At 67.1% G+C, this 111025-nt stretch carries 112 protein-coding genes (2 of these 112 running past the window's edge); 37 read left to right on the forward strand and 75 right to left on the reverse strand.

All coding sequences use genetic code 11. From position 1 onward, the window contains the following. The 3 genes in view from JF542_RS12570 to JF542_RS12580 are tightly spaced (at most 2 nt apart) and all read right to left on the reverse strand, a layout consistent with a single transcriptional unit that may run on beyond the window. A protein-coding gene (locus JF542_RS12570; protein ID WP_207076084.1) for a lysophospholipid acyltransferase family protein crosses the window boundary here: on the reverse strand, positions 1 to 226 show its 5' portion. It extends 509 nt beyond the left edge of the window; only the first 226 of its 735 coding nucleotides appear in the window; the start codon lies at positions 224 to 226; the stop codon falls past the left edge of the window. After that, positions 226 to 1125 carry a cell division protein FtsX gene (locus JF542_RS12575; protein WP_207076085.1) on the reverse strand — a complete coding sequence of 300 codons (900 nt, stop codon included), beginning with the start codon at positions 1123 to 1125 and terminating at the stop codon, positions 226 to 228. Before JF542_RS12575 ends, JF542_RS12570 begins: the two co-directional genes overlap by 1 nt. A 2-nt stretch (positions 1126 to 1127) precedes the next feature. Continuing rightward, positions 1128 to 1805 (reverse strand): cell division ATP-binding protein FtsE, encoded by a 678-nt coding sequence (locus tag JF542_RS12580; RefSeq protein ID WP_007793500.1) that lies wholly within the window; start codon positions 1803 to 1805, stop codon positions 1128 to 1130. Between the two features lie 137 nt (positions 1806 to 1942). On the opposite strand from JF542_RS12580, the gene JF542_RS12585 reads away from it, so the two are divergent. Continuing rightward, a complete protein-coding gene (locus JF542_RS12585) occupies positions 1943 to 2971 on the forward strand; it encodes a zinc-ribbon domain-containing protein (protein WP_242533736.1) in 1029 nt (342 codons plus the stop codon). Between the two features lie 162 nt (positions 2972 to 3133). Here JF542_RS12585 and JF542_RS12590 read toward each other — a convergent pair whose 3' ends face one another. The 3 genes from JF542_RS12590 to JF542_RS12600 all read right to left on the reverse strand — a co-directional run bounded on the left by JF542_RS12590 (position 3134) and on the right by JF542_RS12600 (position 6304). Continuing rightward, positions 3134 to 4399 carry an ABC transporter permease gene (locus tag JF542_RS12590; protein WP_007793513.1) on the reverse strand — a complete coding sequence of 422 codons (1266 nt, stop codon included), beginning with the start codon at positions 4397 to 4399 and terminating at the stop codon, positions 3134 to 3136. Next, complete coding sequence (locus JF542_RS12595) at positions 4396 to 5202, reverse strand: taurine ABC transporter ATP-binding protein (protein ID WP_207076086.1); 807 nt, start codon at positions 5200 to 5202, stop codon at positions 4396 to 4398. Before JF542_RS12595 ends, JF542_RS12590 begins: the two co-directional genes overlap by 4 nt. Positions 5203 to 5311: 109 nt before the next feature. After that, on the reverse strand, positions 5312 to 6304 hold the full coding sequence (locus tag JF542_RS12600) for a taurine ABC transporter substrate-binding protein (RefSeq protein WP_207076087.1): 993 nt from the start codon (positions 6302 to 6304) through the stop codon (positions 5312 to 5314). Positions 6305 to 6621: 317 nt separating this feature from the next. Between JF542_RS12600 and JF542_RS12605 the strand changes: the two genes are divergently transcribed. Both JF542_RS12605 and JF542_RS12610 read left to right on the forward strand, forming a co-directional pair. Further along, the gene (locus JF542_RS12605; protein WP_207076088.1) at positions 6622 to 8010 is read left to right on the forward strand and encodes an aminotransferase family protein; all 1389 of its coding nucleotides are present in this window, start codon (positions 6622 to 6624) and stop codon (positions 8008 to 8010) included. A gap of 3 nt (positions 8011 to 8013) precedes the next feature. Beyond that, the gene (locus JF542_RS12610; RefSeq protein WP_207076089.1) at positions 8014 to 8715 is read left to right on the forward strand and encodes a GNAT family N-acetyltransferase; all 702 of its coding nucleotides are present in this window, start codon (positions 8014 to 8016) and stop codon (positions 8713 to 8715) included. A 9-nt stretch (positions 8716 to 8724) separates the two neighbouring features. Here JF542_RS12610 and JF542_RS12615 read toward each other — a convergent pair whose 3' ends face one another. From JF542_RS12615 to JF542_RS12630, 4 genes are all read right to left on the reverse strand, one after another. Continuing rightward, positions 8725 to 9162 carry a MarR family winged helix-turn-helix transcriptional regulator gene (locus JF542_RS12615; protein ID WP_007793523.1) on the reverse strand — a complete coding sequence of 146 codons (438 nt, stop codon included), beginning with the start codon at positions 9160 to 9162 and terminating at the stop codon, positions 8725 to 8727. Positions 9163 to 9395: 233 nt separating this feature from the next. After that, positions 9396 to 9683, reverse strand: a complete 288-nt coding sequence (locus JF542_RS12620; RefSeq protein ID WP_007793529.1) for an HU family DNA-binding protein — start codon at positions 9681 to 9683, stop codon at positions 9396 to 9398. 142 nt (positions 9684 to 9825) lie between these two features. Beyond that, the gene (locus JF542_RS12625) at positions 9826 to 11310 is read right to left on the reverse strand and encodes an AMP nucleosidase (RefSeq protein ID WP_007793531.1); all 1485 of its coding nucleotides are present in this window, start codon (positions 11308 to 11310) and stop codon (positions 9826 to 9828) included. A gap of 434 nt (positions 11311 to 11744) precedes the next feature. After that, entirely contained in the window at positions 11745 to 12614 is an 870-nt protein-coding gene (locus tag JF542_RS12630) for a branched-chain amino acid aminotransferase (protein ID WP_207076090.1), read from the reverse strand. Positions 12615 to 12774: 160 nt separating this feature from the next. Here JF542_RS12630 and JF542_RS12635 point away from each other — a divergent pair, with 160 nt between their 5' ends. The 6 genes from JF542_RS12635 to dxs all read left to right on the forward strand — a co-directional run bounded on the left by JF542_RS12635 (position 12775) and on the right by dxs (position 18052). Then, on the forward strand, positions 12775 to 13287 hold the full coding sequence (locus JF542_RS12635; protein ID WP_007793536.1) for a MarR family winged helix-turn-helix transcriptional regulator: 513 nt from the start codon (positions 12775 to 12777) through the stop codon (positions 13285 to 13287). Next, positions 13284 to 13985: a response regulator gene (locus JF542_RS12640; protein ID WP_007793541.1), complete on the forward strand. Its 702-nt coding sequence runs from the start codon at positions 13284 to 13286 to the stop codon at positions 13983 to 13985. Before JF542_RS12635 ends, JF542_RS12640 begins: the two co-directional genes overlap by 4 nt. Positions 13986 to 14069: 84 nt before the next feature. Further along, a complete protein-coding gene (locus JF542_RS12645; protein WP_207076091.1) occupies positions 14070 to 14996 on the forward strand; it encodes a histone deacetylase family protein in 927 nt (308 codons plus the stop codon). Next, positions 14993 to 15235 carry an exodeoxyribonuclease VII small subunit gene (locus JF542_RS12650; protein ID WP_007793548.1) on the forward strand — a complete coding sequence of 81 codons (243 nt, stop codon included), beginning with the start codon at positions 14993 to 14995 and terminating at the stop codon, positions 15233 to 15235. Before JF542_RS12645 ends, JF542_RS12650 begins: the two co-directional genes overlap by 4 nt. A gap of 6 nt (positions 15236 to 15241) precedes the next feature. Next, on the forward strand, positions 15242 to 16111 hold the full coding sequence (locus JF542_RS12655) for a polyprenyl synthetase family protein (protein ID WP_207076092.1): 870 nt from the start codon (positions 15242 to 15244) through the stop codon (positions 16109 to 16111). A 15-nt stretch (positions 16112 to 16126) separates the two neighbouring features. Further along, on the forward strand, positions 16127 to 18052 hold the full coding sequence (gene dxs, locus JF542_RS12660; RefSeq protein ID WP_207076093.1) for a 1-deoxy-D-xylulose-5-phosphate synthase: 1926 nt from the start codon (positions 16127 to 16129) through the stop codon (positions 18050 to 18052). A gap of 236 nt (positions 18053 to 18288) precedes the next feature. On the opposite strand, the gene JF542_RS12665 is transcribed toward dxs, so the two are convergent. Then, positions 18289 to 18789, reverse strand: coding sequence for a L,D-transpeptidase family protein (locus tag JF542_RS12665; RefSeq protein WP_207076094.1), 501 nt, complete (start codon positions 18787 to 18789; stop codon positions 18289 to 18291). Between the two features lie 18 nt (positions 18790 to 18807). Beyond that, a complete protein-coding gene (gene ribA / locus JF542_RS12670; RefSeq protein WP_007793557.1) occupies positions 18808 to 19902 on the reverse strand; it encodes a GTP cyclohydrolase II in 1095 nt (364 codons plus the stop codon). 156 nt (positions 19903 to 20058) lie between these two features. Here ribA and JF542_RS12675 point away from each other — a divergent pair, with 156 nt between their 5' ends. Then, positions 20059 to 20745, forward strand: coding sequence for a response regulator transcription factor (locus JF542_RS12675; RefSeq protein WP_207076095.1), 687 nt, complete (start codon positions 20059 to 20061; stop codon positions 20743 to 20745). A 218-nt stretch (positions 20746 to 20963) separates the two neighbouring features. Here JF542_RS12675 and JF542_RS12680 read toward each other — a convergent pair whose 3' ends face one another. Next, positions 20964 to 22478, reverse strand: a complete 1515-nt coding sequence (locus JF542_RS12680; protein WP_007793566.1) for a catalase — start codon at positions 22476 to 22478, stop codon at positions 20964 to 20966. A gap of 404 nt (positions 22479 to 22882) precedes the next feature. Between JF542_RS12680 and JF542_RS12685 the strand changes: the two genes are divergently transcribed. Continuing rightward, positions 22883 to 23704 carry a hypothetical protein gene (locus JF542_RS12685; protein ID WP_207076096.1) on the forward strand — a complete coding sequence of 274 codons (822 nt, stop codon included), beginning with the start codon at positions 22883 to 22885 and terminating at the stop codon, positions 23702 to 23704. A gap of 106 nt (positions 23705 to 23810) precedes the next feature. On the opposite strand, the gene pnp is transcribed toward JF542_RS12685, so the two are convergent. The 5 genes from pnp to JF542_RS12710 form a co-directional block, all read right to left on the reverse strand. Next, positions 23811 to 25952 carry a polyribonucleotide nucleotidyltransferase gene (gene pnp / locus JF542_RS12690; protein ID WP_207076097.1) on the reverse strand — a complete coding sequence of 714 codons (2142 nt, stop codon included), beginning with the start codon at positions 25950 to 25952 and terminating at the stop codon, positions 23811 to 23813. Between the two features lie 356 nt (positions 25953 to 26308). Then, on the reverse strand, positions 26309 to 28678 hold the full coding sequence (locus JF542_RS12695) for a hypothetical protein (protein ID WP_207076098.1): 2370 nt from the start codon (positions 28676 to 28678) through the stop codon (positions 26309 to 26311). A gap of 156 nt (positions 28679 to 28834) precedes the next feature. Further along, positions 28835 to 29104, reverse strand: a complete 270-nt coding sequence (rpsO, locus tag JF542_RS12700) for a 30S ribosomal protein S15 (protein WP_207076099.1) — start codon at positions 29102 to 29104, stop codon at positions 28835 to 28837. Between the two features lie 180 nt (positions 29105 to 29284). Next, entirely contained in the window at positions 29285 to 30226 is a 942-nt protein-coding gene (locus JF542_RS24530; protein WP_207076100.1) for a calcium-binding protein, read from the reverse strand. A gap of 78 nt (positions 30227 to 30304) precedes the next feature. After that, on the reverse strand, positions 30305 to 30844 hold the full coding sequence (locus JF542_RS12710; RefSeq protein WP_207076101.1) for a DUF1643 domain-containing protein: 540 nt from the start codon (positions 30842 to 30844) through the stop codon (positions 30305 to 30307). Between the two features lie 101 nt (positions 30845 to 30945). Here JF542_RS12710 and JF542_RS12715 point away from each other — a divergent pair, with 101 nt between their 5' ends. Together JF542_RS12715 and JF542_RS12720 are read left to right on the forward strand one after the other, a co-directional pair. Next, the gene (locus JF542_RS12715) at positions 30946 to 31917 is read left to right on the forward strand and encodes a threonine ammonia-lyase (RefSeq protein ID WP_207076102.1); all 972 of its coding nucleotides are present in this window, start codon (positions 30946 to 30948) and stop codon (positions 31915 to 31917) included. A 64-nt stretch (positions 31918 to 31981) separates the two neighbouring features. Next, positions 31982 to 33424: a ferredoxin reductase family protein gene (locus tag JF542_RS12720; RefSeq protein ID WP_207076103.1), complete on the forward strand. Its 1443-nt coding sequence runs from the start codon at positions 31982 to 31984 to the stop codon at positions 33422 to 33424. On the opposite strand, the gene JF542_RS12725 is transcribed toward JF542_RS12720, so the two are convergent. From JF542_RS12725 to hemE, 8 genes are all read right to left on the reverse strand, one after another. Next, positions 33409 to 33666 (reverse strand): hypothetical protein, encoded by a 258-nt coding sequence (locus JF542_RS12725; protein WP_207076104.1) that lies wholly within the window; start codon positions 33664 to 33666, stop codon positions 33409 to 33411. The genes JF542_RS12720 and JF542_RS12725 overlap by 16 nt on opposite strands. Positions 33667 to 33746: 80 nt before the next feature. After that, entirely contained in the window at positions 33747 to 33944 is a 198-nt protein-coding gene (locus tag JF542_RS12730; RefSeq protein ID WP_007793593.1) for a Trm112 family protein, read from the reverse strand. Continuing rightward, entirely contained in the window at positions 33941 to 34588 is a 648-nt protein-coding gene (locus JF542_RS12735) for an LON peptidase substrate-binding domain-containing protein (RefSeq protein ID WP_007793595.1), read from the reverse strand. Before JF542_RS12735 ends, JF542_RS12730 begins: the two co-directional genes overlap by 4 nt. 27 nt (positions 34589 to 34615) lie before the next feature. Then, on the reverse strand, positions 34616 to 35533 hold the full coding sequence (locus tag JF542_RS12740) for a thioredoxin family protein (protein WP_207076105.1): 918 nt from the start codon (positions 35531 to 35533) through the stop codon (positions 34616 to 34618). 108 nt (positions 35534 to 35641) lie between these two features. Further along, positions 35642 to 36313 carry an endonuclease/exonuclease/phosphatase family protein gene (locus JF542_RS12745; protein ID WP_207076106.1) on the reverse strand — a complete coding sequence of 224 codons (672 nt, stop codon included), beginning with the start codon at positions 36311 to 36313 and terminating at the stop codon, positions 35642 to 35644. Between the two features lie 15 nt (positions 36314 to 36328). Continuing rightward, the gene (cls, locus tag JF542_RS12750) at positions 36329 to 37750 is read right to left on the reverse strand and encodes a cardiolipin synthase (RefSeq protein ID WP_007793603.1); all 1422 of its coding nucleotides are present in this window, start codon (positions 37748 to 37750) and stop codon (positions 36329 to 36331) included. 71 nt (positions 37751 to 37821) lie between these two features. Continuing rightward, on the reverse strand, positions 37822 to 38610 hold the full coding sequence (locus JF542_RS12755) for an exodeoxyribonuclease III (protein WP_007793606.1): 789 nt from the start codon (positions 38608 to 38610) through the stop codon (positions 37822 to 37824). 82 nt (positions 38611 to 38692) lie between these two features. Further along, positions 38693 to 39724, reverse strand: a complete 1032-nt coding sequence (gene hemE / locus JF542_RS12760; protein WP_207076107.1) for a uroporphyrinogen decarboxylase — start codon at positions 39722 to 39724, stop codon at positions 38693 to 38695. 91 nt (positions 39725 to 39815) lie between these two features. Here hemE and hemC point away from each other — a divergent pair, with 91 nt between their 5' ends. Next, a complete protein-coding gene (hemC, locus tag JF542_RS12765; protein ID WP_207076108.1) occupies positions 39816 to 40775 on the forward strand; it encodes a hydroxymethylbilane synthase in 960 nt (319 codons plus the stop codon). A gap of 363 nt (positions 40776 to 41138) precedes the next feature. On the opposite strand, the gene JF542_RS12770 is transcribed toward hemC, so the two are convergent. Continuing rightward, entirely contained in the window at positions 41139 to 42599 is a 1461-nt protein-coding gene (locus JF542_RS12770; RefSeq protein WP_207076109.1) for a D-alanyl-D-alanine carboxypeptidase family protein, read from the reverse strand. Between the two features lie 299 nt (positions 42600 to 42898). After that, positions 42899 to 43597 carry an HAD family hydrolase gene (locus JF542_RS12775; protein WP_207076110.1) on the reverse strand — a complete coding sequence of 233 codons (699 nt, stop codon included), beginning with the start codon at positions 43595 to 43597 and terminating at the stop codon, positions 42899 to 42901. A 95-nt stretch (positions 43598 to 43692) separates the two neighbouring features. On the opposite strand from JF542_RS12775, the gene clpS reads away from it, so the two are divergent. From clpS to hemF, 4 genes are read left to right on the forward strand one after another with little or no spacing between them, the layout of a single operon-like run. Beyond that, a complete protein-coding gene (gene clpS, locus JF542_RS12780; RefSeq protein ID WP_007793618.1) occupies positions 43693 to 44055 on the forward strand; it encodes an ATP-dependent Clp protease adapter ClpS in 363 nt (120 codons plus the stop codon). Between the two features lie 25 nt (positions 44056 to 44080). Next, positions 44081 to 45058, forward strand: coding sequence for a class I SAM-dependent methyltransferase (locus JF542_RS12785; RefSeq protein ID WP_207076111.1), 978 nt, complete (start codon positions 44081 to 44083; stop codon positions 45056 to 45058). A gap of 46 nt (positions 45059 to 45104) precedes the next feature. After that, positions 45105 to 45905: an SDR family NAD(P)-dependent oxidoreductase gene (locus JF542_RS12790; protein ID WP_007793625.1), complete on the forward strand. Its 801-nt coding sequence runs from the start codon at positions 45105 to 45107 to the stop codon at positions 45903 to 45905. Between the two features lie 55 nt (positions 45906 to 45960). Then, positions 45961 to 46857: an oxygen-dependent coproporphyrinogen oxidase gene (gene hemF / locus JF542_RS12795; protein WP_207076112.1), complete on the forward strand. Its 897-nt coding sequence runs from the start codon at positions 45961 to 45963 to the stop codon at positions 46855 to 46857. A 28-nt stretch (positions 46858 to 46885) separates the two neighbouring features. Here the strand turns inward: hemF and JF542_RS12800 are convergent, their stop codons facing one another. Together JF542_RS12800 and JF542_RS12805 are read right to left on the reverse strand one after the other, a co-directional pair. Beyond that, the gene (locus JF542_RS12800; protein ID WP_207076113.1) at positions 46886 to 47500 is read right to left on the reverse strand and encodes a response regulator transcription factor; all 615 of its coding nucleotides are present in this window, start codon (positions 47498 to 47500) and stop codon (positions 46886 to 46888) included. A gap of 250 nt (positions 47501 to 47750) precedes the next feature. Continuing rightward, complete coding sequence (locus JF542_RS12805) at positions 47751 to 49850, reverse strand: methyl-accepting chemotaxis protein (RefSeq protein WP_207076114.1); 2100 nt, start codon at positions 49848 to 49850, stop codon at positions 47751 to 47753. A 146-nt stretch (positions 49851 to 49996) separates the two neighbouring features. On the opposite strand from JF542_RS12805, the gene ade reads away from it, so the two are divergent. Next, positions 49997 to 51694: an adenine deaminase gene (ade, locus tag JF542_RS12810; protein ID WP_207076115.1), complete on the forward strand. Its 1698-nt coding sequence runs from the start codon at positions 49997 to 49999 to the stop codon at positions 51692 to 51694. Here ade and JF542_RS12815 read toward each other — a convergent pair whose 3' ends face one another. Both JF542_RS12815 and JF542_RS12820 read right to left on the reverse strand, forming a co-directional pair. Next, positions 51695 to 52063, reverse strand: a complete 369-nt coding sequence (locus tag JF542_RS12815) for a hypothetical protein (RefSeq protein WP_207076116.1) — start codon at positions 52061 to 52063, stop codon at positions 51695 to 51697. A gap of 118 nt (positions 52064 to 52181) precedes the next feature. Beyond that, entirely contained in the window at positions 52182 to 53357 is a 1176-nt protein-coding gene (locus JF542_RS12820; protein WP_007793645.1) for a lytic murein transglycosylase, read from the reverse strand. A 178-nt stretch (positions 53358 to 53535) separates the two neighbouring features. Between JF542_RS12820 and JF542_RS12825 the strand changes: the two genes are divergently transcribed. Continuing rightward, positions 53536 to 53904, forward strand: coding sequence for a response regulator (locus JF542_RS12825; RefSeq protein ID WP_207076117.1), 369 nt, complete (start codon positions 53536 to 53538; stop codon positions 53902 to 53904). Positions 53905 to 53910: 6 nt separating this feature from the next. Here the strand turns inward: JF542_RS12825 and JF542_RS12830 are convergent, their stop codons facing one another. The 20 genes from JF542_RS12830 to JF542_RS12925 form a co-directional block, all read right to left on the reverse strand. Further along, positions 53911 to 54897, reverse strand: coding sequence for a glutathione S-transferase family protein (locus JF542_RS12830; RefSeq protein ID WP_207076118.1), 987 nt, complete (start codon positions 54895 to 54897; stop codon positions 53911 to 53913). Positions 54898 to 55030: 133 nt separating this feature from the next. Further along, the gene (locus JF542_RS12835) at positions 55031 to 55435 is read right to left on the reverse strand and encodes a c-type cytochrome (protein WP_007793652.1); all 405 of its coding nucleotides are present in this window, start codon (positions 55433 to 55435) and stop codon (positions 55031 to 55033) included. A gap of 153 nt (positions 55436 to 55588) precedes the next feature. Next, complete coding sequence (locus JF542_RS12840; protein WP_007793655.1) at positions 55589 to 55825, reverse strand: GlsB/YeaQ/YmgE family stress response membrane protein; 237 nt, start codon at positions 55823 to 55825, stop codon at positions 55589 to 55591. Positions 55826 to 55830: 5 nt separating this feature from the next. After that, positions 55831 to 56073, reverse strand: coding sequence for a hypothetical protein (locus JF542_RS12845; protein ID WP_207076119.1), 243 nt, complete (start codon positions 56071 to 56073; stop codon positions 55831 to 55833). Then, complete coding sequence (gene fmt, locus JF542_RS12850; RefSeq protein WP_207076120.1) at positions 56073 to 56987, reverse strand: methionyl-tRNA formyltransferase; 915 nt, start codon at positions 56985 to 56987, stop codon at positions 56073 to 56075. The genes JF542_RS12845 and fmt overlap by 1 nt, the downstream gene beginning before the upstream one ends. Before the next feature lie 64 nt (positions 56988 to 57051). Beyond that, a complete protein-coding gene (locus tag JF542_RS12855; RefSeq protein ID WP_007793911.1) occupies positions 57052 to 58017 on the reverse strand; it encodes an ABC transporter permease in 966 nt (321 codons plus the stop codon). Next, positions 58017 to 59111 carry an ABC transporter permease gene (locus tag JF542_RS12860; RefSeq protein ID WP_207076121.1) on the reverse strand — a complete coding sequence of 365 codons (1095 nt, stop codon included), beginning with the start codon at positions 59109 to 59111 and terminating at the stop codon, positions 58017 to 58019. The genes JF542_RS12855 and JF542_RS12860 overlap by 1 nt, the downstream gene beginning before the upstream one ends. 101 nt (positions 59112 to 59212) lie before the next feature. Next, positions 59213 to 60811 carry an ABC transporter ATP-binding protein gene (locus JF542_RS12865; RefSeq protein WP_207076122.1) on the reverse strand — a complete coding sequence of 533 codons (1599 nt, stop codon included), beginning with the start codon at positions 60809 to 60811 and terminating at the stop codon, positions 59213 to 59215. Positions 60812 to 60915: 104 nt separating this feature from the next. Further along, a complete protein-coding gene (locus tag JF542_RS12870; protein ID WP_207076123.1) occupies positions 60916 to 61920 on the reverse strand; it encodes a BMP family lipoprotein in 1005 nt (334 codons plus the stop codon). Positions 61921 to 62070: 150 nt separating this feature from the next. Further along, a complete protein-coding gene (locus JF542_RS12875; RefSeq protein ID WP_207076124.1) occupies positions 62071 to 62490 on the reverse strand; it encodes a GNAT family N-acetyltransferase in 420 nt (139 codons plus the stop codon). Beyond that, positions 62487 to 63110, reverse strand: a complete 624-nt coding sequence (gene tsaB, locus JF542_RS12880) for a tRNA (adenosine(37)-N6)-threonylcarbamoyltransferase complex dimerization subunit type 1 TsaB (RefSeq protein WP_207076125.1) — start codon at positions 63108 to 63110, stop codon at positions 62487 to 62489. The genes JF542_RS12875 and tsaB overlap by 4 nt, the downstream gene beginning before the upstream one ends. Before the next feature lie 58 nt (positions 63111 to 63168). Then, on the reverse strand, positions 63169 to 63729 hold the full coding sequence (locus JF542_RS12885) for a NifU family protein (RefSeq protein WP_207076126.1): 561 nt from the start codon (positions 63727 to 63729) through the stop codon (positions 63169 to 63171). A gap of 226 nt (positions 63730 to 63955) precedes the next feature. Beyond that, positions 63956 to 64411, reverse strand: coding sequence for a universal stress protein (locus tag JF542_RS12890; protein WP_040545111.1), 456 nt, complete (start codon positions 64409 to 64411; stop codon positions 63956 to 63958). A gap of 79 nt (positions 64412 to 64490) precedes the next feature. After that, positions 64491 to 65354 carry a branched-chain amino acid aminotransferase gene (locus JF542_RS12895; RefSeq protein ID WP_207076127.1) on the reverse strand — a complete coding sequence of 288 codons (864 nt, stop codon included), beginning with the start codon at positions 65352 to 65354 and terminating at the stop codon, positions 64491 to 64493. 95 nt (positions 65355 to 65449) lie between these two features. After that, positions 65450 to 67330 carry an excinuclease ABC subunit UvrC gene (uvrC, locus tag JF542_RS12900; RefSeq protein ID WP_207076128.1) on the reverse strand — a complete coding sequence of 627 codons (1881 nt, stop codon included), beginning with the start codon at positions 67328 to 67330 and terminating at the stop codon, positions 65450 to 65452. Between the two features lie 308 nt (positions 67331 to 67638). Beyond that, entirely contained in the window at positions 67639 to 68430 is a 792-nt protein-coding gene (locus JF542_RS12905) for an SDR family oxidoreductase (RefSeq protein ID WP_207076129.1), read from the reverse strand. Between the two features lie 13 nt (positions 68431 to 68443). After that, entirely contained in the window at positions 68444 to 69406 is a 963-nt protein-coding gene (locus tag JF542_RS12910; RefSeq protein WP_207076130.1) for a calcium/sodium antiporter, read from the reverse strand. Positions 69407 to 69408: 2 nt separating this feature from the next. Beyond that, the gene (locus tag JF542_RS12915; protein ID WP_050768403.1) at positions 69409 to 69576 is read right to left on the reverse strand and encodes a hypothetical protein; all 168 of its coding nucleotides are present in this window, start codon (positions 69574 to 69576) and stop codon (positions 69409 to 69411) included. Between the two features lies 1 nt (position 69577). Then, positions 69578 to 70375 carry a S49 family peptidase gene (locus JF542_RS12920; protein ID WP_207076131.1) on the reverse strand — a complete coding sequence of 266 codons (798 nt, stop codon included), beginning with the start codon at positions 70373 to 70375 and terminating at the stop codon, positions 69578 to 69580. A 305-nt stretch (positions 70376 to 70680) separates the two neighbouring features. Further along, positions 70681 to 72870 (reverse strand): primosomal protein N', encoded by a 2190-nt coding sequence (locus tag JF542_RS12925; RefSeq protein ID WP_207076132.1) that lies wholly within the window; start codon positions 72868 to 72870, stop codon positions 70681 to 70683. Between the two features lie 107 nt (positions 72871 to 72977). Here JF542_RS12925 and fsa point away from each other — a divergent pair, with 107 nt between their 5' ends. Beyond that, positions 72978 to 73631 (forward strand): fructose-6-phosphate aldolase, encoded by a 654-nt coding sequence (gene fsa / locus JF542_RS12930; RefSeq protein WP_007793877.1) that lies wholly within the window; start codon positions 72978 to 72980, stop codon positions 73629 to 73631. A gap of 2 nt (positions 73632 to 73633) precedes the next feature. Continuing rightward, a complete protein-coding gene (locus JF542_RS12935) occupies positions 73634 to 73975 on the forward strand; it encodes a hypothetical protein (RefSeq protein ID WP_007793875.1) in 342 nt (113 codons plus the stop codon). 82 nt (positions 73976 to 74057) lie between these two features. Here the strand turns inward: JF542_RS12935 and JF542_RS12940 are convergent, their stop codons facing one another. Together JF542_RS12940 and parA are read right to left on the reverse strand one after the other, a co-directional pair. Next, positions 74058 to 74900, reverse strand: coding sequence for a DUF6206 family protein (locus tag JF542_RS12940; protein WP_207076133.1), 843 nt, complete (start codon positions 74898 to 74900; stop codon positions 74058 to 74060). Positions 74901 to 74953: 53 nt separating this feature from the next. After that, entirely contained in the window at positions 74954 to 75595 is a 642-nt protein-coding gene (gene parA, locus JF542_RS12945; RefSeq protein WP_207076134.1) for a ParA family partition ATPase, read from the reverse strand. 121 nt (positions 75596 to 75716) lie between these two features. Here parA and JF542_RS12950 point away from each other — a divergent pair, with 121 nt between their 5' ends. Both JF542_RS12950 and JF542_RS12955 read left to right on the forward strand, forming a co-directional pair. Then, positions 75717 to 76388 (forward strand): hypothetical protein, encoded by a 672-nt coding sequence (locus JF542_RS12950; protein WP_207076135.1) that lies wholly within the window; start codon positions 75717 to 75719, stop codon positions 76386 to 76388. 41 nt (positions 76389 to 76429) lie between these two features. Next, positions 76430 to 76912 (forward strand): HugZ family pyridoxamine 5'-phosphate oxidase, encoded by a 483-nt coding sequence (locus JF542_RS12955; protein WP_207076136.1) that lies wholly within the window; start codon positions 76430 to 76432, stop codon positions 76910 to 76912. Between the two features lie 56 nt (positions 76913 to 76968). Here the strand turns inward: JF542_RS12955 and JF542_RS12960 are convergent, their stop codons facing one another. From JF542_RS12960 to JF542_RS12970, 3 genes are all read right to left on the reverse strand, one after another. Next, positions 76969 to 79251, reverse strand: coding sequence for a glycosyl hydrolase family 28-related protein (locus JF542_RS12960; protein ID WP_207076137.1), 2283 nt, complete (start codon positions 79249 to 79251; stop codon positions 76969 to 76971). Between the two features lie 179 nt (positions 79252 to 79430). Next, positions 79431 to 79820 (reverse strand): DUF4864 domain-containing protein, encoded by a 390-nt coding sequence (locus JF542_RS12965; protein WP_242533737.1) that lies wholly within the window; start codon positions 79818 to 79820, stop codon positions 79431 to 79433. Positions 79821 to 79898: 78 nt separating this feature from the next. Next, entirely contained in the window at positions 79899 to 81476 is a 1578-nt protein-coding gene (locus JF542_RS12970; RefSeq protein ID WP_207076138.1) for a lysine--tRNA ligase, read from the reverse strand. A gap of 151 nt (positions 81477 to 81627) precedes the next feature. On the opposite strand from JF542_RS12970, the gene JF542_RS12975 reads away from it, so the two are divergent. After that, positions 81628 to 82053, forward strand: a complete 426-nt coding sequence (locus tag JF542_RS12975; RefSeq protein ID WP_207076139.1) for a tellurite resistance TerB family protein — start codon at positions 81628 to 81630, stop codon at positions 82051 to 82053. Between the two features lie 344 nt (positions 82054 to 82397). Here JF542_RS12975 and dacB read toward each other — a convergent pair whose 3' ends face one another. Continuing rightward, positions 82398 to 83897: a D-alanyl-D-alanine carboxypeptidase/D-alanyl-D-alanine endopeptidase gene (gene dacB / locus JF542_RS12980; RefSeq protein ID WP_207076140.1), complete on the reverse strand. Its 1500-nt coding sequence runs from the start codon at positions 83895 to 83897 to the stop codon at positions 82398 to 82400. A 58-nt stretch (positions 83898 to 83955) separates the two neighbouring features. After that, positions 83956 to 84570, reverse strand: coding sequence for a nicotinate-nucleotide adenylyltransferase (locus tag JF542_RS12985; protein ID WP_007793848.1), 615 nt, complete (start codon positions 84568 to 84570; stop codon positions 83956 to 83958). Between the two features lie 230 nt (positions 84571 to 84800). Here JF542_RS12985 and ettA point away from each other — a divergent pair, with 230 nt between their 5' ends. Beyond that, on the forward strand, positions 84801 to 86456 hold the full coding sequence (ettA, locus tag JF542_RS12990; protein WP_007793845.1) for an energy-dependent translational throttle protein EttA: 1656 nt from the start codon (positions 84801 to 84803) through the stop codon (positions 86454 to 86456). 343 nt (positions 86457 to 86799) lie between these two features. On the opposite strand, the gene JF542_RS12995 is transcribed toward ettA, so the two are convergent. Continuing rightward, a complete protein-coding gene (locus tag JF542_RS12995) occupies positions 86800 to 86982 on the reverse strand; it encodes a hypothetical protein (protein ID WP_207076141.1) in 183 nt (60 codons plus the stop codon). 223 nt (positions 86983 to 87205) lie between these two features. Here JF542_RS12995 and JF542_RS13000 point away from each other — a divergent pair, with 223 nt between their 5' ends. Then, a complete protein-coding gene (locus JF542_RS13000) occupies positions 87206 to 87412 on the forward strand; it encodes a cold-shock protein (RefSeq protein ID WP_007793838.1) in 207 nt (68 codons plus the stop codon). Positions 87413 to 87487: 75 nt separating this feature from the next. On the opposite strand, the gene JF542_RS13005 is transcribed toward JF542_RS13000, so the two are convergent. Continuing rightward, entirely contained in the window at positions 87488 to 88096 is a 609-nt protein-coding gene (locus JF542_RS13005) for a CDP-alcohol phosphatidyltransferase family protein (RefSeq protein ID WP_207076142.1), read from the reverse strand. A gap of 76 nt (positions 88097 to 88172) precedes the next feature. On the opposite strand from JF542_RS13005, the gene JF542_RS13010 reads away from it, so the two are divergent. The 8 genes from JF542_RS13010 (at position 88173) to JF542_RS13045 (ending at position 94574) form a co-directional block, all read left to right on the forward strand. Continuing rightward, the gene (locus JF542_RS13010; RefSeq protein ID WP_007793831.1) at positions 88173 to 88568 is read left to right on the forward strand and encodes a winged helix-turn-helix domain-containing protein; all 396 of its coding nucleotides are present in this window, start codon (positions 88173 to 88175) and stop codon (positions 88566 to 88568) included. A 60-nt stretch (positions 88569 to 88628) separates the two neighbouring features. After that, on the forward strand, positions 88629 to 89399 hold the full coding sequence (gene modA / locus JF542_RS13015) for a molybdate ABC transporter substrate-binding protein (protein ID WP_207076143.1): 771 nt from the start codon (positions 88629 to 88631) through the stop codon (positions 89397 to 89399). An 8-nt stretch (positions 89400 to 89407) separates the two neighbouring features. Then, positions 89408 to 90100 (forward strand): molybdate ABC transporter permease subunit, encoded by a 693-nt coding sequence (gene modB / locus JF542_RS13020; protein WP_207076144.1) that lies wholly within the window; start codon positions 89408 to 89410, stop codon positions 90098 to 90100. Next, positions 90097 to 91197 (forward strand): molybdenum ABC transporter ATP-binding protein, encoded by a 1101-nt coding sequence (modC, locus tag JF542_RS13025; protein WP_207076145.1) that lies wholly within the window; start codon positions 90097 to 90099, stop codon positions 91195 to 91197. Before modB ends, modC begins: the two co-directional genes overlap by 4 nt. A 148-nt stretch (positions 91198 to 91345) precedes the next feature. Then, positions 91346 to 92167, forward strand: a complete 822-nt coding sequence (locus JF542_RS13030) for a UDP-2,3-diacylglucosamine diphosphatase (protein ID WP_207076146.1) — start codon at positions 91346 to 91348, stop codon at positions 92165 to 92167. After that, a complete protein-coding gene (locus JF542_RS13035) occupies positions 92164 to 93300 on the forward strand; it encodes a ceramide glucosyltransferase (protein WP_207076147.1) in 1137 nt (378 codons plus the stop codon). The genes JF542_RS13030 and JF542_RS13035 overlap by 4 nt, the downstream gene beginning before the upstream one ends. Positions 93301 to 93303: 3 nt before the next feature. Next, complete coding sequence (locus JF542_RS13040; RefSeq protein WP_007793813.1) at positions 93304 to 93876, forward strand: DedA family protein; 573 nt, start codon at positions 93304 to 93306, stop codon at positions 93874 to 93876. Next, a complete protein-coding gene (locus JF542_RS13045) occupies positions 93873 to 94574 on the forward strand; it encodes a glycosyltransferase family 2 protein (protein WP_207076148.1) in 702 nt (233 codons plus the stop codon). The genes JF542_RS13040 and JF542_RS13045 overlap by 4 nt, the downstream gene beginning before the upstream one ends. Before the next feature lie 2 nt (positions 94575 to 94576). Here the strand turns inward: JF542_RS13045 and argE are convergent, their stop codons facing one another. The 10 genes from argE to JF542_RS13095 all read right to left on the reverse strand — a co-directional run bounded on the left by argE (position 94577) and on the right by JF542_RS13095 (position 104244). Then, positions 94577 to 95659 (reverse strand): acetylornithine deacetylase, encoded by a 1083-nt coding sequence (gene argE / locus JF542_RS13050; RefSeq protein ID WP_207076149.1) that lies wholly within the window; start codon positions 95657 to 95659, stop codon positions 94577 to 94579. Next, positions 95659 to 96336: a DUF1028 domain-containing protein gene (locus JF542_RS13055; RefSeq protein ID WP_207076150.1), complete on the reverse strand. Its 678-nt coding sequence runs from the start codon at positions 96334 to 96336 to the stop codon at positions 95659 to 95661. The genes argE and JF542_RS13055 overlap by 1 nt, the downstream gene beginning before the upstream one ends. A 37-nt stretch (positions 96337 to 96373) precedes the next feature. Continuing rightward, positions 96374 to 96790, reverse strand: a complete 417-nt coding sequence (locus JF542_RS13060) for a RidA family protein (RefSeq protein WP_007793803.1) — start codon at positions 96788 to 96790, stop codon at positions 96374 to 96376. A gap of 72 nt (positions 96791 to 96862) precedes the next feature. Next, entirely contained in the window at positions 96863 to 97987 is a 1125-nt protein-coding gene (locus tag JF542_RS13065; RefSeq protein ID WP_207076151.1) for an aromatic ring-hydroxylating oxygenase subunit alpha, read from the reverse strand. Positions 97988 to 98240: 253 nt separating this feature from the next. Beyond that, complete coding sequence (locus JF542_RS13070) at positions 98241 to 99605, reverse strand: aminotransferase class III-fold pyridoxal phosphate-dependent enzyme (RefSeq protein WP_207076152.1); 1365 nt, start codon at positions 99603 to 99605, stop codon at positions 98241 to 98243. Between the two features lie 2 nt (positions 99606 to 99607). Then, the gene (locus JF542_RS13075) at positions 99608 to 100375 is read right to left on the reverse strand and encodes a carbon-nitrogen hydrolase family protein (protein ID WP_207076153.1); all 768 of its coding nucleotides are present in this window, start codon (positions 100373 to 100375) and stop codon (positions 99608 to 99610) included. A gap of 9 nt (positions 100376 to 100384) precedes the next feature. Continuing rightward, positions 100385 to 101410, reverse strand: coding sequence for an extracellular solute-binding protein (locus tag JF542_RS13080; protein ID WP_207076154.1), 1026 nt, complete (start codon positions 101408 to 101410; stop codon positions 100385 to 100387). Between the two features lie 43 nt (positions 101411 to 101453). Beyond that, entirely contained in the window at positions 101454 to 102260 is an 807-nt protein-coding gene (locus tag JF542_RS13085; RefSeq protein ID WP_007793789.1) for an ABC transporter permease, read from the reverse strand. Then, positions 102257 to 103177 (reverse strand): ABC transporter permease, encoded by a 921-nt coding sequence (locus tag JF542_RS13090; RefSeq protein ID WP_207076155.1) that lies wholly within the window; start codon positions 103175 to 103177, stop codon positions 102257 to 102259. The genes JF542_RS13085 and JF542_RS13090 overlap by 4 nt, the downstream gene beginning before the upstream one ends. Next, positions 103177 to 104244, reverse strand: a complete 1068-nt coding sequence (locus JF542_RS13095; protein WP_207076156.1) for an ATP-binding cassette domain-containing protein — start codon at positions 104242 to 104244, stop codon at positions 103177 to 103179. The genes JF542_RS13090 and JF542_RS13095 overlap by 1 nt, the downstream gene beginning before the upstream one ends. Positions 104245 to 104358: 114 nt before the next feature. On the opposite strand from JF542_RS13095, the gene JF542_RS13100 reads away from it, so the two are divergent. Next, the gene (locus JF542_RS13100; RefSeq protein ID WP_242533738.1) at positions 104359 to 105159 is read left to right on the forward strand and encodes a helix-turn-helix transcriptional regulator; all 801 of its coding nucleotides are present in this window, start codon (positions 104359 to 104361) and stop codon (positions 105157 to 105159) included. A gap of 82 nt (positions 105160 to 105241) precedes the next feature. Here JF542_RS13100 and JF542_RS13105 read toward each other — a convergent pair whose 3' ends face one another. Continuing rightward, on the reverse strand, positions 105242 to 105772 hold the full coding sequence (locus JF542_RS13105) for an invasion associated locus B family protein (protein WP_207076158.1): 531 nt from the start codon (positions 105770 to 105772) through the stop codon (positions 105242 to 105244). 174 nt (positions 105773 to 105946) lie between these two features. Between JF542_RS13105 and JF542_RS13110 the strand changes: the two genes are divergently transcribed. Next, positions 105947 to 106945, forward strand: coding sequence for an asparaginase (locus JF542_RS13110; protein ID WP_207076159.1), 999 nt, complete (start codon positions 105947 to 105949; stop codon positions 106943 to 106945). A gap of 41 nt (positions 106946 to 106986) precedes the next feature. Here JF542_RS13110 and serB read toward each other — a convergent pair whose 3' ends face one another. The 3 genes from serB to JF542_RS13125 form a co-directional block, all read right to left on the reverse strand. After that, positions 106987 to 107856 carry a phosphoserine phosphatase SerB gene (gene serB, locus JF542_RS13115; protein WP_207076160.1) on the reverse strand — a complete coding sequence of 290 codons (870 nt, stop codon included), beginning with the start codon at positions 107854 to 107856 and terminating at the stop codon, positions 106987 to 106989. 114 nt (positions 107857 to 107970) lie between these two features. Then, positions 107971 to 109875: a peptidoglycan -binding protein gene (locus tag JF542_RS13120; RefSeq protein ID WP_207076161.1), complete on the reverse strand. Its 1905-nt coding sequence runs from the start codon at positions 109873 to 109875 to the stop codon at positions 107971 to 107973. 3 nt (positions 109876 to 109878) lie between these two features. Beyond that, positions 109879 to 111025, reverse strand: partial view of a hypothetical protein gene (locus tag JF542_RS13125; protein ID WP_007793767.1) — the 3' portion only. The gene runs 86 nt beyond the window's last position; only the last 1147 of its 1233 coding nucleotides appear in the window; its start codon lies beyond the right edge, outside the window; the stop codon is at positions 109879 to 109881.

Consider the following 111025-nt stretch of genomic DNA (forward strand, 5'->3'; position numbering starts at 1 on the left):
CGATGATCACCTCGCCTTGCGGCGGCGTGCCACGGACCTCGGTCTTCAGGCCGACCATCCAGCCTGCACTCCAGCGCACCCAGCGGCACCAGGTGAGACAGGCGGCGCGTGCGCCTTTGCGCGACAGCATCGCCCACGGGAAGAACAAGATGCCGATCACCGCCATCCCGCCATAGATCGCCACCAGAAACACCAGCGAGCGCAGCCATTGCAGCGCGTATGCCATCAACTCAATCCTCCAAGAACGCGGCGCGCGGCCACCGCCGTCGCGGCAAAGGCCACCACTGCCGCGAGCAGCGGCACCAGCGCCGGAATGCCCCAGTGCCAGCCGCGGAAACTCAGGCCGGTCAGGAAACCGGCGGTTTCGCCGCCGCTGGGCAACAGGGCCACGGCGCCGACACCAAGCACCGTGCCAACCGCTGCGCCGCTGAGCGCCCGCAGGGTGAAGCGGCGCACGAAGGCGCGCGCGATATAGGCGTCGGTCGCGCCCACGAGGCGCAGCACCGCGATGACCTGCGCATTGGCCGAGAGCGCCGCGTTGGCGGCCAGCGTCACCATGGCACCGACCGCCGCCGCGATGAGAAGCCCCGAGACCCAGCCCAGCATCTTCAGTCGCGCCGCCGCCGCCACCAGAGGCTTGCGCCAGCGGGCGTGATCGTCCAGCACCGCGCCCGGGACCTCGGCCTGTAGCCGCAGGCGCAACCCGGCAGCGTCATAGCCCTCCGAGGTTTCGGTCACCTCGATGAGCTGCGGCACGGGCAGATCCGAGACCGGCAGGTCGGGGCCGAACCACGGCGCGAGCAGCGCCTGCTGCTCGGCCTCGCTCAGCGCCCGCGCAGAGGCCACGCCCGGGGTCTGCTGCAACAGCCGCAGCGCCGCTTCGGTCTGCGTGGCCACCTGCCCCACCGGGGCCGAGATCCGCACCGTCGAGGCGCGCGCCAGCTCGTCGCCCCAACTCGTGGCAAGGCGGCCCGCCGCCAGCGACAGCGCCAGCGCGAAGACCGCGAGAAAGGCCATGGCAGCGGAGACGAAGAGCGTCAGCCGCGCGGTGAAACCGGTTGGTGGCACCACGCGGTCGGCGGCCTTGTCGCCGCGACCGAGCGCGCTGAGCGTGTGCAGCGACATCCTCACAGATCCACCCCCGCCGATTGCAGCCTGCGGTTGGCGATGCGCAGCACCCGCGCCTGCACCTGGCTCTTGGCGGCACGGATCAGCTGCAGGTCATGCGTCGCGATCAGCACGGTCACGCCCATCCGGTTGAGCTCGATCAGCAGACGCAGCAGGCGCTGCGACATCTCCCAGTCGACATTGCCGGTGGGCTCGTCCGCGAGCACCACCTCGGGCGACGAGATCACCGCACGGGCCAGCGCGGCGCGCTGACGCTCGCCGCCCGACAGCTCCGGCGGCAGCGCATTGGCGCGCGAGGACAGCCCGACCCAGCCCAAGAGCTCGCGCAGGTTCTGATCCTGCGCCGAGATCGGCTCTCCGGCGACGGTCAGCGGCAGGGCGACGTTCTCGGCGAGCGTGAGATGATCGAGGAACTGGCAATCCTGGTGCACCACGCCGATGCGGCGGCGGCTCAGGGCGACGGCATCGCGGTCCATCTCGCGCACATCGGTCCCGAAGAGCCGCGCCTGCCCTGCGGTCGGGCGCAGCGCGCCGTAGCAGAGCTTGAGCAGCGTCGTCTTGCCGGTGCCCGAGGGGCCGGTCAGGAAATGGAAGGAGCCGGGGGCAAGCTGCAGCGACAGCTCTGAAAGGAGCTCTCCGCCGCCATAGCTGTAGGCCACATTGTCGAGCTCGATCACGCTTGTTCCACCATCCCGAAATCAGGCCCTGTTGTGCATGAGCCGCGGCGCATATGCAATCCGCCGGGGTTTCGGAAAAGAGGCTTTCACGACTTGGGGCGGTAACTTATTGTGATCCAACAAGGACCAGCAGACCCTTGGCAGGATATGGGGACCAGATGCGGCTGATATGCCCGAATTGCGGCGCGCAATACGAAGTACCGACGAATGTCATTCCCGAAGGCGGGCGTGACGTTCAGTGCTCGAATTGCGGCCACACCTGGTTCCAGGCCCATCCCGACGATGATCCCGAGCTCGCGCAGGAGCTTGGCCTGCCCATCCCGGACGAGGACTGGCAGCCTGAACCGGAGGACGCGCCCGAGACCTCTGCGGAGCCCGAGGCAGACTTCGAGGACGCGTTCGAAGAAGCGCTCGACGCAACCGAAGAACAGCAGGCCGCCGTCGCGGATCCTTCCCCCGAACCCGAACCAGCGCCCGAACCGGAGGCGGCTCCCGCACCGCAGCCGCGTCCCCGGCCGCGCCGCGAACTCGACCCCTCGGTGGCCGAAGTTCTGCGCGAGGAGGCCGAACGCGAGGCCCGCCGTCGCGCCTCCGAAGCGGGCAGCCTCGAAACCCAGACCGAGCTGGGGCTGACCGAGCCCTCCGAGGACGACAGCGAGCGTCGCAGCCGGGAGGCGCGCGAACGCATGGCAAGGATGCGTGGCGAGGAGGAGGACGAGTCAGAGTCCTTCAGCTTTGCCGAAACGCCTCCCACTGCGCCCGAGCCGGAGCCTCAGTCGGACCCCACGCCGCGCGCGACCCCGGCGCCCGAGGGCACCGCCGCCGCCGCAGCAGCCAGCTCGCGCCGTGAATTGCTGCCGGACATCGAGGAAATCAACCAGACCCTGCGCGCCTCCTCGGAGCGCCGCAGCATGGAGACGCCTCAGGGCCGCGCCGCCGTCGAGGAAGAGGATGAGGCCGAGACCCGCGGCTTCAGTCGCGGCTTCCGGCTGGTGATCGCGCTCGCGGTCGTCGCGGTGGCGCTCTACCTGCTCGCCCCGACCATCGCCGAGATGGTCCCGGCCTCGACCCCGATCCTGGATGCCTATGTCGGCCAGATCGACACCGCGCGGCTCTGGCTCGACGGACAGGTGGGTGCGCTGGTGCAGCAGTTCGGCGGCGAATAGCCCCCACGAGAGAGCTTGGTGGGCCCGCTTCGCTGCCTGAGCCCTAGCGCCAGTTGAACGCTGAGCTGACGGCCGAGCGCGGCGCGCCGACTGCGTGTTTCGTTTTCATACAGTTTGTCCGAGGAGGCCCACCCGGAGGGGGCCTCCCAGACGCGTGTGCCGTCAGCCGCGGCCCTTCCACGGCACCAGAGCCTTCTCGGCAAACCGCATCAGGATGTCGATGCCGAACCCGATCACGCCGATCAGGATGATCCCCATGATCACGATGTCGGTGAGCTGGAACTTCGAAGCCACCATGATCATCATGCCCGCGCCCTTCTCGGCGGCGACCAGTTCTGCGGCCACCACGGTGCCCCAGCACACGCCCATCGCCACCCGCGCGCCGGTGAAGATCTCGGGCAGCGAGTTGGGCACGATCACGTGGCGCATGATCTGCGCCTTGGACGCGCCCAGAGAATAGGCCGCGTGCACCTTGGAGATCTTCACCCCCGACACACCCGAGCGCGCCGCGATGGCCATGATCCAGAGCGCCGCGAGGAAAAGCAGGATGATCTTGCCGGTCTCGCCGATGCCGGCCCAGATGATCACCAGCGGGATCAGCGCCAGCGGCGGCACCGGGCGCATGAACTCGACGATCGGGTCGAACCAGCCGCGGAACCAGTCGCTGAGACCCATCGCGTAGCCCAGCGGGATGCCGATCAGCGCCCCGAAGAAGAAGCCCGCGATGACCCGGAACAGCGACCAGCCGAGATGCTCCCACAGCGTGCTGTCGCGGTAGCCGTCCTGCGCAATCTCCTTGAGCCGTGCGAGCACCGCCTCGGGCGGCGGCAGCCAGATCGGTTCCATCTGCCAGCCCTTGCGCGGCTCGAAATTAAGCGTGCCCTTGGGCGACATGCCGACCCGGCCGAACTCGGTTATGACCTCGCCGCCCGGCGCGATCGGCTCGCCGTTGACCGCCACGACCGTGTGGCCCTCGTCGCGGCCATACCCGTCGTTGCGGTCGACCCGGATCAGCCCCGAGCGCCATGCGCCGACACTGTCGGAATCGTCCTTGGCCCAGCCCGCGCCGGGATCGACCTCGGGCGCCTCGACATCCTCGCCGACCGGGAAGACCCGCACCGTCACCGTGGCGTCGTCGGGCGCCGCACCCTCGGCCTCGGCGGTGTAGGTGAAGGTGGCGTCGCCCACGAAAGGCCCCGGCGCGTGCAGGAAGCCCGGCACCCAGGAGGAGCCGGTGAAGGCGCCCCAGAGCAGGAAGATCGTCAGCACCGAGATCACGCTGGCGATCCGGTTCGGACGCACCGCGCTCTCGTCGCCGAAGGTAACGGTCTTGCGGGCGGTGAAATCGCGCGTGGTCTTGTGCACCAGGAGCTTCACCAGGAAGAACGAGGCCACGAAGATCGCGACATAGATCAGCAGGACGATCATTGCGTCTCCTCCGTGCGGCCCATGATTTCCTCTTCCATGTCCCAGATCATCCCGAGGATCTCCTCGCGGGTCTTGTTGAACTCCGGGTGTTTCTTGACCGTGCGCAGGTCTTCCCCGACGCCAAGATCGGCGAAGGGCAGACGGTATTCCTTGTGGATGCGGCCCGGGCGCGGCGCCATCACCAGCAGCCGCTCGCCCAGAAGCAGCGCCTCCTCGACCGAGTGGGTGATCAGGATGATGGTCTTGCCGGTCTCCTTCCAGAGCTTCAGCACGAGAGACTGCATCTTCTCGCGGGTCAGCGCGTCAAGCGCGCCCAGCGGCTCGTCCATCAGGATCACGTCGGGATCGTTGGCCAGGCAGCGGGCCAGCGCCACGCGCTGCTGCATGCCGCCCGATAGCTCGTAGACCGCCTTTTCCTTGAAATCCCTGAGCCCCACGACCTCGAGCAGGTGATCGACGGTGCCGGCCCAATCCCGCTCGCGTTTGCCGGCCATGCGCGGGCCGAAGGCGACGTTCTCGCGCACGTTCATCCACTCGAAGAGTGCGCCCTGCTGGAACACCATGCCCCGCTCGGCGGCGGGGCCGGTGACGGTGTGCCCGTTGAGCCGGATCTGGCCCTCGGTGGGGGCGAGAAAGCCCGCAACGATGTTGAGAAGCGTGGTCTTGCCACAGCCCGAGGGTCCGAGCACGGAGAGAAGCTCGCCCTCGGCCAGATGCAGCGACACGTCCTTCAGCGCCTGCACCGAACTGCCGTTGGGCAGATCGAAGCGCATGGACAGGTTTTCGATTTCTAATCCGCTCATGGCCCCCGCCTGCCGGTGCGTTGCCGGCGCAGGAGCCTTGAACCGACCCCTGTCAAATTCGTCAAAGAGTGCCGGGCGCGGAGCAGGATCGCCCCGCGCCCGCGCGTGATTACATCTCCGAGGCCGCCTCGAGCGGGCCGGTGTTCACCGCGTCGGCATAGCTGTCGAGCGCTCCGTCGATGGAGCCCGCCTCGACGAACACGTCGGCCACGCCCTTCATGAACTCCTGTGCACCGCCGGCGAGCCACTTCTCGGTGAGCTGCTCCTCGACGCTCGGGAAGACGAAGGTGGCCAGCGTCTCGGCAGTCGCCTCTTCATCCATGCCGGCATCCTTGGCGATCACCGGCAGCATCATCTCGTGATTGGCCTCGTCAGCCCACATGGCGTTGGCCTCGGCGGTCACCGCGAGGAACTCGGCCACGATGTCCGAGTTCTCGGCCACCCAGCCTGCCGGGCCGGAGGTCACGTCGAAGACCAGGATGCCCAGCTCTTCCTTCTCGGCGCCGGTCAGCAGCACGTTGCCATGCTCTTTCATGCGGCGCAGCGAACCGCCCCAGCCGCAGGCCATGTCGACCGAGCCCTGGGCGATCGCCGCGGCACCATCCGGCGGCGCCATGTCGACGATCTCCATGGTCGAGATGTCGACGCCGAAGTGATCCATCTGCTTGAGAAAGCCGTAATGCGCCGCGGTGCCCAGCGGCACGGCGACCTTCTTGCCCTCGAGCTCGCCGGCGGAGTCCTTGTCGATTTCCAGCGCTTCGGCCACGACGCAGTTGTCGTTGTCGGCATAGCTCACCGCGACGTCGAGGATCTGCAGATCCTGCCCGGCGGAGGCGGCGACCACGAAAGGCGGCACGCCCTGGCTCACCGAAAGATGCACGTCGCCCGAGGCCATCGCGGCACTCATCGCGGTGCCGGTGTCGAAGCTCACCCAGTTGATCTCGAGGCCCATCGCCTCTTCGTACATGCCTTCGGCCTTGGCGTATTCGAACGGCATCGGCCACTCGAGGAAATACCCCACGGTCAGATCCTGCGCGCTGGCGGCGCCGGTCATCAGCGCGGCCGCGGCAGCACCCGTCATCAGGCCCTTGATCGTCTTCATCATGACTCTCCCTGTCATCCGACCCCTGCTCATCCGGCGGGGCCTTTGTCTGTGGCGCGGGCGTCAGGGCCGCGCGCTCGAGCCAATCCGAGCCGAAATTGAGCGGGCAATCAATGGTTTTCCCGGGAATTGCGCCCGTTTTCCGTGCAGATGCACAAGCCGCAGGCCCTCGTTCCTGATGCCGGTTTTCTCCGCAGCGGCGCCGGCGCAACTCTGCGCGGGCGGCCGATTGGGTTGCCAGTCCGGAATATGTGTGTGCTAACATTCGCGCCAGACGGCCCCGGGGCCGGAATCACGCTTCCCAGGAGACAGGACCAATGGACGGCACGCTCACGCAGAACGATCTCAGCCACGTTGTCGAGGCCGACAAGCGCCACGTCTGGCATCATCTGACGCAGCACAAGCCGTTCGAGACCACAGACCCGCGCATCATCGTCGAGGGCAAGGGCCTGCGGGTCTGGGACCAGCACGGCCGCGAGCATATCGACGCCGTCTCGGGCGCGGTCTGGACCGTGAACGTGGGCTACGGGCGCAAGTCCATCGTCGACGCGATCTCCGAGCAGCTGATGAAGCTGAACTACTTTGCCGGCGCCGCGGGCTCGGTGCCGGGCGCGCTGTTTGCCGAGAAGCTGATCTCGAAGATGCCGGGCATGAGCCGGGTCTACTATACCAACTCGGGCTCGGAGGCGAACGAGAAGGCCTTCAAGATGGTCCGCCAGATCGCCCACAAGCGCTATGGCGGCAAGAAGAACAAGATCCTCTACCGTGAGCGCGACTACCACGGCTCGACCATCGGCGCGATGTCGGCCGGTGGTCAGGTCGAGCGCAACATACAGTACGGCCCGTTCGCGCCGGGCTTCGTGTCGGTGCCGCATTGCCTCGAGTACCGCGCCCAGTGGGACCTGTCGGGCGAGGCCTATGGCCAGCGCGCCGCCGACGCCATCGAGGAAGTCATCCTGCGCGAGGGCCCCGACACCGTGGGCGCGCTCTGCCTCGAGCCGGTGACCGCCGGCGGCGGCGTCATCGTGCCGCCCCCGGGCTACTGGGAGCGGGTGCAGGAGATCTGCCGCAAGTACGACATCCTGCTGCATATCGACGAGGTCGTCTGCGGCGTGGGCCGGACCGGCACCCATTGGTTCGGCTATCAGCATTATGGCATCGAGCCCGATTTCGTCACCATGGCGAAGGGCGTCGCCTCGGGCTACGCCGCCATTGCGTGCTGCGTCACCTCCGAACGCGTCTTCGACATGTTCAAGGACGACGACAGCGATCCGATGAACTACTTCCGCGACATCTCGACCTTCGGCGGCTGCACCGCCGGCCCGGCGGCGGCGCTCGAGAACATGCGCATCATCGAAGACGAGAACCTGCTCGAGAACACCACCAAGATGGGCGACTACATGCTCGAAAAGCTGGCCGCGCTCGGCGACAAGCACGCGGTGGTGGGCGAGGCCCGCGGCAAGGGCCTGTTCCTCGGGCTTGAGCTGGTCAGCGACCGCACCACCAAGGAACCGGTTTCGGAAAAGCATATCGGTGCCGTGGTCGGGGCCTGTGCCGCCGACGGGGTCATCATCGGCGCCACCAACCGCTCGAACCCGGGGCTGAACAACGTGCTGTGCTTCGCGCCGCCGCTGATCGCCACGGCAGACGACATCGACCAGATCGTCGATGCGGTGGACCGCAGCCTGACCAAGGTCTTCTCCTGAACGATGACTGACGGCCCCCTGAACGATCTCGGGCAACCCGTCGGCCAGCCGGTCGACGGGAGCTTTCCCCGTCCGCGCCCGGAGCGCAGCGTCAACGAGGGTCGCTGCGTGCGGCTCGAACCGTTGACCGTGGCCCATGCGCCCGGTCTCTTCGAGGCCTTCGCCGAGGACAGCACGGGCCGTGGCTGGACCTACCTGCCGCGCGGCCCCTTCTCCGATCTGGCGGATGCGACCGACTGGGCCACCGGCGCCGAGGCCAGCGAAGACCCGCTCTATTTCGCCATCTGCACGCCCGATGGCCAGCCTGTCGGGTTCTGCTCCTACCTGCGTATCGATCCGGCCAATGGGGTGATCGAGGTCGGCTTCATCCACATGTCGCCGCGCCTGCAGAAGACCGCCGGCGCCACCGAGGCGATGTATCTGATGATGGCGCGTGCCTTCGACACGCTGGGCTACCGCCGCTACGAGTGGAAATGCGACGCGCTCAACATGCCATCGCGCCGCGCCGCCCAGCGCCTCGGTTTCCAGTACGAGGGCACCTTCCGGCAGGCCACGATCGTCAAGGGCCGCAACCGCGACACCGCGTGGTTCTCGGTGCTGGACCGGGAATGGCCGGCGCTGAAGGCCCGCTTCGAACACTGGCTGGCGCCCGAGAACTTCGACGAGGACGGTCGCCAGATCGCCAGGCTCGGCGCTGTCGCCTGAGGCGACGCCCTAGCCTTCCTCGCCCGCGCTGCGCAGACGATCCCTCAGATCGTGAAGCTCGTCGCGCAGGCGGGTGAGATCCTCAAGCGGAAGCCCGACGCGCTCGATCAGGCACTCGGGAATCCGCGCCGCCTGCTCCTGCAGTGCGCGGCCCTTGGCCGTCACCCGGATCAACACACGCCGCTCGTCCTTGCTGTCGCGCTTGCGCCTGACCAGCCCCTGCCCCTCGAGCCGTTTCAGCATCGGCGTCAGCGTGTTCGATTCGAGCCGCAGGTCGCGCCCAAGCGCGCCGACGGTGCGCCCGTCCTCAGCCCAGAGCGCCGTCATCAGCAGATATTGCGGATAGGTCAGCCCCAGACCATCGAGCAGCTCTGCATAGGCCTGCTGCATCGCATGCTGCGCCGAGTAGAGCGCGAAACAGATCATGTCGGGTGGGATGAGTTGCATCAGTTTTTGTTAAAACCCGTATGCCGGGATCGCAAGGGAGTTGAGTGTCGTTCGCTCCGTCTTTTTGGCCTCCATCGCGGCGCAAGTGTGGCGGCACCAGAACCGGAGCAAACCTCAACCCTGCGCCCAATGCGGCTGCATGCCAGCCTAGAGGCAGAAAATAACCATCTGTAAACAAACAAAAAGGACCGCCGAAGGGCGGTCCTTTCAAGGTCATGTCGTCCGGGGCTGGATCAGCCGTTGACGCTGTCCTTCAGAGCCTTCGCGATGGTCATCTTGACCTGCTTGTCGGCTTCTTTCTTGAACTGTTCGCCGGTGGCGGGGTTGCGCACCATGCGCTCCGGGCGCTCGCGGCAATAGATCTTGCCCACGCCCGGAAGGGTCACCGCGCCGCCTTCGGCGACTTCCTTGGTGATGATCCCGGTGATCGCATCCAGCGCGGTGGAGGCGGTCTTCTTGTCTGCGCCCATCTCCTCGGCCAGAGCGGCCACCAGCTGGGTCTTGGTCATCGGTTTCGCCATTTCATGGTCTCCTTGAACTGCCCGAACGATTGGGCCTCGATACGGGAAAGTAACATCATATGGAGTTCAAACACAACGATTAGGGGCTATTTGCAAGGGAAAACTGCGCATATAGCGGCGTATCGGCGGCGTTGCACCCATGTCAGAGGAAAGCTGTTTCCTCAAAGCTACGCAGCTTGCGGGAGTGCAGGCGCTCGAGCGGCATCCCGCGCAGCCGTTCCATGGCTCGTATCCCGATCATCAGGTGGCGCGCAACCTGGGTCTTGTAGAAATCGCTCGCCATGCCGGGCAGTTTCAGCTCGCCATGCAGCGGCTTGTCGCTGACGCAGAGCAGCGTTCCGTAGGGCACGCGGAAGCGGAATCCATTGGCGGCGATGGTCGCGCTTTCCATGTCGAGAGCCACGGCCCGCGACTGGCTCAGGCGCTGCACCGGGCCGGACTGGTCGCGCAACTCCCAGTTGCGGTTGTCGACCGAGGCCACGGTGCCGGTGCGCATGATCCGCTTGAGATCGTAGCCGTCGAGCTGTGTTTCCTCGGCCACCGCCTGTTCAAGCGCCACCTGGATCTCGGCCAGGGCCGGGATCGGCACCCAGACCGGCAGGTCGTCGTCGAGCACCTTGTCCTCGCGCAGGTAGGCGTGGGCCAGCACGAAATCGCCAAGGCTCTGCGAAGAGCGCAGCCCGGCGCAGTGGCCAACCATGAGCCAGGCATGCGGGCGCAGCACGGCGATGTGGTCGGTGGCGGTCTTGGCGTTCGAGGGCCCCACCCCGATATTGACCAGCGTGATGCCCGAGCCGTCCTTGCGCTTGAGGTGGTAGGTCGGCATCTGGGGCATCTTGAGGCTCGGCGGGATGGCCGTCTCGGGGTCTGTGATCTCGACATTGCCGGTCGAGACGAAGCTGGTGTAGCCGCTCTCGGGGTCGGCGAGCTGCTGGCGCGCATAGGCCTCGAACTCGCTGACATAGAACTGGTAGTTGGTGAACAGCACGTGGTTCTGGAAATGCTGGGGATCGGTGGCGGTGTAATGCGCCAGCCGCGCCAGCGAGTAGTCGATACGCTGCGCGGTAAACGGCGCCAGCGGCCCGGCGCCGTCCTCGGCCGGCTTTGCCACGCCGTTGACGATGTCGTCATTGGTCGAACTCAGGTCCGGCACGTCGAACACGTCGCGCAGGATGAAGCGCCCGGCGCCCTCCTGCGGCACGGCAAGGTCCGGATAGTTGGCGACGGCGAAGTGCACCGGCATCGGGGTCGAGGAAAGACCGACCTGCACCGCCACCTGATGGTTCTCAAGCAGCAGCCCGATCTGTTGCTCGAGGTAGTGCCGGAAGAGATCAGGCCGGGTGATGCTGGCGGCGTGGGTGCCGGGGGCCGCGACATGGCCGAAGCTCAGGCGGCTGTCGACCTTGGCATGGGTGCCGGTGGTGATCCGCACCTCGGGATAGAAGGCGCGCAACCGCACGCCGGGATGGCCGCTGGCCATGGCGTCGAGGAAGCGGTCATGCAGGAAGGTGACCGACAGCTCGTAGAGCGCGCAGAGCCGGTCGACGGCGGCCTTCGCCTCGGTAAAGAGCGCGGCCTCGGGGGCCTCGGGAGACACGATCTCCAGCGGTGCGTGGTTGTCCTGCATGCCTGCCTCGTCACGTTATTTGCGAGGCAGGGTGACACCAAGGCGCGGGGCGTTCAAGCGCTGGTGTGACCGTTAACGTCGCGGAGGGTTGCGGGGCGCATGCAGCGGATGGCGCACCAGCCTTTCCCGCCTCGGCGAGACCGCATCGTTCGGGACGCCGCCACGCCATCGCCGGCCCGCGGGGTGGCGAGCCGACCTCCGAACCTCTCGATTTATCGTACCCAGATCCGAAGGACCCAGACACGGCGCGCTTACATCAGCAAATCGCCAGCCCTTCGGGGCGGGCTGGCGATGGCGCGGCGGCCTTCGGCCTTGTTTCCGCGCAGTCGGGCCAGAAGCCGTAGCTCAGGGGAAAGCCGTCGTGCCCCCCAAAAAACAAAACACCCCGCGGCCTCAGCCCCGGGGTGCCCTGTCTCATCGAGGCGATGCCAGCCTCAGCTGCGCACCAGCGTTTCGTAGGTCTCGGCGATATCCAGCGTCAGCGCGCCGACCTCGAAGCTGTAATCGCCGATCTGCCCCACCGGGGTGACCTCGGCGGCGGTGCCGGTGAGCCAGCACTGCTCGAAGCTCTCGAGCTCCTCGGGCATGATGTGGCGCTCGTGCACCGTGATGCCCTTCTCCTTCAGGAGCTTGATCACCGTCTGCCGGGTCAGGCCGTTGAGGAAGCAGTCTGCCAGCGGGGTGTGCACCTCACCATCCTTCACGAAGAAGATGTTGGCGCCCGTCGCCTCGGCGACGTAGCCGCGATAGTCCATGAACAGCGCATCAGAGCAGCCCTTCGCCTCGGCGGCGTGCTTGGACATGGTGCAGATCATGTAAAGGCCGGCGGCCTTGGCGTGCACCGGGATGGTCTCCGGCGAGGGCCGCTTCCACTTGGCGATGTCGAGCTTTGCGCCCTTGGTCTTGGCGTCACCATAGTAGTTGCCCCACTCCCACGCGGCCACGGCAAGCTGCACCGGGTTGCGCGACGAGGCGACCCCCATGTCCGGACCGGCACCACGCCATGCCACTGCACGCACATAGGCGTTGGTGAAGCCGTTGACCTTGAGCACCTCGTCCTTGATCGCGTCGATCTCGTCGGCGGTGTAGGGGATCTCGAAATCGAGCGACTGCGCCGAGGCGATCAGGCGCTCGGAATGCGCGTGGCCAAGGAAGATCTTGCCGTTATAGGCCCGCTCGCCCTCGAAGACCGAGCTCGCGTAGTGCAGCGCGTGGGTCAGTACGTGCACCTTCGCATCCCGCCACTCCACCAGCTGCCCATCGAGCCAGATCTTTCCGTCGCGGTCGTCATACGCACCTTCCATAGCGAGTCTCCTTCTCGGCGCCTTTTCATTTGTTGCGCAACTTACGTCCGATCCGGACACATAATTGCGGAAAAACTGCGACTCGCTACCAGTTTGCTATTGGAATGTCAACAAGGCTGACTTAAAGTGCCGCAAAAGACGGAAGACGGAGGGGGCAGCAATGGCGGACGGTCCGGGCAGTCAGGGGCATGGCGGCGAGCTGCTGCTCTATCTCACCGATGAACAGCTGCGGCAGGGCATCGAGGCGATGTTCTTTGCGTATCGGGCCTTTACCGCCGATCCCGACCGCATCCTGCAGGGCCTGCATTACGGTCGCGCGCATCACCGCGCCATCCACTTCATCAACATCGCGCCCGGCACCACGGTCAACAATCTGCTGTCGATCCTCGGGGTCACCAAGCAATCGCTCAACCGCGTACTGCGCACCCTGATCGAGGACGGGCTGGTCGAGAGCAAGGTCGGCCGCGCCGACAAGCGCGAGCGTCACCTGCATCTGACCGAGGCCGGCGCCGCACTCGAGCACCAGCTTTCCGAGGCGCAGCGGGCGCGGATGCGCGCCGCCTACCGGCAGGCCGGGCCCGAGGCCGTGGCCGGTTTCCGCCGGGTGCTCGAGGCGATGATGGATCCCGAGATGCGCCGCCACTACTCCGGCCTGCGCGAGGCCCGCGGATGAGCGATCCCGACGCCCACATCCTGATCGTCGACGACGACGAGCGCATCCGCGGCCTGCTGCAGAAGTTCTTGATGCGCAACGGCTTCCTCGTCAGCGCCGCGCGTGATGCCGCCCATGCGCGACGCCTGCTCACCGGGCTCGAGTTCGACATGATCGTGCTCGACGTGATGATGCCCGGCGAGGACGGCATCTCGCTCACCGCGGCGATCCGCGAGACCTCGAGCACGCCGATCATGCTGCTCACCGCCCGTGGCGAGACCGAGGACCGCATCAAGGGGCTTGAGGCCGGCGCCGACGACTACCTCGCCAAACCCTTCGAGCCGAAGGAGCTCCTGCTGCGTATCAACGCCATCCTGCGGCGCATGCCCGAGACCCCCTCGGAGGAGACCGTGCCCAAGCTCATCGGCCTCGGGCCCATCCGCTACGACATCGAGCGGGGCGAGATGTGGAAGGGCGAGGAGCTGGTGCGCCTCACCGCGACCGAAAGCCAGCTGATGCGGATCTTCTCGGGCCGCCCCGGCGAGGCGCTGAGCCGGGCGCAGCTGGTCGAGGAACTCGGCCGGGACAAGGGCCAGGCGCAGGAGCGCGCGGTCGACGTGCAGATCACCCGACTGCGCCGCAAGATCGAAACCGACCCCAAGCAGCCGCGCTACCTGCAGACCGTGCGCGGCGCGGGCTACATGCTGGCGCCCGACTGACCGTCGGCCACCGCTGAAATTCGCACCTTGTCCCTGCCGGCCAATCGCGGTCTGGTGGCCCCGACCGATGAGGGAGGATCCGTCATGACCACGGCACTGATCACCCATGCCGACTGCCTCGAGCATGTCACCCCCGAGGGCCACCCCGAGCAGGTGGCGCGGCTCGAGCACGTGCTGCACGCGCTGGCCCCGCTCGACCTGCTGCGCCTGAGCGCCCCGCCGGCGAGCGACGAGGATCTCGCGCGGGTGCATCCGGCAGCCTACATCGCGCGCATTGCGGGCGCCGAACCCACCGAGGGCGTGATCGCGCTCGACGGCGACACCTGGATGTCGCCGGGCTCGATGATGGCGGCGCGCCGTGGCGCCGGGGCCGCGATGCGCGCCGTCGATGCGGTGATGTCGCGTGAGGCCCGCAACGTCTTCTGCGCCACCCGCCCGCCGGGCCACCATGCCGAGCGCGAAACCCCGATGGGCTTCTGCCTGTTCGGCAACGCCGCGCTGGCGGCGAAACACGCACTCGATCACCACGGGCTCGAGCGCGTCGCGGTGGTGGATTTCGACGTGCATCACGGCAACGGCACCCAGGACCTGCTGTGGGACGAGCCGCGCGCGCTGTTCATCTCGTCGCAGCAATATCCGCTATGGCCCGGCACCGGTGCGGCGACCGAGCGCGGCGGTCACGACAACGTGCTGAACCTGCCGCTCGCCCCCAGCAGCGGCGGCACCGAAATGTATCGCGCCTATACCGAGCAGGCCCTGCCCCGGCTGCGCGAATTCCGCCCCGACCTGATCGTGATCTCTGCCGGGTTCGACGCCCATCACGAAGACCCGCTGGCACAGCTGAACTGGAAGGATCAGGATTTCGCCTGGCTCACCCGCGAGCTCTGCCGCATCGCCGCCGATCAATGCGAGGGGCGGGTGGTCTCGGTGCTGGAAGGCGGCTATGATCTCGCCGCGCTGGCCGGCTCGGCCCGCGCCCATGTGGAAGAACTGATCGAGGCAGGAAAATGAGCGACACGCCCGTCGAGGAGATGACATTCGAACAGGCCATGGCCGAGCTCGAGCAGGTGGTGGGCCAGCTGGAACGCGGCGAAGTGCCGCTGGAGCAGTCGATCGCGCTCTACGAACGTGGCGCCAAACTCAAGGCGCGCTGCGAGACCAAGCTCAAGGAAGCCGAGGAAAAGGTCGCCCAGATCACCCTCGATGCCGAGGGCCAGCCCGCCGGGCTGAAGGCCGCCGAAGGCCTCTGACACCCGATGTTCCGCGACAGCCTGGAGGCCGGCGCCCGCGCCGTCGCCGCCCATTTCGATCATGTCCTGAGCGATGCCGCCGACCTGCCGGTGCTGCACGCGATGCGCTATGCCACCACCGGTGGCAAGGGGCTGCGCGGCTGGCTGGTGCTTGAGGGCGCGCGGCTGCACGACGTGGCGCCCGAGTGCGCGCTCTGGCCGGCCTGCGCCATCGAGGCGATCCACGCTTACAGCCTGGTGCATGACGACCTGCCCTGCATGGACGATGACGATCTGCGTCGCGGCCTGCCCACGGTGCACCGCAAGTGGGACGAGGCCACCGCCGTGCTTGCGGGCGACGCCCTGCAAGCCCTGGGCTTCGAGATGGTCTCGGACCCGCGCTGCCACCCCGATCCATTGGTTCGCGCCGACCTGACCCTGAGCCTCGCGCGCGCCGCCGGCGCGCACGGCATGGTGCTGGGACAGGCGCTCGACATGGCGGCCGAGCGCGCCGACGCCCCGCTCGATCTGCAGCAGATCACCGCGCTTCAGGCCGGCAAGACCGGCGCGCTCATCGCGTGGTCCGCAGAGGCCGGCGCGCGGTTGGCGCAGGCCGATCTCGCGCCGCTCACCGCCTATGCCGAGCGCCTCGGCCTAGCTTTCCAGATCGCCGATGACATCCTCGATGTCGAGGGCGACGCCGAAACCGTCGGCAAGGCGGTGGGCAAGGATGCCGGGCGCGGCAAGGCCACCTTCGTGTCGCTGCTCGGGCTCGAGGGCGCCAAGGCGCGCGCCACGTCACTTGTGACCGAGGCCTGCGACGCGCTATCTCCCTATGGTCACCGGGCCGATGCCTTGCGGGAAGCCGCCCGGTTCGTTATCTCCCGCCGGAACTGAGTGTCGAGGGACAGCATGTCTGACAGCCCCCAAACGCCGCTTCTCGACCGGGTGAGCTCGCCCGCCGATCTCAAGCGCTTCTCCGATGCCGAGCTCGAGCAGGTCGCCCACGAGCTGCGGGACGAGACCATCGCCGCGGTCTCCGAGACCGGCGGCCATCTCGGCGCGGGCCTTGGCGTGATCGAGCTCACCGTGGCGCTGCACGCGGTGTTCGACACGCCGCGCGACAAGGTGATCTGGGACGTCTCGCACCAGGCCTACCCGCACAAGATCCTGACCGGACGCCGCGACCGTATCCGCACGCTGCGCAAGAAGGGCGGGCTCTCGGGCTTCACCAAGCGCTCCGAGTCGCCTTACGATCCTTTCGGCGCCGGCCACAGCTCGACCTCGATCTCTGCCGCACTGGGCTTTGCCGTGGCGCGCGATCTCGGCGGCGTCTGCGACACCGGCGCGGGCGATGCCATCGCGGTGATCGGCGACGGTGCGATGAGCGCGGGCATGGCCTATGAGGCGATGAACAATGCCGGCCACCTCGGCAAGCGGCTGATCGTGATCCTCAATGACAACGAGATGTCGATCGCGCCACCCACCGGGGCGATGTCGTCCTACCTGTCGCGGCTCTATGCCGAGGAACCGTTCCAGGACCTCAAGGCCGCCGCCAAGGGCGCGGTCTCGCTGCTGCCGCCGCCATTCCGCGAGGGTGCCAAGCGCGCCAAGGAGATGCTCAAGGGCATGACCGTGGGCGGCACGCTGTTCGAAGAGCTGGGCTTCGACTATCTTGGCCCGCTCGACGGCCACGACCTGCACCAGCTGCTTCCGGTGCTGCGCATGGTGCGCGCCCGCGCGAACAAGCCGATCCTGCTGCACGTGCTGACCAAGAAGGGCAAGGGCTACGGCCCGGCTGAGGAGTCCGCCGACCGCGGCCACGCCCGAGCGAAGTTCGACGTCGCCACCGGCGAGCAGAAGAAGGCGCCCTCCAACGCGCCGGCCTATACCAAGGTTTTCGCCAAGGAGCTGACCCGCCTCGCCGCCGAGGACAGCCGCATCTGCGCGGTGACCGCCGCCATGCCCGACGGCACCGGGCTCGACCTGATGGCCGAGCGCTACCCCTCGCGGGTCTTCGACGTGGGCATCGCCGAGCAGCACGGCGTGACCTTCGCCGCCGGTCTCGCGGCGGGCGGGATGAAGCCGTTCTGCGCCATGTACTCGACATTCCTGCAGCGCGGCTACGATCAGGTGGTGCATGACGTGGCGATCCAGCGCCTGCCGGTGCGCTTCGCCATCGACCGCGCCGGGCTCGTTGGCGCGGACGGCGCCACCCATGCCGGGGCCTACGACATCGCCTTCATGGCCAACCTGCCGGGCATGGTGGTGATGGCCGCCGCCGACGAGGCCGAGCTCAAGCACATGGTGGCCACCGCCGCCGCGCATGATGAGGGCCCGATCGCCTTCCGCTACCCGCGCGGCGAGGGCGAGGGGGTCGAGATGCCGGAAGCTGGCGAGATCCTCGAGATCGGCCGCGGCCGCATTGTCTCGGAGGGCAAACGCGTGGCACTCCTGAGCTTCGGCACCCGGCTCGGCGAGGTCCGCAAGGCTTGCGAGAAGCTCTCGGCCCGGGGCATCACGCCCACCGTCGCCGATGCCCGCTTCGCCAAGCCGCTGGACCGCGACCTGATCCTGCGGCTCGCGGCGGAGCACGAGGCGCTGATCACCATCGAGGAAGGCTCGGTCGGCGGCTTCGGCAGCCACGTGGCGCAGCTGCTCTCCGACGAGGGCGTGTTCGACCACGGGCTGAAGTTCCGCTCCATGGTGCTGCCCGACACGTTCATCGACCATGCCAGCCCCGACGACATGTACGAGAGCGCCGGCCTCGACGCGCGCCATATTGAGGAGAAGGTCCTCACCACCCTCGGCGTCGACCTCCTGAGCCGCAAGGCCTGACGCAAGACTCATCGGGCGCAACAGCGCTCGCGCCCGGCCTCGGCACAGGTGTCAGCGTAGGACGCCTCCGGCGGGAGTATTTTTGACGAAGAGAAGCCAGGGGCACAGCGCTCCTGGCTTCTCTGGTTCTAAAATACCTCGGGGGTGAATTGGCGCACAGCGCCAAGAGGGGGCAGCGCTCCCTGTCTTCGCGCGCGACAGCCACCAGACAGGCGCGGGTCAGACGCGGGACACCATCATCCCGCCAGCGCCGCGGGCACGATGAGCCGCGTCCCCGGCACCGCAAGCACGGCGATCTCACGAATATGCTCGCGGCGAAAGGCGAGGCAGCCCTCGGTCGGGTAGCCTGGACGCCGCCACTGGTGCAGGAAGATCGCCGAGCCGCGCCCCGCCTGCGCATCGGGCCAGTTCCAGTCCGTGGTCAGCACGATGTCGTAGAGCGGATCGGCCCGCCGCATGCGTTCGTGGCTGAGCCGGTAGGGCGCCCGCACCAGCGTGTTGTAGGCGGCATCGCCCGACGCATCAGACCACAGATCGCCCGGCAGGATCGGCCGCGACCACGGCGCAGGCGCCGGCACACGGTCCGGCCGATGAAAGCACAGGGCGATGCGGTGGTCCCCCACCGGCGTCGCGCCATCCCCCTCGCGCTTGTCGGCGCGGATCCCCCCCTTGCCGACCGAGCAGGGCCAGAGCCGCCCCGCAAAGCGCAGCCCCATCGGCGTGAGAACCATCTCCATGCGATCCCTCCTCCGGGCCTAGAGCAGGTGGCCCGACTTGGCCGCCTTCGTGGCGAGGTAATGGGCGTTGAACGCGGTCTTGCCGACCTTCAGCGGCACCCGCTCCGCGACAGCGATGCCGCTGCGCTCCATCATCGCCAGCTTGTTGGGGTTGTTGGTCAGCAGACGCACCGAGCCGAACCCCATCCGGCGCAGGATCTCGGCGCCGAGGCGGAAATCGCGCTCGTCATCCTCGAAGCCCAGACGGTGATTGGCCTGCACCGTATCAAAGCCCTGATCCTGCAGCGCGTAGGCGCGCATCTTGTTGGCGAGCCCGATGCCGCGGCCCTCCTGATTGAGGTAGAGCAGCACCCCGTGCCCCTCCTCGCCCATCTTCGAGAGCGCCGCGTGCAGCTGCGGGCCGCAATCGCATTTCAGCGAACCCAGCACGTCGCCGGTGAAACAGGCCGAGTGCAGCCGCGCCAGCACCGGCGCGTCGCGGTCGGGGCGACCGACCTCGATGGCGTAATGCTCCTCGGAGCCGTCCTGCGGGCGGTAGATATGCAGCCGCGCGGTCTCGGCGGTCTCCAGCGGCACCCGCGCCGAGACCACGTGATCGAGGTTCGACAGCAGCAGCATCGACGGCGCCGCCGCCACCCCGTCCACCAGCGTCAGGTTCTCGCGCAGCGCCACGCCCTGCGGCGCCTCGAGTTCGAGCACCAGTGCCGCCGGCAGCAGCCGCGCCGATTTCGCCAGCGTGATCGCCAGCCGGTGCAGCGCAACGTCGCCGCCGCGCCGCTCCTGCAAAGGCCCCTTCATCGGCATGGCCAGATCGTCGGCCGGGTCGGCAATGCTGCGCACCCAGTCGAGCCCCGCATCCCCGGGCAACGCCACCCGCGCCAGATCACCATCGTAGACCCGCGCCTTCAGCGTCGCGGCCCGGCGCGCGGTCAGCACCAGGTCAAGCTCTCCGCCGGCCTCGCGGACCAGCGCCAGCCGCTCGGCCGAGACCGTCTCGGCAGCCAGCAGCAGAAGCCCTCTGCCGCCGGCGCCCGACAACACCACCGGCACCCCCATGCGCAGGTCGGCGCGGGCGCGGGCGAGGATCTCCATCAGGTTGGGTGCAAGCGGCATGGGGCGGCCTTCCGGGACAGCGGCGCTGTAACAAACCAGCATCGAACTTGTAACAAAAGCCCTCCTGCAACACGAGGGCGTGAGACTGGTGCAGCAAAACTTGCCCGCACGCAACGGTGTTTCCATGTGAGGGGAAACGTGAATGGAGACAGACACATGGCTCAGATCAAGAACATCCTTCTGGTCGACGACGATGACGACCTGCGCGAGGCCCTGGCCGAACAACTGGTGATGACCGAGGATTTCGAGGTCTTCGAGGCAGAGACAGCCGCCGCCGCCATGGGCCGGGTCAAGGAACAGAATTACGAGCTCATCATCCTCGACGTGGGCCTGCCCGACAATGACGGGCGCGAACTCTGCCGGCTGATGCGCAAGCAGGGCGTGAAGGCGCCGATCATCATGCTGACCGGCCACGACACCGACGCCGACACCATCCTCGGGCTCGATGCCGGCGCCAATGACTACGTCACCAAGCCGTTCAAGTTCCCGGTTCTTCTCGCCCGGATCCGCGCCCAGTTGCGCCAGCACGAGCAATCCGAGGACGCGGTCTTCACCGTCGGCCCCTACACCTTCAAGCCGTCGATGAAGCTGCTGGTGACCGAGGACGACCGCAAGATCCGCCTCACCGAGAAAGAGACCAACATCCTCAAGTTCCTCTACCGCTCGACCGAGGGCGTGGTGCCGCGCGATGTGCTGCTGCACGAGGTCTGGGGCTACAACGCCGGGGTGACCACCCACACGCTCGAGACCCACATCTACCGCCTGCGCCAGAAGATCGAACCCGATCCCTCGAATGCGCGCATCCTCGTGACCGAGTCGGGGGGATACCGTCTGGTTGCTTAATCAGCCAAGCGCCCGGACGCCCGGGACGGCCTGCCTCCGGCGGGAGTATTTTTGACGAAGAGAAGCCAGGGGTGCCGCGCTTCTGGCTTCTTTGGTTCAAAAATACCTCGGGGGAGTCCGCGGCACGCGGACGGGGGCAGCGCCCCCGGGCAAGCAACCCGAACAGAAAGGCCGCCCGGGGGTTCGGGCGGCCTTTTTCATTTTCAAGGATGCGCGGCTTACTCAGCGGCGCGGATCGGGGTGTCGTCGGTCACCGGCAGGGACGGGTCGCCGTGCTGGCCGGTTTCCAGCGCGCGGCGCACGCCGGCCTCGTAATCGGGGTGCACCTTCTTCAGCACAGCCAGCCAGCGCTCCTTCACACCGTCGGTACAGGGCGCCATGCCGCCAGCCATGTTGCGGTGCAGCCGGTCGCGCTCGTCATCGTCGAGCACCTCTGCATAAAGGGCGCGCGGCTGGACGTAATCGACTTCGCTCTCTTCCTGATCGAAGCGCGCGGCGACGGCCTCGGGGTCGATGCGCATCGGCGGCTCCTGCACGCTTTCGTCCGCCACCGGGCCGTCATACTGGTTCGGCTCGTAATAGGCGTCGGGATTGCCGAAATCATTGGTGAAGAACCGCATGGCGCCGTCCTTGTGGTAGTGGTTCACCTTGGCGTTCTTCGGTGCGTTGGCGGGCAGCGCCTCGTAATGGGTGCCAAGGCGGTAGCGGTGCGCGTCGGCGTAGGACAGGATCCGCGCCTGCAGCATCTTGTCCGGCGAGAAGCCGATGCCCGGCACCACGTTGTTCACGTTGTAGGCGGCGTTCTCGACCATCTGGAAGTAGTTCTCAGGGATGGTGTTCATCTCGAGCTCGCCGACCTCGATCAGCGGGTAGTCTTCGTGCGGCCAGACCTTGGTCAGGTCGAACGGGTTGAACGGCGTTTCGAGCGCCTCTTCCTCGCTCATGACCTGAATATACATGGTCCATTTCGGGAAATTGCCCTCGGTGAGCATGTTCCACAGCTCTTCCTGGTAGCTCTCGCGCGTCTGGCCGATGATCTCGGCCGCCTTGGCGTCGGACAGCCAGTCATGCCCTTGCTGGGTCTTGAAGTGGAACTTCACCCAGTGACGCTCGCCCTCGGCGTTCCACATCGAAAAGGTGTGCGAGCCGTAACCGTTCATGTGCGCGGGGGTGCGCGGGATACCGCGGTCCGACATCAGGATGGTGACCTGGTGCACCGATTCGGGCTGCGCCGCCCAGAAGTCGAACATCGCCTCGGGAGAGCGCATGTTGGTCTTTGGGTGCCGCTTTTGCGTGCGGATGAAATCGGGAAACTTGAACGCATCGCGGACGAAGAAGATCGGGGTGTTGTTGCCCACCATGTCCCAGTTGCCGTCCTCGGTGTAGAATTTCAGGGCAAAGCCGCGCACGTCACGCTCTGCATCGGCGGCGCCGCGTTCGCCGGCGACGGTGGACCAGCGCGACAGCACCTCGGTGGTCTTGCCAACCTCGGAGAACAGCTTGGCGCAGGTGTATCTGGAGATGTCATGCGTGACCGTGAAGGTGCCCTGAAGCCCCCAGCCCTTGGCATGCACGACCCGCTCGGGGATGCGCTCGCGGTTCTGATGCGCAAGTTTTTCAATCAGTTGGTGATCCTGCATCAGCACAGGGCCGCGGCTGCCCGCGGTCTGCGACGTGCGGTTCGTGGGATAGGGCGCACCGGAGGTGGAGGTGAGGGTCGGCTTGTCGGCCATGGGTCTCTCGCTTTCTCTCTGTCGTGACGGAGGGGCGATCTTGCGATCGTGGGCAGCAGGCAGTGCGCCCGTCATTACCCGCCCAACGACAGCGGCGGCCCTTTTGTTCCCACGCGCACCAGGCCCGCGACGGCAGAGGCGCACGTCGGTCGGCATCTCTTCGCGCAACGGCGGGGTTCCGTTTGCGTCAGATCAAAGCATCATTGTTCAGATAGCTTTAGTTCCTATATGACAGAGATCCCGTTGCATGTGCGGGCATTCACATGCACCTCCCTGTTGGACCTGGCCGGGCGTCACGCCCGGCCTTTTTTCGTCAGCATACCGTTTACCACCGCACGCGGCCGCCCCTGACGACGGCCAAGAGCGTTTGGCGCGCGCCGGCGCGCCGTGCTACACAGGACGCAATGGACTTCGACCTTCAGAACGACACGCTGAGCCCGGTGCCCCGCCGGCTCGAGCATCCTTACGACAACGTGCCGGTCCTCGACTGGTGGAAATACGATTACGACCACGTTTTTGTCGTGCTGAACCCGTTTTACCGGGTGCCCGGCTACACCCCCGAGACCGCGAGCTTCGGCCCGATGCGGGTGTCGATGGACCCCGAAACGCTCATGGAGCAGATCGAGGAGGGCGGCATGCCAGAGCCGCTCAACCCCGCCCCCGAAGGCTTCGAGGATCTCATCAAGCAGACCGGGGAGGCGGTGGCGTGGTCCGACGTTGCCTTTGCCATCGGCGCCACGGATTTCGACCGCTTTGCGCGCACCGTCTGGCTGCAGGCGATCGGCGGCGAAATCCCCGAGGCGGATCAGGACCTCGCCGCGCGTCTGGCGGAATACTGCGAGCGCACCGGCCTCTACCACCCCGAGGAAGACCTCCTGCCGGCGGCGATGGAGCCTGTGCTGGGGCGTTACCTCGCGGCATTGGGCCAGACCGACGTGATGCTCTGGAGCGAATGGCGCGAGGTTTCTCGCCTCGCACCGCTGGACACCTTCGCACGCGAGAACCCGGCCTCGGGCCTGCCCGGCGAGAAGCTCTCGGCGGTGGCCGCTCCGGGCCTGCTGCTGAGCTGGGGCTATGACGACATCGCCGGGCTGCTGGCGCTGACCGACGCACAGCGCGCCCGCGCGAACCCGGCCGACTATTTCGAGGGCTACTGGGCCGGCGCCGAAACCACCTCGCTGGTCTTCGCCCCCGAAGGCGCCCCGCCGCCCTCTCGTCGCAACTGATTCACAGCGCCGCCCAAGACACCACGCGCAAGTGACAGCCCCCGAAATGCGAAACGCCCCGGTCAGTGACCGGGGCGTTCCTTTATCTGCATCAGGTGAGAGGGGCTCAGTCGGCCGCCTCTTCCTTCTTCTCGGCAGAGACTTCCTCGCCGGTTTCCTGATCGACCATCTTCATGGCGAGGCGCACCTTGCCGCGATCGTCGAAGCCGAGCAGCTTCACGAAGACTTCCTGGCCTTCCTTCAGCACATCGCTCGGGTGGTTCAGGCGGCGGTTCTCGATCTGGGACACGTGCACCAGACCGTCGCGCTTGCCGAAGAAGTTCACGAAGGCGCCGAAATCGACGATCTTCACGACCTTGCCCTTGTAGACCTTGCCCTCTTCCGGCTCGGCCACGATCGAGTGGATCATGTCATAGGCCTTCTGGATCGACTCGCCGTTCGGCGACGCGATCTTGATCAGGCCTTCGTCGTTGATGTCGACCTTGGCGCCCGACACTTCGACGATCTCGCGGATGACCTTGCCGCCCGAGCCGATCACTTCACGGATCTTGTCGGTCGGGATCTGCATCATCTCGATGCGCGGCGCGTGGACCGAGAACTCGCCGGCCTCGGACAGCGCCTTGCCCATCTCGGAGAGGATGTGCATCCGGCCGTCCTTGGCCTGTGCCAGCGCCTTCTTCATGATCTCGGGAGTGATGCCCGCGACCTTGATGTCCATCTGCAGCGAGGTGATGCCGTTCTCGGTGCCTGCGACTTTGAAGTCCATGTCGCCGAGGTGATCCTCGTCGCCGAGGATGTCGGTCAGGATCGCGTACTCGCCGTCATCTTCCAGCACCAGGCCCATGGCCACACCGGCCACCGGGGCCTTCAGCGGAACGCCCGCATCCATCATCGACAGCGAGCCGCCGCAGACGGAAGCCATCGAGGACGAGCCGTTGGACTCGGTGATCTCGGAGACCAGGCGGATGGTGTAGGGGAAGTCGGTCGGAGCCGGCAGCACGGCCTGCAGTGCGCGCCATGCCAGCTTGCCGTGGCCGATTTCGCGACGACCCGGGGAACCGACGCGGCCCACTTCGCCCACCGAGTAGGGGGGGAAGTTGTAGTGCAGCAGGAAGTTCGAGCGGAAGTTGCCGTGCAGCGCGTCGATGATCTGCTCGTCGTCGCCGGTGCCCAGCGTGGTCACGACCAGCGCCTGGGTTTCGCCGCGGGTGAACAGCGACGAGCCGTGGGTGCGCGGGAGCACCGAGGTTTCCGACTGGATCGGGCGGACCTGGTCGAGCGCGCGACCGTCGATGCGGCGCTTGTTCTTGACCACGTCGGCGCGCAGAACGGTCGACTCGAGCTTCTTCAGAGCCGAGCCAAGGTTCGCGTCCTCGAGCTGCTCTTCCGAGAGCTGGCCCTTGATCTCTTCCTTGGCGGCCGAGACCGCGGCAACGCGTTGCTGCTTGTCGGTGATCGCATAGGCGGCACGCATCTTGTCTTCGCCAAGGCCCTTCACGACCTCGTACAGCGCCGAGTATTCCGGCGGCTGGAAGTCGAACGGCTCTTTCGCGCAGTCTTCGGCCAGCGAGACGATCAGGTCGATGACAGGCTGGATCTGCTCGTGCGCGAAGGTCACCGCGCCCAGCATCTCTTCCTCGGTCAGCTCATAGGCTTCCGATTCCACCATCATCACGGCGTCCTTGGTGCCGGCCACGACGAGGTCGAGACGCTGCTCGGGGTTGTTGCGCAGCCCCTGCATGTCGTCGACGGTCGGGTTCAGCACGTAGTCGCCATCCTCGAAGCCGACGCGGGCGCCGGCGATCGGGCCCATGAACGGCACGCCCGAGATGGTCAGCGCAGCCGAGGCGGCGATCATCGCGACGATGTCGGGGTCGTTGACGAGGTCGTGGCTCAGCACGGTGCACATCACCAGCACTTCATGCTTGAAGCCGGGGACGAACAGCGGGCGGATCGGACGGTCGATCAGGCGTGCGGTCAGCGTCTCTTTCTCGGTCGGACGCGCTTCACGCTTGAAGAAGCCGCCGGGCACCTTGCCCGCGGCATAGTATTTTTCCTGGTAGTGGACGGTCAGCGGAAAGAAATCCTGACCCGGCTTCGGCTCTTTCGCGAAGGTCACGTTGGCCATGACGGAGGTCTCGCCCAGCGTGGCGATGACGGTGCCGTCGGCCTGACGGGCAACCTTGCCCGATTCCAGCGTGAGCGTCTCTTCGCCCCACTGCATCGATTTCTTCGTAATGTTGAACATGTTCATATCCTGTGAGGGAGCACTCGCGGGCCCTCCCGCGTCTCCCGTTTTCGTGGCGGCCCCATTGCCGCCGCCCCCTATCCTCCTGCACGCGCCCGGGGGCCAAGGGCGTCACGTCTCAGATGGCGCGGCCATACAGTGTTTTCCCCATGATTGAAAGAAAAACCCGCGGTGCGTCACCCCCGCCAGCAGATCGTAAGCGCATCGCGAGATTTCAAGCCGCAAGGCATTCCGCGCCAGGCGAGCAGCGCTCTATCGCCGGCAAACACTGACCTTGCAGCCCTCTCGCTGACCGCTCACCTGGCAACGCCGAGACAGCGAATGATCGATGTCCGGCACTGGTTTCACAATCGTGATCAAACCTGCAGCATGTCGTCGGTGAGCGCCGCCAATTGCTCGGACTGGAACCGGATTCTGGTATTCTCCGTTTCGAAGACGAGGTGGTCGCCATCCTGATGGAAGGCCTCAAGCGCGGCATCGAGATCGGCGAAACCAAAGGCCGTCAGGTCAATGATGTCGAAGGACTGTAGATCGGCGACCGTGTCGTTGCCTTCGTCGGGTGCAAAGACAAACCTGTCGGACCCGGGCCCACCGAAGAGCAGGTCATTGCCGGTACCGCCAGCGAGCACGTCGTCTTCGCCCCGCGCGCGCATCCATGCGTCAAAGCCTTGATCGTCATTCAGCAGGACTTGCACGGCGACGAATTCATCACGGCTGAGCCCGGCGTCAAGCTGTGCCGCGGCGAAATCCACCTCGCCTTCGGATGTCGTGTCATCCAAATTGGTCAGGACCAGTTCGACAAAGTCGCGATCCGACAGGCCACTCGCGCTCTGCTCGAACTCTTGCGACGTAAGCAGCATCCGGGTCAGACCGCTGAGATCGAGCCCGTTTTCGATGCGATCGAGCCAGTTCTCGAACCCCCGCGCATCCGGACGCCGGCCCAAGACCGCCTGATAGGACGAGAACACCTCGTCTCCCCATTGATTTTCGAACTCGACGAGGCGCCCAGTCAGATCGTAGCCCGAGCTCTGCGATTGATACTCCTCGCTCAGGACGAAAGCGCTGGCGATCTCGCCCTCGGCGTAGCGAGGCAGCAAACCCCAACTATAGGCCCGTTCCAACTGGTCTAGCCAAATTTCGCGATAAGGATCATCATCCACGACATTGCCACGCAAACGCTCGTAGAAGAACGAAATCAGGTCTGCGCCATGCAGATCACCCCAGCGCTGATCGAACTCGGGGCTGCCGATGATGAAGGCCGCCGCATCGCTCAGACCGTAGAATGAATAATAAGCATTCTCCAGCCCCATCTGCAGCTCTCTCTCGCTGGGTTCGCGGTCGAGCAGAAACTCAAACAGGCGGAAAACCGCTCCCTCGATGCCGGGGAGCCATTGACCGTCGGCAGTGTCATCACCGATCAAGAGGTCGTCGCCCTCCGCACCGAGCAAGACGTCGTGCCCGGAAATGCCGCGAATCGTATTATCGCGGTCTGAACCAAACACGAGCGTCGAAGACGCATCGTCGACATAATTGGGAGAGTAAGCGTGTATCTGGATCGAGGCCACGGCATCCGGTACGTATCCATCGAAACTGTAAATCCTTTCGGCCGATATTTCGTAGGCGCCATACACGTCGACCCACTCGGCCGATGCCGATACGAAATACGTTCCATTGGCCTCGGGAGCGAAAAACAAACTGTTGCTCAAGTAATAAGAATTTCTGACCATTACCGGGATCAAGTCTCCCTCGCTGTCATAGATCCCCCTGATCACGGCCGAGTAGGACAGCGAGCCTGTGGCGTCGGTGGGCGACATGACGAACTGGTAAACGCCGCCCTCCTCCAACTCCACTGCAAACCAGTCACGATCCGCGCGCGGTAGAAACGCATTATCCTCAATCTCGCCAGTTGCGGCCTCTCCGACACGTAGAATGCCCGTCGTATCGACCGTCGCCGCGAAATCGTCGATGCGTTGGTAGATTGAGGCTTGCAGTTCGTAGCCGCCTTCACCTTCCAAGAAATAATCCCAATTTGTTACAGATACATGGTACACTCCTGATTCATCGGGAGTAAACAGAACCTTGTTACCTCGGTAGGCAACTTGGTCATTCCATTCCGACACATACTCGCCTTCCGAGTCATACAACCCCTCGATAGACGGAAAGCCCCCGCTGTCAGAAGTGCCATTGCCGCTAGCGGACACATCGAAGAGATAGCTTTCACCGGCCGTCAACTCTATTGCAAACCAGTCGTCATCCTGAATTTGATAGACGTCGCCGGCCTGAATTTCTCCGGATACGGTCTCTCCAACGGAGAAATTTCCAGAAGTCTCAGGATCGGCACCGAAATCATCAACGAAATCGTAGGCTGTTAGGTTCAGTTCATATGCTCCGGTGGAAGTTCCAAAGGCAGACGCCGCGAGATAGTAGGTTCCGGACTGGGCAACCGAAAAGATGCTCCGGGAGTTATAACCCTCGCCACCATCGTCATCCCCTGTCCCATAGACGATCTGACCCTGCGAATTCCGCAATCCAAGAAAATAGGGGTCTCCCAGGCCCAAAACATCGCCATTCGAAGCAGAGATCAGATCGATCCGGTAATACTGGTCTGCGTCCAGCTGCGTAGCAAACCAATCGACATCATTATCCACTTCGATAATACCTGTCGCGAAACCGCCTACTGAAATCGTTCCTGTTGTGGATACTGCATTCTCGAAATCATCAGGCATGTCTCAACCCCAGGATTAATGAATAAATGAAATCTCGCCTTCAGTATGTGCAAAATTCGATCGCCGCGCAACTCGCAAGAACTGGCAAAATGAAAACGCCCGCTCCTCTCGGAACGGGCGCTCGTAACCTTGGCCGGGCGCATGCCCGAAAGCGACTTAGCGGCGGATGCCGAGGCGCTTGATGAGGTCCTGGTAACGGGCCTCTTCCTTGCCCTTCAGGTAGTCCAGCAGCTTGCGGCGCTGCGCCACGAGCTTGAGAAGGCCACGACGCGAGTGGTTGTCCTTCTTGTGGGTCTTGAAGTGCTCGGTCAGGGTGGTGATGCGGCTGGTGAGGATGGCCACCTGAACTTCAGGGGAGCCGGTATCGCCTTCTTTGGTGGCGAATTCCTTCATCAGGCGGTTCTTTTCTTCGACGGTGATCGACATCGGGGTCTCCTTGATGGTTGGTGTGGATGGCACAAGCCGGGATGTCGTCCAGCAGGGCCCGTGGAGATACCCACCCCCGAATGGAGCGGATGCGCGCGTATAAGGCGATTCCGGCACGTTGAAAAGGAAAATCCCCGCCTGCCGCCACAGCCGCAGCGGCCTCGTGCTCAGGCTGCGTGCTCAGGCCGCGCCCGCCAGCGCAGCCGCGCTCTCGCCTAGCACGACGATGGCCTCGACCTCAGGCGCGTCGGCATCGGGCATCACGGCGATGACATCGCCATCCAGCACGACCTCGGTCAGGCCGGGCAGTTCGGCGCTGCTGCGCAGCTCGACCTCGGGCGTTTCGGCCCCGTCGCTGTCGTCGTAGACGATCAGCATCTGGTCCTGCCCGGGATCGAAATCCATCAGCATGGCGCTCTGGCCGTCGCGGATCCACGAGCCGAGCACGAACTCGTCGCTGCCCTCCCCACCCGAGGCCACGTCGCGCGCGCCGATCTCGAGCCGGTCGTCACCATCGCCGCCGTTGAGGTAATCGAGATCATCGCCATCGCCGCCATCGCCGGCCAGCATCAGGCCCGAGATCACGTCATCGTCCCAGCCACCGAACAAGGTGTCCTGCCCGTTGCCTCCGATCAGCGTATCGTCGCCCTCGCGCCCGTGCAGCGCATCGTTCCCGGAGCCGCCGAGCAGGGAATCCGCCGACAGCCCGCCCTGCAGCTCATCATCATCGTCCCCACCGTCGAGCGCGCCGCCGCCATCATGGGCAAAGAGCTGATCCGATCCGCCAAGCCCCATGAGCAGGTCGCCCCCGGCGTCGCCGTGCAGCGTGTCGTTACCGTCGCCACCAAGCACGGTGTCGTTCCCCTCGCCGCCCACGAGCTCATCGTCGCCGCCCAGCCCGTCCAGCAGATCATCGCCGCCAAGCCCGGCCAGAAGATCGGTCTCTTCGCTGCCCTCAAGCGTGTCGGGGCCCTCGGTGCCCGAGGCGATGACGCCACGCGGACCGGTCTCTTCCGCCTCATCGGGAGTGTCGCCCTCGTCGCTCTCGCCAAGCTCCTGCGTGCCGATGATCGCAACCGATCCCAGCACCATCATTCCCATCAGACCCGCCAACCAGAGCATCCGCCAACCTCTCACTCATGACGAGGGCAGAGTTTCCCGCGCCGGAGGCCGCAACTCAACGGATATCGCCGCTCAGGGTTAACCGCCCGCAATCCGCGCGGGCGTGACCGGGTAGCGCTCGGCCTCGGGCCAGGGCGCCGGCGCGACCTTGTAGGAGACGTAGAGCGGGTGGCGCGGGTGGCCGTCGCGGGTCAGGCCGAGGTGATGCAGCGCGCCCGGCAGCGCCGCCGCCAGCGCCGGCCCGCGCCCCATCAACGCGCCGTGCACGCCCCACGCGGCCAGCGTCATGTCGGCCTGATCATGCCAGGCGCGCAGCAGCGCGTCGTTCTCCGTGCCCACCGGCGCGCGCGCCTTGCGCAGGTCCTCGGGCCGGGTGGCGCGCCAGGCGAAGAGGTTGGCGATGTGCATGGCCCCAAACCCCAGTTGCACCGCACGGCGCTGGCAGCGCTCGATGGTGGGGTCGTTGCGCAGCTCGTCGGCGGTCGAGGGGTTGAGCATGACATAGAGCAGTGACGGCCCCTGCCCCCAGACCCGCTCCAGCCCGTAGCGATAGCGCTCGCAGGGCGAATAATACGCCCGCGATGTCACCCCGTCCGCGCTGTGTTGCCGTTCGATCATGGCGCCGGACACTGCCCCCGCGTGGCCCGCGCCGCAACCCCGTTGACACCGCCAATGCCCCGGCGCACGCTCCGGCCAAACTCGGCACCACAGGACATCGCATGGACATCGCCCGCATCGAGGCGGCCGCAAAGCGGCTCGCCGGTCACGCCCGCCGCACGCCGCTGCTCTCCTCTCCGTTCCTCGACGAGATCGCCGGGCGCCGGATTCTGGTCAAGGCCGAGTGCCTGCAGCATACCGGCAGCTTCAAGTTCCGCGGCGCGTGGTCGGCGATCTCGGCGCTCGACCCCGAGATCCGCAAGCAGGGCGTGATCGCGTTCTCTTCGGGCAACCACGCGCAGGGCATCGCGGCTGCGGCGCGGATGCATGGCATCCCGGCGGTGATCATCATGCCTTCGGACGCGCCCGACGCAAAGGTTGCCGGCACCAAGGGGCTCGGTGGCGATGTGGTGCTCTATGACCGCGCCTCCGAAGACCGCGATGCGATCGGCGCGCGGCTCGCGGCAGAGCGCGGGCTGACGCTGATCAAGCCGTTCGACGAACCCGAGGTGATCGCCGGACAGGGCACCTGCGGGCTCGAGATCGCCGAGCAGGCGGCGGAGGCCGGCGTGAGCGAGGCCGACGTGATCGTCTGCTGCGGCGGCGGCGGTCTGACCTCGGGCATCGCGCTGGCGCTCGAAGCCCGGGCGCCGGGGCTGCGGGTGCGGCCCGCCGAACCCGAGGGGTTCGACGACGTGAAACGCTCTCTGGCAGCCGGCGAGATCGCCCGCAACGCGCAACTCTCGGGCAGTATCTGCGACGCGATCGTGACGCCGCAGCCCGGCGAGCTGACCTTCCCGATCATGCGCCGCCTCTGCGGTCCGGGCCTCGCGGTCAGCGAGGAAGAGGCGCTGAAGGCCATGCAGCTCGCCTTCCGGCACCTCAAGGTGGTGGCCGAGCCGGGCGGCGCGGTGGCGCTGGCCGCGGCGCTGTTCCACGGCGATGAGATCGAGGGCAACGCGGTGGTTTGCACGATCTCGGGCGGCAATGTCGATCCGGAGATGTTCAAGCGGGCGCTCGACCTCCCTCTTTGACGCGGCTCAAGGCGCGGTTTGCGGCACGGGTGCAGACTCGGGACGCAAACCGATGGAGGGCCGGATGCCGGATCTTCCGAGCCACAGGGGCATTCGCGCGGGCATTCCCCCGCTTACACTTGCGCTGATCTATATCGGCGCCGTGGTGCTGCCGCTCGCACTGGCCGCCCTGCTCGGCGAGACGCACCGGCAGCTCACCGTGCAGCTTGGCGCCGCGGCGGGCTCGATCTCGGCAGCGATGATCCTCCTGCAGATGATCTCCAGCGGACGGTTCGAGGCGGTTTCGGGCCGCATCGGCATCGACATCACCATGGCATTCCACAAATGGGCCGCGCCGATGGCGCTGGCCTTCGCGCTGGCGCATGTGGCGCTGCTGATCGGCCTGCCCGACCCGGATCGCCCGAACCGCCTCGCCCGCCGCTTCGCGACGCTGATGACCGCCGAGCGGCTCTGGGATGCGCGGCTGGCGCTGATCCTGCTGGCGCTGCTCGTGGGGCTGGCGCTGCTGCGCGACCGGCTGCCGGTGCGCTACCAGATCTGGCGCGGCAGCCACGCTCTGGGGGCGCTGGCGCTGGTCGGGCTGGTGCTGGCACACCTTGTCACCGACGGGTTGCTTGGCCCGGCCCGCGCCGCCCTCTGGACGGGCTTCGCTGCCGCCGTCACCCTGCCCGCGCTCTGGGTCTATGCCCGTCGGCTGACACGGCCCCGCAGTGAGTGCTGGACCGTCGCCAGCCTCCGCCGCGTCACGCCGCGCATCCACGAGATGCTGCTCGAGAACCCGCATGGCGACAGCCTCGACTTCCGGCCCGGCCAGTTCGTCTGGGCCAGCGTCGGCGGCCAGCGCCTGCCGCTGCATGACCACCCGTTCTCCATCGCCTCCGCCCCCGGCGCGCCGCGACTCCGGCTGCTGATCCAGGAGGCGGGCGATTTCACCTCGTCGCTCGATGCGGTGGAACCGGGCACCCGCGTCGCCATCGACGGGCCGCATGGCAGCTTCGGACCAAGCGACGCCCCGCGCGACGGGCTCGTCCTGATCGCCGGCGGCGTCGGCATCGCGCCGATCCTGTCGATGCTCGAGACCTTCGCCCGCGACGGCTGCGCCTGCCCGCTGCGCTTTGCCTACGCGATGCATGACAGCCGCGACATGATCCCCGCCGGGATGTTCCGCCCGGCACTGGCGACGCTCGGCGTGACGCCACTGCTGACCGCAAGCCGCAACGCCGGCGGCGAGATCGCGCAGGGCCGGCTCGGCGATGCACAGATGAAGCTGCTTCTCGATGGGCTGGATCCGAAGCGCGTCGAGGTGATGATCTGCGGCCCGGGGCCCTTGATGACGACGCTGACCGATACGCTCAACGACCTCGGCGTGCCGCTCTCGCACATTCATTACGAGCGTTTCAGCTACGGCTCGGGGCCGCTCTCGCGCAAGGATCACCGGATGATGGCGGGGTTCGCGACGATCTTCGCCGCGCTGGCGGCGGCGATGGCGCTCTACTCGCTGGTCTGAGACCGGAACCACGCGATGAGCGCCGCCCGCAGGTCGGGATCGCCGGCATGATGGCGGCTCAGGAAGGCGTCCATCTCGGCCGCGGCATCCGGCCCTTCGAACGCATAAGACACCTCGGACGGGTTGCGATGACAGCGCGTGCAGGCCTGCTGGAAATAGGCCGCACCCTCCTCGGCGTCGGCCAGAAGCGTGCCCGGCGCAACGCCACTCAGAACCATGGAAAGAACAATCGCCGTCCGCATCTTCCAACCTCCCGGTCCGAACACCGCATCTGTTGCGATCATCGGCCCGGCGGGCGGGGTGGCGCAACCGGCGAATTGCCTCAGTCGTCGATCCGACGCGCCTCGTCGACCAGCATCACCGGGATGCCGTCGCGGATCGGGTAGGCGAGGCCCGCGGCCTTGCTGATCAGCTCCTGACGCTCGAGATCGTAGTCGAGCCGGTGCTGCGTCGCCGGGCAGACCAGCGCCTCGAGCATGCGGCGGTCAAACGCCGCGGGGGATGTGTCGGCTTCGGTCATTGCACGCGGTCCTCTCCGCCACCGCCCCGAAGGGCATATTCGATCAGTGTCACCAGCGTTTCGCGCCGGGTCTGCAGCGACGGCGCCTCGAGCAGCGCCTGTTTTTCCTCGGGGTCGAACTCGAGCAGCATGGACAGCGAATTCACCAGCAGCTCGTCATCGGCCTCCTTGAGCGTGCCCCAGTCCGCCGACAGGCCCTTGGCCTCGAAATAGCGGTCGAGCAGCCTCATGAATGCGTCACGCTGGAACTCGGGATCGCTTTCATCAGTCTCGAGATCCCGGTCGAACCCCTCCCAGCTCACCTCGCAACGGCGATAGGGGGTGAAGCTCTCGATCTCCTGCCGGATGCGAAACCGCGACATGCCCGTGAGGGTGATCATGTAGCGCCCATCCTCGGTTTCCGAGAATTGCGTCACCCGCCCGGCGCAGCCGATGCGGTAAAGCCCGTCTCCGCCCTCGCGCTTCGACAGCGGGTCGGGCTGGACCATGCCGATCAGGCGCGACTCGGTCTTGAGCGCGTCGTCGAACATCGCCAGGTAGCGGGGTTCGAAAATGTGCAGAGGCAGCCGCGCACGCGGCAGAAGCAGCGCGCCCGGCAGGGGAAAGATCGGGATCGTTCCCGGCAGATCGATGTGTTTCGCCATGCAAGCCCAGCTAGCGCGCCCGAGGCCTCAGGCAAATATCATCGAGCTGAGTTTTCGGCGTCCGTTCAGCACCACCGGATCGTTCGGCTTCAGCGCCTCGAAGATGGTGAAAAGCTGAGCTTTTGCCGCGCCGTCGTTCCACTCGCGATCGCGCTTGAAGAGCTCGAGCAGCTGGTCCACCGCGCCCGCCGCGTCGCCCTTGGCATAGAGCGCCTGAGCGAGGTCGAAGCGGGCCTGATGATCGGCCGGATCGGCTTCGACGGCGGCGGTCAGATCCGCGACGGGGCCGGCATCGGCGGCCTGCTTCGCGAGCTCGAGCTGCGCGTGTGCGGCTTCCAGCTCGGGGCTCTTGGAAATCTCCACCGGGGCGCCGTTGAGCACCGCTTCGGCCTGCTCGAGATCGTCCATCGCAATATGGGCGCGCACGAAGCCGCCGTAGGCGCGGGCGTTCTGCGGCTCTTCCTCGAGGATCGCCGCGAAGGTCTGCGCCGCGTCGGTGGCGGCGCCCTGCTCGAGCATCTCCTCGGCGGCGTCGACCGCGGCATCGAGCCCGTCCTCACCGGCTTCGCCACCAGCGGCCTGAATCACGCGCTCGACAAACGCCTTCAGCTCGGAGGGCGGCAACGCGCCCTGAAAGCCATCGACCGGCTGGCCCTTGTAGAAGGCATAGACCGTCGGGATCGACTGGATCCGCATCTGGCCGGCGATCATCTGCGCCTCGTCAACATTGACCTTGGCCATGACCACGGCGCCCTTGGCAGCGGTCACCTCGGCCTCGAGTGCCGGTCCGAGCTGCTTGCAGGGGCCGCACCACGGCGCCCAGAAGTCCACGATCACCGGGACCTCCTGCGACTTCTCGACCACTTCGGCCATGAAGTCGGCTTCGGTCACGTCCTTGATCAGATCGCCCTTCGGCGCCTGCGCATTGCCACCCAGTTCCAGCATCTTGTCCTCCGCTGCTTGCGGTCACGTTGCAGGGACAGATGGCGCATGAGCCCTGGTGTTGCAAGGGGATCGCGTCAGCGCTTGGGCCCAAAGCGCCGAAAAGCCGCGCTAGTCGTGCTCGATCCGGGCCCAGATCGGCAGGTGATCCGAGGCCAGCCGCGCCGCGCCGCCACTCTCGACCCCCATCTCGGCGATGCGAAGCCCGCGGCCGTGGGCGATGCCGTCGAGCGCCACGAAGGGGCGGCGCGCGTGATAGCTGCGTCCCGGCAGCAGCAGTTCGAATTTCTTCTCCCACGGCTCGTAGCCGCGGACGTCGGACCACTCGTTGAAGTCGCCGGCGATCAGCGCCCGGATCTCGCGCCCCTTCAGATGCTCGCGGATCGTGGTCATCTGCTGCAGACGGTAGCGCCGCATCAGCCCCAGATGCGCGCCCACCAGCGTCACGCCGCCGACTTCGGCCAGCACCGCGCCGCGCGGCTCCAGCCCCGGCAGATCGATGCGCTCGAGCCGGGCGGGCTCGAGCCCCCGGCGCAGCAGGATGGCGTTGCCATGCCAACCTATGCTGACATCGTTGATCGCCAGGTCGGCAACCTCGTAGTCGGTCTCCTGCGAGATCAGGAAGCGCGGCAGCGCGGTGGGGCGCGGCCCGAGCCGGAGGTCAGCCTCCTGCAGCAGCACCGCGTCGGCGTCGATCTGGTTGAGCACCTTGAGGATCCGCGCCGGATCGCGGCGGCGATCGGTCCCCAGCGCCTTGCGGATGTTGTAGCTCGCGATTTTCATGCCCGGCGGTCCCTCTCAGAGCACCGGAGAGAACAGCCGGGTGACGCGTGCGCCGGCGCGCAGCCACAGCGGCTGTTCGTCGAAGCTGGTCTCGAGCTTCTCGGAAACCTCGAAATCCGCCTCGAGCATCGCGGCCACCCGGCCCGCGAAGCGCTCGTCGAACACCGCCACCATGGTCTCGAAATTGAGCCGGAAGGACCGATTGTCGAGGTTGGCGGTGCCGACACCGGCAAAATCGTCGTCGCAGACCACCACCTTCTGGTGCACGAAGCCCGGTTGGTAGCGCCAGATCTGCACCCCGGCGGCACGCAGCTCGTCGAAATAGGTGAAGGCCGCGAGCCAGGTCAGCCAGTGGTCGCGGACCTCGGGCACAAGCACCCGCACGTCGACCCCGCGCAGCGCCGCCGCTTTCAGCGCCGCCATGACCTCCTCGTCGGGAACAAGGTAGGGCGACGAGATCCACAGCCGCTCTCGCGCGGCGTTGATCGCGGAGAAATAGAACAGTGAGCCGCTGTCGAGCTCGTCGACGGGGCCGGAGGGCACCACCACCGCGTCGGCGCCATCTTCCTGCGCCGCCGGGGTCCAGTGCAGCTTTTCGCCCAGCGCCTCGTCGGTGGCCCAGTGCCAGTCCTCGACATAGGCCAGCTGAAGCTGTGCCACGGTCGGCCCGGTAAGCCGCAGGTGGGTGTCGCGCCACGGCCCGAATTCCGGGTTCAGCCCGCGATAGGTGTCCGAAACGTTGAGACCGCCGGTAAAGCCGATCTCGCCGTCGATGATGACGGTCTTGCGATGGTTGCGGAAGTTGATCTGCAGCCGCGAGGTCGGGCCGCGTGCGGCGCGCGGATCGAGCACGGTGACACCGGCCTCGACCAGCCGCTCGCGGTAGCTTGCCGGCAGGCTGTAGCTGCCCACCCCGTCATAGAGCAGACGCACGTCCACGCCGCGCTCCGCCGCCGCGATCAGGCGGTCCGCCAGCGCCCGGCCGGTGTCGTCGTCGGCGATGGTGTAGTATTGCACCAGAACGTAGCTCTTGGCGGCGTCGATGGCCTCGTGGATCGCCGGGAACGTCTGCGCGCCGTCAATCAGCAGCTCGAACCGGTTGCCGCCGACCACTTTCAGCTCCGAGATGCTCTCGTAGAGCCGGTAGGCGGCGCGCTGCCGGCTCGGCTGTACCGTGCGCGCATAAGCCCCGTAGGTCTTCATCAGCTGGTGACTGGCACGCCGGCGCTTGGTGAAGCCGTGCAGCTTGTGATGCCCGAAAAGCAGGTAGGCTGGCAACGCGAACCAAGGCGCGGCGAGCAGGAACACAACCCAAGCGACCGAGCCCTGCGGCGTGCGCGCGCGGCGCAGCACCCGCCAGATCGCCACCCCCACGGCCAGCGGCAGGAGGACGGCGATGAGAACGGAGATCAGGATGCGCAGATCGGTGATGAACATGGACCTATGCCTACAGGGTTCGTCTCAACCCTGCCAAGTCCTTCCGGTTCCCCCGGCGCCATTGTTCGCGGTCAGAGATCGAATGTCGCGAAAACCGGCGCGTGGTCCGAGGGCTTTTCCCAGCCGCGCGCATCTCGCAGCACCCGGCTCGAATGCCCGGCGGAGGCGATGTCGGGCGTCGCCCAGACATGATCGAGGCGACGGCCCTTGTCGGCGGCATCCCAGTCACGCGCCCGGTAGGACCACCACGAATAGAGCTGGCCTTCGGGGATGTCCTTGCGGGTGATGTCGACCCAGCCACCGGCCTCCTGCGTCTCGGCCAGCGCCTCGACCTCGACGGGCGTATGCGAGACCACCTTCAGAAGCTGCTTGTGCGACCAGACGTCATCCTCGCGCGGGGCGATGTTGAGATCGCCGACGAGGATGGATTTCTTCGGCGCCTCCGCGCGGAACCAGTCGCGCATCTCGGCGAGGTAATCGAGCTTCTGGCCAAACTTCTCGTTGACCTCCCGATCGGGCACGTCGCCGCCGGCGGGAACGTAGAAGTTCTGCACCGTCACGCCGTTCTCGAGTTCGGCCGCCACGTGGCGGGCATGGCCCAGCCCGGCGAAGTCGTGGTCGCCCATGTCGCGCATCGGCAGCTTCGACAGGATCGCCACGCCGTTGTAGCCCTTCTGCCCCCGCGCCACGACATGGCCGTAGCCAAGCGCGCGGAACGCCTCCATCGGAATCTTCTCGACCGGGCTCTTGCACTCCTGCAGGCAGAGCACGTCCGGTGCCTCCTCGGTCAGGAGCTTGCAGACCAGCGCCTCGCGCAGGCGGACCGAGTTGATGTTCCAGGTGGCGAGGGTGAAGGGCATGTCTGGGATCTCCGGCTGTGTCCCTGCCCCAATCGCACCGGGGCAGGGTCGTCGCAACCCGGATCGTGCCGCAGCCGGGGGCTCAGGCGCCCTCGCGCACCGTGTCGATCATCAGTTGCACGTTCTCGGGATCGGCATCGGGGGTGATGCCGTGGCCGAGGTTGAAGATGTGCGGCCCCTTGGAGAATGCCTTCACCACGCGCCGGGTCTCGGCCACCAGCGCGTCACCGCCGGTCACCATGTGCGACGAGGCGAGGTTGCCCTGCACGCAGCCCGAGACCTGAACGTGCTCGGCCGCCCATTCCGGGCTCACGCTGTCATCAACCGCGACGCAATCGGCCCCGGTCGCTTCGTGGAAGCCGACATAACCCTGCCCCGCTTGCCGCGGGAACACGATGACCGGCAGGCCGGGATGGCGCGCCTTCAGCGCCTGCGTGATGATCCGGGCCGGCTCCAGGGCATAGCGCTGGAAATCCTCGCCCGAGAGCGAGCCCGCCCAGCTGTCGAACAGCTTGACCACCTCGGCCCCTGCCTCGACCTGCGCCGAGAGGTAGTCGATGGTGGCCTCGGTCAACCGCTCGATGATCGCCTCGAAGAGCGGCCGGTTCTCGGCCTTGAGCGCGTGCGCCGGGCCCTGGTCCTTGGTGCCGCGTCCCGCGATCATGTAAGTCGCCACCGTCCACGGCGCGCCGGCAAAGCCGATCAGCGTGGTCTCTTCGGGGAGCTCGCGGCGCAGGATCTTCACCGTCTCGTAGATCGGGTTCAGCGTGTCGTGGATCATCTCGCCACGGCCCAGCTTGTCGAATTCCGCCTGCGTCGTGATGGTCGACAGGCGCGGCCCTTCGCCGGTGACGAACCACAGGTCGTTGCCGAGCGCCTGCGGCACCAGCAGGATGTCGGCGAACAGGATCGCCCCGTCGAAGCCGTAACGGCGGATCGGCTGCAGCGTCACCTCGGCGGCGAGCTCGGGGTTGTAGCACAGCGACAGGAAGTCGCCGGCCTGCGCCCGCGTCGCCTTGTATTCCGGCAGGTAGCGCCCGGCCTGGCGCATCATCCAGATCGGCGGCACGGGCAAGGTCTCGCCGGCAAGCGCCCTGAGGATGGTCTTGGTCATTGTCGCGGCCTCCCAGATGGTGTCGCAGGCGGCAATATGTCAATTCACGCCCCATTGCCACAGGCGAACACGCGACATAAAGCTCAGGCCCATGATGACACTGCTTCCCTCCCCCGCCGCTCCTCTGAAGATCGGCACCCGCGGATCGCCGCTGGCGCTGGCCCAGGCCCACGAGACCCGCGACCGCCTCGCCGCCGCCTTCGACCTGCCCCAGGACGCCTTCGAGATCGTCGTCATCAAGACCACCGGCGACGACCGCGCGATGATCGCCGCCGACCGGCCGCTGAAGGAGATCGGCAACAAGGGACTCTTTACCAAGGAGATCGAGGAGCAGCTGCTCTCGGGCGGCATCGACATCGCGGTGCACTCGATGAAGGACATGCCGACAGAGCAGCCCGAGGGCCTCGTGCTCGACTGCTACCTGCCGCGCGAGGACGAGCGCGACGCCTTCATATCGCCGGGCCATGCCGGGCTTGCCGCCCTGCCCGAGGGCACCGTGGTCGGCACCTCGTCGCTGCGCCGCCGTGCGCAGCTGCTGAACCGCCGGCCGGACCTGCAGGTGGTGGAGTTCCGCGGCAACGTGCAGACCCGGCTGAAGAAGCTCGAGGACGGCGTCGCCGCCGCCACCTTCCTCGCCATGGCGGGACTGCGTCGCATGGACATGACCGACATCCCGATGACCGCCATGTCGCCCGACGACATGCTGCCCGCCATCGCCCAGGGCGCCATCGGCATCGAGCGTCGCTCCGATGACAGCCGCACGGGCGACATGCTGGCCGCGATCCACGATACCGACACCGCCACCCGTCTCGCCGCCGAACGCACCTTCCTCGCGGCGCTCGACGGTTCCTGCGAGACCCCCATCGCAGGGCTTGCGGAGCTCGACGGCGACATGCTCCGCCTGCGCGGCGAGATCCTCGCCCCCGACGGCAGCGCCTCCCACGCCGGCGAACTGAGCGGCCCCGCCGCCGATGGCCCCGCCATGGGCCGCGCGCTCGCCCAAGAGCTCCTCGCCAGGGCCGGCCCTGATTTCTTCGCCTGGCGCGGCTGACCATTTCGCAAACATCCGGGCCGGACGCCTCCGGCGGGAGTATTTTTGACGAAGAGAAGCCAGGGGTGCAGCGCTCCTGGCTTCTCTGGTTTCAAAATACCTCGGGGGTGAATTGGCGCGCAGCGCCAAGAGGGGGCAGCATCCCCTCTTTCTTTTATTATGCGCGCACCTCCGGTGCGACAGGGGGCAGCGCCCCGTCACCGCCCGGGCCGGCGAAGACGGGACCGGGCTGATCCTGCGCAGTCCGAAGGGCTGCACCGCCGGACATCTTTGACAAGAAAATGCCCCCTGCATTGCGGCCGGGGGCAGGGATCTGGAGAGCGGCCCGGGTCTTCGCCCGCGCCGTCACGGCGTGGCCCGGCGTCAGCTCGGCCCGATCATGAAGCAGGTCACCTGCCGCGCCTGCAGCCGGCGGCAGGCGAGATCCGCGGTCTCGCGGCTCAGCCCCATGAAATTGGCATCGAAGCCGGAGCTGCGGTCGATCACCTTGCGCAGCGAGCCATCCAGCGTCGAGGTCTCCATCAGCGCGGTCTTCAGCAGCACCTTCTCGGCGGCGTAGCGGCTTGGATAGCGGCCGACATTGATTCCCCAGTGGCGCCCGCCCGAGGTCGAGAGACGTGTCACGACCTCCTGCGTTTCCTGCACCGGCGCCGAGACCGGCACGGCCTGTGCCTCGGCCGGCGCCGCCGAGGCGGCAGCCATCAGGATGCCCTGCGGGCGGCGCACCGGCTTGATCGAGGCATTGGGCGCCACGTCCGAGGCATCGCCGGCAACCGCCTCGGGGACCGCTTCGGCAATCTCGACCTCCGAGACGGCGCTCTCCTCGGCGGTCTGTACACTGGCCAGCACGGTCTCGATGTCGCTCTCCACGCTCGCCACCAGCGGGGCGATCTCGGCGCTCGAGGCGCCGGGGCGTGATTGCGGTCGCAGGCTGCGGGTCACCGCCGCCGAGACCACGCGAATCGTCTTGCCACGCGCGCCGTCCGGCGAGGGATCGGCGCTGCGCGCCACCTCGACATTGCCGAGCCCGCGATTGCCGAGATAGGGCGGCTTGCCCGGCGCCCGCAGCGCGACGCGGGTCTTGGCGCGCTTGAAGCCGAGATCCATCAACTCCGCCACCTTGGCATTGCGCGACGCGGTGGAGCGACCGCCGAACACCGTCGTCACCACCCGTTCGCTGCCGCGCTCGGCAGAGGCCACGAGGTTGAAGCCCGCCGCGCGGGTGTAGCCGGTCTTGATGCCGTCGGCGCCCTTGTAGGCCCCGAGGAACCGCCGGTTGGTGTTGTAGACCTCGTGCATGCCCGCATGGGTCGTGATGCGCGAGAAAAGGTTATAGTACTGCGGGTAGTCGTAGATCATGTGCCGCCCGAGCAGCGTCATGTCCCGCGCCGTCGACATGTGACCGGTCTCGGTCAGTCCGTTGGCGTTCTTGAACGTGGTGCGCGACATGCCCATCGCCTTGGCGGTGCGGTTCATCCGCCGTGCGAAGGCCGCCTCGCTGCCCGAGATCGCCTCACCGATGGCGGTGGCGGCATCGTTGGCGGATTTCACCGCCGCCGCCCGCACCAGATAGCGCAGCTTGATCTTCTGCCCCGAGCGCAGCCCCAGTTTCGAGGGCGGCTCTGCCGCGGCATTGCGCGAGATCGTGACCACCGTGTCCATGGTCAACTCGCCATGCTCGACCGCCTCGAAGGCGAGGTAGAGCGTCATCATCTTGGTCAGAGATGCGGGGTGCAGCGGGGTGTCGGCATTCTCGGAATGCAGCACCTCGCCGGATCTGGCGTCCACCACCATCGCCGCGTAGGGCGCAGCGAGAGCGCTCATCGGAGCAGCGATGAGGAACCAGAGTAGTGTAATGAATTGCAGGCCTGCTCGGCCCGGCTTTTGCCTGTGCCGTCCCGTCACGGTATCCGCCTTTTTTTCTGCCTCGGTGTTCCCGGTTTCTCCGGTGAACTTCTCGTTATGATTGTTTGAAAGCGTAGCACGGAAGATCGCATCGCGGAAGACCGCAATATGTTGATTCTCTGCCTCTTTCGAAGGCAGCGGAGTCCAGATGTTGGGGGCCGTTTCGGACCACCGACTATCACGGCGATTAAGGCAAAAATGTGGCGGAATCGCGAGACTCAGCCGATCTCGCGCACCAGACTCACCAGCCCGCCAAGATCTTCGAGCTCTGCAAACCGCGGATGCGCGGGCTTTTCCGCCGCCTGCAGAGACCACATGAGCTCCTGCGGCACGTAGACTCCCCAGCCGCCCGCCTCGATCGCCGGACGCACATCCGATTTCAGCGAGTTGCCGACCATCATCGCCGCCCCTGCCCCACCCGGGCAGGCCGCGAAGATCCGGGCATAGGTCTCGGGCCGCTTGTCCGAGACGATCTCCACCGCATCGAACCAGTCGCCCAGCCCGGACTGGGCGAGCTTGCGCTCTTGGTGCAGAAGATCGCCCTTGGTGATCAGCACGAGGTGATGATCCGCCGCCAGCGCCTCGACCGCCTCCTGCGCGTGCGGCAGCAACTCGATGGGGTGGGCCAGCATGTCCTGCCCGGCCTTGAGGATCTCGCCGATGACGCTGCCCGGCACCCGCCCGTCGGTGACCTCGATCGCGGTCTCGATCATCGACAGCACGAAGCCCTTCACGCCGAAACCGTAATGCCCGATATTGCGCCGCTCGGCCTCGAGCAGCCGCGCGTCGAGGTGATCGGCCTCCACATGGTCCTGCAGCAGCTCGGCGAATCGCTCCTGCGTCAGCTTGAAGAAACGCTCGTTGTGCCAGAGCGTGTCGTCCGCATCGAAACCGATTGTCAGCAAATTCGAGGCCATAAGGCGAAGACTCCGTCCTGAGCCCTTTTCTCCGGGCGATCACCGATTTATATAGACCCTTCGAGCCACCAACCGCAAAGCGCCTTGAGCCCGAGATGACAATCACCATCACGGAAAAAACCATCCGCCTCGCGAACTCGCCCTCCCTGCCGGGAGACGGCGATGGCGATGCCGATGTGGTCCTGCAGACCAAGCCCAAGACCAAGCGGCCGCCGCTCTACAAGGTGCTGCTGCTGAACGACGATTACACGCCGATGGAATTCGTCGTCCACGTGCTCGAGCGGTTCTTTGGCATGTCCCATGCCCAGGCCTTCGAAATCATGCTCACGGTGCACAAGAAGGGGGTCGCGGTGGTCGGCGTGTTCAGCCACGAGATCGCCGAGACCAAGGTCGGACAGGTGATGGATTTCGCCCGCCGCCATCAGCATCCGCTGCAATGCACCATGGAAAAGGAGTGAGCCGCGCCCCCGCGCCGGCCCTGCCATGACAGCCGACAGATTGAGTTTCGCAACAGAGGCAGGCCTCACCCTGCCCTCCGATGGCCGCATCCTGCTGATCGGCGCCCCCGGGGACCTGCTCACCGAGGCACTGCCGCTCGAGCGCTGCGCCGTGGTGCAGGGCTTCAAGCCCGATCATGACCTGTGGCAGCGCCGCGGTGTGCCCGTCGCTCTGGCACCCGAGGGCGACTTTGCCGCCGCCATCGTCTTCCTGCCCCGCTCGCGCGAGCTGGCCGAGGCGCGCGTCGCCATGGCTTGTGCCGCGGCCCCCGGCGGGCTGATCGTCATCGACGGCCAGAAGACCGACGGCATCGAGCCCATCGCCAAGGCGGTGAAGGCGCGTGCACCGCTGCTCGGTCAGGTCTCCAAGGCGCATGGCAAGACGGTCTGGTTCACCGCCACCGACGCCTTCGCAGACTGGGCCCGCGAGGCCGCGCCCAACGCCCACGGGCTCTGGACCGCGCCGGGCGTGTTCTCGGCCGACGCCCCCGATCCGGGCTCGGCCGCTCTGCTCGCCGCGCTGCCCGAGAAGCTTGGCGCGCAGGTCGCCGATCTCGGCGCCGGATGGGGCGGGCTCGGGGCCGGTCTGCTGACCCGCGACGGCATCAAAACGCTGCACATGGTCGAGGCCGACCACGCCGCGCTTGAGTGTGCGCGCCGCAACATCACCGACCCGCGAGTGCAGTTTCACTGGGCCGACGCGACCGCCTGGACCCCGCCCGAACTGCTTGACGCCGTGGTAATGAACCCGCCCTTCCATCAGGGACGGCGTGCCGATCCCTCTCTGGGGCAGGCCTTCATCACCGCCGCGCGCAAGATGCTGAAACCGTCCGGGCAGCTCTGGCTGGTGGCCAACCGCCACCTGCCCTACGAGACCACGCTTGCCGCACAATTCCGCAACAGCGACGAGATCGCCGGGGACAACCGCTTCAAGATCCTGCACGGCTCTCGCCCGAACCGGTGATCTTCGCTAACGTCACCCCGACGCGCCAACTCTCAGGGAACGCCGAATGAGCTATTCGATCGAAGGCAAGACCGCCATCGTCACCGGAGCCGCGAACGGCGTCGGTCTCGCCATCGCACGGCACTTCGCCGACAAGGGCGCCAACGTGATGTTCGCCGACATGGACGAGAACCGGCTCGCCAAGGAATGCGGGCAGGAAACCGACGGCGGCAACATGTGCTACTTCGCCGGCGACCTGCGCGAGAAGCTGACGCTGAACAACCTGCTCTCGGCCACGCTCGACCAGTTCGACCGGGTCGATATCCTGATCAACGGGGCGCGGCAGATGATGCCGACCGATCCGCTCGACCTCGAAGACGACACCATGGAAACGCTGATCGGGCAGAACCTGATGCCGGCCTACCGGCTCAGCCAGATCGTCGCCAGGCGGATGATGAAGCAATCGAACGGCGACAGCGACCGGCAGGCCGGCGCGATCATCAACCTCTCGTCCATCGCCTCGCGCCGCACCCAGAAGCAGATCCTGTCCTACTCCGTGTCCTGCGCCGCGCTCGACCAGATGACCCGCTCGATGGCAGTCGCACTGGCACCCGAGCGCATCCGGGTGAACGGCGTCGGCTTCGGCTCGGTGATGTCGGCGAGCCTCAAGGACAAGCTCAAGGATCACCCGAACTACCGCAAGGAGATCGAAGCCAATACGCCGCTTGGCCGCATCGCGGCGCCCGGCGCGCTGGCCGAGGCGGTTCAGTTCCTCGCCTCCGAGGGGGCGGGCTTCATGACCGGGCAGATCCTCACCGTCGATGGCGGCCGCACGCTGATCGACCCGGTCGTCGCCCCCGCGCACTGATTGCCCCCGCCCCCGCTTGGGTCTAACACGGGCCCGCATAGCGAGGAGATCCACGATGACCGACACCGATGCCTTCGCCGAGCGCAAGACCCGCGCCTCGGACTGGTTCCGCGCCCTGCGCGACGAGATCGTGGCGGCCTTCGAGGGGCTCGAGCAGAGCCATGACACCGGCCCGTTCTCCGAAGACGCGCCCGGAGCCTTCGAGGTCACCCCCACCAGCCGCACCGCCGAGGACGGCTCCGATGCCGGTGGCGGGCTGATGAGCGTGATGCGCGGTGGTCGGGTGTTCGAGAAGGTCGGCGTCAACGTCTCCACCGTCTACGGCACGCTCGGCGAGGCGGCGCAGAAATCCATGGCGGCGCGCGGCGTGCCGGGGATCGAGAGCGACCCCCGCTTCTGGGCCAGCGGCATCAGCCTCGTCGCCCACATGCGCAACCCGCACGTCCCGGCGGTGCACATGAACACGCGCATGTTCTGGACCCCGAACGCGTGGTGGTTCGGCGGCGGCTCCGACCTCAACCCCTGCATCGAGTACGACGAGGACACGGCGCATTTCCACGCCACGCAGAAGGCGCATCTCGACCCACACGGGCCGGCGCTCTATCCCGAGCTCAAGGCCTGGGCCGACGAGTATTTCTACATCCCGCACCGCAAGCGGGCGCGCGGTGTCGGCGGCATCTTCATGGACGACCGCAACACCGGCGACTGGGACGCGGATTTCGCGCTGACGCAGGATATCGGCCGCGCCTTCCTGCCGGCCTACCTGCCGCTGGTGGAAAAGCGCCGGGTGATGCCCTGCGACGCGGCGGACCGTGAGACGCAGCTGGTGCATCGCGGGCTCTATGCCGAGTACAACCTCGTCTATGACCGGGGCACCAAGTTCGGTCTGGCCACCGGGCACGATGCCAACGCGGTGCTGATGAGCCTGCCGCCGCTGGCAAAATGGATCTGATCTTAGGTTGACGCGTGGCGCCGGGCGGTCAAAACAGCCCGGCTTCCTTGGCGATCATCGCCGCATGGGTGCGGTTCGACGCGTTGATCTTGCGATACAGCGACTTCACATGCAGCTTGACGGTCGGCTCGCGGATGTCGAGATCGCGGGCGATTTCCTTGTTGGACTTGCCCTGCGTCAGCCCCTCGAGCACCTCGAGTTCACGCGGCGACAGCTTCTCCGCGAGCGGGTTTACCTCGGTCTCTTCCTCGGCGCGCATGAAGTCGAGCGGCGCGTATTGCTCGCCCATCGCCATGAAGCGCACGGCGTTGACCAGTGACTTGGCCGAGAGGGTTTTCGGCAGGAAGCCCGAGGCCCCGGCCTCGAGCACCTTTTCCGCCACCTCGCGGCTGGCGGTGCCCGAAATGATCGCGACGCGGCGCGCACCGGGCAGCGCCTGCATCCGGGTAAAGCCGGTCAGCCCGTTCATCCCCGGCATCGAGTAATCGAGCAGAACGAGATCGAAAGGTCCGTCCGTCGCGACCCGCGCCTCGGCCTCGGGATAGGTCGAGACCCCGATGGTCTCGAAACTGCCCTCGCCTTCGAGAAAAAGCTCGAGCGTGTCGCGCAGGAGGTCATGGTCATCGGCGATGAGAACACGCATGGCAGTCGTCTGTCGGGCGTCGGGACGCATCGCTAAATCAACCTTCACCTCGAAATCCCCTGTCAAGTTCCACGAATCACCTTTCGGTTGTTCTTCTAGGCTGGTCCGGAAAGGAGGTAAAATTAAGGAAGGCGTTTGCTACGCTGCGTAACGGTCACGGCTATCCCACTGGTCACACGGTCATCTTAGCACAGACCTCCAGAAAAGCGGGCTTTTCGACAGATATTTTCTGGCTGTTGCACCAAGACGCTCATGCTGCCCTTAAGTTGTCCTCCGGGCCGGATGCCTCGAGCTCGAACTCGGACACGAGCGCCGCGAGATGCTGGACTCGCTCGGCGATCTCGTGCGAGCTGTCGCGGCTGCCCTCCGCCGCCGTGCCGTTCTGCGCGGTGAGTTCGTTGAGCCGCCGAATGGCATCGTTGATTTCCTCGAGTTCGCGACTCTGGCCGTCGGCGGCGGTGCTCACGCCCGAGAGCACCTCATCCACCTTGCGGATCTGTTCAAGGATGGTCTGCAACGCGCGGCCGGTCTCTCCGACCAGATCGACACCGCTCTTGACCTCGGCGGCGCTCTCTTCGATCAGCGCCTTGATCTCGAGCGCCGCGTCGGCCGAGCGCCCGGCGAGGCTCTGCACCTCCATCGCGACCACCGCAAAGCCCTTGCCGCTTTCGCCGGCGCGCGCGGCCTCGACCCCGGCATTCAGAGCCAGAAGGTTGGTCTGGAACGAGATATCCTCGATCACCCCGGTGATCTGGGCAATGCGGCCGGAGGAATCCGCGATCCGGTCCATCGCGTTCACCGCGCGGTCGACCACCCCGCCGGAGAGATCCGCGCGTTCGCGCGCGCCATCGGCAAGGTCCTTGGCATCCCTCAGCGACCCGCTGGTCTGGCGCAACGTCTCGGTCAGTCCGGACACGGTGTCGGAGGTGCGCGCGATCATCTCGACCTGGCGGGTGGTCCGATCGGCGAGGTCGGACGCCGACACCCGCATATCCGACGCCTGATCGCGCAGCTCCGAGACGGTGCCTGCAAGCGTCAGCATGACCTCGCGCAGGCGCGCGGTCGCGGTGTTGAAATCGGTGCGGATCGAGTCGTATTCCGGCGCCAGCGGCGCGTCGAAGCGCAGGGTCAGCCGGGCATGGGCCAGCGCGTTCAGCCCCTCGGTCACCAGCTCCACCACCTGGCGATGCTTGTCGTGCAACGTGGCTTCCTCTTGTTCACGCCGTTCCGTGGCCGCCCTGGTGATCTGCTTGAAGCGATAGATCGACCGCGCCATCATCCCGATCTCTCCGCGCGCCTTGATATGGGGCACCCAGACCTCGAACCGGCCGCCAATCACTTCGTTCATCACCGCCGTGAGCCGGCGCAGCCGCCGAGTGACGAGCTCGGACTGGAACAGGGCGAAACCGGTGCTGAGCAAGACCACCCCCGCCGTCAACAGGGCCTCAAACCGGAGCGCCTGCCCCGCCGCCGCCGCACCGGCGGCGGTCAGTTCCGCCAGCTCCGCGACCAGCGCCGCCTCGGCACTGCGCAGATCGTCGATCCACGCGGTCGAGGCCGCGAACCACGCCGGCGCGGTCAACCTTCCGCGTTCGCCGCCATAAGGCAGCGCCACGATAGCCTGGCGCATCGGCTCGAGCCTGCGCGCCGCCGGCGCGTCGGTCAGCCCGGCCACGAATCCCGGCCGTCCGAGCACCGCCTCTGCCCGTGTCAGGAAGGCGCGCTGCCGGGCACCGAGATCGGTGAAGCGGCGGTGCACCGGGTCGGCGAAGCGGGTGCCACCAAGCCCGGCGGCGCCCATCGCCCGCTCGAGCCCGGCGCTCTCTTTCGCCAAGGCGACCAGTTCAGCGGCCTCCATCAGAGTTGCCCCCGGATCGCCCCCGGCACCGAGGCGCACCCGGCTCGAGGCCGCCATCAGCGTCTCGATGATGCCGGTGTAGTACCCCGCAAGCTCGGGTACGGTCAGCGCCAGCGCATCGATCTGCTTGCGCCGCTTGGCGAGCGCCGTCATCCCGTCATCGACCGTTGCGACCTGCTCCGGCGCGACGTCCGACAACACCGCACGATCCGCCAGATGGGACTCGATCGCGGCATCCGTGGCCTCCCGCTGGGCGGCAAGCTCGGTGCGGAAATTGCGCCCGAGTGACGAGCTGAACCCGGCGGAATAGCCGCGTTCCTTCTGCAATTCATGCACCAGATCCGCGACCGTCCCGGATTCGGCGGCGACCTGAGACACCATCCTTTCGCGCTGGGACAGCTGTGACAGCGACGACAATCCGTTGCCAGCGAGGTACAGCACAAGCAACAGGAGTGGCGCAATGGCACTCAGCAACATCAGGCGCAGGCTCATTCCGTGGCATCCCGTTCAAACACAACCCTCCGCATGGTGTGCCGCATGAGGCGTTAAGATCCCTTGAACGCTGGCACCCCCTCATCCGGCCTGTCGCCCCGGTGGCGGCTGTGCCAAACTCTCGCGAAACAGCAGCGGAGGCCGGCATGGCAGATCTCGAAACCCGCATCGCGCAGGGGCGCGGCGACGCCCCGGCAGACCGCGTCCTGCGCGGAGGCCGCATCCTCGATCTCGTCACCGGCGACCTGCTCGAAGGCGACGTGGCGATCTGCGGCGACACCATCGTCGGCATTCTGGAGGACTACGAGGCGGGCGAGGTGATCGACGTGAGCGGCCTGATCCTGGTGCCCGGCTTCATCGACACCCACCTGCATATCGAGAGCAGCCTCGTCACCCCGTTCGAGTTCGACCGCTGCGTGACCCCGCGTGGCGTCACCACTGCGATCTGTGACCCGCACGAGATCGCCAACGTGATCGGCGCGGCGGGCATCCGCTACTTCCAGGAGGCCAGCGCGCATACGTTGATGGACATCCGCGTGCAGCTGTCCTCCTGTGTGCCGTCGACGCATATGGAGACGGCGGGCGCCGAGCTGCTGGCCGAGGATCTGGCGCCACTGATGGGTCATCCGTCGGGCATCGGGCTGGCGGAGTTCATGAACTATCCCGGCGTGATCCACCGCGATCCGGAGGCGATGAAAAAGCTGCGGCTCTTCGGGGGCGGCCATGTGGACGGCCACTGCCCGCTGCTCTCGGGCAAGGATCTCAACGCCTATGTCGCCGCCGGCATCCGCACCGAGCACGAGGCGACCAGCGCCGGGGAGGCGCTCGAGAAACTGCGCAAGGGGATGCGGGTGCTGATCCGCGAGGGCTCGGTCTCGAAGGACATGCACGCGCTGCAACCGCTCCTGAGCGAGCGCACGGCGCCCTACATGTGCCTGTGCACCGATGACCGCAACCCGCTGGATATCGCCGAGCACGGCCATCTCGATTACATGATCCGCACGATGATCGCGCTTGGCACCCCGCCGCTTGCGGCCTATCGCGCGGCGACCCTGTCGGCCGCTGAGGCCTTCGGGCTCAAGGATCGCGGCATGATCGCGCCGGGCAAGCGCGCCGATATCGTCGCAATCGATTCGCTCGAAGGCTGCCATGCGCAGATGGTGCTGGCAGGCGGCGTGGTGGCGACCGACGCAGCCTTCGCGGCGCGCGGATCGGTCGAACCGGTGGGGCGCGGATCGGTCAAGGCGCCGCGGCTGGTGCCCGGGCAGTTTCGCGCCACCGGCAATCGCGAGGAAACCGACGTGATCGGCATCCGCGAGGGGCAGATCCTCACCGACCACCTGCGCGAGACGATCGTCATCGAGGACGGCGACAAGCGGCCCGACGCGGCGCGCGATCTGGTGCGCATCGCGGTGGCGGAGCGGCACGGCAAGAACGGCAACGTGGCCACCGGATTCGTGAAGGGGTTCGGGCTGCAGAGCGGGGCCATTGCCTCGACGGTCTGCCACGACCACCACAACATCGCCTGTGTCGGCGTCGATTACGACGACATGGCGCTGGCTGCGAACCGGCTCGAGGAGATCGAGGGCGGCTTCGTGGTGGCGCGGGGCGGCGAGATCCTCGCCGAGTTGGCGCTGCCGGTGGCCGGACTGATGAGCCTCTCACCGTTCGAGGAGGTGCGCGACCGGCTGGTCGAACTGCGCGCCGCGGCACGGTCGCTGGGTGTGACGCTGGAGGAGCCGTTCCTGCAGCTTGCCTTCCTTGCCCTGCCGGTGATCCCGTCTCTGAAGATCACAGACCGCGGCATGGTCGACGTGCTGAAGTTCGAGATCATCCCGGGCTGATCAGCCGCCGTCGCAGCGCCGATAGGTCAGGTCCACGAGTTCAGCCTCGGGCCCGGTTTCCTGCCGCTGCAGACGGTCTCCGTCTTCCGTGAGGGTGAGCGACACGTCTTGTGACCAGGTCATACCTTCGCCTGTATAGGAGAACTCTGCCGCGACCCTCTCCGGGCCGAGATGCTCGACCTCTCGAAGCGTGGCGCGGGACTCGTAAAAGGTGAGGTGGCGGGCGGTGACGACCATCAGGCCCTTGGCGTCGGCCCGGCCCCGCTCGCAATCGGCGTCGTCAAGCCCCCAGCGGCCCCGCATGTCGTCGGGCAGCACTTGAAGCTCCACCTCCTCGGGTGGGGTCGGCGCCTCGTCTGGCGCACACATTCCGACCTGCAATAGCGACAGCAGGGCGACCGGCAATGCGATATCCCGTATCATGGCGATGTAACGAAAAGCCCCCGGGCAGGGTTCCGGCCCGGATCAGACCCGTATCAAACGTGGGTCAGAGCAGGTTCAGCAGCTCGATTGTGGGCCAGCCATCCGCCGGCAGGCCCAGCCGGGCCTGCATGTCGCGGACCGCCGAGCGCGTCCCTGCACCAAGGATGCCGTCGATGCCGCCCACGTCGTAGCCCTTGGCGTCCAGCGCACGCTGCAGCGCCAGCATCTGCTCGCCCGAAAGGCCGGGATCGGGGTTGCCCGGGTCATAGACCGAGGCACCCTCCAGCCGGGAGGCGAAATAGGCGGCGGTCATGACGTAGGTAAAGCTCTGATTCCACTCAAAGTAGACGCGAAAATTCGGATAGGCGATGAAGCTCGGCCCGCCGCGCCCCTGCGGCAGCAGGATCGAGGCCTCGAGCCGGCCGTCATCCAGCGCCCCCTCGCGGGCCCGCACCCCGAGGCGCTCCCATTCGGCCACGCTCATCGTGGTCTCGAGGCCGGTCTGCGACCAGTCCATGTCGGCGGGCAGGACAACCTCCTGCAGCCACGGCTCGCCGTGGCGCCAGCCCAGCTCCGAGAGCATCTTGGCCCCCGAGAGCAGCGCATCCGGCGCCGAGGTCTTGAGCGTGACATGGCCATCGCCATCGCCGTCCATGCCGTTCTCGAGGATGTCCCTGGGCAGCATCTGCACCATGCCGATCTCGCCCGCCCAGGCGCCGGTTGTGGTGGCAGGATCGAAATCGCCCCGCTCATAGAGCTCCATCGCGGCGAAGATCTGCGGCCGGAAGATCTCGGGGCGGCGGCAGTCATGCGCCAGCGTGACCAGCGCGTTCAGCGTGTTGAAATCCCCCTGGAAGGCACCGTAATCGGTCTCGAAGGCCCAGAACGCCAGCAGCACCCCGCGCGAGATGCCGTAATCGCGCTCGATCCGATCGAAGACCTCGTCCCAGCGCTGCGACAGCTGGCGCCCCCGGTCGAGCCGGTCCTGGCTGATCAGCTTGCGCGAGAACTCGATGAATGGCGTCTGAAAGATGCCCTGCGCCCGGTCGCGGCGCAGCACGCTGCTGTCCTGCCGCGCGCCGGACAGGAAGCGCCGCGCCACCTCGGCGTCGTGGCCCATCGCCACGGCCTCGTCCCGCAGCCCCGCCTTGAAGGTCTGGAAGTCGCCGCCGCAGGGCACCTCCTGCGCGAAAGCCGCGCCGGAGAGCGAAAGGGCGATGAGACAGGAGAGCGCGCGCATGTGAACCTCGTTTCCGCGTTTGGCGGCACAGTACCAGCCCGGTTTGGCGGCGCAAGAAGCGGCATCCCGCTCATGTTTGCGTTTCGTTCACATTCCTTACGAGTTCGTTAAACAATTGTTTAGAACTGAGGAAGACAAAGGCCTCATCGCCTGGGGACGACTGCCATCGGAGACGCGCATGAACGTGCTCATCGTCGAAAGTCGGAAAGAGTTGGGTGGCCTGTGGTCGCGCCATCTGGCGCGGCTCGGCGCGACGGTCACCGTCGCGCTGACCGAAGACGAGGCCACCGGCCACCTGCTCGACAGCCCGACCGACATCATCGTCCTCGACCTCGTGCTCAACGAGGGCAGCGCCATCGCGGTCGCGGATTTCGCCAATTACCGGAGGCCCGAGGCGAAGGTGATCTTCGTCACCAACACCTCGTTCTTTTCCGACGGCTCGATCTTCCAGCTCTGCAGCAACGCCTGCGCCTACCTGCCAAGCGCCACACCGCCGGCGGACCTGGCCGCGATGGTCGAGCATTTCGGCCAGCCCGATCCGCGCTGAACCCGCTCAGGCGGCCTTGAGCGCCTCGCGCCCATGCGGCGCCATCAGGTCGAGGTCGGGGCCCACCGGGATGATCCGGTTCGGATTGATCATGTCGTGGCTGTAGTAGTAGTGCCGCTTGAAATGATCGAAATGCACCGTGTCGGCAACGCCGGGCCACTGGTAGAGCTCGCGCGTGTAGGCCCAGAGGTTGGGATAGTCGACGATCCGCGCCTTGTTGCACTTGAAGTGCACGTTGTAGACCTGATCGAAGCGGATCAGCGTGGTGAAGAGCCGCCAATCGGCCTCGGTGATGCGGCCCCCCATCAGGTAGCGGCCTTTCGAGAGGCGCTCCTCGATCCAGTCGAGGCTCTCGAAGAGCGGCCCGACCGCATCGTCATAGGCCTCCTGCGAAGTGGCGAACCCGGCCTTGTAGACGCCGTTGTTCACCGTGTCGTAGATCCGCGCGTTGACCGGCTCGATGGCCTCGCGCAGCGCCTCGGGCCAGTAATCATCACTGTTGCCGGTCAGCCCGTCGAAGGCCTCGTTCAACATCCGGATGATCTCGGCGCTCTCGTTCGAGACGATGGTCTCGCGCTCCTTGTCCCAAAGCACCGGGACCGTGACGCGCCCCGAGATGTCGGGCTGCGCCTTGGTGTAGATGTCGCGCAGGAACGGAAGATCGTAGAGCCTGTCGCCGGTGGCGCCGGCGAAATCGGTCTTGAAGGTCCAGCCATCCGACAGCATGTCGGGGTGCACCACGCTCACCGGTATCAGCTCCTCGAGCCCCTTGAGCGCGCGGAACACCAGCGCCCGGTGCGCCCACGGGCAGGCATAGCTGACATAGAGGTGATAGCGCCCCGGCTCAGCCTTGAAGCCGCCCTCACCCGAGGGGCCGGCACTGCCATCCGCGGTGATCCAGTTGCGAAACGCCGTCTCGCTGCGTTGAAATTTGCCGCTGTCGTCGTTGTAGTCCCAGCGGTCCTGCCATTCGCCGTCAACCAGCAAACCCATCGGCTCTCTCCTCTTTGGTTGGGAGAGAAATTAGGCTTTGGGCGCCAGCAGGCAATTGCGGCGCGGCGCGCAGGGTCTTCGCGCAGCCGCACAGCCCGACCCGGAACAGACGCCGCGCCGGGCTGGCCGGGGGCTATTGCTGGATCGACTCGAGGTAGTAGGCGATCGACAGGATGCGTCCGCGTGCCAGCGCCTCGGCGCCGCCCATCATGCCGCTTTCGGTCATCAGACGCGACTTGAAGACGGTGCCCCAGATCGGCATCGGATCGCCATGCGCCCGCAGCTGGGTGCGGCCGTCGATGATGTGGATGACCTCGAGCATCGGAAACACGCCGTCATTGTTGGCCGAGAGGTGCGTCAGGTCGGGCATCTCCACGGTCAAGAGCTCAGCCAGAGACCCCTGCCCCATTCCGCTTTCGCCGTGGCAACCGGCGCAGCCCTCGACGAAATCCTGCTTGCCCATGTCATCGGCCAGCCCTGCCCCGGCGCTCAGCGCGAGGGCCGCAGCGGCGGCCAGCGTGGTGTTCAGACGTGTCATGTCGTGTCTCCCCTTCATCGGTGATGAGCCTCCCTCACGTCGCGCGGTCATATGCGCGAAGTGACATGTCAACGAAGCGCCGGTTTACGCAGCGCCACCTTGACCTGCCTCATTGACAGGAACGGGAAGAGGGGAAACCAGGGGCGGCCCAGCTCAGCGCCGGTTGTAGACCTGCCAGAGCCAGAGCAGCAGCATGGCGCCCAGTACTGCGCCCACCAGCCCGGCCAGAGCGCCGGTCACCGCGATCAGCAGCCGCAGCACCAGCCCGCCGATCACCGCCCCGGCGATGCCGAGCGCCATGGTCTGCACGAGGCCGAGTTCGATCCGCATGAAGCGCGTGGCGAGGAACCCCGCCGCGGCGCCGATGATGATGAGCCAGACGACCGACATGGGCCTTACCTCCGTCCGCGCCAGTGAAACGGCACAATGATCAGCGCCCCGATCGACGAGGCGATGGCGTTGAGCCCCGGCGAGCCGAAACCGATGCCGAACATCAGCCGGATGAAATATGCCAGGAAGGCGCCACCGATGCAGATGATGATGCTCGGCAGGATGCCGTTGCGGGTGAAGCCGCTGCGCTCCGAGGCGTAGCCGACGATGCCCGCGATCGCCACCGTGCCGATCAGCGTGGGAAACATCAGCCCGCCCCCAGCGTCGCGCCCTGCGGGATCGCCATGCCGCGCAGGAAGGTCTCGGCATCCTGCGCCCCCTTGCCCGCGCGTTGCGCGCGCGTGACCTGGACCGCGCCGGTGCCACAGGCGATGGTGAAGCCGTCGTCTAGCGCCGTACCAGGCGCGCCCTGCCCGTCGACCACGCGGGCCCCCAAGAGCTTGATGCGGTGCTCGCCGAGCAGGGTCCAGGCGCCGGGGAACGGCGCCAGCCCGCGGATCTGGCGCGAGATCTCTTCCGCCGGGCGCGTCCAGTCCACCGCCGCCTCGGCCTTGTCGATCTTCTGCGCGTAGGTGACGCCCTCTTCGGGCTGCACCTCGGGGGTGAGGGAGTCCAGTTGCGACAGCGCCTGCACGATCAGTGCCGCACCCATGGCGCTCAGCCGGTCATGCAGCGCGCCGGTGGTCTCCTCCGGGCCGATCTCGGTGGCCTCGCGCAGCAGCACCGGGCCGGTGTCGAGCCCGGCCTCCATCTGCATGATGCAGATGCCGGTCTGTGCATCGCCCGACAGGATCGCCCGGTGGATCGGGGCCGCTCCACGCCAGCGTGGCAGCAGCGAGGCGTGGATGTTGAGGCAGCCCTTGGCCGGCGCGTCGAGGATGGCCTGCGGCAGGATCAGCCCGTAGGCAACCACCACCGCGACATCGGCGTCGAGCGCGGCGAAGCGGGCCTGCTCATCGGGCGATTTCAGGCTCACCGGGTGGCGCACCTCGAGCCCCAGCGCCTCGGCGCGGGCATGCACTGGCGTGGGCCGGTCCTTTTTGCCGCGCCCGGCGGGGCGGGGCGGCTGGCAGTAGACCGCGGCGATCTCGTGCCCGGCCTCGACCAGCGCGTCGAGCACCGGCACCGAGAAGTCCGGCGTTCCCATGAAGATCACCCGCATTGCCCTGCTCCTTGCTTCGCTCAGCCCCCCCGAGATAGTCGTTCGGAGTGGCGGAGGCCAGTGCTCAGCGCTCCTTGAGGTAGGGCTCGCCGCTAGCGCGGGGCGGGATCGCCTTGCCGACGAAGCCCGCGAGGATGATCACCGTCAGGATATAGGGCAGCGCGTCCATCACCTGCACCGGCACGGTAAAGGCGCCCAGATCAATGTTCTGGTAGCGCAGCGCCACCGCCTGCAGCAGGCCAAAGAGCAGACAGGCCCAGAGCGCGTACCACGGCCGCCACTTGGCGAAGATCAGCGCCGCCAGAGCGATGTAGCCGCGCCCGGCGGTCATCTCGCGCACGAACCCCGCCTGCAGGCCGGTGGCGAGATAGGCGCCCGCGAGCCCGCAGAGCAGGCCGCAGATGGCGATGGCCGCGTAGCGCAGCCCGATCACCGAGACACCGGCGGTGTCGACCGCCTCCGGCGCCTCGCCCACCGCGCGCAGGCGCAGGCCAAAGCGGGTGCGGTAGAGGATGAACCACGACAGTGGCACCATCAGGAAGGCCACGTAGACAAGGATCGAATGCCCCGAGATCAGCTCGGCATAGATCGGCCCGATCACCGGCACGCCCGAAAGCGCCTCGGCGAAGGGCAGCGTGATGCCGGTGAAGCGGCCGCCGCCGATCAGCGAGGGCGTGCGCCCGCCCTGTCCAAACCAGCTTTGCGCGATCAGCACCGTCAGGCCTGAGGCGAGGAAGTTGATCGCCACCCCCGAGATCAGCTGGTTGCCGCGGAAGGTGATCGAGGCGAGACCGTGGATGGCGCTCATCAACGTGGCCGAGACGATCCCCGCCAGCAGGCCGAGCCAGACCGAACCGGTCACCGCGGCGACAGCGGCAGAGGCGAAGGCCGCGGCGAGCATCTTGCCCTCGAGTCCGATATCGACAACGCCCGAGCGCTCGGAAAACAGCCCGGCGAGGCAGGCGAAGAGCAGCGGCGTGGCAAGGCGCACGGTGGAATCGAGCACCTGCAGAAGGGTTGCGAAATCCATCAGCCGTTCCTCCGCCGGGTCGCCATGAAGATGCGTTCGAGCGGCATCCGCACCATGTTGTCGAGCGCGCCGGTAAACAGGATCACCAGCGCCTGGATCACGGTGATCAGCTCGCGCGGGATGTTGGTCCAGAGCGCCAGCTCGGCGCCGCCCTGATAGAGGAAGCCGAAGAGCAGCGCCGCGAGAAAGATCCCGACCGGGTGCGAGCGCCCCATCAGCGCCACCGCGATGCCGATGAAGCCGGCGCCCTCGGTTGCGTTCATCACCAGCCGCTCGGCCTCGCCCATGGTGGTGTTGAGTGCCATCATGCCGGCGAGACCGCCCGAGATCAGCATCGCCACGACGGTGATGCGCACCGGAGAGATGCCGGCATAGCGGGCGGCGCTCTCGGAGAACCCGAAGGCGCGGATCTCGTAGCCGAGCTTGGTGCGCCACATCAGGAACCAGAAGGCGACGCAGGCCAGCACCGCGAGGAAGAAGGTCACGTTGGCGGGCGAGCCGCGGAACAGCGGGTTCTCGGCGGTGGCGAACAGGTCCTGGAAGGTCGGCAGCTGGGTTGCCTCGGGGAACTTGGCGGTGGCCGGGTCCATAGCCCCCTGCGGGCGCAGAACATTGACCAGCACGTAGTTCAGCACCGCCGCGGCGATGAAGTTGAACATGATGGTGGTGATCACGATATGGCTGCCGCGCTTGGCCTGAAGATAGGCCGGGATCAGCGCCCAGAGTGCGCCGAAGGCGCCGGCGGCCAGCGTCGCCACCAGCAGCGCGATGCTCCAGTGCGGGAACGGGATGAACAGGCAGACCAGCGCCACGCCCAGCCCGCCGATCATCGCCTGCCCCTCGCCGCCGATATTGAACATCTTGGCGTGAAAGGCCACCGCGACGCAGAGCCCGGTGAAGATGAAGTTGGTGGTGTAATAGAGCGTGTAGCCCCAGCCGGCGCTGCGCATCAGCGCGCCCTCGACCATCAGCTTGAACGCATCGACCGGGTTCTCGCCGATGGCGAGGATCACCAGCGCCGACAGCACGGCGGCGAGCAGGATCGAGATCAGGGGCACGAGCACCGCGTCGGCCCAGGCGGGCATCTTATCCATTCGGGGCCTCTTGGTTCAGGGGCGCGCCCTGCGGGCGCGGGTGCCTCCGGCGGGAGTATTTGGGACGTAAAGAAGCAGGGGACGTCGCAAGGCGGGCGGGCTCAGTCATGCTGCTCGGCCTCCCGGGCTTCCTTTTCGTGAAGCGACGCATCGACGGCCTCTATCAGCGGCTTGTCGGGCCTCTCGGTGACGCCGGCCATCAGCAGGCCGAGCTCGGTCTGGTCGGTCTCCGCGGGCAGGCGCTCGCCCATGATCTGGCCGTCGAACATCACCGCGATGCGATCCGACAGCGACAGGATCTCGTCGAGCTCGACCGAGACCAGCAGGATCGCCTTGCCCTTGTCGCGCAGGCGCACGATTTCCTGATGGATGAACTCGATGGCGCCGATGTCGACGCCGCGGGTCGGCTGGCCGATCAGCAGGATGTCGGGATCGCGCTCGATCTCGCGGGCCAGCACGATCTTCTGCTGGTTGCCGCCGGAAAAGTTCCGGGCGGCGAGCTGCGGGTTCGGCGGGCGCACATCGTAGCGGGTCATCTTGTCCTGCGCCTCCTCGCGGATCAGCGCATTGTTCATCAGCATGCCCGACTGGTAGCGCGGGTCGCGGTGGTAGCCGAAGACGATGTTCTCCCACGCCGTGTAGGCCATGATCAGCCCCTCGGTCTGCCGGTCCTCGGGGACATGGGCGATGCCGCGGGCGCGGCGCGACTGACCGTCGGACTTGGGGCCGGTCAGGTCGATCTCGGAGCCGTTGACCAGCACCCGGCCGGTGGCGTCGGCATAGCCGCCCAGCACCTCGAGCAGCTCGGACTGGCCGTTGCCGGCGACGCCGGCGATGCCGAGGATCTCGCCGGCGCGGACCTCGAGCGAGACGCCCTTGAGGCGCTCGACCCCGTGGCTGTCGACATGGCGCAGCCCCTCGACCTGCAACACCGGGGCGCCGATCTCGGCCGGCGCCTTGTCGACCCGCAGCAGCACCTTGCGGCCGACCATCAACTCGGCCAGCTCCTCGGGCGAGGTCTCGCGGGTCTTGACGGTGGCGGTCATCTGGCCCCGGCGCATCACCGAGACGGTGTCGGTGATCTCCATGATCTCGCGCAGCTTGTGGGTGATCAGGATGATCGTCTTGCCCTCGGCCCGGAGGTTGTCAAGGATGCGGAATAGGTGGTCGGCCTCGGCGGGCGTGAGCACGCCGGTGGGCTCGTCGAGGATCAGGATGTCGGCCTGCCGGTAGAGCGCCTTGAGAATCTCGACGCGCTGCTGGTGGCCGACGCTGAGATTCTCGATCAGCTGGTCGGGATCGACCGAGAGCTCGTATTCCTCCGACAGCTGGCGCAGCACGCCGCGAGCGCGGGCCAACGACGCGTTGAGCATCGGGCCGTCCTCGGCGCCGAGGATGACGTTCTCGAGCACGGTGAAGTTCTGCACCAGCTTGAAGTGCTGGAACACCATGCCGATGCCGGCGGAGATCGCCGCCTGGCTGTCGCTGATCTCGGTGCGCTGGCCGTTGATGAAGATCTCGCCGGCATCGGCCTTGTAGAAACCGTAGAGGATCGACATCAGCGTCGATTTCCCGGCGCCGTTCTCGCCGATGATGCCGTGGATCGTGCCCGGCATGACGCGGATCGAGATGTCCTTGTTGGCCTGGACGGGGCCGAAGGCCTTGGAGATGCCTTGCAGCTCGATGGCGGGGGCGGTCATGGCAGATTCCCGGGTCGTAACTGGAAGCGCGGCTCCTCCACCGGTGCAGGCGGAGGAGCCGACCCTGTTTGGAGAGCGGGCCGGGGTCACCGGCCCGCAGGCGCTCAGAAGTTGAGGACGGGGCAGCTGTCGTCGGAAGAGTAGTCGTGCACCGCGATCTCGCCCGCGATGATCTCTTCGCGCGCGGCATCGACCGCGGTCTTCATCTCCTCGGTGACCAGCGCCTCGTTGTTCTCGTCGAGCGCGTAGCCGACGCCGTTCTCGGCCAGACCCAGCACCATAACGCCGGTCTCGAGTTCGTCGCCCGCGGTCATCGCTTCCTGCACCGCCACGTCGACGCGCTTGAGCATCGAGGTCAGCACTTTGCCCGGGTGCAGGTGGTTCTGGTTGCTGTCCACGCCGACCGACAGGATATCCTCGTCGGCGGCGGTCTGCAGCACGCCGAGGCCAGTGCCACCGGCGGCGGCATAGATCACGTCGGCGCCCTGGCTGATCTGCGCCTTGGCAAGCTCGGAGCCCTTCACCGGGTCGTTCCACGCCGCCGGGGTGGTGCCGGTCATGTTGGCGATCACCGTGGCGTCGGGGTTGGCGGCCATCACGCCCTGCGCATAGCCGCAGGCGAACTTGCGGATCAGCGGCACGTCCATGCCGCCCACGAAGCCCACGGTGCCGCTCTCGGAGGCCATCGCCGCCATCATGCCGACGAGATACGAGCCCTCGTGCTCGGAGAACAGGATCGAGAGCACGTTCGGGTGCTCTTCGGGGTTCACGAAGCCGTCGATGGTGACGAACTTGGTGTCCGGGTAATCCGCCGCCACCGACGCGATCGGGGTCGACATGGAGAAGCCGGTGGTGACCACCGGGTTGAAGCCGGCCTCGGCGAAGCGACGCAGGGCCTGCTCGCGCTGCGCTTCGGATTGCAGCTCGATATCGCGATAGCTGCCGCCGGTCGCGGCGGCATAGGCCTCGGCGCCGTTATACGCGGCTTCGTTGAAGCTCTTGTCGAATTTCCCGCCAAGGTCGTAGACCAGCGCCGGATCGGCCAGCGCAGCACCTGCGGTCAGCGCCAGCGCGGCGCTTGCGCCGAGGAATTTGGTCATCAGGGTCATATGTTGCTCCCAGGTGGTGGTGGCGGCGCGGGCTTGCGCGCAGCTCTTATGCCTGATCCGTGCAGATCATGGTTGATTTAAGGCCTTGGGAAGCAACAGGGTCAACCGGATTCTGCACCGGGTGACGCGGCGATTTCGGAGCCGCGGGCGCTAACCTCGGGTCAGCGCCTTCGTCATGAGCAGCGCGTCGTCGCAGGAGCCGTCGGCGCGCCGGTAATAGCCCTTGCGCCGGCCGGTCTCGACATAGCCACAGGCGGCGTAAAGCCCTCGTGCCGGGGCGTTTTCCGCTGCCACCTCGAGCAACACCGAGACCGCGCCGCGGGCGCGCGCATCCTGTTCGAAGGTGGCGAGAACCGCCCGCCCCCGGCCCTGCCGATGGCCCTCCGGATCACTGGCAAGCGCGAGGATCTCGGCCTCGTCGGCGATCACCCGCCCGAGCACGAAGGCGCCCTCGGCGCAGCTCAGCAAGGCGGTAGGATGGGCGAGCGTGGACGCGAAATCCGCCTCGGACCACGGCTGCGTGTGGCGATAGGCGCGCGCCGCCAGCGCGGCCAGTTCGGCCGGGCTCACGGCAGGATCGCCGGCGGCGCCTCGCGCGAAGGGGCCGCATCTGCCGGGCGCACGTAGACCGGGCTTGGCCGCGGCAGATCCGGGGCGCGGAAGCGCTCGCCCGCCAGCCGCGCGACGCCCTCGACAAGGCTTTGCGCCGGGCGCGCAAAGGGCAGCGAGTGGCTGAGGGTCGGCATCTCGCCCAGCTCGGCCGCGATCGCCTCGGCATCCGGCAGCGACAGCACCGGCCCGGCGGCATCCGCACCGAAGCGCTGCGCATAGGACATCCGCCGCGAGCCGAACACCGCCGCCGCAACCGGACGCGCGGCGCCCCAGACCGTCGCCTCCGGCGCCGTCACGCCCACCGCCGGGAAGCCCAGCGACAGGGCCAGCCCGCGCGCGGTCGCCACCGAGATGCGGATACCGGTAAAGTTGCCCGGCCCGGTGCAGACCCCGAGCGCGTCGAGCTCGCGCCAGCCGAGCCCCGCCTCCGCCAGCATCTCCTCCAGCATCGGCACCAGGCGTTCGGCCTGCCCGCGCGCCATCTCCTCATGCCGCAGGCACAGCACCTCCGATCCGCGCAGCAGGCAGGCCGCGACGCAGGCAGAGGAGGTGTCGAAGGCAAGAACGGTATCGGTCATGCAACCTTGCGCCCGGGCGGATCCGCCCGGGTCTCGGGACAGCTGTCGCGCGCCGCCGTCAGACGGCGACCGGGCGGACCTCGGTCACTTCGGGGATGTAGTGGCGCAGCAGGTTCTCGATGCCCATCTTCAGGGTCAGGGTCGAGGACGGGCAGCCGGCGCAGGCGCCCTGCATGTGCAGGTAGACCACGCCACGCTCGAAGCCGTGGAAAGTGATGTCGCCGCCATCCTGTGCCACGGCCGGGCGCACGCGGCTGTCGAGCAGTTCCTTGATCTGGCCGACGATCTCCTCGTCCTCGCCTTCGAAGGCGGCATGGCCCGAGGCCCCGCCCTCACCGGCCATCACGGGCTCGCCGGACTGGAAATGCTCCATGATCGCGCCAAGCACGGCGGGCTTCACGTGGTCCCAGTCGGCGCCATCGGCCTTGGTCACGGTGACGAAATCCGAACCGAGGAAGACGCCGGTCACACCGGTCACGCCGAACAAGCGCTTGGCCAGCGGCGAGGCATCGGCGCCCTCGGCGCTCGGGAAGTCGGCAGTGCCTGCGCCCAGAACCGTCTGGCCGGGCAGGAACTTCAGCGTCGCGGGGTTCGGGGTGGATTCGGTCTGAATGAACATCTCAAGGGTACCTTTCTCCGGGCCCTCCCTATATGCGCCTCTCCCGGCGGAGCGTCAAGGTTTAGAACCATTCTAAGACAAGCCTGACGCCACGCGACCGGCGCAACGAACACACCAGCTCCGTTCTGCGGCAGCGAGAGCCCCCCTGCCCGCCAGCGGCCCGCACCCCCTGCTTCTCTATGTCGATAAATACTCACATCCCGGCGCCTGCCACGCCGTGCGGCGCTCAGGTGATGTCCTCGAGCCGCTCCTTCGACAGATCTCCCGGAACGATGGTCACCGGGATCGGCAGGCTGCCCGAACCGCGGCTGAGCTGGCTGACCAGAGGCCCCGGCCCCTTCTTGCCCGAAGCCGCCCCCAGCACCAGCACGCCGATGGCGTCATCGGCCTTCACCTGGCCGAGGATCTCGCTCACCACGTCGCCCTCGCGGATCACCAGCTCGGGGTCGACATCGTGGCGGTCGCGCATCCACTTGGCGAAGACCTCGTAATGGGCGTGGATGCGCTCGCGCGCCTCCTCGCGCATCAGGTCGCCGACGCCGATCCAGTGGTTGAACTCGTCCGGCGGGATCACCGACAGGATCGTCACCCCGCCCTTTGTCTTCTCCGCGCGCATAGCGGCGAAGCGCATGGCGTTGAGGCATTCGCGGCTGTCATCGAGAATGACGAGAAACTTGCGCATCATGGCTCTCCCTTGCCGGGATCATGGTGCAGGGCACAGGCATTGGCAACGGGGCTTCGTGACAAGCCCCTGCGGCAGATCACCCGGTGGTCTTGGCCCAGTCCCAATAAAGCTCACGCACCCGGCGGGTGACAGGGCCGACCTGGTAGGAGACATCCTCGAACGCCGTCACCGGGGTGACCTTGTTCATGTTGCCCGACAGGAAGACCTCGTCCGCGGCCTCGAAATCGGCGAAGCTCAGCACCGCCTCGTGCACCTCCATGCCGTCGGCGCGCATGTTGGCGATATGCCGGGCGCGGGTGATGCCGGACAGGAAGGTGCCGTTGGCGATGGGGGTGAAGGTGACCCCATCCTTGACCATGAAGACGTTGGCGGTGGCGCTCTCGGCGACGTTGCCCATGGCGTCGGCCACCAGCGCGTTGCCGAAGCCGCGGGCGTGCACCTCGGCCAGCATCCGAGCGTTGTTGGGATAGAGGCAGCCGGCCTTGGCGTTGACCACCGCATCCTCCATCACCGGGCGGCGGAAGCGGGTCCGTCCGAGCGTGGTGGTGGCGCTTTCGGGGGCCATCGGGATCTCTTCGAGGCAGATGGCGAAGCCGGTCTGATCCTCCGAGGGCACGATCGCGGTCTTGTCGCCGCCGATGCCCCAGTACATCGGGCGGATATACACCGCCGCGCCCTCGGCATAGGCGCCGAGCCCCTCCCAGACGATCTGCACCATCTCCTCGGTGGTGACGGTGGGGCGCAGCATCAGCGCCTCGGCCGAGCGGTTCACCCGGGCGCAATGGGCCCAGAGATCCGGCGCCAGCCCGTTCACGAAGCGCGCCCCGTCGAACACCGTGCTGCCGAGCCACGCGCCGTGGTCGGCGGCGCGCATCACCGAGACGTCTCCGTCGTGCCAGGTGCCCTGGAAATAGGTCCGGATGTTCTTGCCGACTGCCATGCGTGCGCCCCCTTCGAATTGCGCCGCCAACCTAGGCCCGGGCGCGGGCGAGGTCCAGTGCGCGGCGCAGCAAATCGGCGGGCGCGCCGCGGCGCTCAGCCCTTCTCGTGGAAGAAGGCGTAGATCCGCTCGGCCAGCGCCGCGCTCACCCCGTCCACCGCCTTGAGATCGGCGAGGTTGGCGCGGCTCACCGCCTTGGCGGAACCGAAATGCGCCAGGAGCGCCCGCTTGCGCGCCGCGCCCACGCCCGGCACCTCGTCGAGCGGATTGGCCATCTGGCTCTTGGCGCGCTTGGCGCGGTGGGTGCCGATGGCAAAGCGGTGGGCCTCGTCGCGCAGGCGCTGCACGAAATAGAGCACCGGGTCGTTGTGGCGCAGCGCGAAGGGGCGCTGGCCGACACGGTGAAACTCTTCCTTGCCGGCGTCGCGGTCGATGCCCTTGGCGACGCCCACCATGGGCACGTCCTCGACCCCGAACTCGCGCATGATCTCGGCCACCGCCGAGACCTGCCCGGCGCCGCCGTCGATCAGCAGAAGATCCGGCCACAGCCCCTTCTCGCGATCCGGATCGTCCTTCAGCAACCTTGTGAAGCGGCGAGTCAGCACCTCCTTCATCATGCCGAAATCATCGCCCGGGACGAGCTCTTCGCCCTTGATGTTGTACTTGCGGTACTGGTTCTTCATGAACCCGTCCGGCCCCGCCACGATCATCCCGCCCACCGCGTTGGTGCCCATGATGTGCGAGTTGTCGTAGACCTCGATGCGCTGCGGCGGCGCATCCAGAGCGAAGGCCTCGGCCAGCCCGCGCAGCAGCTTGGCCTGCGTCGCGGTCTCGGCCATGCGGCGGGCGAGGCTCTCGCGGGCGTTGCGCGCCGCACCCTCGACCAGCTCGGCCTTCTCGCCCCGGAGCGGCACCGCGATCTCGACCTTGCGGCCGAGCTTGTCGCTCAGCGCCTGGCACATCAGGTCGGGGTTCTCGATCTCGTGGTTGAGCAGCAGCAGGCGCGGCGGCTCCTTGGTGTCATAGAACTGCCCGAGGAAGGCCTCGAGCACTTCCTGCGGCTCCACGTCCTCGCCGACGCGGGGGTAATAATCCTTGTTGCCCCAGTTCTGGTTGGCGCGGATGAAGAACACCTGCACGCAAGCCTGCCCGCCCTCCATGTGGAGCGCGATCACGTCGGCCTCGGCCACGGTCTGCGGGTTGATGCCCTGCACCGTCTGGACCTGGGTCAGCGCGCGGATGCGGTCGCGCAGCGCCGCGGCGCGCTCGAACTCCATCGCCTCCGAGGCCTCGGCCATCTGCGCCGCCAGGGTCTCCTGCACCCGGGTCGACTTGCCCGACAGGAAGCGCTCGGCGTCGCGCACGCTCTCTGCGTAATCCGCCTCCGAGATATAGCCGACGCAGGGCGCCGAGCAGCGCTTGATCTGGTAGAGCAGGCAGGGCCGCGTGCGCCCCTCGAACATCGAATCCGAGCAGTTGCGCAGCAGGAACGCCTTCTGCAGCTGGTTCAGCGTCCGGTTTACTGCGCCGGCGCTGGCGAAGGGGCCATAATAGGCCCCCTTCTCTGTCTTGGCGCCGCGATGCTTGCGGATCTGCGGAAAGGCGTGCTCGGTGGTGACCTGGATGTTCGGGAACGACTTGTCGTCACGCAGCAGCACGTTGAACTTGGGCTTGAGCTGCTTGATCAGGTTCTGCTCGAGCAGCAGCGCCTCGGTCTCGGTGCGCGTCGTGAGGAACATCATCGACGCGGTTTCCGAGATCATCCGCGAGATGCGCCGCGAATGCTGCGCCGAGGGCCGCGAGTAGTTCGACACCCGTGCCCTCAGGTTGCGCGCCTTGCCGACATAGAGCACCCGGCTCTGGTCATCGAGCATGCGATAGACGCCCGGGCTCGAGTCCAGCGTCCTCAGATAGGAGTGGATGAGCTCGTAGCCGCGCAGGGCGGGCGTTTCGTGGGTTTCGCTCTCCTCGGTCATGATCGTTTGTGCCCGAACGCTCTCAATCTCGTGATTCCCCATCTCTGCTGCAATGCCCGATCAGCGAGATCAACATTTATGTAATCCACGGATCCTGTGGATAATCCTTTGGGCAAATTCTGGGGAACTGCGATTTTCCCTTGTTAGAAGGCGGTTTCCGTCAAAAGATGGATTTTTAGGCAGTTTTATAACCCACTGATTTTAGAGGAAACTTTTCCTCACACCCGCCAAACCCTTGATGACACGGCAATTTTGTAACGCTTTCGAAACAGCTCTGTGAACCGGTGCACAACCTGACGCAGGGGCACTCACTCAACGCCCAGCACATCGGGCGTCTGCCACGAGAGGTGCTGTCCACCGTCCACGCAGAGCAACTGTCCGGTGAAGCCCGGCGACGCCAGGATATACCCCAGCGCGGCGGTGATATCGGCCGGGTTGGCGCCGCGCTCGAGCACCGTCGCCGCGCGTTGCCTGGCAAAGTGATCGTCGCTCTGGCGCGCGCCCTGAAGCGTCGGGCCGGGCCCGATGGCATTGACCCGCACCTTTGGCGCCAGCGCCATGGCGGCGGTCCGGGTGAGCGTCCAGAGCGCCGACTTGGCCAGCGTGTAGCTCATGAACTCCGGCGTCAGCTTGCGCACCCGCTGGTCGATCATGTTGATCACCACGCCCTGCGCCACCGGCTCGTCCATGTCGTCGCTCAGCGGCTCGGCCACCTGCGCCGCGAGCGCCTGCGTCAGCACGAAAGGCGCCCGGAGGTTCGACTCGAAATGCCGGTCCCAGCTCTCGCGCGTGGTGCTCTCGATGTTGTCGTAATCGAAGATCGAGGCGTTGTTGACCAGCACGCTCAGCGGTCCACCCAGCGCCTCGGAGGCGCGCGGCACGAGAGCCTGAGCGGCATCTTCCTCGAGCAGGTCCGCCTGCAGCGCCTTGGCCTTGCGGCCCTTGGCGCGGATCATCTCGGCGACCTCCTGCGCGGCCTCCTCGGAGCCCGCGTAATGCACCGCCACGTCGAACCCGCGCTCGGCGAGGTCCAGCGCCATCGCGCGGCCCAGCCGCTTGCCCGCTCCCGTGACCAGCGCCCTTTTCACCTGCAATGTCATTCCAAGCTCTCCCTCATCCACCGATCAGCACGATGGAGACATAGCCCACGTAGAGCGCCGACAAGATCACGCCCCAGACCTTGCCCAGATCCTTCTTCAGAAACACGAAGGGGATCAGCAGCAGAGAGGCGCCCAGCATCACCCAGAAGTCGAAGTAGAGCATCTCGAGGTCGACCGGGATCGGCTTGATCAGCGAGGCGATGCCGATGATGGCCAGCAGGTTGAACAGGTTCGAGCCGATGACGTTGCCCAGCGCCACGTCCGCCTGCCGCCGGATCGCCGCCATGACCGTGGTGGCAAGCTCGGGCAGCGAGGTGCCCAGCGCCACCAGCGTGAGGCCGATCACCGTGTCCGACACGCCGAACATCTTGGCGATCTCGGTCGAGGCGTCGATCAGCAGATCGGCGCCCAGCGGCAGGCCGATCAGACCAAGCACCAGGAACAGCGCGATCTTCCACCACGGCATGTCCGGGTCGGCGCCTTCGGGCTCTTCCAGATCCTCGGCCTCTGCCTCGGCCTTGCCATTGCGACGGTGGCGCAGCGCCTCGCGCGCCTGGTCGGCGAGGATCACCGCCAGCACCAGCAGCATCAGGATGCCGGCGAACCAGTCGAACACGCCTCGGAAGGCCAGCGCGATGAACAGCACCGAGGCGCCGAGCATCACCACATAGCTCTTGCGGGTGTCATGCGCCGAGGTGTGCATCACCGCGATCAGCGCCGGGATACCCAGCACCAGCAGCACGTTGGCGGTGTTGGAGCCCACCACGTTGCCCAGCGCAATGCCCGGCACATCGGCCCGCGCCGCCTGGATGGAGATCAGAAGTTCCGGCGCCGAGGTGCCGAAGGCGACGATGGTGAGGCTGACGATCAGCGCCGGGATGCCGACCCGCAGCGACAGGTTCACCGCGCCCTTCACCAGCGCGTCACCGGCGAGCAACAGGATCACGAGGCCGAGGGCCGCGTAGACAAAGACCATGATCAGCCCTTCTTCTTCCCGCAGTCGCAGGGGCCCTTACCGATCCGGTAACGGCCACAGCGCGGGCATTTCATTTGTGAGAGGCGGGCCGCCCCCGGCATCCGGAGTTTTCCGAACATGCCGAGCAGGGCAATCACCACCAGGAATATCGCAACGATCTTGGCCAGCACGTCAGAGACCGAACCTCGCAAAGGCGGCGCGCTCGTCGATCGTCGCCAGCGCGTCCTGCGCCAGCGTCGCGCCGAGCCGCGGCAGCAGGCGGCGCTTCTGCTCGTAGCGGCGGAAGCGCACCTTGTCGCCGAACTTGTCCTTCATCACCGGTACGAGATGGCCGATGCCGTCTGCCAGCCCGACCTCGCAGGCCGCCTTGCCGATCCACACCTCGCCGGTGAACAGGTCCGGGTTGTCGGCCAGCTTGGCCCCGCGACGGTCCTTGATCTGGGCAATGAAGGTCTCGTGCAGCTGGCCGAGCAGCCGGTTCAGCCGGGCCACGTCCTCTTCGGTCTCGGGACGGAACGGGTCGAGCATGCTCTTCGACCGCCCGGCGGTGTGCACCCGACGCTCGATGCCCTGCCGCTGCAGGAAGACATGCGCGCCGAACCCCGCCGAGATCACCCCGATGGAGCCGAGGATCGAGCTGGGGTCGGCGTGGATCTCGTCCGCGGCGCTGGCGATCCAGTAGCCGCCCGAGGCCGCAACGTCCTCGGTGAAGGCAAAGACCGGAACCTCGCATTCCTGCGAAAGACGCCGGATGCGCGCGCCGATGAGCGAGCTCTGCACCGGCGATCCGCCGGGCGAATTGATCTCGAGCGCGACGGCCACCGGCTTGCCCTTGTGAAAGGCCCGCTCGAGCAGGGGCCGCAGGCTCTGGTCGGACAGCGCCATGCGACCGCCGGTGCCGATGGCCCCTTGCAGGCGCACGACCGCAACCGTCGGCTTCTTTTTCAGGAACGGAAACCAGTTCTTCATGCGTGGAGATGTAGAGGGCGGATGCGGGACAAACAAGGCAACCGCAAAAAGAACCGCCGCACTGCGCCCGAGAGGTCATCGCCCGGCGGGGCCGGTCGGACCCGAACACGAGCGCCCAGCCCGCGCGCCGCGCCCGGTCGCCATACACAGCCTGCCTCCGGCGGGAGTATTTTTGACGAAGAGAAGCCAGGGGCGCTCCCCCGCGTCTTCTCTGGTTTCAAAATACCTCGGGGGTGAATTGGCCGAAGGCCAAGAGGGGGCAGCGCCCCCTGCCTGTCCCACCGCAAACGATATGGCAGGAGGGCTCAGAAGAAATTCTGCGGGTCGATGTCGATCGCCATGCGCAGCTCGCCGCGCAGGCGGAACTGCGCGGCCCAGTCGGCCAGCGCCGGCTGCAGAGCCGCCCCCTTGGGCGCCTTGACCAGCAGCCGCACCCGGTGCCGTCCGCGTACCTTGGCGATCGGCGCCGGCGCGGGACCGTAGACCTGCGCCCCGATGCGGCGCAGCGGTGCGTCCTGCCGCGCCATGGCATTGCCGAGATCGAACACCTCCTGCGCCTCGGTCGAGGACAGGATCACCCCGGCCAGCCGGCCATAGGGCGGCATCCCGGCGGCGCGGCGCTCTTCGGCCTCGGCCTGCCAGAATCCCTCCTCGTCGCCCGAGAGGATCGCCCGGATCACCGGGTGCTCGGGCTGATAGGTCTGCAGCAGCGCCACCCCGGGCTTCTCGGCTCGCCCCGCGCGCCCAGCCACCTGCCGCATCAGCTGGAAAGTGCGCTCGGCGGCACGCAGGTCCGACCCCTGCAAGCCCAGATCGGCATCGATCACCCCCACCAGCGTCAGCAGCGGAAAGTTGTGCCCCTTGGCCACCAGCTGGGTGCCGATGACGATGTCGGCGCCACCCGAGGCGATCTTCTCGATCTCCTCCTTCAGCGCCCGCGCCGAGCCGAAGAGGTCCGAGGACAGCACCGCCAGCCGCGCCTGCGGGAAGAGCTCGGCGGCCTCCTCGGCCAGCCGCTCGACCCCCGGCCCCACCGCGGCGAGCTTGTCCTCAGCCTCGCAGGACGGGCATACCTCCGGCTTGGGCACGGTCTCGCCGCATTGATGGCAGACGAGGCGCTGCAGGAAGCGGTGCTCGACCATCCGGGCGTCGCAATGCGGGCAGCCGATCTGGTGGCCGCAGGCCCGGCAGATCGTGACCGGCGCATAGCCACGCCGGTTGAGGAACAGCATCGCCTGCTCGCCGCGCTCGATCCGCGCCAGCACCTCGGACTGCAGCGAGGGCGAGACCCAGCGGTTCGAGGGCAGCGTCTCGGCGCGCATGTCGAGCGAGCGCATCTCGGGCATCACCGAGGCGCCGAAGCGCGAGACCAGATCCAGCCGCTGGTACTTGCCGGCATCGGCATTGGCCCAGCTTTCGAGCGACGGCGTGGCCGAAGCCAGCACCACCCGGCCCGCGCAGATCGAGGCCCGCAGCACCGCCATGTCGCGGGCATTGTAGAGCACGCCCTCGTCCTGCTTGTAGGAGGTGTCGTGCTCCTCGTCGACGACCGTGAGACCGAGGTCACGGAACGGCAGGAACAGCGCCGAGCGCGCCCCCACCACCAGCTGCGCACCGCCCTGCGCCACCTGCTTCCAGACCCGGCGCCGCTCGGTCACCGTCACGCCCGAATGCCATTCCGCCGGCTTCGCGCCGAAGCGGGCCTCGACGCGGGTGAGGAACTCTGAGGTCAGCGCGATCTCGGGCAGCAGCACCAGCGCCTGCCGCCCCTGCGCGAGGCACTCCGCCACCGCCTCGAGATAGACCTCGGTCTTGCCCGAGCCGGTCACCCCCTTGAGCAGCACCGTGCCATAGCGCCCCGAGGCCACGCCCTCGCGCAGGCTCTGCGCCGCTGCGGCCTGATCCTCGGCAAGTTGCTTGCCGCCATAGTCGGGATCGAGCCGCGGGAAGGCGGTGTCGCGCGGCGCCTCTTCCTCACGCACCGCGCCCATCTTGGCGAGGCCCTTGATCACCGAGGGCGTGACGCCCGCCGCATCGGCCAGCTCGCCCTGGGTCAGCGACAGCCCGCCCATCTCGGACAGCACCTCGAGCACCCGGCGGCGCGCGTCGGTCATACGCTCGGGCTCGGCATCGCCCAGCCTGTAGATCTTGCGCATCGACGGCGCCTCGCCCAGCCCCGGCGCGCGGGTGGCGAGCCGCAGCATCGCGGTGAGCGGCGTCAGCGTGTACTCGCCGGCGCGCTCGAGAAAGCTGCGCAGCTCCGCGCGCATCGGTGCCACGTCGAGCACCCGCGTCACCGGCCGCACCTTGGCATAGTCGAAATCGCCCTTGCCCGGCCCCCAGACCACGCCCAGCACCTTGCGCGGCCCGAGCGGCACCTCGACGAAGGCGCCCTCCCAGCAGCCGCCCTCGGGCGCCTTGTAGTCGAGCAGCCGGTCCAGCGGCTGCGTGGTGAGCACGGCAACCAGCGTGCCTTCGTCGTAGAACGCATCCATCTGCAGGGTTTCCGTTAGCGCAAAACTACAGGGGCTTCCTGAGGACCCCCGCATGGGGTATGACACGCGCGACCGAATGCCAAGCAAAGCCGGGAGGGCTGACGCAGATGAAATTTTTCGTAGACACCGCCGACGTGGACGCGATCCGCGAGCTCAACGATCTGGGCCTCGTGGACGGCGTGACCACGAACCCCTCGCTGATCGCCAAGTCCGGCCGTGACATCCTCGAAGTCACCAAGGAAATCTGCGACATGGTCGATGGGCCGGTCTCGGCCGAGGTGGTCGCCACCGAGTACGAGGCGATGATCGAGGAAGGCCGCAAGCTGGCCGAGATCGCGCCGAACATCGCCATCAAGGTGCCGCTGACCCTCGACGGGCTGCGCGCCTGCAAGACCTTCACCTCCGAAGGCCAGATGGTCAATGTGACGCTGTGCTTCTCGGCCAATCAGGCGCTGCTGGCGGCGAAGGCCGGCGCGACCTTCATCTCGCCCTTCGTCGGCCGCCTCGACGACCTCAACATTGACGGGCTCGAACTGATCGCCGACATCCGCCAGATCTATGACAACTACGGCTACGAGACGCAGATCCTTGCCGCGTCGATCCGCAGCGCCAACCACATGTCGGATTGCGCCAAGATCGGTGCCGACGTGGCGACCGCGCCGCCGGCGGTGATCAAAGGCATGGCCAACCACGTGCTGACCGACAAGGGCCTCGCGGCGTTCCTGTCGGACGCCGAGAAGGCCGGCATCAAGATCGTCTGATCATGTCGCGACGGATCCCGCCCTCAGTCCGGCAGGCGGAGGCAACGCTGAGCCTGCTGGACAAGCGGGCGGTGATCCTCGCGTGGCAATCCTACCAGCTTGAAATGCATGGGGTGCCGCCGGAGGTGTTCGGCGATGCCTTCGACGAGTATCTCGACACGGCGCTGTCCACCGGCGACCGGCTCGGCGTGCTGACCCACGGGGTCCACGATGTCATCATGGACCTGCGCGAGATTGCCGAAGATGACGAGGACGAGTGGCCGATCCTGCGCGACTGCCTCGCGGCGGCCCTGCCCGAGGATGTCTTCGTCACCGTGACGGGCTCGATCGAGCCGAACGCATAGCACGGAACGGGCGAAGATTTTTCCTCCGAAAAATCTTCCTCACCCCGCGCGGCCGCCAAGAATTTTCAGTGAAAATTCTTCTTCAGGCGTTGGGCGCGCCTTGAAGGCCCAGAAGCTTGCGAAAGCCCGTCCAGTAGCCCGGCAGGCGCGGCATTTCCTGCATGTCCGCAATCGCCTCGTCCTGCCAGCGCGGCATCTCGCGTGCGGCAAACGCCCGCCCCCAGGCGAGATAGTGCTCGCCATGCTCGGGGCGCAGCCGGCAGGCCGAGCCCACCAGCCCCACCAGCGTCTCGGGAGCAGAGTACCATTCATCCTGAATGCCGGTCACGCGCTTGCGCATCAAGGGCCCCACCAGCCGCATCAGGCGCTTTTCCGAAAACAGCAGCAGCATGCGCCCCATCTCGTCGCGGCTGTAATGGATCAGCGGCGGGAAGGTGTCGTAGAACACCGCGGTGCCGTCGACGACGGCGAAATTGCGGATCGAGGGATGAAAGCCGATGCGCGTGTCGAAGCGGTCAGCCGCGTTCCAGAATCGCGCGATCACCTGGCCCGCGGCCTCCATCATCTCGAGCGTCGCCTCGAGCCCCTCGGCCTGCATCCGCGGCCGCATCAGCGACGCCTCGGGCAGCGCCTCCTGCACGATCACCGGCACCCGCGCGCCCTCGCTCTCGAGGAGCAGGAAGGTGGTTTCGGGCAACGGCACTCCGGTCTCGCGCAGCGCCGCGACGTAATCGTCATGCGCCGCTGCCAGCCGGTCGAGCGCGCCGGCATCCGGCAGCCCGCGATAGACCTTGATCACATGCTCAGAGAACGGCCCCTCGGCTGGCCGGAAAGGGGCGCAGAAATAGCCCAGCCGCGAAATCGGCTGGCCCTGCGCGGCCTCGTGGCGTCGGATGGTCTCGGCAAGGGCGGCGTGATCGATCATGGGCAGGCCTCCGGCACTCCTCTGGCGCGGACACCCCGCACCTGACGCCCCCTTTACCCGTTTGCCAGCACCTGCGCCACCTCTGCCGACAGCGCCGCGACCTCGTCGCGGGCCGGGGTCTTGCGCCCCTCGGCGGCGCTGAGCCCGTGCCCGAAGGCCTCGGCATAGCCCACCCGGTTGCCCAGCGTCGCATCGGCGATGCGCGCGGCCATCTTGGTGGCGGCGGCGGTGATCTCGCCCGAGAGCCGGGTACCGGGGCGGGTGCGGTTCATCACCATCATCACCTCGCGGTTCTCACGCCGGGCGAGATCGAGCACGCTTTCCGTGGCCCAGAGGTCGAGATGGCTCATCGAGACCGGCACCAGCACGAGATCGGCAGCACGCAGCGCCGGGCGCAGATCGCTGTCCGCCTTGGGCGGCGTGTCGACGATCACCACGTCGAAGCGATCGGCCAGCTTGCGGCACTCGTAGGTGATGCCCCAGGCCGAGGAGGTGGCGAACTCCAGCCCCTCGACCGCTTCGGGGTTGTGCTCGAGCCGGGTCATGAACCAGCGCCCGAGGCTGCCCTGCGGATCGGTGTCGATCAATGCAACCGAATGCCCCGCAAGGCGCAGCCCGATCGCCAGATTGGCCGAGAGCGTGGTCTTGCCCGACCCGCCCTTCTGCTGCGCCACCGTGATCACCGATCCTGCCATTCCATCCCCCTCGTGGTTCCGCAGCTGCAGCATAGGCGAATGCCGCCGCCGGTAAAGCACCGCTTAACGGCGCGTTAACCACGCTGGACGCAAGGTTTTCCGGTGGCAAGGGAAAAGCGCGATGGCGATCATCAGGGGGCTGACACTGGCCTTGGCGCTGGCCGGGCTGGCCGGAAACGTGTCCGCCGGGGCCTGGCCGCGCGAGGAGGGCAGCCTGTTCGTCAGCAGCCTCGCGCGGCTGTCCTGGCCGCAGGACGTCACCACCTGGACCTCGTACGAGCCCACCGGGGAATACTACACGCTCTACGTCGAATACGGGCTCACCGAGCGCCTGACCGTCGGGCTCGATCTGGGTCGGGCGATCTCGGGCGGCGGCAAGGACGTGGCGTTCCTCCGGATGCCGCTGGGACGGGCGGACCGCCGGCTGAAGCTCGCCGCCGAGCTGGGGCTGGGCCAGATCGAGGGCGCCATGGTGCTGCGCCCGGGGCTCTCGCTCGGCCTCGGGTTCCGCCACGGCTGGCTCTCTGCGGACGGGCTGGCGGAAATCTCGCTCGGCAGTGGCGAGACCGATTACAAGCTCGACCTCACATGGGGGCTGAACCTCTGGGAGGAGCGCAAGCTGATCGTGCAGTTCCAGACCGGGCAGCAATTCGGCGACCCGGCCTTCGTCCGCATCGAGCCGACCATCGTGCAGCCCCTCACCAAGCGCCTGAAGACCCAGATCGGCGGCAGCTACGGGCTGCTCGGGGACACTTCGATGGGGCTCACCTTCGGGCTCTGGGCCGAGTTCTGAGCCACTTTCACCCGCCGTGGCCCCGCGCTAGTCTCGCCGCCATGACTGACCCCATCCGTCCCACAGATGACGAGGCCCGCGCCCTTGCCCGCGACCTCATTTCCAGCGCCCGCTTCGCGGCCCTCGGCGTGACCGATCCCGAGACCCGCACGCCGATGGTCAGCCGGGTCTCGGTGGTGCCCGGCCCGGACGGGCTCCCGCTGAGCCTGGTCTCCGACCTCGCCTTCCACGCCACCGCTCTCAAGGCCGACCCGGCCTGCGCCCTGCTGCTGGGTGAGCCCGGCCCGAAGGGCGACCCGCTCACCCATCCGCGCCTTAGCCTGCAGGCCAGCGCCCGGTTCATCCGCCACGGCGAGGCCGAGCACGCCGCCCTTGCGGCGCATTACCTGACGCTTCAGCCCAAGGCGAAGCTCTATATCGGCTTCGCGGATTTCTCGCTGCTGCGCTTCGAGATCCGCCGCGGCCTGCTCAACGGCGGCTTCGGCAAGGCCTTCGTGCTCACCCCGGAAGACCTCGCGGCCTGACACACAAACGGCCGGCGCCCCTCGGACACCGGCCGCCCCATGTTGCCGTGCGGTTCTCAGCTGTCCATGCGCACCCGCAGCGTGGCATCGCCGCGCACCGGCTCGGGCCAGATCGCGTGCACCTGATCCTGCCCCCCGCCCTCTCGCACCGAGGTATAGGGCGTTGCGAAAAGGCTGACATTGCTGGCGTCGCGCGGACGCGAGCTCAGCACGAGGCTTTCGACCTGCAGCGTGTATCCCCCGAACGGCAGACGATTGGCGGTGTCGATCACCCATGTCTGCGCGTGAGTGTTCTGGGCATGGCTCAGGAGCAGCGGGTTTTCGACCCCGTTGCTGACATTGAGATAGGTGTTGTTGGTGAAGTAGATGTTGCGCATCGCCGCGAGGTTCAGACCGGCAAAGGAGGTGTCCACCCGGTCGACCCGGTTGATGGTGCCACCCGAGGACCGGAACAGGTTGCCCGAGACGTTCATGCCGTTGACCCGGTGGTTCTGGCCGTAGGGCTTCACGATGATGAACGAGAACTGCGCCGACATGTCGGAGCACAGGAACACGTTGTTGGTCACCGACAGGCCCGAGAAGCCGAAGCCCGAGACAAAATCAGGCTCCGGGTCGCGCTCGTTGGTCCATTCGATGAAGCAGTTGTCGACATAGTTGCCCGAGACAGTGGTGTTGGTGTTCTTCAGGCAGAGCACGATGCCGGCGCTGCGGACGCCGCTCGAGTCGCCCTGGAAGAAGTGGTTGTTGGCGATCACCCCGTTGCCGCCCGAGACCACCGCGAAATGCCGGAACTGCGAGGCGCGGTTGTTGCGGATCTTGACGTCGTTGGCGTTGGTGTTGATCGCCACCGAGCTGCGGTTCTGCGTGGTCAGCCCACCCTCGGCGCTGTTGAATTGATTGTAGTCGATCAGCATGCCCTGACAGCCCTCGCCGATCGAAGTGATGCCGCGATCCTTGGGGCGGTTGAAGACGCAGTTTCGGATCACGTTGACCACCCCGGTGGGCGGCAGCATCACGGCGCTGCAGATCTCGTTGCACTGGAACTCGACGTCCTCGATCTCGAACTTGTCGAGCCGGCTGAAGCCGCTGAAATCGAGCAGGTAGCGAAAGCGCGTGAAGGTGTAGGTCTGGGTGCCCACCGCATCCGAGAGCGGCTGCGACAGGGTCAGGCTCTGGGCGCCGACATTGACCTCCTTGACGTAGATCTCGCGGCCCACGCCCGCCGCCTCGATCAGGCTGCCGATCTCGATATTGGCAATGTTGCTCACCCCGGTCAGTTGCCACTGGTTCGAGGCCGAGTAGGTCGCCTGGCTGGTGACCGAGGTGGTGTCCCAGCCGGTGCTGGTCTCGGCCCGGAGCTGACCGTTGCGCAGGACGCGCCGCTGGGCATAGCTGTCGCGATTGTTCACCGCGACGCGCACATCGATCGGGCCGGAGAGCGACACCCGACGCCCCGAAAGATCGAAGCTCTCGTGATCGGCGTTGTTGAGCAGCGACTGAAGCCCCTTTTTCAGCGCCGTCTCCTCATCGCCGCCGAAGGCATCGACATAGGACGAGAGCTCGAAATCCTTGGTCAGGGACAGGATCGCGGCATCAGGCATGGTGACCCGCCCCTCGAACTCCACGTGGTTCTCGAAGGTCACCGAGCTTGCCAGACGGTAGTTGCCTTTCGAGACCAGCACCTTGCGCCCGTTCGCTGCCGCGTCGGCGGCCTCGAAGGCGGCGCTGTCGTCGGTGCTGCCATCCCCGATGGCGCCGTAATCGCGCACGTCGACCCAGTTCATCAGAGTGCGCAGGAAGACACTGGTGATGTCCTCGATCACGATGTCGTCGATGCGCACCACGCCACCGTTCGGCCCCGTGAGGTCGAGCCCGAAATGCCCGAGATCCGGCTCGGTGCCCCAGACCATGTCGACGCCGCCGCGATTGCCCACGCCCACGATTGCCGAGACCTCGACCACCGCGCCATAGCTGGTCAGTTGCACCATTGGGCCGGTGACGGTGAGGCCGGTCACCTGCGTGCCGTTGTCGCGCCCGGCCCAGGCGCCGATACGCACCGCCGGCATCACGCCTGAGATCGCCTTCACCCGCGCCGTGACGCGCAGGTAGCAGCCCGGCAGGATCGGGGTGTCGCCCATGTACCGCAGGCGCTGGGTGGCGTCCGTCTTGAGGATCTCGAGACAGCCGGAGAAATCCGCGTCCGCCGGCACGTAGGCGGCGGTGGCGAAGCCGTCATAGGTGTCCGAGCCCGGCGTGCCGTCGCTGCGCGACCAGACATCCAGCCCGTCCGAGAAGGGTGTCGGCATGAAGACCACGCCATCGGTTACCGCCTTGTTCATCCGTTCGATCCTCTGTTGCCCGCATCGCGCAGGGGATCGCCGCCGCGCGGGCGGCGTGAAATCCCGCGCAAATTGCAGATAACTTTGAGGCGTTAAGAGGATCTGCCGCCACCGCGCAGCGGCCCGCCTGCAACGCAACGGCATCGCAGGGGTCCGGAGGCCGCGTTCACCGTGCCGAACTAGGCCGAGACCTGCGGCGCCGGTGCAAAGCGCACCCCGGCGATGCGCCAGTCGCCGTCGATCTGTTCCATCTGGTATTCCAGCGCGTGCAGCGCGCCCTCGGCATCCTGCACGATCACCGTCTGCCACAGCCCGCCATCGCTTTCCGACAGCGCCCCGAAGCGCACGTCTCCGGGCGCCCAGACCATGGGATAGCCGCGCTCGACCATGCGGGCGAAATTCTCGGGATTGCCGAACAGGCGCTGGATCTCGGGGCTGGCAAAGCCCCAGGCGGTGTCGACATCTCCGGCGACAAACGCGTCCAGCTGCTGGCGGATGACGCCTTCGATCTCGGCGTCGTCCTGTGCGATCGCGGGCCCGGACAGCGCCAGCCCCACGATCAAGCTCATGATCCATTTCCGCATCACGCTACCTCCTCCTGCCAAGAAGGTAGCGCAAGCGGTCAGGTGGTCAAAACCGGCCGACCCTCAGCCAAGCTCGCCGGCGAGGCCCTTCTCGATCAGCGCCACGGTTTCGTCGACGCCGTAGAGCGCGATGAAGCCGCCGAAGCGCGGGCCCTGGCTCTGGCCCAGCAGCACCTCGTAGAGCGCCTTGAACCAGTCGCGCAGGTTCTCGAACGCGTGCTCCTTGCCGACCGCGAAGACCAGCGTCTGCAGCGCCTCGTCGGTGACCTCGCCATCGTAGCCGCGCAGACGGCCCGCGAGATCCTCCATGGCGGCCCGCTCCTTCTCGTCGGGGGCGCGGAACTGCTTGGTGGGCTTCACGAAATCGTCGTAGTAGCGCACCGCGAAGCCGGCGGCCTGATCCAGGTCGGGATGGCTCTGCGGGCTCGCCTCGGGGGCGTAGCGGCGGATGAAGCCCCACATGGTCTCCTTGTCCTCGGCACCGGCGGCCGAGGCGAGGTTGAGCAGCATCGAGAACGGCACCACCATCTTCGACTCGGGCACGTCGCCGCCGTGGATGTGCCACACCGGGTTGTTGAGCTGCGCCTTGGCGTCCTGGCCCGGGAAGGCGCGGAGCTGCTGGTGATACTCGTCCACCGCCTTGGGGATCACGTCCCACCACAGCCGTTTCGCGGTCTTGGGCTTCTGGTACATGAAATACGACAGCGACTCGGTCGAGGCGTAGGTCAGCCACTCGTCGATCGACAGCCCGTTGCCTTTCGACTTCGAGATCTTCTGGCCCTGATCGTCGAGGAACAGCTCGTAGGTGAAGTGCTCGGGCGCGCGCACGCCGAGGGTCCGGCAGATGCCGTCATAGATCGGCGTGTTCGTCGAATGGTCCTTGCCGTACATCTCGAAATCGACGCCGAGCGCGGCCCAGCGGGCACCGAAATCCGGCTTCCACTGCAGCTTCACGTTGCCGCCGGTGACCGGCAGGGTCCATTCCTTGCCGTCATCGTCGTCGAAGGTGATGGTGCCTTCCCTGGGGTCGACATGCTTCACCGGCACATAGAGAACCCGGCCGGTCTCGGGGTGGATCGGCAGGAAGATCGAGTAGGTCTGCTGGCGCTCGTCGCGCAGCGATTTCAGCATGATCGCCATCAGGTCGTCATACTTCTCGACGCAGCGCAGCAGGATCTCGTCGAACTGGCCGCTCTTGTAGAACTCGGTGGCCGAGTAGAACTCGTACTGGAAACCGAACGTGTCGAGGAAGCGCCGCAGCATGGCGTTGTTGTGGTGGCCGAAGCTCTCGTATTCCTCGAACGGGTCCGGCACCGAGGTCAGCGGGCGCTGCAGGTTGGCGTGCAGAAGCTCTTGGTTCGGCACGTTCTCGGGCACCTTGCGCATGCCGTCCATGTCATCGGAGAAACAGATCAGCCGCGTCGGGATGTCCGAGATCAGCTCGAAGGCGCGACGGATCATCGTGGTGCGCGCGACCTCGCCGAAGGTGCCGATATGCGGCAGGCCCGAGGGACCGTAGCCGGTCTCGAACAGCACGAAGCCCTTCTCGGGCGGCTTCTTCTCGTAGCGTTTCAGGACGCGGCGCGCCTCTTCAAAGGGCCAGGCCTTCGAACTCATCGCGGCTTCGCGCAGATCGGACATCTGAAACACTCCATTGGATCGCGTGTGATTTGGCAACACGGGGGAAGGACCGCCCACGGTGAGTCCGTGGCGGTTGCGCCCGCGTCCTATTGCAGACACGGGTCGCGGTCAATAAATTGACGCCAAAGGGTCAACCGAAGAAAGAGCAGCCGTGAACGAAGCCACCCCGCACCCGCTGACGTCCCAGGATTGTCTCGTCGCCCTGATGATCGCCGTCTCGGCCTCGGACCAGAACATCCGTACCGCCGAACTCGTGAAGATCGAGTCCTCGGTCAACCTGCTGCCGATCTTCGCCGATTACGATATCGACCGCATCCGCAACATGTCGGACCTCGTGTTCCAGCTCTTCGATCAGGAAGATGGGCTCGACGCGCTGTTCGGCCTGATCCGCGACAACCTGCCCGAGCACCTGTTCGAGACCGCCTACGCCCTGGCCTGCGACGTGGCCGCTGCCGACGGCACGCTGCGCGAGGAAGAGCTGCGGCTGCTCGAAGAGATCCGCTACGAGCTCAACATCGACCGCCTGCACGCTGCCGCCATCGAGCGCGGCGCACGCGCCCGGCACCTTCCCGGCTGACGGCGGCTCATCGGCGCATCGCCCTGCCCCATCCCCGGCAGAGATGCGCCGACCGACCAAGGTCGCAAGTCGCCGAACTTTACATAATCTCCCACTTCAGGCAGTCTGAAACGCGGCAATTACCGCCGTTCGTGTCTTTCAAGTGCCTTTTGATCCGGGAGCATCCCATGAACCGCATTCGTCTCACCCTGCTTGGTGCCGCCATCCTCTGCCTGCTGCCGATCCTCGGCGCGTCCGGGATCTCGGCACGGTCTCTGGCAGGGTTCTGAGCACAGGCCAGCGGGCCAAGCGCCCCTGACAACACCCCCCCCCGATGGCTTTCGTCCGGGGAGTTCAGAGCGTCATCAGGCGCTCGCCAGCACCGCCCAGCGCTCGATCAGCCGCGATTGCAGCACCTTGGCGCGGGAATTCCAAGACCGCGCCCCGTCCGGGCGCTCGCGCTGTTCCATGCTGAGCGCCTCGCGGCGCGGAATGTCGCCACAGAAGATCGCGAAGGCCAGTTCCGATCCGTCCGGCAGCTCTGCGAAGCCCGACAGCCCGCTGACGAAGTTCAGCGTGCCCGTCTTGGCCAGCACCTTGACCGGATGCTCGCCACCGCCGCCGTTCAGCTCTCCGCGCATCCGGAAACTCTTGAGCAGCGGCTTGAGCTCGAGCCGGGTGCGCACCTCCTTCATCGCCGTGGCCATGTCGACCGCCGCGATCCGGCTCAGGCCGCTCAGCCCCGAGTGATCGACCAGCGCCACGTTGACCAAGCCCAGTTCCTCGCGGGCCCAGGCATTCATCGCCGCCGCCGAGGTCTCGAGCGAGGTGACCATGCCGGTGCGCACCCGCGTGGCGGTCTGGCCGACGATCTCTGCGGTGAGGTTGGTCGAGTATTTCAGCATGTCGCGCAGGATCTCGAGCAGCACCCCGCTCTCGCGGCGTGCCAGCGTCTCGCCCTCTGGGCGCTCCAGCACGACCTCGGGCGTCGGGAGCGTCACGCCGCGAAATTCTGCGAGCGCCTGGAAGACCTCTCCGGCATAGAGCTCGGGCTTGCGCACCGGCAACCAGCGCGAGCCGCCATTGCCAAGCGCTCCGCGCGCCACGGTCCATTCGTCGCGCGCGCCGCCGTCGGAATAGGTGTACACCGGCCCTTGCCGGGACACGACGCCCATGCGCGCCATCCGGACCGCCGGACGCAGCGTGGCCGAGGGCGCGTCCATGGTGATGTCATAGCCGTCGCTGCCCTTGGCCCACTCGAAATGCACGCGGTTGAAGTTCAGGTTCAGGCCCGAAAGCGCCGGGCTGTAGCCCAGATGCGGCGGCTGCCCGGGGTCGATGGTGCGGGTGAAGGGCAAGGCCGAGCCGCAGACGAGGAACTTGCCCGTCACGCCGGTGATGCCCTTCTCCTTGAGCTGCACCGCAAGCTCGCCGAGGCCGTCAGTGTCGAGCGTCGGGTCGCCACCGCCCAGCAGAACCAGGTCGCCATCGACCACACCCTCGTTCACCGGACCGGTGGCGAGGATCTCTGTCGGGAAGCGGTAGTCCGGTCCCAGAGTGTCGAGCGCATAGGACGCGGTCAGCGCCTTGGCCACGCTCGCGGGCGGCATGCCGGCGGCGCCGGCGTGCTGTTCGATCACTGCGCCGGTGGCGAGGTTGATGACCGCGAAGCCGACAGCTCCGTCAAGCCGCGCGGCATCAATCAGCTCCTCGGCGGATTTGAGCGTGCGCAGGCGGATGTCCTCGCCGCGGGCGACGGGACGCAGCGAAGCTGTGGGCGCGTCCGCCCAAGCAGGTAGCGCAGCGCCAGCGCCGGCGGCTGCGAGCGAGGTCAGGAATGCGCGCCTGGAAATGCCGTGTTTCATGGCGCTGATCTAACCGCAGCGATTGTCCGCCGACAAGCGGTGGCGTCAAAGCAAATGATCACATTTTGCTGCCCGCGGCCCCGCGCAGCTCGGTCGAGCTCAGATTCACAAGCGGCACGTTGACGAAGCTCCAGGCGGGCGGCACCGCGCGCGCCAGCAGACCGGCGGCACGATCCGGCAGCCGCGCGTGGCGGTAGACATCCGCCGCCACCGAGCCGCGCGCTGCCATCCGGCTGCCGGGTCGGGCCAGCACCCCCACCGGCACACGCTCCATGATCTCGCGCCAATCCTCCCACCGATGCAGCTGCGCGAGGTTGTCGGCGCCCATCAGCCAGACAAAGTTCACCCCCGGAAACCGCGCCTGCAGCTGCGCCAGCGTGCGCGCGGTGTGGCGGGTGCCGAGCAGCCGCTCGACATCGCTCACGATGACCCGGGGATGCGCCATGATCCGCCGCGCCGCCGCGATGCGCTCGGCCAGCGGCGCCGGGCCATGCGCCTTGAGCGGGTTGCCCGGGCTCACCAGCCAGACCACCCGGTCGAGCCCGAAGCGGCGCAGCGCCTCGCGGGTGATGTGCACGTGGCCAGCATGGGGCGGATCGAACGATCCCCCCAGCAGACCCACGGTCATCCCCGGGACCAGATGCAGCCCCGCCTCATGCGCATTCCAAGCCATCGCGGCCCTTCCGTTCCGAAGTGGCGGCAAAAGACACCGGAACGGCCCGCGATGACAACAGCAAACCCGCCCTGCGCTGGTCCCGGCCCGGCAGCATGTCAGCCGGATCGCCGTCGCGCCCGGCCCGGCCAACGCGTCCGCAGACACCCGTCGCGCCCCGAGCGCTCGGGGGCTTTGCATTCCCCCGCCCCGGTGCGATACAGGCGCCCAACCAGTCACCGGAGGACAGCATGGCCAGCTATCAGTACGTCTACCACATGGATGGGGTCTCCAAGACCTATCCGGGCGGCAAGAAGTGCTTCGAAAACATCCGCCTGAGCTTTCTGCCGGGTGTGAAGATCGGTGTCGTCGGCGTCAACGGCGCCGGTAAGTCGACCCTGATGCGAATCATGGCCGGCATCGACAAGGACTTCACCGGCGAGGCCTGGGCCGCCGAGGGCGCCAAGGTCGGCTACCTGCCGCAGGAGCCCCATCTCGAGCCCGAGCTCACCGTGCGCGAGAACGTCATGCTCGGCGTCGCGGCGAAGAAGGCGAAGCTCGACCGCTTCAACGAGCTCGCGATGAACTACAGCGACGAGACCGCCGAGGAGATGGCGGCGCTGCAGGACGAGATCGACGCCAACGACCTTTGGGATCTCGACGGCCAGATCGACGTCGCCATGGAGGCGCTGCGCTGCCCCGCCGACGATGCCGACGTCACCACCCTGTCGGGCGGTGAGCGCCGCCGCGTGGCGCTCTGCAAGCTGCTGCTCGAAGCGCCCGACATGCTGCTGCTCGACGAACCGACCAACCACCTCGACGCCGAGACCATCGCGTGGCTGCAGAACCACCTGATCGAGTACAAGGGTACGATCCTGTGCGTCACGCACGACCGGTACTTCCTCGACGACATCACCGGCTGGATCCTCGAGCTCGACCGTGGCCGCGGCATCCCCTACGAGGGCAACTACTCGAGCTGGCTCGAGCAGAAGGCCAAGCGCCTCGAGCAGGAAGCCCGCGAGGACAAGGCCAAGCAGAAGACGCTGGAGCGCGAACTCGAGTGGATGCGGCAGGGTGCCAAGGCGCGTCAGGCCAAGTCGAAGGCGCGTATCTCGGCCTATAATGACCTCGCCTCGCAGTCCGAGCGCGAGCGCGTCGGCAAGGCCCAGATCGTCATCCCGAACGGCGAACGCCTCGGCTCCAAGGTGATCGAGGTCGAGGGGCTGAAGAAGGCGATGGGCGACAAGCTCCTCATCGAGGACCTGAGCTTCTCGCTGCCGCCGGGCGGCATCGTCGGCGTGATCGGCCCCAACGGCGCCGGCAAGTCGACCCTGTTCAAGATGCTCACCGGGCAGGAACAGCCCGACGAGGGCAGCATCGAGTTTGGCGACACGGTGCACATGTCCTATGTCGACCAGTCGCGCGACGATCTGGAATCGGATGCCACGGTCTGGGAAGCGATCTCGGGCGGGGCGGAGATCATCCAGCTCGGCGACGCGCAGATGAACTCGCGTGCCTATTGCGGGGCGTTCAACTTCAAGGGCGGCGACCAGCAGAAGAAGGTCGGCCTGCTTTCGGGCGGTGAGCGCAACCGCGTGCACATGGCACGGCTGCTGAAGTCGGGCGGCAACGTCATCCTGCTCGACGAACCGACCAACGACCTCGACGTGGAAACTCTGCGGGCGCTGGAAGACGCGCTGGTCGATTTCGCCGGCTGCGCCGTGGTGATCTCGCACGACCGTTTCTTCCTTGACCGGATCTGCACACACATCCTCGCCTTCGAGGGCGAGGCGCATGTGGAATGGTTCGAGGGCAACTTCGAGGATTACGAGGAAGACAAGAAGCGCCGCCTCGGCCCGGACGCGGTCGAGCCCAAGCGCGTGAAGTTCAAGAAGTTCACCCGCTGAGCACGGCTCGCGGGCCGGACTTGCCGGAAGACATGGAAAAGGCGGGGCTCTCCCCGCCTTTTTTGTTTCAATAAGCGCAGTGCGTGGCGATATCCCGCTCTGGCCGGACAATCGAACGAAGCCCAAGCGCGGAATCAAGCCCGCAGGGCGCCGCGCCATCGCCGGCCCGCCCCTACCGGCTGGCGATTTGGCTGAGCTAGGCGCCAAGTGTCGAGGTCCTTCGGACGTGGCAGGGATAAAGCGAGAGGATCGAAGGTTGCATCGCCCGCCCGCGGGCCGGCGATATCGCGCCTTCAATCCGACCGACCCGACAACAACGCCCTCCGTCAGCGGGCCTCTTGCCTCACAGAGCCCGGCGGATCGCCCGCACCGCCTTCGAGGCGATCTGGCTCTCGACGCTGCGCCCACGTTTCACCTTGTGATGACGCACCGGGCGGTTCCGGACGGGGGTGCCGGCATGATGGCCCCCGCGCTTGCTGCGGGCATAGGCCGACAGGGCCTTCTGCGCGATACGCTGGATCGACATCGGTTTCTCCTCTCCTAAGCGTTGTTTCTGCGGCAGAAACGCCCGGAACGGGAAAGCCGTTCCACATCTCGCGTCAAAGCTTGTGCGACTCAAACCGTCATGTCATATCTCAGACTGCTACTCTCTATCCGACCTGTTCCTTTCACGGCCGCTGTCGAGACTAGACGACGACGCCGGGCCGCAGCATCTCCGCGTGCGGCAAGACAAGGAAAGGGTTCATCCCATGCCAACTGGCACCGTGAAGTGGTTCAACACCACCAAAGGCTACGGCTTCATCGCTCCCGAGGGCGGCTCCAAGGACGTGTTCGTGCACATCTCCGCACTCGAGCGCTCCGGCCTGACCGAGCTCAAGGACAACCAGAAAGTGTCCTACGAGCTGCAGTCCGGCCGTGACGGCCGCGAGAGCGCCATCAATCTCGAGCTGCTCTGATCCATCCGATCGGACCGGCCAGAAGGCGCGCCCCCGGGCGCGCCTTTTTCGTTTGCAGCCTCACTTGAAGCACCCTCAGGCGCCGAACAGGCGCCAACCGGCAAGCCAGCGCGTCAGCGTGGTCACGAAACAGGCCGCGGCAAAGACCAGCGCCAGCACCGGGAACAGTCCCGGCAGCAGGCAGATCAACACGAAGAGACCGATGGTCTCGGCCCCCTCGGTCAGCCCACCAAGATAGAAGATGCCCTTTGACGGGTAGTCCTCCGACGTGATGCCGCGCCGCTCGGCGATGATCGAGAAGGCGAGGAAGGACGACCCGGTTCCGACGAAGCTCGCCACCAGAACCACCGCCGGCAGCGCGTTTGCCCCCGGATCGGCGATGGCGAAGCCCAGCGGGAACAGCGCGTAGAACAGGAAGTCGAGGGCGATGTCGAGAAACGCGCCGCGATCCGTCGGGCCGGCGAGCCGCGCCACCTCGCCATCGAGCCCGTCCGCAAGCCGGTTCGCCACCAACCCCGCCAGCGCCAGCCAGAACAGCCCATACGCCGCCGCCAGCACCCCCAGCAGCCCCAGCGCGAAGCCCGCGAGGGTGATCGAGTCGGCCCCCACACCGCGCGCGTGCAGGCGCCCGGCCATGGGGCGTATCAGCCGCCGCTGCAGCGGCAGGAGCTTGGCGTCGAACATGGGGCCTCCCGGTGGTCTCGCGCGACTGTTTCGCGCCGCGCTTGCAAGCGCAACCGCGATCCCGGAAAGTTGAGAGATGACAGAGCTTCCCCCGCCCCCGGATTCCGACGACGACCCCGACCCCCGCCTGCGCCTGCGCATCCTCTTCGGCGACAGCGCCATGCTTGGTCCGGGCAAGGCCGAGCTGCTGGACCACATTGCCGAGACTGGCTCCATCGCCGCCGCCGGGCGCGCCATGTCGATGAGCTACAAGCGCGCCTGGAGCCTCGTCGAGGAGATGAACCGCGCATTCCGCGCGCCGCTGGTGGAGCGCAACCGTGGCGGCACCCGTGGTGGCGGCGCAAGGCTGACCGAGACCGGCGAGCGGGTGCTGGCGCATTACCGCCGCGTGGAGCGCGCCGCCGCCGCCGCCGGCGCCGAGGACATCGCGGCGCTGAAGTCGCTGCTGAGCGATATGTCCCACCAGAAATAGCGCTTGCCACGCAGGGGCCGCCCGATATGTTTCTGGAAACATATTGATCCCGGAGCCGCCATGCCTCGCCCCACCCTACCCTCGCTTGCCGCCCTTGCCCTTGCCGCCGTCGCGGCCTCCGGGGCATGGGCCGAGCAGGTGACGGTGTTCGCCGCCGCCAGCATGAAGACCGCGATGGACGAGATCACCGCCCGCTATGCCGAGGAGACCGGCACCACCGCACGGGTCTCCTTCGCCGGCTCCTCGGCGCTGGCGCGGCAGATCCAGGCGGGCGCCCCGGCGGATGTGTTCATCTCGGCCAATCCCGGCTGGATGGACGCGCTCGAGTCCGACGGGCTGATCGACGACGCCACCCGCACCGACCTGCTCGGCAACAGCCTCGTGCTGATCGCCCATGACCCGAAGGAAAACCCGGTCGAGATCACCCCCGATCTGCCACTGGCCGAGATGCTGGGCGAGAGCCACCTCGCCATGGCACTGGTCGAGGCGGTGCCGGCCGGGATCTACGGCAAGGCGGCGCTAGGCTCACTGGGGCTCTGGGACGCCGTCGCGCCCAAGGTCGCGCAGGCCGACAACGTGCGCGCGGCGCTGGCGCTCGTTGCCACCGGCGAAGCCCCCCTCGGCATCGTCTACGCCACCGACGCCCATGCCGAGCCCGGCGTCGCCGTGCTTGGGACCTTCCCGGAAGGCAGCCATGCGCCGATCACCTACCCCGCGGCGCGCATTCGTGACGGAGACAGCGCGGTTGCCGACGCATTCCTCGCCTATCTGCAAGGTCCCGTTGCGCGCGCCGCCTTCGAGCGGCAGGGTTTCACCGTCCTGACGGAGTAACCGCCCCCATGTCCCTGCTCGGCCCCGACGAATGGCAAGCCGTCGCGCTGTCGCTGCGCGTGGCGCTCTGGGCGACGCTGGCCGGGCTGCCGCCGGGGATCCTCGTGGCCTATGCGCTGGCGCGCTGGGAGTTTCCCGGAAAGCAGGTGCTGAACGGACTGGTGCACCTGCCGCTGATCCTGCCGCCGGTCGTGACCGGCTACCTGCTGCTGCTGACCTTCGGCACCCGCGGCCCCATAGGCGCCGCGCTGAAAGAGATCGGCATCGTTTTCGCCTTCCACTGGACCGGCGCAGCTCTGGCCGCCGGGATCATGGCCTTCCCCTTGCTGGTGCGCGCGATCCGCCTGTCGATCGAGGCGGTGGATCCCAAGCTCGAACAGGCCGGGGCAACGCTTGGGGCGTCCCGGCTCTGGGTCTTCGCCACCGTCACGCTGCCGCTCACCCTGCCAGGCATCCTCGCCGGCGCCATCCTCGCCTTTGCCAAGGCGATGGGCGAGTTCGGCGCCACCATCACCTTCGTCTCCAACATCCCCGGCCAGACCCAGACCCTGCCCTCGGCAATCTACGCCTTCCTTCAGGTGCCCGGCGGCGAAGCCTCGGCGCTGCGGCTGGTGGCGGTCTCGGTGGCCATCGCCATGGCGGCGCTGATCCTGTCGGAAGTGCTGTCGCGCCGCATCGCGAAGCGGGTGTCGGGCGCATGAGCCTTCAGGTCGCGATCAGCCACTGCTTCGGCGGCTTTCAGCTCGACATCGCCTTCGAGGCCCCGCCGGGGCTGACCGTTTTGTTCGGGCGGTCTGGCTCGGGCAAGACCACCATCGTCAACGCGGTGGCGGGGCTCTTGCGCCCGGATGCCGGCCGCATCGCGCTTGGCGATCAGGTTCTGTTCGACAGCGAGCGCCGCGTCTGGCAGCCGCCGCATCGCCGTCGCCTCGGCTACATCTTTCAGGACGCGCGACTCTTTCCACATCTCACCGTGCGGCAAAACCTGCTCTACGGGCGCTGGTTTGCGCCGCGCGACAGCCGCCCCGACGAGATCGACCGCGTCATCGAGATGCTTGGCATCGCGCCGCTTCTCTCCCGCCGCCCGGGGGCGCTCTCCGGTGGCGAACGACAGCGCGTGGCGATCGGGCGCGCCCTGCTCGCCAAGCCGCGCCTGATCCTCGCCGACGAGCCGCTCGCGGCGCTGGACGAGGCGCGCAAATCCGAGATCCTTCCCTATTTCGAGCGCCTGCGGGACGAGACCCGCGTGCCGATCCTCTATGTCAGCCACGCCCCTGCCGAGGTCGCGCGGCTCGCCACCTCGGTCGTGGCGCTGCAGGACGGCCGCGTGTCGCGCCACGGCAGCGCGACCGACGTGCTGGGCGACCCGTCGGTCACGCCACTCGGAGCGGGCGCGGCCGGCGCGGTGATCGAGGCCAGCATCCTGCGCCACCACGAGGACGGGCTGACCGAGCTCGAGGCGGCTGGCGGGCTGCGCCTGCTGATCCCCACCGTGCCCCGCGCCCCCGGCACGCCTCTGCGCATCCATATCGAAGCGCAGGACGTGATGCTCGCCACACAGCGGCCCGAGCAGATCTCGGCGCTCAACGTGCTGCCCTGCCGTATCAGGGCGTTGCGCATGGGCAACGGCCCCGGCGCGCTCGTCCAGCTCGATGCCTGCGGCAACCTGTTGCTCGCGCGAGTCACGCAACGCTCGGTCTCGGCGCTGGGGCTGCGCGACGGGCAGGACGTCTTCGCCGTTCTGAAAGCGGTTTCCGTGGCCAAGGGCGCCATCGCAGGCGGCCCGCAGCCGGGCTGACCACAGCGGTTTCTGCACTGCAACATTCCTGCTGACCTCGCGGGAACCCCGCACGTCCATTGGGCGTTCTGATCGGGGTCGCGATCCGTCACACTCCCGATACACGCTGCCGCCATAAGGCGGGCGAGCGAACAAGAAAGACCTTCCGATGCCGTCTTCTCCCGCCGGCAATGACGCCCGCCGCACGATGCGCAGCCTGTTCCTGTCGGACCTGCATCTCGGGGCCCGCGCCAGTCGCCCGTCTCAGGTTCTCGCCTTTCTCAGGAACATCGAAGCCGAGACGATTTATCTTGTCGGCGACATCTTCGACCTCTGGCACGGGGGCCGCGTGCACTGGACCGACGCCCACGAGACCGTCATGGACGAGTTCCGGCAACGGCGCCGCAACGGCACGCGGATCGTCTATCTGCCCGGCAACCACGATGCGGCAATGCGCGCGCCCGACGCCGCCGTCGAGGGCTGGGAGCTGCGCGAAGCGGTGATCCACCACGCGGCCGATGATCGGCGCTATCTCGTGCTGCACGGCGATCAATGCGACCCGCGCATCCTGCGCTGGCACGCCATGACCCGGCTCGGTAGTCGCCTCGACGCGATGCTGCGGCAGGTCGATGACTGGCAGCGCCGTCGCGGAGATGTCCCCGCGGGGACACAAAGCCACGCCCAGCGGGTCATCGGCCATGCCAACCAGCTGCTGGCGATGGGCGATCGCTTCGAGCGCCGCCTGATCAAGCTGGCCCGCGCCGCCGGCACCGGAGGCGTAATCTGCGGTCACTCGCACAAACCCGGCCTGCGGCAGCATGGCGAGATGGTCTATGCCAATTGCGGCGACTGGATCGACAGCCTCACCGCCATGACCGAGGACGCTCAGGGCACACTGGGCCTCGTCAAGTTCGCCGCTCCCGCCCCGTCGCCGGCGGCCTCGAAACCCGCCGCCGGCAAGGGCAGCGCACTGGCGGAAGGCATCGCATGACCGATCTGCTCGTCTCCGCGCTCGGCGCGATCCTCGCTGTCACCGTCGTCGCGCACCTGCTGAGCGCCCTGTTGGCCGCATGGCGCTATCGCCAGCGCTCCGTGGCACCGGCGGACGACACCGAGTTGCCCTATATCTCGCTGGTGCGCCCGGTCTGCGGCCTCGACAGCTTCGATCGCGAGACGCTTGGCTCGTCGTTCCGGCAGGATTACCCGCGCTACGAGATCCTCTTCTGTGCCCCCTCCGAGACCGACGCCTCGGTGCCTCTGGTGCGCCAACTGATCGCCGAGAACCCGCAGGTCGAGGCGACCCTGCTCTTCGGCGAGACCCCGATCAGCGGCAACCCCAAGCTCAACAACCTGCACAAGGGCTACCGCGAGGCGCGCGGAGAGTGGCTGGCGATGACCGACAGCAACCTGCTTCTGCCGCCCGACTACCTGCGCACCCTGATCACCACGTGGCGCAGCGACACCGGGCTGGTCTCCTCACCGCCCGCCGGGATCCGCCCGGGCAATTTCTGGGGCGCGGTGGAATGCGCCTTTCTCAACAGCTCGCAGGGGCGCTGGCAGCTCGCCGCCGACAGCTTCGGGCTGGGCTTTGCGCAGGGAAAGACGCTGTTCTGGCACCGCGACATCCTCGAGGCGGGCGGCGGCCTGCCGGCGCTCGGGCGCAACCTTGCCGAGGACGTGGCCTCGACCAAGCTGGTGCGCGCTCAGGGCAAGCGGGTGCGGTTGACGCCAAAGCTCTTCGCCCAGCCCATAGGCAGCCGCCACGCACGCGCGGTCTGGGACCGTCAGCTGCGCTGGAGCAAGGTGCGCCGCGACGGTTTTGCGCTGATCTTCTGCGCCGAGATCGCGCAAGGGCCGCTGCTGCCGTTGGCCGCAACGCTCGGTCTGGTCGCAACGGGTGCCGCGCCGCTTGCCGCCCTGCCCGCGCTTCTGGCGCTGTGGTACGGTGCCGAGATGGCGCTGGCCCGCCTTGCCGGCTGGCCCGCCGGGCTGCGTGACCTGGCAGCGATGATGATGCGCGACGCCTTGCTTCCCGCGCTCTGGGTCGCCACATGGACAGGGCGTGGCTTCACATGGCGCGGCACCGACATGGCGCCGGCCGAGGCCGCAGGCGCCGCGGAGTAAGCCTTGTTCGGACTGGAAACCGTCACCGCCCTGCTCGCCAAGAACGGGCTGGCCATCCTCGCACCGATCGCGGTGCTCGAGGGCCCGATCGTCACGGTGATCGCGGCCTGGCTGGCAAGCCGCGGCCTGCTCGACGTGTGGAGCGTGAGCGTGGTGGTGATCCTTGCCGACCTGTTCGGAGACCTCCTGTTCTACGCGCTCGGACGCTGGGGGCTGCACCGTCTGCCGCTGCGCTGGCGCTACCGCATGGGGCTGAGCCGGGCACGGCTGGCGCAGGTCTCGGGCCATTTCGAGAGCCATGGCGCGCGCACGCTGGTGCTGGGCAAGATCACCCATTCCGCCGGGGCGGCGGTGCTGGTGGCGGCCGGGCTCGCAAAGATGCCGCTGCTGCGCTTTTTCTGGGTCAACCTGCTCGCCACCATCCCCAAGAGCCTGTTCTTCGTGTTCATCGGCTACGCCTTCGGCGCCGCCTATTCCCGCATCGACGACTGGATCGCACGGATCTCTTTGCTGCTCCTGGGCGTTCTGGTGCTGGGCGGCATCGCCTGGCTTCTCAAGAGGACGACACAGAAATGACCCGCGCTCTGTCCATCTCCTGCATCATCCCGGCCTATAACGAGGCCCCGCGCATCGGCGCCGTGCTCGATGCAGTGCTGGGCCACCCGTTGATCGACGAGGTCATCGTGGTCGATGACGGCTCCTCCGACGGCACCGCCGAGGCCGCCGAGGCGCATGGGCAGGATGAGTCGGCGCTGCGGGTGGTGCGCCAGCCGCGCAACGGCGGCAAGACGCGCGCCGTGACCCGCGGCATCACCGAGGCGCGCGGCAGCCATATCCTGCTGCTCGACAGCGACCTGCTCGGCCTCGGGCCCGAGCATCTCAGCGCGCTGATCCTGCCGGTATTGGAGCACCGCGCAGAGGCCACCATCAGCCTGCGCCGCAACGCGCCGCTGATCTGGCGGATGATCGGCATCGACTACATCTCGGGCGAGCGCGTGATGCCGCGCCGGCTGCTGGCGAACCAGACCGAGGCGCTGCTCAACCTGCCGCGCTTCGGGCTCGAGGTCTTCATCAACCGGCTCTGGCTGGCCGAGGGGCTGCACATCGCCATCGTGCGCTGGCCCGAGGTCGAGAGCCCCTACAAGCACGCCAAGCGCGGCGGCTGGATCGACGGGCTGCGCGCCGACATCGCCATGCTGGGCGACATCTTCCGCACAGTGCCGCCGACCGAGACCATGCGACAGGTGGTGGCGCTGCGCAGCCGCCGGGTCTGAGCTCAGCCCGGCGCCACCAGCGCCTCGAGCATCTCCATGCAGCCGGTAAGCTGGTCGAGCTCGATGAACTCGTCGGGCTGGTGGCCTTGCGCCATGTCGCCCGGCCCGCAAACCACGGTGGGGATGCCGGCCGGCACGAAGACCCCCGCCTCGGTGCCGTAAGACACCTTGCAGAGCCCCCGCGAGAGACTGCGCAGCTTGGCCAGCGCCGGCAAATCGGGATCGGTGTCGAGGCCCGGGTAGGCAAACACCTGTTCCAGCTCCACATGCTCCAGCCCGCTCATGACACGCGGCACGATCTCGTCCGGCGTCTCGGCGGCGAGGTGGCGGATTTCCCAGTCGATAGTGGCGCGGTCGGGCACGATGTTGAGCGCGGTACCGCCCTGCAGCTTGCCCACGTGCAGCGTCGAGCAGGGCACGTCGTAGCCCGCGTCCTGCGCGCCCTCCTGCATCAGACGGGCCTGCTCGGCCCGAATATTGGCGACCAGATCGCAGGCCCCGTGCAGCGCGTTGCGGAATTGCGGCGCCATCGCCGAATGCCCGGACTCGCCGTGGCTGACCGCGCGATAGGCCGCCTTGCCCTTGTGGCCGGTCGCCATCACCAGCGAGGTCGGTTCACCCACCATGCAGAGCGCCTGCGGCCCCAGCGCGGCCTCAAGATGCGGGATCATGTGCGGAATGCCGCGGCAGCCCACCTCCTCGTCCCACGACAGCACGATCGAAACCGGCCCCTGCGCCTCGGCGGGCTGTTCGGCCAGCGCCAGCGCGCAGGCCACGAAGCCCTTCATGTCGGTGGTGCCGCGCCCGAAGAGCCGCGCGCCCTCGCGCGTCAGCCGGAAGGGGTCGCGACCCCATGGCTGGCCTTCGGCGGGCACCACGTCGGTATGTCCCGAGAGCACCACGCCGCCCGCCCCGCCGCGATTGGCGATCAGCCCCGCCTTCTCGCCGCAGGGCGAGGGCACGCGGGTGACGGCGAAGCCGCAGGCCTCGAGATGGGCCTGCGTCCAGTCGATTAGATCGAGGTTGCTCTCGGACGACACCGTGGGGAAGGCGATGAGCCGGTCGAGAAGCTCGAGCACCCGCATCACTCGTCCCCCGGAACGCCGTAGGAGGGCGCGGCAGAGGGGTCGAGCGCGCGGGTGACGTAATCCGCCGCCTGCGGCTGGTAGACCTCCCACGCCCGCGCGATGGCCTCGATCGGGCAGCCTTGGTCGATCCAGTCGCAGCGCAGCTCGGCATAGGGCCAGCTCTCGCGGTCGACGATCAGCATCCCCGCCGAATGCACCGGCCCGGCCTCGCCGCCCGCGGCAAGCCCGGCGCGCATCGCCGCGATCAGCCGGTCGCCCAGCGCGCCCCGGGCGGCCTCGAATCCGTCCACGATGGCCTGAGGCACGGCGTCGTTGGCCAGCAGGTTGCCGCCCGCCGCCACGTCGCGCCCCTGCGCCTGCGTCCAGATGCCCAGCGAGTTCGGCCCGGAATGGATCGCCGTGCCGCCCTGCCCGTCCACCGCGAGCACTTGTCGGTAGGCCATGTGATCGGCGCTCTGCTGCAGTGCCTGGATCGCCGCATCGGCGCTGGCGCCGTCGGCCATCAGATCGAGCGCTCGGGGCCCCAACCGCGGGTCGGTGACGTTCTGCGACGCCACCGCGCCCACCCCGGCGCGGGCATAGGCGCAGCGCGCCGCCACCGCCGGTGAGGAGGACGAGATTGCCACGCCGAACTGGCCGGTCACGGCGCAGCGCGCCACGAGGGAAAAGGTCATGTCGTCTCCTTGGTCCTGTCGTCCGCCGGGCGCGGGCTCAGTCGGGGATCACCGCCGTGCCGTCGATCTCGACCAGCCATTCGGGCCGCGCCAGCGCCTGCACCACCAGCCCGGTCGAGACCGGGTGTACCCCTTTGATATACTCGCCCATCGTGCGGTAAACCGCCTCGCGGTGGCGCACGTCGGTGATGTAGACCACCACCTTGACCAGATGCTCCATCGAGCCGCCGGCTTCCTCGATCAGCTGTCGGATGTTCTGCATCACCTTGTGGGTCTGCTCGACCGGATCGTGACTGTCGATGTTCTTGGCATCGTCGAGGTTCTGCGGGCACTGGCCGCGCAGCCAGACGGTGCGCCCGCCCCTCGTGACCACGGCCTGCGCCAGATCGTTGTCGAGGTTCTGCTCCGGGTAGGTGTCCTTGGTGTTGAACGGGCGGATGCGGGTATGGGCCATGTCGGTCCTCTTGTTGGTCAGTTTCTCGCGGGCCCTTTGAACGGTCCGCACGGGTTGGCCGGGCACGGCGCCTCAGCTCGGGATCTTGCCGGCGATCCAGGCGGCGAACTCGTAGTTCGGGCGCTCGAGATGCGACAGCGCGCCGGGCACAGCGTGGCGCGACTGCATGCCCTTCCAGACCCGCTCGGTGCAGCCTTTGTCCTCGTCGTTGACGTGGTCGAGCAGGCCCTTGAGGGTCTCGAAATGCTGCTCCGCCTCGGCGTCCGCGGCGAAATCGGGGTGCAGCCCGCCGCCATAGATGATCTTCACGTGGCCCGGGCCATCCGGGGTCAGGCTGAGATACCAGAAGTAGCCCGGCGTCAGCGTGATCATCAGCGACGGGTAGACCGAGATCAGCCATGTGCGGTAGCGGTCCTCGCCCCTGAGCGCGGTGTTGTCCTTGTGGGCGATCGACAGCGCGATGCTGTCATCCTTGAGGATGTGGTGGAAGTTGAAGCCGGGATAGCCCTCGGGGCAGGTCATCTTCCTGAGATCCACCGCGCCGCCGATGGTGCCGCCGTGGCACATCGGCAGGTGGTAGCTCTCCATGAAGTTCTCGGCGAGGATCTTCCAGTTGGTGTTCCAGCGATGCTCCTCGCGGAACACCTCGACATAGTCCTGCATCGGCAGGTAGCCGACGAGGTCGTCCATCTCGCGAAGCGTCTCCTGCGGCTCGGGCAGGTCGGGATCGAGCGTCAGCATGATCCAGCCCTTCCAGTCGACGCAGCGCACCTCCGGCAGACTGGTCTCGGACTTGCAGAAACTCCGGTTCATCTCCATCGCGGGCGCCCCGCGCAGGCTGCCGTCGAGGTTGTAGGTCCAGGCATGGTAGGGGCAGGTGATGGTGCGGACATTGCCGCGCCCTTCCAGAAGGATGGACATGCGGTGGCGGCAGACGTTCGACATGGCGCGCAAGGTGCCCTCGCGGTCGCGCAGCACGATCACCGGCTCGCCGGCGATCTCCATGGTCAGGTAGTCGCCCGGCGCCTTCAGCGCATCGGCGCGGCCGGCACAGAGCCAGCTCTTGGCAAAGACATGCTCCTGCTCGAGCGCGAGGAACTCTTCGCTGGTATAGACCGAGACCGGCATCGCCTGCGCGGCCTCGAAGGGCGTTGCGACATTGGCGCGGAGCTCCGCCGCGGGATCGTGGATGTTCATCGTCGTGCTTCCCTGCCACTCGCGCCGGAGACGGACGGGCCCGCCGCCGGATCGAGACCTCTTTCGTCGAGCCTGGACCGCCGCCGGTCAAGCCTCTCGCACGGGTCGGTGCGATGGGCGGGTGCCGGGCCAGACGACGCCGCCCCGATTTTGAGCCGGAGCGGCGATCAGGACCGAGAGTGCCCGAGCCATTGCTTCGGGAAAAGAACAGCCTTCCGAGGTTCGGATTAGGAATAACCTAACGCCAGAGGGATCACAGCTCGGCCATCACCTCGGTGATGCTCTCGCGCAGGATGGCCCCGATCGTGGCGATCTGCTCGGGCGAGAGGATCAGCGTCGGCGACAGGATCAGGATATGCCCCAGCGGGCGGGCAATGAGCCCCTTCTCCTGACACTTCTGCGCCACCTTCAGGCCGATGTTGAGGCTTGGATCGAAGATCTCCTTGGACACCTTGTCCTTGACGAACTCGATGCCAATCATGAAGTGGCTGCCGCGGACCTCGCCCACGATGTCGAGATCCCCGAGCCCCTTGAGCGTGGTCTCAAAGAGCTTGCCGGTGGTGCGCGCGGTCTGCGGGATCTGGTCGCGCTCCATCAGCGCGATATTGGCGAGGCCTGCGGCCGAGGCGGCGGGATGCCCGGAATAGGTCATGCCGTGCAGGAACATGGCTCCGGGGCCCGAGATCACCTCGTGGATCTCGTCCGACAGGATCGTCGCCGAGAGCGGCTGGTAGCCCGAGGTCAGGCCCTTGGCGGTGGTGATGATGTCGGGCTGGAAGCCGAACACGTCCTTCGAGGCGAAGAAATGCCCGAGCCGCCCGAACGCGGTCACCACCTCGTCCGAGATCACCTTGATCTCGTAGTCGCGGCAGAGGTCCGCGACGCGGGCGTGATAGCCCTCGGGCGGTACGATGACGCCGCCCGCGCCCATGATCGGCTCGCCGATGAAGCAGGCGATGTTCTCGGCGCCGAGGCTTTCGATCTCGGACTTTATGTCGTCAAGCAGCGCGTCGGTGAACTCGGCCTCGGTCATGCCATCCCCCTCGCGCCAATAGTGTGGCTTGCGAAGGTGGTGCACGATGCCCTCGGCCTTGTGCCAGCCGTCGGAATATTCCGGCGTGGTCATGGCGATGGCGAGGTGGGTGGAGCCGTGATAGGCGCCGTGGCGGCTCAGAACCTTGCGCTTCTGGGGCTGGCCAAGGCGCTTGTAATAGTGGTGCAGGATGCGCACCGCGCTGTCATTGGCGACCGAGCCGGAATTACCGAAATGCACCTTGTTGAGCGAACCCGGCGCCAGCTCGGCGAGCTTGGCGGCGAGCGCCGCGGCGGTGGGGTGGGTGAAGCTGTAGAAGGTCGAATAGAAATCCAGCGTCTCGAGCTGCTGGTTGATCGCCTCGATGATCTCGCGGCGCTTGTGGCCAACGTTGACGCACCACAGCCCGCCGATGCCGTCGATCAGCTCGTTGCCTTCGCTGTCGGTCACCATCGTGCCCTCGGCGCCGACGATGGCGGTGCGCGCGCCATCCTGCTTGAGCGCGTTGAGGTCGGCGAAGGACTGCACGAGGTGCACGTCCTCGGTGAGGATGTCGTCGGTGGTCTTGGGCAGGTCGAGGGTCATGATCAGAGCTCCCGGTAATCAGCGAGTTGAGTGGAAAGCGAGGGTTTGGGCAGGTCGTCGTTCACGCCAAGATCGGCGACGAGCAGCGCCTCGCCCCGTCCGGCGGAGACCATCCGCTGGCCCAGCGGATCGGCGATCAGCGACAGGCCCCCGAAGGACAACCCGGCCTCAAGGCCGCAGTAATTGGCATAGACGATGGTGATGCCGAGCTCGGCGGCGCGGCCGGGCACGATGGCGCGCTGCACGTGATCGAAGCCCACCGCGTTGGCGGTCGGCACGAGAACGAGGCTGACGCCCTGCTCGGCCAGCGCCCGCACATGCGGCGCAAACTCCACGTCGTAGCAGATCAGCAGGGCCGCCGTCACGCCGCCCAGCTCGAAGGTGCAATAGGCGTCTCCGGGCGCGAAGGAGGCCTGCTCCATCGGCCCGAAGAGCTGGATCTTGCGGTAATGCCCCAGCACGCCGCCATCCGCCCCGAAGGCGGTGGCGGCGTTGTAGACCGTCTCCCCCTCGCGCTCGGCCCAGCCGATCGTGAGACCGCAGCCCGCCGCGCGGGCCATCCCTGCAAGCCGGGTTTCCCAGTCGCCGCCGCGCGGCTGCGACAGCCGGTCGTGCAGGGCGGGCTGGTTGTAGCCCGGCAGGAACAGCTCGGGCATGACCAGCATGGCCGCTCCGGCGGCGGCGGCGGCGGTGAGCTGGGTGGAGACGCAGGCAAACGTCTCCTCCGTGGCCCCGCTGATCGCGGGGCCCTGATAAAGCGCGAGTTTCATGGGGCGGGCTTACTTCTTCAGGTTGGTCCAGATCGCATCGTAGAGCACCTGAACCTCTTCCGGGCAGGCCTCGACGAAGACGGTGTCGGTGCCTTCGGGCGGGTTCGACTCGGGCGAGTTTGCGACTTCGGGATCGAGGAACTCGGCCACGCCGGTCACGCCCGCGGAATACTGCGCGTAGTTGGTCAGCGCGGCGGCGTTCTCGGGCTCGAGCATGAAGTTCATGAAGGCCAGCGCGCTGTCGCGGTTCGGCGCGTCCTTCAGCAGGGCGAGGTTGTCCATCCAGACGATCACGCCCTCCTTGGGGAAGGCATATTCGATCGGCGCGCCCTCGCCGCGGGCCTTGGCGGCAAAGCCCGACCAGATCATCCCGGCACTCGCGTCGCCCGAGACCAGCACGTCCTTGGCCACATCCGAGCCGAAGGACGCCCAGTCGGCCTTGGCCTCCATCACCAACGCATTCAGCGCCTTGAGCTGCTCGCGATCAGAGCTGCATTGCGGGATGCCCAGATGCATCGAGGCCAGCGTCAGTGTCTCGCCCGCGGTGTCGAGCACGTTGATCTTGCCCTTAAGCTCTTCGGGCGGCTCGAAGATGATGCCGGTGGTCTGGATGTCGCCGTCGAACACCTCGCGGTTCACCGCGAACGAGGTCGAGCCCCACTGGTAGGGCACCGAGCTCTTGCGGCCCTCGTCGAAGGGCACGTCCATCCACTGGTCTTCGATGTTGGAAAGGTTCGGCACTTCCTCGGGGGTGAAGGTGTCGAGCATCCCCTCGTCGCCGAGGATTTTGACCATGTAGTCGCCCGGCACCGCGAGGTCGTAGGACCCGAGCCGTCCGGCCTTGAGCGAGGCCAGCAGCGCCTCGTTGCTGTCATAGGTGTCCATGGTGACCGTGATGCCGGTCTCTTCTGTGAACTTGTCGAGCAGCTCCTGCGGCATGTACTCGAACCAGTTGTAGAGCTTCAGCTCGCCCTCGGCCTGCGCCGCCGAAGCGGCGGCCAGCGCGATCAGGGAGGTTGCAAGGATCGTCTTCATGGGGTGTCTCCGCTGTTGGTTTTTTGTGGTTTTGGGGTGGTCATCATGTCTTGGCCTGGCCGCTGCGTCCGATCAGCCAGGAGAGGGTGACGAACACCACCGAGACGCCGAGCATCAGGGTGGAAATCGCCATGATGTTGGGCTTGATGCCCTGTTTCACCGCGCCGAAGATGGCGGTCGGCAAGGTCTCGACACCGGCCCCTTTCACGAAATTGGTGATCAGGAAGTCGTCGAGAGAGATGATGAAGGCGAGCAGGAATCCCGAGAAGATGCCGGGCATCATCAGCGGCAGCAGGATCAGCCGGAACGCCTCCCAGGGCGTCGCGTAGAGGTCCATCGCCGCCTGCTCGTAGCTGTCGGGCACGCTCTGCATCCTTGCTGCGATCGGCAGGTAGGCGAACGGGATGCAGAAGGTGATATGGGCCAGAAGGATCGTGCCGACACCGCCCGAGAAGCCAATGGCGGTAAAGAAGATCAGGCTGGCGACGGCGGTCACCACCTCGGGCACCATGAGCGGCAGGTTGATCAGCGCGAAGGTGGCGGTCTTGCCCTTGAAGCGCCCGGCGCGGTGCATCGCCACCGCCGCCGAGGTGGCGATCAGCGTGGCGCAGAGCCCGGCCAGAACCGCGATGATCAGCGAGTTCATCGCCGCGCGCTGGAATTTCGGCGATTCCGGTCCGGTGAAGACATCGACATACCACTCCAACGAGACGCCGCCCCAATTGGTGATCGAGGTCGAGGCGTTGAAGCTGTAGACCGAGACCACCAGCAGCGGCGCGTAGAGCACCACCACGCAAAGCAGCGTGATCGCGAAGAAGCCGGGGAAGCGGCGCAGGTCGAGCTGCTTCATGCCTTGGCCTCCCGAGTTTGCGAGCGGGCGTAGACCAGCAGCACCACCATCACGATGCTCATCAGGATCATCGCCGCTGCCGCCCCGAAGGGCCAGTTGCCGGCGGCGCCCTTGAACTGCTCTTCGATCAGCGAACCGATCATGAAGCTCTTGGCACCGCCCAGCAGGTCAGGCGCGAGAAAGGCGCCGAGCGAGGGCACGAAGACGAGGATGCAGCCCGCGATGAGCCCCGGCTTGACCACCGGCAGGATCACCAGCCGCAGCGTCGTCCAGCGCCCGGCATAGAGATCGGCCGCCGCCTCGGAGAGCGCGAAGTCATAGCGCTCGACCGCGGCGTAGATCGGTAGCACCATGAACGGCAGGTAGGAGTAGAACAGCCCCAGTTGCACCGCGAGGTTGGTGTTGATCAGCCCCAGCGGCTGGTCGATCAACCCGCTCCAGAGCAACATGGCGTTGAGCGGGCCCTCGTCGCGGATCAGGAACTTCATCGAGACCGTGCGGATCAGCAGGTTGACCCAGTAGGGCACCGTGACGATGAGCAGCCAGACGGTACGCATCCGGGCCTCGCGGGTGGCGATGAACCACGCGGTCGGGAAACCGATCAGCAGGCAGAGGAGCGTCGCCAGCCCCGCCTGCCAGATCGAGCGCCAGAAGATCGTGATATAGGTCCACTCGATGCGCGGCGGCTCGTCTCCGAACAGGCCGCGATTGAGGAAGAACTGGTCATATGCGGCGAGCGAGAACTCCCAGATCACGCCGCCGCGGAATTCCTTGGTGAGGAACGAATAGGTGGCCATCAGGGCAACTGGGACCAACAGGAAGACCCCGATGACCACCCATGTCGGCAACAGCAATCTGCTTGCGTTGCCCTTGTAGATTTCCGACGAGGATGCGCCGCCCGGCGCCATCGCCGCCATCAGGCCGAGAGCAGGCGGGCGGCGCCTGCTTCCAGTTTCAGACCCACCTCGGTGCCGCGCTCGGGCAGGCGTGTGGCCTCGGCGTTCTGTAGCCGCACGGTCATCTCCTGACCGCCTGCGAGCTGCGCCTTGAGCTGGATGTCGGTGCCCAGATAGACCTGATCGGTGGCGATCACCGTGAGGTCGGCCTCCGAGGCCGGGCACAGGTCGATCCGCTCGGGGCGCAGCGACAGCACCCCCTGCCCCACCGCGCGGGCAAGCGGCGTCGGGCAGCGCAGGGCGCGGCCGCCGGGGAGGGAGACCTCGGCCATGCCGTCGGAGATGCCCAGAACCGGCACCTCGATCAGGTTGGTCTCGCCGATGAAATCCGCCACGAAGCGGTTCGCCGGGGCCTCGTAGATCTCGCGCGGGGCCCCGATCTGCTGCACGTGCCCGTCCGACATCACCGCGATGCGGTCGGACATGGTCAGCGCCTCTTCCTGATCGTGGGTGACGAAGACGAAGGCGATGCCGGTCTCGCGCTGGATCTGCTTGAGCTCCATCCGCACCGCCTGCCGCAGCTTCAGGTCGAGCGCCGAGAGCGGCTCGTCGAGCAGCAGCACCTTGGGCTCGGGCGCCAACGCGCGGGCCAGCGCCACACGCTGCTGCTGCCCGCCCGAGAGCTGACCGGGGCGGCGCTTGAGGAATTGCGACAGGTGCACCAGCTCGAGCGCCTGCTTTGCGCGACCCTCGGCATCGACGACCGACCAGCCCAGCCGCTGCAGGCCGAACATCACGTTCTCGAGCACTGTCATGTGCGGGAAGAGCGCGTAGTGCTGGAACACCGTGTTGACCGGGCGCTTGAACGGCGGCAGCGGCGCGATGTCCTCGCCATTCAGGCGGATCTGTCCGCCGCTCACCGGCTCAAACCCCGCGATGCAGCGCAAAAGCGTGGTCTTGCCGCAGCCCGACGGCCCGAGCAGCGTGAAGAATTCATTCTCGGCGATGTCGAGCGACACCTCGTGGAGCGCAGTGAAGGTGCCGAAGCGCTTCACCACGCGGTCGATGTTGATCACGGTCCCGGTCACGATACCGAACCACCCCCTGCGGCTGTTATCCCTGTTTCGGGCTATACCACCCGTTCTTGTGGCTATACCCTAGGCGCATGCGAAACAGGGGGTATATACCCCCAGAGAGGTATGATGCGAAAATTGCCGAACCTGACGGAGAATTTTCTCGGGCGCGCCATCGCGGCGCTCGAGACCGACGCGTTCGCCGGCCTCTTTTTCCAGTGGCTGATGCGCTGCTACGAGATCGACAACACCACGATGCTGGCCTACTTCCAGAACCGGCCGCCCGAGCTTCTGTTTTCCCACGCGCAGGAAAAGCGTGTCCACGAAAAGCTCGAGGACGACTACCTGACCGGGGCCTATCTGCTCGATCCGTTCCACGCTTTGCACATCGAGCGGGCACCGGAGGGGCTCTACCGGATGCGCGACATCGCCCCCGACCAGTTCACCCGAAATGAATATTTCTCGGCCTATTACCGGCGCACCACGCTGATCGACGAGGTCGCCTATGTGGCCTACCCGTCCGAGGGCGTGTCGGTGCATGTCTGTCTCGGGCGCGATGCCAGCTCGGGCCGGGTGTTTTCCTCGCGCGACATGGAGCGCGCCGAGCAGATCGCGCCGATCGCCTGCGCGCTGGCGGCGCGGCACTGGTCGAACCTGCGCTCGACCGGCGATTTCCGCGACTCCGCCGTCACCGAGGCGCTGCAGAGGCGCATGGAGCAGGAGCATGGCGTGGCGCTGACCGGCAGACAGGCCGAGATCGCGCTGCTGATTCTCAAGGGTCACTCCTCGGCCTCGATTGCCATGCGGCTCGAGATCAGCCCGCAGACCGTGAAGGTGTTCCGCAAGCAGCTCTACCGCAAATGCGAGATCTCCTCGCAGGCGGAGCTGTTCTCGCTGATGATGCCGATGCTGTCCTCGCTGGAGTTCTGAACATCGCCCCGAGGCCAACACGCGAAAGCCCCCCGCAGCGTCCTGCGAGGGGCTTCAATCTCTGTCAGCTAGGGCGCGCGGATCAGCTGGCGCAGCGCTGCTCGGCGTCCTCGACCGCGGCGGTGAAGCCCAGCAGCGAGAAGGTGTCCTTGGTCTGGGTGCCACGCGCCGACCGCGCGGTCAGCACCGCGTCGGCGCCGCGCTTCATCGCGGCGATGATCTGGCTGTCGTCACCCGAGGTCGCCGGCCAGGCCCATTCGCCATCGGTGTAGAGCTCGAATTCCGAGCCGCCGATGTTCACGCCGACCGTCGAGCCGGGCGCGAAGGGATAGCCGCCGGTGAAGGCCACCTGCCCGTTCACGCCGCCCTCGGGGCGGTAGAACACCATCAGCAGAATGTCCCCGCGGCGCACCGAGACGACGCGGCCGTCCTTGGTGTTCACGCTTTCCTTGTAGGTGGTGACCGCCCAGCATTCGCGCGGGTCGCTGCCCTCGAACACGGACCAGTCGGTGATCGCGTTGACCCGGTTCTGGCTCTCTTCCTGAGCGAGCACCGCCGTGGTGGTCAGCGCCAGCAGGGCTCCGCCCAGAACTCCACCGAGAATTGACTTCATACCGTGCAGCCTCCAGCTGTCTTGTGCCTCAATCACGCGGTCGGCGCCCGGCCAGTTTCGGCCCAATCGCGCGCGCTTCCGATTTTCTACTCGACGTCGGGAAGATAGACTGAAAAACCTGCGGCCATAAACCCCCTGTTGGCAAGTTATCGCTTAGTTGTGAAGGACCCGAGCATGCCGAACGCGCCCGAACTCATGGTCGAGATCCACCGCGGACCGCTGGCCGAAAGCGCCCATACAGGCCACGCGGTGATCTGCGATGACAGCGGCCAGATCGTGCAGGCCTGGGGCGATCCCGGCAAGGTGATCCTGCCGCGCAGCTCGGCCAAGATGATCCAGGCGCTGCCGCTGGTGGCCTCGGGCGCGGCGCAGGCGTTCGGCCTGAAGACCGAGCAGCTGGCGCTGGCCTGCGCCTCGCATCAGGGCGCGCCGCTGCATGTCGATGCGGTCAACGCCTGGCTCGCGGAGCTGGGGATGAGCGATGACGACCTGCGCTGCGGCCCGGAGGTCTCGCGCGACAAGGCGCTCAAGCTTCAGATGATCCGCGAGGGCAAGTGCCCCTGCCAGGCGCACAACAACTGCTCGGGAAAGCACGCGGGCTTCCTGACCTTCAACAAGCATCTCGGCGGTGGCGCAGAGTATTGCGCGCCCGACCACCCGGTGCAGCGCGAGGTGCGCGAGCTGTTCGAGACGGTAACCGGCATGGAAAGCCCGGGCTTCGGCATCGACGGCTGCTCGGCGCCGAACTTCGCCACCACGATGGAGGGCATGGCCCGCGCCATGGCGTGGTACGCAAACGCCCACAAGCGACCGGACACGCTGAGCAAGGCTGCGGCGCAGCTCGTCGAGGCGATGATCGCGTTCCCCGAACATGTCGCGGGCCAAGGCCGCGCCTGCACCCACCTGATGCGCGCCGCGAAGGAGCCGGTGGCGATCAAGACCGGGGCCGAGGGCTATTTCGTCGCCATCCTGCCGGAGCGCGGCATGGGACTGGCGCTGAAGATCACCGACGGCGCCACCCGCGCTGCCGACTGTGCCGTGGCGGCGCTTCTGGTGCAGCTCGGGGTGCTCGACGAGGCAGATCCGGAGGTGCAGCGCTTCCTCTGCCCGCCGATCCACAACCGCGCCGGCATCGAGGTCGGGCGCATCGCGACGGCGCCCAGCTTTCCCTGATCTGACAACGGGCGCGGGGGCGTTGCCCCGCGCTCCCCGGCTCAGACCATGGCGAAATCTTCGCGGGCATAGCCCTGCAGGTAGAGCAGCGCGGTCAGGTCGCCGTGGTTCACCCGCAGATTGCATTGCGCCTGCACCGAGGGCTTGGCGTGCAGCGCCACGCCCATGCCCGCCCGGCCCAGCATGCCGAGATCGTTGGCCCCGTCGCCCACCGCCAGAACGTCGGCCTCGGGGATGCCGAGCCGCGCCGAGATCTCCTCGAGCGCCTGCACCTTGGCCTCGCGGCCAAGGATCGGCCGCGCCACCTCGCCGGTGAGCTTGCCGCCCTCCATCAGAAGCGTGTTGGCGCGGTTCTCGTCAAAGCCCACCAGCCCCGCCACCTTGGCGGTGAAGGCGGTGAAGCCGCCCGAGACCAGCGCCGCATAGCCGCCAGTGGCCTTCATCGTGGCCACAAGCTCGCGCCCTCCGGGCATCAGGGTGATGCGGGTCTCGAGCACCCGGTCGATGACCGTCTCGGGCAGGTCCTTCAGCAGGGCCACGCGCTCGGTCAGCGCGCCCTCGAAATCGAGCTCACCGTTCATCGCCCGCGCGGTGATCTCCTTCACATGCGCGCCGACACCAGCCTCTTCGGCGAGCTCGTCGATGCATTCCTGCTGGATCATAGTCGAATCCATGTCGGCCAGCAGCATGGTCTTGCGACGGCCCAGCGCCGGCACCAGGTTCAGGTCGGCCTGATCGGCCACTGCCACGCGCAGCTCCTCGAGATTGGACGGCACGTGATCGAGCGGGAACTCCGCCGCCTCGCCCTGCGACAGCCAGACCGCCGCACCGCCGCCGGTGGCGTTGCGCAGCGACGACATCAGCGCGGTCTCGAGCGTGCCGGGACGGGCAATGAGCGATAGAATGAACATGGGCGCGACCTCCTGAGCGTTGGCGGCGCTTCTGGCATGGGCCGGCGTATTTTGCCAGACCTGCCGGAGGGCGGACCGTGGCCAAGAATTTTAGCTAAAATTCTTGGCCCTTGATCAGCGTTCGGTGAGCTTGAGCTCGATGCGCCGGTTCTGCGCACGCGCTTCGGGCGAGTCGGCGGGATCGACCGGCTGGTATTCGCCAAAGCCGTTGGCCGAGAGCCGCTGCGGCGGGATGCCCATGTCCTCGACCAGGAACCGCACCACCGACAGCGCGCGGGCCTGGCTGAGTTCCCAGTTGTCGGCGAAGCGCGCACCGGGGCGCAGCGGCGTGTCATCGGTATGGCCGTCGACGCGCAGGATCCAGTCGATGCCCGGCGGAATATCCGACATCACCCGCTGCAGAATGCCCGCGATATTGGCGATTTCGCCCTCGCCCAGCGGCGAGAGCCGCGCCTCGCCCGGCGCGAACAGCACCTCCGAGGAGAACACGAAGCGGTCCCCCTCGATGCGGATGCCGTCCTGATCGCCGATCACCTCGCGCAGCCGTCCGAAGAATTCCGAGCGATAACGCTCGAGATCCTCGGCCTGCGCCTCGAGCCGGCGGCGCTCTTCTTCCTCGAGCTGGCGGCGGCGCCGTTCCTCGGCGGCGACGCGCGCCAGCGCGGCGTTGAGCTCGGAGCCGAGATTCTGCAGCTGCACCTGCGCCTCGGCGTCGCTTTCGCGCGCCTCGTCGAGCAGTCCTTGAAGCTGCGACAGCTGCGACCGCAGCGCCGCGACCTGCTGGTTGAGGAGCTCGCGCTGGCGTTCGGCCTCGCTCGCGCGAGCCTCCGTCTGGCTCAGTTCGCTGCGCGCCTCCGAGAGCAGCGCCGCGCGCTGCTCGGCCTCGCTCAGCCGCGCACCGGCCTCGGCCTCGGCCGCCTTCTGCGCCGCCAGCGCCGCGGTCAGGCGATCGCGCAGCTCCTCCTGGGTGATCTCGGCCTCGCCCTGCTCTTCGAGCAGCGCCGCGAGCCGGCTGCGCAGGTCTTCGGCCGTGGCCTGCGCCTGCGCCAGATCGTCCTGCAGGGTCTCGGCATTGCCTGCGGCGTCGCGGGCGCGCTGCAGCGCCGCCTCGGTCTCGTCCTGCCGCAGAAGTGCGGCGGCGAGCCGGGCGTCGAGATCCTCCTCGGCGTCGCGCGCCGCTGCCAGAAGCGTCAGAGTCTCCTCGGCGCGACGGCGCTGCTCTTCCAGCGCCATGGTCATCGCGGTCAGTTCGCTGTCGGCATTCTCCAGACGTGCGCGCAGGGCGGCAGCGGCCTCGGCCTCGGCCAAGCGCTGCGCTTCTTCCTCGCTCAGCTCGGCCTGCAACGCGTCAACCTGCGAAGACAGCCCCCCGATCTGCGCATCGCGATCCGCGGCCTGAGCCCGAAGGTCCTCGATCAGCGCCTGCAGCGCCTCGCGGCGTGCGGCGGCGAGCCGGGCCGCCTCTGCCTGCGCGTCGACCTCGCTGCGCGCCTGCGCCAGCGCCAGATCGAGCGCATCGCGCTCGGAGGTCAGCTCGGCCTGCGCGGCCTCAAGGTCCTCCTGCGTGGCACTGAGCGCCGCGATCTCGCTCTCGGCGGCGTCGCGGTCGGCCAGCAATGAAGCGACCTGCTCCTCGAAGCTGGTAATCCGGTTGGCGGCGGCGGTGAGTTCCTCGGCCTGCCGGTCGCGGGTGGCGGTGAGCGAGGCGATGAGGCTCTGCTGCTCGGTCATCCGGGTCTCGGCATCATCGATGGTGGTCTCGAGCTCGCCGATGCGGGTGGTCAGCGCGGTGTTCCGGCGCTCCTGCAGACCGAGGCTGCGCGACAGTTCGGTGATCTCCGAGGACAGACGGTCAAGCTCACTCTCCTGCCCGGTGATGGTGTCGCGCAGCACCGACTGGATCACCATGAAGATCGTCAGCACGAACATCAGCACCAGCAGGAGCCCAGTCATCGCGTCGACGAAGCCCGGCCAGATATTGGCCTGGAAGCGCGCGCCGGTGCGTCGCGACAGCGACATGGATCAGGCCCCGCTCTTGCCGCCGGCGCCACCGGAACCGCCGGGGCGCACCGGGCGGATGGTCACCGATTGCGGCTGCGCCTGCGGCGCGTGCGAGAGCTTGGTCAGCGTCCGGTTCAGCGCCGCAAGATCGGTGCGCAGCTCGGCCATGCTCTCCTGCCGGCCGGCGGCGACTTCCTCGAGCAGGCGCAGCATCTGCACGTCGATCGAGCGCAGGCGCATGCGGCTTTCTGCGTCGAGCCCCTCGGAGGTCTCGCGTTCGGCAAGCACTTCGGCCAGACGCTCCTGCCCCTCGGCGATGCGGGCCAGAGAATTGGCCGAGGGCGCCGTCGCCTCGAGCCGCTCGGTCATGCGTTCGACGGAATCCGCCAGCTGCCCGAGCCGGGCGTCGACCTCGTTCTGGCCCTCCTGCGCGCGCGAGAACATCAGCGTGAGCCGCTCCATCTGGTCGGTCATCTGGTCGAGCACCTGCTCGACGATGCCGGTGTCGCTCGCCTGCTCGCCGTCGCCCGAGAAGCTGAGCTTGGTGATGGTGCTGAGCCATTCCTCGAGCTCGCGGTAGAACCGGTTCTGGCCGTGCCCGGCGAACAGCTCGAGCAGGCCCACGATCAGCGAGCCCGCGAGGCCGAGCAGCGAGGAAGCAAAGGCCACACCCATGCCGCCGAGCTGGCTTTCCAGCCCCGACATCAAGCGGGTGAAGACCTCCATGTTGGTCTCGCCCTCGCTGGGCGCGAGGCTGCGGATGGTGTCGACCAGCGCCGGCACCGTGGTGGCGAGGCCGTAGAACGTGCCGAGCAGGCCGAGGAAGATCAGCAGCGAGACCAGGTAGCGGGTGATCTCGCGCGCCTCGTCGATCCGTGTGGCGACCGAATCGAGGATCGAGCGGGTCGAGCTGGTCGTGATCTGCAGCCGGCGGTCGCGGCGGCGCAGCAGGGCGGCAAGCGGCGCCAGCAGGCGCGGCGGGCGATTGCCGGCATCGCGGTCGGTGACGAAATGCTCGATCCAGCGCACCGACTGGATCAGCTGCGCCACCTGCAGGAAGCAGGCCACGACCCCGAGGAAGAAGACGAAGATGATGAAGCCGTTGAGCCACGGGTTGGCCTCGATCACCGGCAGCACCCGGGGCAGCGCCACGAATCCACCAGCACCG

Origin of the sequence: Salipiger bermudensis, assembly GCF_017309175.1 — a bacterium.
GTDB lineage: Bacteria > Pseudomonadota > Alphaproteobacteria > Rhodobacterales > Rhodobacteraceae > Salipiger > Salipiger bermudensis.

Bases quoted from the DNA above. Each gene is read 5' to 3' on its own strand.
- JF542_RS12635 (WP_007793536.1), top strand. From the start codon at position 12,775: ATGGCGGACGGTCCGGGCAGTCAGGGGCATGGCGGCGAGCTGCTGCTC.
- JF542_RS12830 (WP_207076118.1), bottom strand. From the start codon at position 54,897: ATGGGTTTGCTGGTTGACGGCGAATGGCAGGACCGCTGGGACTACAAC.
- JF542_RS12965 (WP_242533737.1), bottom strand. From the start codon at position 79,820: ATGAGCTTGATCGTGGGGCTGGCGCTGTCCGGGCCCGCGATCGCACAG.
- serB (WP_207076160.1), bottom strand. From the start codon at position 107,856: ATGTTCATTCTATCGCTCATTGCCCGTCCCGGCACGCTCGAGACCGCG.
- JF542_RS12590 (WP_007793513.1), bottom strand. From the start codon at position 4,399: ATGATCGTCCTGCTGATCTATGTCGCGATCTTCGTGGCCTCGTTCTTC.
- dxs (WP_207076093.1), top strand. From the start codon at position 16,127: ATGTCTGACAGCCCCCAAACGCCGCTTCTCGACCGGGTGAGCTCGCCC.
- JF542_RS13070 (WP_207076152.1), bottom strand. From the start codon at position 99,605: ATGACCCTCGACCTGCCCAAGACCACCGACGACATCCTCACCGAGGAC.
- JF542_RS12905 (WP_207076129.1), bottom strand. From the start codon at position 68,430: ATGACATTGCAGGTGAAAAGGGCGCTGGTCACGGGAGCGGGCAAGCGG.
- JF542_RS12665 (WP_207076094.1), bottom strand. From the start codon at position 18,789: ATGGAGATGGTTCTCACGCCGATGGGGCTGCGCTTTGCGGGGCGGCTC.
- argE (WP_207076149.1), bottom strand. From the start codon at position 95,659: ATGCGGGTGCTCGAGCTTCTCGACCGGCTCATCGCCTTCCCCACGGTG.
- JF542_RS12815 (WP_207076116.1), bottom strand. From the start codon at position 52,063: ATGTGTGCGCCAGACGAGGCGCCGACCCCACCCGAGGAGGTGGAGCTT.
- modA (WP_207076143.1), top strand. From the start codon at position 88,629: ATGCCTCGCCCCACCCTACCCTCGCTTGCCGCCCTTGCCCTTGCCGCC.
- pnp (WP_207076097.1), bottom strand. From the start codon at position 25,952: ATGTTCAACATTACGAAGAAATCGATGCAGTGGGGCGAAGAGACGCTC.
- JF542_RS12860 (WP_207076121.1), bottom strand. From the start codon at position 59,111: ATGGATAAGATGCCCGCCTGGGCCGACGCGGTGCTCGTGCCCCTGATC.
- JF542_RS12735 (WP_007793595.1), bottom strand. From the start codon at position 34,588: ATGGCGAAACACATCGATCTGCCGGGAACGATCCCGATCTTTCCCCTG.
- JF542_RS12755 (WP_007793606.1), bottom strand. From the start codon at position 38,610: ATGCCCTTCACCCTCGCCACCTGGAACATCAACTCGGTCCGCCTGCGC.
- JF542_RS12950 (WP_207076135.1), top strand. From the start codon at position 75,717: ATGGCGATCATCAGGGGGCTGACACTGGCCTTGGCGCTGGCCGGGCTG.
- JF542_RS12800 (WP_207076113.1), bottom strand. From the start codon at position 47,500: ATGCGTGTTCTCATCGCCGATGACCATGACCTCCTGCGCGACACGCTC.
- JF542_RS12955 (WP_207076136.1), top strand. From the start codon at position 76,430: ATGACTGACCCCATCCGTCCCACAGATGACGAGGCCCGCGCCCTTGCC.
- JF542_RS12845 (WP_207076119.1), bottom strand. From the start codon at position 56,073: ATGTTTCCCACGCTGATCGGCACGGTGGCGATCGCGGGCATCGTCGGC.
- dacB (WP_207076140.1), bottom strand. From the start codon at position 83,897: ATGAAACACGGCATTTCCAGGCGCGCATTCCTGACCTCGCTCGCAGCC.
- JF542_RS13085 (WP_007793789.1), bottom strand. From the start codon at position 102,260: ATGAAGCAGCTCGACCTGCGCCGCTTCCCCGGCTTCTTCGCGATCACG.
- JF542_RS12920 (WP_207076131.1), bottom strand. From the start codon at position 70,375: ATGAAGAACTGGTTTCCGTTCCTGAAAAAGAAGCCGACGGTTGCGGTC.
- JF542_RS13075 (WP_207076153.1), bottom strand. From the start codon at position 100,375: ATGAAACTCGCGCTTTATCAGGGCCCCGCGATCAGCGGGGCCACGGAG.
- JF542_RS12825 (WP_207076117.1), top strand. From the start codon at position 53,536: ATGAACGTGCTCATCGTCGAAAGTCGGAAAGAGTTGGGTGGCCTGTGG.
- JF542_RS13060 (WP_007793803.1), bottom strand. From the start codon at position 96,790: ATGGCCCATACCCGCATCCGCCCGTTCAACACCAAGGACACCTACCCG.
- JF542_RS13090 (WP_207076155.1), bottom strand. From the start codon at position 103,177: ATGGCGGCGATGGCGCCGGGCGGCGCATCCTCGTCGGAAATCTACAAG.
- tsaB (WP_207076125.1), bottom strand. From the start codon at position 63,110: ATGACCGATACCGTTCTTGCCTTCGACACCTCCTCTGCCTGCGTCGCG.
- JF542_RS13045 (WP_207076148.1), top strand. From the start codon at position 93,873: ATGACCCGCGCTCTGTCCATCTCCTGCATCATCCCGGCCTATAACGAG.
- JF542_RS13055 (WP_207076150.1), bottom strand. From the start codon at position 96,336: ATGACCTTTTCCCTCGTGGCGCGCTGCGCCGTGACCGGCCAGTTCGGC.
- JF542_RS12995 (WP_207076141.1), bottom strand. From the start codon at position 86,982: ATGTCGATCCAGCGTATCGCGCAGAAGGCCCTGTCGGCCTATGCCCGC.
- JF542_RS13005 (WP_207076142.1), bottom strand. From the start codon at position 88,096: ATGTTCGACGCCAAGCTCCTGCCGCTGCAGCGGCGGCTGATACGCCCC.
- JF542_RS12695 (WP_207076098.1), bottom strand. From the start codon at position 28,678: ATGCCTGATGATTTCGAGAATGCAGTATCCACAACAGGAACGATTTCA.
- JF542_RS12615 (WP_007793523.1), bottom strand. From the start codon at position 9,162: ATGCAACTCATCCCACCCGACATGATCTGTTTCGCGCTCTACTCGGCG.
- JF542_RS12620 (WP_007793529.1), bottom strand. From the start codon at position 9,683: ATGGCGAAACCGATGACCAAGACCCAGCTGGTGGCCGCTCTGGCCGAG.
- JF542_RS12895 (WP_207076127.1), bottom strand. From the start codon at position 65,354: ATGGCAGTCGGCAAGAACATCCGGACCTATTTCCAGGGCACCTGGCAC.
- JF542_RS13110 (WP_207076159.1), top strand. From the start codon at position 105,947: ATGCCGAACGCGCCCGAACTCATGGTCGAGATCCACCGCGGACCGCTG.
- modC (WP_207076145.1), top strand. From the start codon at position 90,097: ATGAGCCTTCAGGTCGCGATCAGCCACTGCTTCGGCGGCTTTCAGCTC.
- JF542_RS12960 (WP_207076137.1), bottom strand. From the start codon at position 79,251: ATGAACAAGGCGGTAACCGATGGCGTGGTCTTCATGCCGACACCCTTC.
- JF542_RS13000 (WP_007793838.1), top strand. From the start codon at position 87,206: ATGCCAACTGGCACCGTGAAGTGGTTCAACACCACCAAAGGCTACGGC.
- ettA (WP_007793845.1), top strand. From the start codon at position 84,801: ATGGCCAGCTATCAGTACGTCTACCACATGGATGGGGTCTCCAAGACC.
- JF542_RS12630 (WP_207076090.1), bottom strand. From the start codon at position 12,614: ATGGAAGGTGCGTATGACGACCGCGACGGAAAGATCTGGCTCGATGGG.
- JF542_RS12790 (WP_007793625.1), top strand. From the start codon at position 45,105: ATGAGCTATTCGATCGAAGGCAAGACCGCCATCGTCACCGGAGCCGCG.
- uvrC (WP_207076128.1), bottom strand. From the start codon at position 67,330: ATGACCGAGGAGAGCGAAACCCACGAAACGCCCGCCCTGCGCGGCTAC.
- JF542_RS12970 (WP_207076138.1), bottom strand. From the start codon at position 81,476: ATGTCCGATCTGCGCGAAGCCGCGATGAGTTCGAAGGCCTGGCCCTTT.
- JF542_RS12650 (WP_007793548.1), top strand. From the start codon at position 14,993: ATGAGCGACACGCCCGTCGAGGAGATGACATTCGAACAGGCCATGGCC.
- JF542_RS12575 (WP_207076085.1), bottom strand. From the start codon at position 1,125: ATGTCGCTGCACACGCTCAGCGCGCTCGGTCGCGGCGACAAGGCCGCC.
- JF542_RS12865 (WP_207076122.1), bottom strand. From the start codon at position 60,811: ATGACCGCCCCCGCCATCGAGCTGCAAGGCATCTCCAAGGCCTTCGGC.
- JF542_RS24530 (WP_207076100.1), bottom strand. From the start codon at position 30,226: ATGCTCTGGTTGGCGGGTCTGATGGGAATGATGGTGCTGGGATCGGTT.
- JF542_RS12720 (WP_207076103.1), top strand. From the start codon at position 31,982: ATGCCGGATCTTCCGAGCCACAGGGGCATTCGCGCGGGCATTCCCCCG.
- clpS (WP_007793618.1), top strand. From the start codon at position 43,693: ATGACAATCACCATCACGGAAAAAACCATCCGCCTCGCGAACTCGCCC.
- JF542_RS12625 (WP_007793531.1), bottom strand. From the start codon at position 11,310: ATGCAGGACAACCACGCACCGCTGGAGATCGTGTCTCCCGAGGCCCCC.
- ribA (WP_007793557.1), bottom strand. From the start codon at position 19,902: ATGCCGCTTGCACCCAACCTGATGGAGATCCTCGCCCGCGCCCGCGCC.
- JF542_RS13105 (WP_207076158.1), bottom strand. From the start codon at position 105,772: ATGAAGTCAATTCTCGGTGGAGTTCTGGGCGGAGCCCTGCTGGCGCTG.
- hemE (WP_207076107.1), bottom strand. From the start codon at position 39,724: ATGACCAAGACCATCCTCAGGGCGCTTGCCGGCGAGACCTTGCCCGTG.
- JF542_RS12610 (WP_207076089.1), top strand. From the start codon at position 8,014: ATGACTGACGGCCCCCTGAACGATCTCGGGCAACCCGTCGGCCAGCCG.
- JF542_RS12985 (WP_007793848.1), bottom strand. From the start codon at position 84,570: ATGGCTTGGAATGCGCATGAGGCGGGGCTGCATCTGGTCCCGGGGATG.
- JF542_RS12675 (WP_207076095.1), top strand. From the start codon at position 20,059: ATGGCTCAGATCAAGAACATCCTTCTGGTCGACGACGATGACGACCTG.
- JF542_RS12740 (WP_207076105.1), bottom strand. From the start codon at position 35,533: ATGCTGGAACTGGGTGGCAATGCGCAGGCGCCGAAGGGCGATCTGATC.
- JF542_RS12785 (WP_207076111.1), top strand. From the start codon at position 44,081: ATGACAGCCGACAGATTGAGTTTCGCAACAGAGGCAGGCCTCACCCTG.
- JF542_RS12710 (WP_207076101.1), bottom strand. From the start codon at position 30,844: ATGATCGAACGGCAACACAGCGCGGACGGGGTGACATCGCGGGCGTAT.
- ade (WP_207076115.1), top strand. From the start codon at position 49,997: ATGGCAGATCTCGAAACCCGCATCGCGCAGGGGCGCGGCGACGCCCCG.
- JF542_RS12655 (WP_207076092.1), top strand. From the start codon at position 15,242: ATGTTCCGCGACAGCCTGGAGGCCGGCGCCCGCGCCGTCGCCGCCCAT.
- JF542_RS12885 (WP_207076126.1), bottom strand. From the start codon at position 63,729: ATGTTCATTCAGACCGAATCCACCCCGAACCCCGCGACGCTGAAGTTC.
- JF542_RS12855 (WP_007793911.1), bottom strand. From the start codon at position 58,017: ATGGATTTCGCAACCCTTCTGCAGGTGCTCGATTCCACCGTGCGCCTT.
- JF542_RS12820 (WP_007793645.1), bottom strand. From the start codon at position 53,357: ATGCGCGCGCTCTCCTGTCTCATCGCCCTTTCGCTCTCCGGCGCGGCT.
- JF542_RS12805 (WP_207076114.1), bottom strand. From the start codon at position 49,850: ATGAGCCTGCGCCTGATGTTGCTGAGTGCCATTGCGCCACTCCTGTTG.
- JF542_RS12940 (WP_207076133.1), bottom strand. From the start codon at position 74,900: ATGATCGATCACGCCGCCCTTGCCGAGACCATCCGACGCCACGAGGCC.
- JF542_RS12680 (WP_007793566.1), bottom strand. From the start codon at position 22,478: ATGGCCGACAAGCCGACCCTCACCTCCACCTCCGGTGCGCCCTATCCC.
- cls (WP_007793603.1), bottom strand. From the start codon at position 37,750: ATGTTCATCACCGATCTGCGCATCCTGATCTCCGTTCTCATCGCCGTC.
- JF542_RS12925 (WP_207076132.1), bottom strand. From the start codon at position 72,870: ATGGATGCGTTCTACGACGAAGGCACGCTGGTTGCCGTGCTCACCACG.
- JF542_RS12745 (WP_207076106.1), bottom strand. From the start codon at position 36,313: ATGAAAATCGCGAGCTACAACATCCGCAAGGCGCTGGGGACCGATCGC.
- JF542_RS13065 (WP_207076151.1), bottom strand. From the start codon at position 97,987: ATGAACATCCACGATCCCGCGGCGGAGCTCCGCGCCAATGTCGCAACG.
- JF542_RS13030 (WP_207076146.1), top strand. From the start codon at position 91,346: ATGCCGTCTTCTCCCGCCGGCAATGACGCCCGCCGCACGATGCGCAGC.
- fmt (WP_207076120.1), bottom strand. From the start codon at position 56,987: ATGCGGGTGATCTTCATGGGAACGCCGGACTTCTCGGTGCCGGTGCTC.
- JF542_RS12840 (WP_007793655.1), bottom strand. From the start codon at position 55,825: ATGTCGGTCGTCTGGCTCATCATCATCGGCGCCGCGGCGGGGTTCCTC.
- JF542_RS13100 (WP_242533738.1), top strand. From the start codon at position 104,359: ATGCGAAAATTGCCGAACCTGACGGAGAATTTTCTCGGGCGCGCCATC.
- JF542_RS12595 (WP_207076086.1), bottom strand. From the start codon at position 5,202: ATGAGCGGATTAGAAATCGAAAACCTGTCCATGCGCTTCGATCTGCCC.
- parA (WP_207076134.1), bottom strand. From the start codon at position 75,595: ATGGCAGGATCGGTGATCACGGTGGCGCAGCAGAAGGGCGGGTCGGGC.
- JF542_RS12725 (WP_207076104.1), bottom strand. From the start codon at position 33,666: ATGCGGACGGCGATTGTTCTTTCCATGGTTCTGAGTGGCGTTGCGCCG.
- JF542_RS12870 (WP_207076123.1), bottom strand. From the start codon at position 61,920: ATGACCCTGATGACCAAATTCCTCGGCGCAAGCGCCGCGCTGGCGCTG.
- JF542_RS12910 (WP_207076130.1), bottom strand. From the start codon at position 69,406: ATGGTCTTTGTCTACGCGGCCCTCGGCCTCGTGATCCTGTTGCTCGCC.
- modB (WP_207076144.1), top strand. From the start codon at position 89,408: ATGTCCCTGCTCGGCCCCGACGAATGGCAAGCCGTCGCGCTGTCGCTG.
- JF542_RS12715 (WP_207076102.1), top strand. From the start codon at position 30,946: ATGGACATCGCCCGCATCGAGGCGGCCGCAAAGCGGCTCGCCGGTCAC.
- JF542_RS12835 (WP_007793652.1), bottom strand. From the start codon at position 55,435: ATGACACGTCTGAACACCACGCTGGCCGCCGCTGCGGCCCTCGCGCTG.
- JF542_RS12645 (WP_207076091.1), top strand. From the start codon at position 14,070: ATGACCACGGCACTGATCACCCATGCCGACTGCCTCGAGCATGTCACC.
- JF542_RS12605 (WP_207076088.1), top strand. From the start codon at position 6,622: ATGGACGGCACGCTCACGCAGAACGATCTCAGCCACGTTGTCGAGGCC.
- JF542_RS13010 (WP_007793831.1), top strand. From the start codon at position 88,173: ATGACAGAGCTTCCCCCGCCCCCGGATTCCGACGACGACCCCGACCCC.
- JF542_RS12685 (WP_207076096.1), top strand. From the start codon at position 22,883: ATGGACTTCGACCTTCAGAACGACACGCTGAGCCCGGTGCCCCGCCGG.
- JF542_RS12730 (WP_007793593.1), bottom strand. From the start codon at position 33,944: ATGACCGAAGCCGACACATCCCCCGCGGCGTTTGACCGCCGCATGCTC.
- JF542_RS12600 (WP_207076087.1), bottom strand. From the start codon at position 6,304: ATGAAGACGATCAAGGGCCTGATGACGGGTGCTGCCGCGGCCGCGCTG.
- hemC (WP_207076108.1), top strand. From the start codon at position 39,816: ATGATGACACTGCTTCCCTCCCCCGCCGCTCCTCTGAAGATCGGCACC.
- fsa (WP_007793877.1), top strand. From the start codon at position 72,978: ATGAAATTTTTCGTAGACACCGCCGACGTGGACGCGATCCGCGAGCTC.
- hemF (WP_207076112.1), top strand. From the start codon at position 45,961: ATGACCGACACCGATGCCTTCGCCGAGCGCAAGACCCGCGCCTCGGAC.
- JF542_RS12640 (WP_007793541.1), top strand. From the start codon at position 13,284: ATGAGCGATCCCGACGCCCACATCCTGATCGTCGACGACGACGAGCGC.
- JF542_RS13080 (WP_207076154.1), bottom strand. From the start codon at position 101,410: ATGAAGACGATCCTTGCAACCTCCCTGATCGCGCTGGCCGCCGCTTCG.
- JF542_RS13035 (WP_207076147.1), top strand. From the start codon at position 92,164: ATGACCGATCTGCTCGTCTCCGCGCTCGGCGCGATCCTCGCTGTCACC.
- JF542_RS12770 (WP_207076109.1), bottom strand. From the start codon at position 42,599: ATGAGCGCTCTCGCTGCGCCCTACGCGGCGATGGTGGTGGACGCCAGA.
- JF542_RS12775 (WP_207076110.1), bottom strand. From the start codon at position 43,597: ATGGCCTCGAATTTGCTGACAATCGGTTTCGATGCGGACGACACGCTC.
- JF542_RS13120 (WP_207076161.1), bottom strand. From the start codon at position 109,875: ATGTCGCTGTCGCGACGCACCGGCGCGCGCTTCCAGGCCAATATCTGG.
- JF542_RS12935 (WP_007793875.1), top strand. From the start codon at position 73,634: ATGTCGCGACGGATCCCGCCCTCAGTCCGGCAGGCGGAGGCAACGCTG.
- JF542_RS12890 (WP_040545111.1), bottom strand. From the start codon at position 64,411: ATGCGCAAGTTTCTCGTCATTCTCGATGACAGCCGCGAATGCCTCAAC.
- rpsO (WP_207076099.1), bottom strand. From the start codon at position 29,104: ATGTCGATCACCGTCGAAGAAAAGAACCGCCTGATGAAGGAATTCGCC.